Here is a 115,343-nt window from a genome sequence, read left to right on the forward strand (position 1 = left end):
GGATAGTATTGATACTTTTGTCCTTTAATCGCCATAAAAATGCACCCCTTAGAATTCATCGGAATAACCAGGGGGTTTTTCCAATGTCTATTCTAAGGGGTGCACTTCATTCCGCTTCGCGGCATGTGTCCGGGGCTTTTTTTTGCGGAAAGTTTGATTCTAAATAGGTTGTCCCAATTTGCCCCTCCCGAATCCTCCAAAACACTCCGGCCCAAAGGGCACTGCCTCTCCCTTTCGTTTATTAAATGTGAGTTCAAATCTGCAGCGAACTATGGTACATTTGAAAAACAGCTTCAAAAAATGAACCGGGAGGAAGTACTCATGATTAATACGGCATGCTCCGGCTCCATAGAGCCCATCCTGAAGATCCTGGAAGGAAAATGGACGCTTCTCATTCTGCGCGATTTATTTAATGGCATTAAACGATTTGGGGAATTGCGGCGTTCGCTGCAGCCGATTAGTCCGAAAACGCTGACCGATCGATTGCGTCTGCTGGAGGAACAAGGAATCGTTACGCGTACCCTCTACCCTGGTGTGCCTTTGCATGTCGAATATGAGCTTACTGAACGCGGGCGGCGTCTCCAGCCTATTTTCGCTGCCATGTGGGAGTGGTCGCAGTTGGAAAATTCGTGCCCTGCAGAAGAGTTAAGCGGCAGCAGCATAAAATAATCCCCGTCTGCGGTCAGACGGGGACTTAGATTTGGATTATATTGCGGAAAAAAGGTACCAACCCAAACGTCTGCGAACATCTGCTTTTCAGAGGGCTGATCAAATAACTTCCTCTACTTGCCTGATATGGTGCTTATCATGCCCCTGCATATCAGCAAGAAACTGATTCAAAATAAAAGGAGCTCCATCGGAATCCGTAACTTGTAAATTCAATATCCGGCATACTTCCATCTTAATAAATAAAGCCGCGATGCAGTACGCGACTTTTAATCAGCTTCTGATTTTTCGGCAGCTACTTACTTATAACTTTGCGCGATGGTCTCCAGGTATTCCTCAATAGGCACGGAGTTTCGAAGCGCCATCAGCCCGTTGCCCGCGTCACCGATCAGTGTGCGGAATTTATTGCTCTCCCCTGTTGCCTGGGCAGCAATGGCGTCGACGATAACCTGAGGATCGTCCAACTGGCTGCTGTCCGCATTCTCCATCAGACTCTCGACCCTGGTCATCAAATCATCGTAAGCCGTAATGCTGGCATCTTTATTCCAGGTTATATTTTCTTTGAAATTATTGCCTTCCGAGCCGCCCTGCTCAATCAGTCTAAGCTCGATATTCAGCGGCTTCAGCTCGTAATACAGACCTTCCGTTAAGCCTTCCAGGGCAAATTTGGACATATTGTAAAGCGATCCGAGCGGTACGGCTGTCGTCACTCCCATGAAGGAGCTGATGTTGATAAACATGCCGCCGCCATTAGCCCTGAAATGAGGTAAAAATTTGCGGATTACATTAATCGTTCCGCGCGTATTAACGGCAAACTGCCAGTCGATGGCATCCTCTTTGGCTAATTCCAGCGGGCCGTAAGTACCCATACCGGCGTTATTTACAACGACATCGATTTTTCCGAAGGCGGCAACCGCCTGTTCGACGGAAGCTGCAACCTGTTCAAGGTTTGTAACATCAAGCTTGAAGATTTTTATGTTGTCATATTGGGTAAGTTCCGTTTCTTTCTCCGGTGTTCTCATTGTAGCTGCGACGTTCCAGCCCAGCTTGGCAAAATGAATGGCTGTTAATTTACCCAGGCCTGAGCTTGTTCCCGTAATAAAGATTGTTTTATTCATTGTTATTCCTCCAAATTGTTTTTTTGATCCGACCATAAATCGAACATTCATTCTAATCATGCTTCAAAATGTCCCTGAATGCATAACCAGCTGCCTGCCTAGAACTGAACGTTCGTTCTAATCATATAGCAACACAAATATAACGTCAATCCATAAAAAAAGCCAAACCCCGATTGATTCCAAGGCTTGGCTGTAAGCATGATATTTAAACAAGAAGCGCGTCATGGCCGATGATGGCCTTCGGCTCCAAATATTCTTCGATGCCGAAAATGCCATGCTCCCTGCCGATTCCGGATTGCTTGAACCCGCCGAAGGGCGCTTTGGGCTCGTCATGCAGGCCATTGACAGATATTCGTCCCGCGACGATCTGCTCGGCCACACGGTTTGCCCGCTCCAGACTGCCCGAGCTGACAAAGGCTTGCAGGCCGTAAGAGGTGTCATTCGCGATCTCAACCGCCTCCTCTTCGGTCTTGTAGGTCAGGATGACCAGAACCGGCCCGAACACTTCTTCCCGGGCAATGGCCATGTCGTTCGTTACATTGGCGAACACCGTCGGCTTGACGAAATATCCCCCTTCAAGCCCTTCCGGGCTTCCTTCCCCACCGGCTACCAATTCGGCTCCGGCTTCGATAGCCTGCCGGATATAACGCTGCACCGTGTCATACTGCTTCTGGTTTACCATTGGACCAATCAGGGACGTCTTGTCCGACAGATTGCCTACTTTTACGGCGTCGATCGCCGTTTTGATCAGCCGCTTCACTTCTTCCAGACGGGATTCCGGAACGATCAGACGAGTGCCGGCCAGACAGGCCTGGCCGCTGTTGATGAATCCGGCGCTTACCGCGAGCGGAATCGCTTTGGTAAAATCGGCATCGTCCAAAATGACGTTAGGCGATTTGCCGCCCAGCTCCAGCGTCACTCTTTTCAATTGTTCCGCCGCGCCCTTGGCGATCATTTTCCCGACCCGTGTAGAGCCTGTAAAGGCCATGACCGCTATATCCGGATTATGCGTCATTTCTTCGCCCACGACTTCTCCCCTGCCGTTCACAATGTTGATGACACCGGCCGGAATGCCGGCTTCATGAATACATTCTGTGAATAATTGCGTCTGAATGGCGCTGAGCTCGCTTGGTTTCAAAACCATCGTGCAGCCGGCGGCAAGGGCAGGTGCGAGCTTATTGGCAATATGAGTCGAATTCGCATTCCAGGGCGTGATCGCACCTACGACTCCAAGCGGCTCCATGTGTACCTTGGCTTTGCCCGCGAATCTTGTAAATTCATATTCCTCGGCAACCTCTTTCGTGTGCAGAAAGGCATCAGCCGCGAGCTTGGTCAACATCGTGGCAACGGAAACCGGAGCGCCGTATTCCTCGATTGTTGCCTGCGTCAGTTGGTCGAATTTGTTCATCATTGCATCATGCAGCCGCTGCAGCATGTCGGTACGCTCTTTTACGGTTGTTTTGGAATAGGTTTTAAACGCCGCTTTGGCTGCCGCAATCGCGAGCCGGGTATCCTGGGCATTTCCCAAAACGACCTTGCCTATCACCTGCTTGTTAGCAGGATTAATGAGCTCCAGCTCTTCCGTACCCAGCGGTTTCACGAATTGGCCGTTGATATAGATCTGATCGATGATTTTCACGTCAAGATTCCTCCCGGGAATATTATTTTGAAAAACGCCGCCGATAACTTATCGGTTATCTTCGGCACAAGCACAGCATAAACCTTAAAGTTAACTTTAAGTCAAGCAGTTAATTATTACCCTGTGCAATCAGTCGGGTAGGAGGATCTTGACAAACCACCGGATAATGCAGCAAATCAATCTATTTAGTTTGCTCGTTCATGATTCATCTCATGCGGAAGCAGCCCCGCCTGCCGCCTGCAGAAGGCACGCTTTTTTCCAGCCCCCGTATCTGTAGTACAGAGCGGTCAACACCGTGGCGATGGCGAAGCTGATCGGGAAGCTCCACCACATAGCATCGAATCCATAGTGGATGCCGAGGAAGGAAGCAAGCGGAATACGGACGATCAAGAGGGCGATGAAGGACACGATCAACGGCACGACTACCGAACCCGATGACCGGATAACCCCGGCCATAACGTTGAATACGCCGAATATTATAAAGGACCATAGTGTAATATTGTTGATGTGCACACCAAGATCGATGGCCTTTCCCTCCTGCGGCAAGAACAGGCCGAGCGCTTCGCGGTTGAACAGATGCAGGCATAGGACGAGCACTCCTGTCAGCAGAACGTTGAAGCCGACGCCTGACCACGTAATGCGTGAAACGCGGTCCCACCGTCCGGCCCCGATATTTTGCGAAGCCATCGAGGTGACTGCGCCTCCCACAGCCAGTGCAGGCATCTGGACATAGCTTGAGATCTGGTTGGCGATGCCGAAGGCCGCCGTCGCCTCGGAGCCGTAAGCGTTGACATAATGAATGAGAATCAGGTTGCTGAGCGACACCACGACCATATTCAGTCCCATCGGCAGCCCCTTCTGGATAAGGGTTTTGATGACCAGCCAGTCCATGCGGAGCAGATGCAGATCATTCCGGGTCAGCCGCAGGAAGTATTTCTTCCCGTACAGATAGAGGACAAGCAGGACGAAGCTGATCGATTGGGCGATCAGCGTAGCCAGAGCCGAGCCCGCAATTCCGAGCTTGGGAAACGGGCCAAAGCCCTGGATCAGCAGCGGGTTAAGCGCGACATCAAGCACGGCGGACAGCAGCAGGAAATAAAAAGGCGTCTTGGAGTCGCCCGAGCCCCGAAGCACGGCCATGATGAGATTGAACCCGAACATGAACGGGACGCCGGCAAAAATAATGCGCGTATAGGACACCGCAAGCGTTTTGGCGTCCGCCGGAGTATTGAGCAGATCAAGAATGGCTGGCGAGAAAATCACGCCGATGGCTCCGATAATAATGGATAAGATCACAAAAAACACCGTACTGGTGCCGACTACCTTCTTGGCGTCCTGAACCCGCTGGGCCCCCAGATTTTGTCCGACCAGGATGACTGCCGCCATGGAAATTCCGAATATGGCGCTGATCAGAAAAAACATGATGAGGTTGGCGTTGGACGTCGCGGCCAATGCGGTTTCACCGAGAAACTTGCCGACCCAAATCGAATTGATGGAGCCGTTCAGCGCCTGAAGCACGTTGCCAAGTAAAATCGGCAGCGAAAAGACAAATAATGTTTTGGCGATTGGCCCTTCCGTCAGGCTGGGCCGGGCTGCTTTTTGCTGAGAGGATGTCATTGTGCGTTCGTCTCCTTATCCGTTCTTCTTGCGGCGCCAGGCGCCCTATTGGTTTATTGTACATCATTGGGCTGGACAAGTGGACATTAAGGTAAACAAAAAAAGCCGCAAATCTGCGACTTCTTAAGGATTCATGCCCCAGGACTTAGGAGAATCGGGATCGGGATATCTAAACACCCGCAAGCTTTTTCCGGTCTGGCGCGTGCGGCGGCTCCTCCATCCATCCCCGCTCGATCAGCAAATCCATGCCATCCTTGCCAAATTTCAAAACCTCCAACAGAAGCTTGGAATACTCTACGGTCAAATCCGTTCTCGTTGCGGTCGACAGCGAACGTCCCAGGAAGGAAACGGCCGCTGAATTGGTCAATGTGATGATCCCCAATATCAACCGCTCGGAAAATGGCGAAACGGTCGAGGTTGTGACATCCGTATTAACCATATTGTTTCCCAGCAGATCATCCTGGATCAAGATTTCATTTAAAAATTCAATTTGCTTGTTGGCCAGCTTTTTCCCGCGCAATAAATATTGCTTGATCTGGTCGTCTCGGATGATTTGCGAAAATCCCGTCAGCAGTATTACGGCATAATTATTTCGCTCGAGATTGAAGAAGATGTCGGAAATCTCCAATACATTTAACGGCCGTTTCGGCTTGAACCATTCGGTGAGCATACCTGGTTTATCATTCATGAAGCTCACATGTTCGGGATACGGAATGAAGGCTGGCCGATCGTAAATACCTTTGGAGAGCATCAGATCCGTCGCTTTATTGAACATCTCCAATGAAAATTGCATCCAGTCCGAGAATAACGCGCGGACATCTTCCCGTGCAGCACTGGTCGTATAGGCAGAATACGAAATTAAATCCATCCGGCTGACCGAATAAATATAACTAAGCGGGAAAAGGCCGAAGAACAAGGAAGGCGCGGACAAGTCCACATCATCATCGTTATACCCTCTGGGGACCGGGAATTTTTCTTCTGTGAATATATGCGTGATGTTCTTCAAATGGGCCTGGTATCTCTTTAACGATTCTTCAAGTAATGGGCGAGCCTCTTTATCCTCCAGATATTTCAAGAAATATTGGGACAGGCAGATCGCCATGCTGCAGCTGATATAAGCAGACCACAGGGCGGCAATTTCCGAAGCAGTTAATCCGACCTTCTGTTTCGTGCGCATAGAACACGCTCCTCGGCAAGTTTTTCTTAATATGTGCCTCCTGCCGCTGCAATATGTGATCATCCTGTCTACAAGCTAATCCATATTTGATAACTCCTGTCAAAGTACGAAAACTGATTGTGCGATGAATGAAAGCTTAAAAGATGTTAATCGTTTATATCTATCTTCTTGCAGGATGCTCCTTCATAACGTCAACTCTTCCCCGTTCTCTCCATATACATTTTTGGAGCGCACGAATTTGCGTTTCTCCACGAAATTTCCGAGCCTTGCCATCAGCATCGTTACGACGACGGTGAAGATGACCATTCCGTAGAAGCCGGCGCCGATTCCGATTCCGACTCCGCCGACGAACAATATCATGGCCGCAGAGGTCAGCCCCTTCACCTGCAGGCCATTTTTGAGAATGACGCCCGCGCCCAGGAATCCGAGACCGGACACAATCTGCGCGGCCAGACGCATGGGATCCATCATGGTCCGCAGATTGCCGGTGCTGTATTTCTCCACGCTGTATATGGATGTGAGCGTAATGAGCGTGCTGGCGACGCAGACGTACATATAGGTTTTCAAGCCTGCCGGCTTGCTCTTCGACTCGCGGTCCCAGCCGATCAGAAATCCGAGCAGCGCGCTGAGCGACACCCGAACATACATCTCATAATGCTGAAACAGATGCATTTTGACGCTCACGAGCAAACTGTCCAACTAAAGCCCACTCCCTTCGTTTGCCGCATTATGTCGAAGCAGCCCTGCGCCGGCGTGTTCAACCCGAATTGCGGACGATATTCAGCGCAGGCACCGGATTGTTGCAGGTCATCAGAGTCGCGCCGCATTCCCGTGCATAACGGACCTGCTCCTCAACATCCGGGCAATAGCACCAGGCCAGCAGCCCCATTCCGCGGAATTGGCGCACAATATCCGGCGTCAACTGTTTCATGCTGATCCCTACCGCCCACATCTTGGAATAGGTTCCGCCGGGTCCGGCAACGAAATTGCTCATATTCTCACCCGGGAATCCCTGCGTTCTCAGTCCGTGACGATCATGGATATGAGCAATGACGTCCGCATCGAAGCTGGTGAATACGCAGCGTTCCAGGTATCCGTATTTCCCGAGCTCAACAATCGCAGCATCGGCAACCTCCCGGCTGTCCGCGGCAGGCTTGATCTCCACATTCAGCAAAACATTCGGGTACCGCTTCAATAGCTCGCACAGTCCGGTTAAAGTCGGAATCCGCAGTCCCGCGAATTCACCGCCGAACCACCCTCCCGCATCCAGCCGGCCCAGCTCCGCCATCGTAAAGTCACTCACACTTCCGGAGCTGTCGGTCGTGCGGTCTACGGTCTCATCGTGGACGATGACGACTTCCCTGTCCCGGGAGAACCGCAAATCGAACTCCAGCATATCGGCGCCAAGCTCCAGCGCCTTCGTGAATGCCAGAAGCGTATTCTCCGGATAAGCAGATTTATAGCCGCGGTGTCCGGCAACGATAACCCTGGAATTATCCTGCAGACGTTCTATCATCCCGCATTCCTCCCTTATCTGCCAATTTTAAAAGTGATGCGGCGCGGCAAGCGTTATGCCGCCGCCGCATCGGTTCCATTCCATCCGTTACTGGGCGAGAATCCGCTCTGTTTCTTTCTTGAAGGTGTCAAGCGTTGAAGGAATATCTTTGCTGTCGTACATAATGGCTTCGATTGCGGAGAAAAATTCATGCATGATTTCCGGCCAGGCGACATCCTTGTTCGTATCGACGGCATATTGAAGCTGATCGTATGCCACCTTGCGGTTCGGCTCCTTGGACCATAGATCCTGGATCTCCTGGGATTCCGCCATCTTCTTCGTGAAAGGCAGATATCCGGAATCGAGAATAAACTGCAGACCGCCGTCCGGGTCATCCATCAGGTAACGGATAAATTCCCATGCCGCTTCCTTATGCTTGGAGCCGGACAGCATGGAGACGTTGGCGCCTCCCGTCGGGCTGGCATACTTTTGATCCTGCGGCAGGAAAGCGGTCACATAATCAAAGTCGACTGTTTCCTTGAGGCTTCCAATCGTCCCTGTGGACTGGAACATCATGCCGACCTTGCCCTCCAGAAACATCTGATTGACGATATTTCCGGAATCCTGCGCAGGCGGATAATACAGGGCGCCGGTATTCTGGAGATCCTTCAAATATTGGAACACCTTGACGCCCACGCCATTGTCCATGAAACCAAGGGATGTGTTGTCATCATTGAAAAATTGGCCTTCCGCCTGAGAAATAAGGGCGATCGGGTACCAGGTGTCGTAGGGCATCGTCAGACCGTAGCGCTTATACTCGCCGTTCTCTTTGACGACCAGCGCATTGGCCGTCTTCTTCATTTCCTCCCATGTCGCGGGAATGGGCAGCCCCAGCTCGTCGAGCAGCGTTTTGTTGACATGCAGAATGGGGGTTGAACGGTTAAAGGGCAGCGACACAAGCTTGTCGTTGAACACGGAATGTCCCATCAAGCCCGGTGTGAAGTCGTCGGAACTCATATTCGACTTATCCAGGTAAGGCGTCAGATCCTCCAGCACGTCCGAATCCGCGAACAGCTCCACATAGGCACGCTCAAGCATGCTTACATCCGGAGCGGTATCGGCAGAAACCGCCTGCTGCAGTTTGGTAACGGTTTCATCATACCCCCCCTGAAAGGTGCCGACCACTTTGATATCGTCATGGCTTGCGTTGAAGCGCTGGATCAATGCATCCAAATACTCGCCGTTCTTGCCGCCTACCGAATGCCAGAACTGTACGGTGGTCTTCTCCCCTGAAGCGGCATCATCGGGAACAGTCGAGTTTGCCGCTGGCGCATTGGAATTCCCCGTGTCCGAGCCTGCTGCTTGATTCTCCGGATTCCCGCCGCTGCAAGCTGCCAGCAGGCTGGCAAATAAGGCAATGATGAGTGCAAGGCTTGCTGCTCTATTGCGCATTGCTAATCTCCTCCGTCATATATGTTTTGGAAAAACGGACAACGAAGCCGGCTATTTGATCCCCGAATAAACAAACGCTTTCACAATCTGCCTCGAGCAGACCAGATAAACAAGCAGGATGGGGACAACCAGCACGACGTTGCCGGCCATAATGATATGCCAATTGCTGATGCCCTCGGTTTCCCGGAGCATTGAAATGCCGATCGTCAGCGGCCTGACAGCGGACGAATCCGTCATGACCAGCGGCCAGAAATAATCGTTCCAATGGCTGACGAAGCTGAACAGCGCAACCGTCGCAAGCGCCGGCAATGACATCGGTGTCATTATGTTCCACATGATTCTATACTCACTGGCATTATCCAGTCTAGCCGCTTCGATGATTTCCTCGGGAATCTGCATGAAGTATTGGCGCAGCAGGAAAATGCCAAAGGCGTTGGACATGAACGGTATGATTTGCGGCAGCAGTGTCTTGATGATCCCCCAATCCGCCAGCATCAGATAGACGGGAATGAAGGTCACCTGGCCCGGGATCATGAAGGCCAGCAGCACCATGCCGAACAGGACATTTTTCCCTCTGAATCTGTATTTGGCGAAAGCGTATGCAGCCGGAATCATCACAAGCAGCTGGAGCACGATGACCGACGCCGTAATCACGAGCGAATTCCGCGCATAGGTCAGGAACGGCCCGGCTTGCATTGCCTCAACAAAATTGCCCCACTGCGGCGACGCCGGAATCCAGGTAGGCGGGAATGACAGCGTTTCCCGGAATGTCTGGAGCGAGGTCGAAATCATCCACAGGAACGGGAAAATAAATACCGCCAGCACGGCCGCCTTCAGCAGCGCGTTCAATGACATCCGCAAATGTCTGAATTCAAGCCTCAAGGCTTTGGACCCCCTTTCCCGAACTTGTCGGGCGTTTCATTGGTAATGGACCTTCCTGGACAGCAGCCGGAAATACAGCAGCGTCAGCAGGGCGATTATAGCCATCAGCACGACTCCCGTGGCGGACGCATAGCCGATATTCGTGGTCCTGAAGCCGTAAATATAGTAGACCAGCGTATTGGTGGCATCATTGGGGCCTCCGCCGGTCATGATCTTGACGGTGTCGAATACTTTGAAGGAACCGATCGTCATAATAATCAGTACGAAAAAGAGCTGAGGTGAAATAAGCGGCAATGTAATTCTGAAGAATACCTGGAGCTTGCCGGCGTTATCCAGCCTGGCCGCTTCGAAGAGCGGGGTTGGAATGCTTTGCAGCGCCGCCACCATGATCAGCGTGTAGTAGCCGATACCCTGCCATACCGACACGATGATGACGGACAGCATCGCTGTCCGGGAGCTCTGCAGCCATGGGGAGGCCGGCAGCCCGACCCCCTTCAGCACGTAATTGAGAAAGCCCAGATTCGGCTCCATCAGCCAGAGCCACACGAGCGATACGGATACAATGGAAATAATATGCGGAGTGAAGATGCCGGCCTGCACGACGGCATTCAGCCGGCCTTTCTTGCCGATCCATACGGCGATAAGCAGCGAAATCGCCATCGTCAGAACAACGACTCCTGCCGTGTACACCGCCGTATTGCCCAGCGCCTTGTAGAAATCTCCGCGTGTGAAAATCTGGTCATAATTGTCGAAGCCGATAAATTTGCTCTTCGCTTTGTTCATCAGATTGTATTTGAAAAAGCTCAAATATATCAGATAAATGACGGGGTACATGACGAACAGGCAGATGCCCGCCATGGCCGGACCGATCATGACATAGGGACGCAGCCCTTCCCATAGCCGTCTTCGACTCATTCCGATACCTTCTCCTTTTGCCTGCCGCTGTTTCATTCTATCGGCAATCCCGATGGGCGCCATTCACTTACCTCCTTCAATAAATAGCTGCCTGCCTTATCCCATAATGTACCTGCCGTTAAACCGAATACACCGTCATGCCGAAATCCCGAAAAGGCTTGAGCTCCTCCTCCGAGGCTTCCGTCCCGGTAATGAGCGTATGAATGGCGCTGTTCGGAGCTACGGTATGAAGGGACAGCTTGCCGATTTTGCTGTCGTCCGTGACGACGATAATTTCCCGGGCCGCCTTGATCATCCCCTGCTTGGCGGGCACAAGCTGCGCTTCCGGATGCATAAGCCCATGAACGGGATGAATGGCGGGAATTCCGATGAAAGCCTTCTCGACATGAAGCGATTCAAGCACATGATCGGTAAACATGCCGTTGAGCATGTAGCTTGACGGATACAGCTCTCCTCCGGTCAATATTACCTTGACACCGGAGGCATCACGCAGCTCGGCGGCGATATTGATATCGTTCGTCACGACAATAATATTGGAGCGGTGAATCAGATTGCGGGCAATATGAAGCGTTGTCGTACCCGAATCGATAATAATATGTTCTCCATCCTCGACAAGCCCTGCCGCCATCTGGCCAATCCGCATCTTCTGCTCCAGCTGCTTGGACGAGCGTTCGCTGAACGGCGGCTCGTCATGCGTCCACTGCTCGGCGATCACGCCGCCATGCGTCCGTTTCAGCAGACCTTCCTGTTCGATCTCCATCAGGTCGCGCCTGATTGTCGCCTCATGGACATTGAACTGCTGCGCGAGCCCGGCAACCGTCGCAATCCGGCATTGTCTCACATGTTCCACAATTCGCATTTTTCGCTCTGCTGCTAACATATACATCCTCCACACCTGTTCATATTTACTCATATCTATTGTATGATTTTTGTATTTGTTTGCAAGTGCGCGCGTTTGCTGATGCAAGCCGGGAACGATCCTGCAGCATGGAGATACATAGTAAGGCGGATATCGTTAAGGAAACTGCGGGCGTATCATACAGAAGACCTTCCTTGTGAGCAAACTGACCGGCTCGCATCGGGAATGGTCGGGCGGTTATCTCCACCAGCCTCATGCTCGAAAATGTTCATTTACCAGCGGAAGTCGAGCATAACCTTTGTCCAGCTCCGATGAGCCTCCGCCTCTTTCATGGCACTATCGAAATCGCCGGCGGAAGCAATAACAGTGCGCTTCTCCGGCAGCAGTCTGCCGAGCGTGCGTTGACAATCCTGGTCCTTCATCGCCGCCAGCACAGGATGGAAATCAGCTCTCGAGCTTCTGCTGCTTCCTCTCATCGTGATTCCTTTCTCCAGCACATCCCTTGTGTTGATCGGCACCCGGTCTTCCGTCACGCCCATCAGGATCAGCTGCCCGCCTGGCCTCAAAATATCGATGGCCTGATTGATTGCGCTTTCGGAAAACCGGCCGCCGGTGCATTCGACTGCGATATCGAAGGAGGGATCGGAAGAGAAATCATAATCCTGAACCAGACTTACCGTTGCGAAATCGAACTGGGCGAGCTTCTCGGGAATCGCCCCGAATACGAGCAGGCGGTCGCGTCCGACGCCATATACATGCCGCAGCACGGCTGCAGCCAGATAGCCGACCGGCCCGTCTCCGAAGACGGCGATCCTTGAGTTTGCCAGCCTATCCGCCACGGGGGAAAGCGCCTGATAGGAAACCGAGCACAGCTCGGCGAGGACGGCGATTTCGTCCGGCACTTCGTCCGGCACGGGAATCACGCATGGGGCGGGCATCACCAGCCGGTTTTGGGCCATTCCGTCCATGCCGCTTCCCAGAAACCGGCCGCGGTGGCAATAGTTCTCGCCGCTGCCAGTGCGGCATGCCGGGCAGCATTGCTCCGGCGGAATGCCGTCCGACAGATAGCCGGGAATATTCGGAACTACCACCACTCTCTGACCGGGCTTCAGCTCGGGCGCCCCGCTGGCAACGATCGTGCCAATACCTTCATGAATGAGCGCCATCGGCAGCTTACGCTCCAAAGCCTCCGGTCTTCTGTTCCCGCTGTAATAGCGCAAATCGGCGTGGCAAATGCTGCCCATCGACGGCTCGACCACGACCTGCCGGTCCGAAACCTCGTGCTCAATCGTCGCTTCGATGATTTGATGCGGCTTGATCAGCCTGTAAGCCTTGGATTTAACCTTCGTTATGCTGTCACTTGGTTGAATCAATCTCTAACCCTCCGCTCGTTATTGCGTTTTTATGATCATAAATGTTCATTTGTGCACATGGAGATAATACCGCCAAAACGGGCTATCGTCAATACTTTTTTGAGTAAATATGTTTATTAATATTTATATTTGCTCATATAAGACGGATATTAATTTTATAATGTTCATACATGCTCGTTTGTGTCAATCGATTAAGCCATAGGAGTACTTATAAATGCTGTAAGGGTCAAAAAAAACCGGACCGGCACCAGGACTCTTTCGGGGCGTTCCATTCCGCCTCCGGTCCAGTCCTACTGCCTATCCGGCTCTGCCTCCCTCCCCATTCAGAGGCGGGCGAATATTTCATGCCCCGATCGCTACAGCGCTTCCTCGTTCTTCTCCTCTAGCGTATTTTTGGCGCGGTTAAATACTCTTATCTCCAGATAACTTCCGAATTTTGCGATCAGCGCCGAAATAAAGACCGTAAAAATAACCATGCCGTAAAATCCGGCGCCGATCCCGATTCCCACACCCCCGACAAACAGTATCATCGACGCCGAGGTCAGCCCGCTAATCTTGAGGCCATTCTTCAGTATGACGCCTGCGCCGAGAAAACCGAGTCCCGATACGATCTGCGCGGTCAGTCGCATCGGGTCCATCATTGTTCCGTCGCTGCCGGTGCTGAATTTTTCGACGCTGTATATGGAAATCAAGGTAATGAGCGTACTCGCCACGCAGACGTACATATAGGTTTTCAATCCGGCGGGCTTGCTCTTCGATTCGCGGTCCCAACCGATCAGGAATCCGAGAATAGCGCTCAGAGATACCCGCACATACATTTCATAATAGTCTTTCATATGCATCTTGGCGTCCATCAAAAGGCCATCCAGCATATGACCACCTCCTTTTTTACTATTTGGACAAAAAAGGCCGTCCGCCAAACAGCGGAACGGCCCATATATCCAAAAACCAGAAAGTATAAAAATTTGGACTTGCCTTTTCTGATATTTCTGAGGGAAGAAACTTGCTGCGCCGCCAAAGGACGGCGACAGCCGTTTCTTCTTGGCCGCGGGGGTCTGAGGCCGGAGCTGGTGAATAATCTTGAAGGCATTTTATGGATGATTGCCGCATATCAAACGATTGCCGAAACGGAAATCAAAAAATTCGTTTTATTATTTCTTCAATCGGCCCAGTTCCAATAATGAGCTCCAGTACGGCCAACAGCGCCAAATGGGCGGGATAGAAGCTTCTCCACAGCCATTTTGGCATGCGCCGCCGCTCCATCTGCCTGAATATCTCGGGCCAGTAGGCGATAAACACCGTCGAGAAGATGCTGAAGAGCTCCAGCACCCAGCTCTTGAGAATAATAAACAGGATGTTCAGGCCAAAATGGCCGAGCACCATAAAATGGCTTGTCGTATAGGTGTAAATGAGCACAAGCAGCAGCCCGTAAGCGCCATAATCGAAGTCGAGCACCTCCATGACGACGGCCGCTGCGATTGCGGCGGGAATCCAGATGCTTTTCCTCCAGTTCTCAATTCCGTACAGCACGACGAGGCAGACAAGCAGCGTTCCTGCCGCATTCACCCCAACGGTACCGAGAGCAAATGTGAAAGGCAGCTGGGAAATTAACGCAATCCAGAACAGACGCCGCATGTACAGCTTCATATTGCTCGTCCGCTTGTATCCCAGTACAATGCAGTAGGCGTAAATAGGGAACGCGATCCGGCCAATCACCCGCAGAATTGTCAGATCCTTGAAGAAGGTTACGCCAAGATGGTCGATGAGCATCGTCACCATGGCAATCAGCTGCATATGCTTTCCTCTTTTCCTTGTAATTGTGCCGATCGGCTCCATTCCTCTATATAATGCCGCATATGTCCGCTACTTTCAAGGACATGCTGGGCTGGCGCGCTTCCTGCACCTCTGCCCCGTCCCGCCGGCGCAGTGACATAAAAAAATCCCGCCATCGCTTATTATTTATAAGCGAAAGACGGGATTGCCGTGCGGCCAGCTGTCAGGATTGCTGCGATTTCGCTTCCATCCTGCCGGATAGCAGAACGCTGCCCTCGTAAAGTACGATCATCGGCACGTAAACGAGCAGCATCGATACGGCATCGGGCGGTGTGATAACGCCTGCGACGATAACAAGCACGAAATATGCGTAACGGCGAAACTTGCGGAGCATGCGCGGCTTTAACAGCCGCAGCTTCGTCAGAAACAGCACAACGATGGGCAGCTCGAACATGAGCGCTATCGGAATCGTAATGTTGAACAGGAAGGAGAAATACTGCATAATGCCGTAAGTTTCGGTCAACTCGAGCCGATGCGCGACACTCGAAGTGAACATAATCGCCATTCTGAAGACGATAAAGTAACCGAAGGCGAGACCCGCCAGAAACAGCAGCAGCGCGGCGGGAATAAACATAAACGAGACCTTCCGCTCCTCCTCCATGAGCCCCGGCTTTAGAAACAGCCACAGCTGGTACATGGAGAACGGAAGCGATACGACGGCTCCGCTGATGAATCCGACATTCAAGTACAAGCGCAGCGCATCACCCGGCGAAAACATGTTCCAGGCCAGCCGGTCTGCAGGCGGCATGCTCTTCATCCATTCGATCAGCGTCTGCGCCGCAATCAGCCCAGCCGCCACGCTGACAAGAAGCGCGGCCAGCGCGAATACGATTCTTCTGCGCAAGTCGGTCAAATGCCCGACAAGCGTCATCTCACCTTTACGCTCCCGGGTTCCCTGCCTGCCCGGAGAAATTCCGATCATGAATTGCGCGGCTCAGCCGCCTTGCTCCCCGCCTCATCCAAAGGCAGCTCCTTATCCGGTTCTCTGGAAGCCGACAGCGCTCCCGTTGTAGCGTCTTTGAATTCGCGGAACATTTTTCCGAAGCCCCGTCCAAGCTCAGGCAGTTTATTCGGCCCGAACAACAGAAGAGCCACCAAAGCGATTAAAATAATATGCCACGGCGACAGCATACCCATGATTTATCCCTCCCGCTATGTTTTTTGCGAAGTCATTATCATAGAGAATCATAGAAACGAATTCTTGTAGAAAATAGTCGCTTTCCGGCTGCCGGCCGCTCCCGACGCGAAGCCGAAGCTTAGACGGCCTGTGCTCTCGTCGTTCGGATTCGTCAAGCGAATGGCCATGCCTTCCGGCTCCCGATAGGCCAGCGACACACCGGCCTGGGTATGGAAGCGGTCCACCTGTGTGCCCGTATTGAGATCGACGGTGGTCAAATACGTATTGCCCGGCGACGGGTTCGAGGTGCTATAGGCGGTTCCATCCAGGAGGTACAAATATTTGCCGTATACGCAATAGCCTTGAAATACACCCAATGTCGCGGGCTGATAAACGCTCGCGATTGCGGTACGGCCGCCGGCTTTGAAAGCCTGCAAATTGTATACGTCAAAGCGGGGGTTGGTTGTCGCGTCCCGGTAGCGGACAATCAGATTGCCATGGTAATTATCGATATTGCAGGTGTAGCTGTAGTTGCCCGTGCCCGGCACCGTGTATTTGGTCAGAGACGGATTGGTATTATACAGCGTCGTGCCATTGGCAAACGGGAACCGGCATATTTTCGAGCCCCAGCTGTCCGCTCCATCGATGACGCCATCCGTCTCTGTCCACAGATAGGCCGAAGTGCCGGACGGCTCCACGCCGATCGATACGCCGTGGCCGAATCCCTTCAGTGCCATCTGACCGAGAATCGTGCCTGTCATGCTCAGCTTCGTCACGGTCAGATCGCCCGAGGACGAGGGCGAGCCGTACGTAATCTGCACCGTATAAATGGCATTGTTGACGCTGTCGAACCCGAAGGACTGCATAACCGTTGCGCTGCCGAGCGACACGTCGCGGAACATTTCGCCGCCCGAGCCGCTCAGCGAGAAGCGCGGACTGTTCGGAAGAACCGCGGCTGCCGCTCTGCTTCTGCCGCCGCCAAGCGCGATGCCTGGGAACATTGCCGCTGCGGCGATCCCTCCGCTCAGCATCAGAAATTTCCGCCTGCTGAAGCTTTTGTCCGATAGTGAAGCCGACTCCTGCTCCGCCGAAATGTTTGCGTTTTCATCCCTGGCTCTTTCTTCCTTCTCTTTGCCGGTCTCCATCATAATTACACCTCCGATATGAGTGTTTGTTCGCCTTACATCGTCAGTTTATTGAAAATCACGGCAGCGGAATAGAGTAAAAAAACCGATATCGGCGGTAAAATATCAACTTTTTAGATTTACTTCCAAATTATGATAGACCCATGCTGAATGAGCATTTGCCGGAAAGGACAGACGCAATCAGCGCGCCGCGAATATCAGGGTATTATCTTGACAATACCAGCCAATCGTCAACTTGTTGCGATATATCCGTTGCGCCTGCCGGCAGGACATTTATAATGAACGGATAACGGGAAGCCGGAGCACGCACAGGCGGAGCTTGCAGGAATCGCCTGGCCTGCAGATATTCCTGCCCGTATTGGGGCGGACGCTGCCTCATCATCGAGAAAATCAAACGGGGAAAGGAACGGTGCAATGTACAATCTGTTGATAGTCGACGACGAGCCGAGAATCGTAAGCGGCCTCTACGAACAATTTCTGGATTGGAAACCGGAAGAGCTGAACGTATACCGCGCGTATTCGCCCCACGAAGCGCTGGCGATCCTGACAGCCTCCAAGATGGATATCGTCCTGACCGACATTCATATGCCCGGGATGAGCGGGATCGAGCTCCAGCAGAAAATTCATGAGCGCTGGCCGCGCTGCAAAGTCATTTTTCTGACGGGCTACAGCGATTTCGATTATATCCAGTCGGCCATGCGAAACGGCGGAATGGACTATATTCTCAAGGTTGAGGGCGACGAGCCGATACTTGCCGCCGTCGGCAGGGCGATCGAACGGCTGAGGGATGAGCGGGTGTCCGACAATCTGCTGCAGAGGGCAAGAGAGCAAATGCAGGCGGCAGGACCGATGCTGCGCAATGAATATATATCCGGGCTGCTGCAGGGGGAGCTGAGTGCCAAGGCCGTCGACCGCGACCGCTTCGAGGAGCTGCAGATTCCGCTGTCGGCAGCGGAAAATGTATTGCTGGCGGTAGGCCGGGTCGACCAATGGCCGGACGATCTGCGTCCTTCGGATAAATCGCTGCTTATGTACGCTGTACAAAATATTTCCGGAGAATACATGAACACGCTCCGGCTGCTCTCGATCCCGGCCAATCCCTCCCGCCTAATATGGCTCATTCAGCCTGCGGCGGGAGACGCCGGATCCGGAAGTGTTGCGAAAGTCACGGAATGGGAGGCTTGCGCCGCCTTTGTTCACGGTACGATGTCCGATATTCAGGATGCGTGCCGGACGACGCTGAAGCTGCCGCTATCGATTGCCATCAGCTCGGTCTGCTGCCCGTGGTCCACCGCGGCTGCCCAATATATGCGGCTGGAGCAGCTGCTTCAGCGGGGCTTCGGTCAGGATATGGAGATGCTGCTGTCCGACGCGGTGCCGGCTCCCTCTTCCCTGTCCCCCGAGTTGGCCTGTCTCACGAAGCAGGATATCGCCCTTCGGCTGAAGGCGGTCAAACAGCTGGAAGCCCTGCTGCTGGGCGGTCAGAAGGATGAATTTTTCGCTTTGTACGAGGACATTGCGGAAACCGCCCGGACGCTGCAGAAATTCCCCGCGTTCCAGCCGTTCCTGGTCGAGCTTGAGTACGCCTTCGCCTCCCTTTTTCTGTCTTACATGAACCAGTGGGGGCTGCTGGAGGCGGTAACCGCCTCCAGGGAGGCGGGAACGCTGCTTCACAGGGGAGTATTCGTATCGTGGGCGGAGACCGAGGAGTATTACCGGGAACTCTCCAGCCGGTTGTTTGCATTGAGGACGGGCGAGCAGCAGGACCGGACACAGAAGATTTTGACGATGGTGAATCAATATATCGAGCAGCATCTCGCCGAGGACCTGTCGCTCGACAGGTTGGCCAACCATGTCTACCTGCATCCGACCTACCTGTCGCGCCTGTACAGGCAAATGACGGGTACCCGGCTGTCCGACCGAATTAAAGAGCTGAGACTGAAAAAAGCCAAGGAGCTGCTGGCCGCTCCCCGGCTAAAAATTCATGAAGTATCGGCCAGCGTCGGATTCGAGTCAGCCCATTATTTCACCAAGGTGTTCAAGAAGGAGCTGCATATGACACCGCAGGAGTTCAGGGACCGCTGCTGCACGGAACAGAATTAGCTGTGCCGTGTACGGACCACTTTCTCAAGCGTGAAAGGATTTCCAGAACTCCCCTTCCGTGTCGATGATATCCCTGATCTGCGCAAAAGGAATCGTAAAGGTCGGGAACCCCGCGACGTATGGAGCGATCTCATAGGGCTCGAAATATAAATGGAGTGCATCATCAGTCACATAAAACGGCTGGTCCGGCCGTATGCCGGTATAGCTGCCCGGGAATACGTACGAATATTGCGGGTCCTCCCTGATTTGTTTGCCGACTATATCGCTTAGTACCTTCACATAGTCGCTGCCTGGCTTAAACAGGTCCTTTAGCGCATACATACGGCCATTGGTCAGATTCAGGATCGCATATGTTTTCGTTGGCATGCCGTGGGCGGCGCCAAATGGGAAATTATAGCCATTCAGTACTAGCTCCAGCAGCTTCTGTTTGTAAAACGCGACATCGAAATCGCCGGAATATGAATAATCGAGTTTTTTGCTGGCGGGAACCGGCTTGACCTGGGACATTTCCTTCAGCTTGGCGTTAACGGTCCGCTGCGCGGCTTGATTTGCCATCCCTTCAACTTGCGGGTAATAGACGAGATAATCCGCATTTGGCTTATATTTCTCCTCTTTCACAAGGTAAGGAGGCTGGAGCGGGATAACCTTATTTTGCTGCCAGACGACGCGTCCGGCACGGGTCAAATAAGACAGCCGCTGATCGACGAATGCCTTGATCAGGCCGTTCTCTTCCAGTGTAAGCGTACCGCTGCCCTCCACGCGCGGATAACCCGGCGCAGGCTTGCCACTGCGATCGATAAAATACGTTTGCTTCGCGTCGTAGACCGAGGCCAGACCGTCCTTGAAATTGGAAACGTCATTATACAGGAAGTCCGACAGCCGTTGGCCGTTCCAGTCGGCGATGGCGAAGACCGAGCCGACGAAGGGCTGCTCGGGGTCGACTGCCCGGCCGAGCGCCAGCCGCTCATCTCCCAGATCCCGGATGTCGTTGTACTCAGGCTTGACAATGAAGGCTCCCTGCTTGTCGATGACACCGTAGCTCGATTTGTAATCCTCAGCCGTATTGACAATGGCCCGGCCGTCATGGAATGCAAATGCCGACGAATAGGACGGCTGGATCACGACAGTCCCTCGCTCGTCGATATAGCCGTATTTGCCGGCGGATTCCTGTTGGAAGGCGAGCAGTCCGTCGCCGAGCGGTCCCACATAAGCATACGGATAGGTGGCGAGTCTGCGTCCGTCCGGCCCAATGAGCGCATATTCATTGTCCTTGATTTTTACAACTGCCTTACCAGCTGCAAAATCATTCGCTTCCTCGAACTGCGCCGGAATCGCTTCGTTCCCCCGGGAATCCAGATAGCCGTAAAGACTGATGCTGCCATCGGCATCGCCGCTGCCGCCGCCTTCTGTGACATAGAAGACCGTTCTCCCGTCCTGCATGTCCGCGATAAACGGGTACGCCCGCTTTGTCAGCACCGTTCCTGTCTCGTCGATCAGCCTGAACCCCTGGCTGTCGATTACCGCCGCCCGGTCTTCCGAGAACGGGCTGATCGAATCATAGACAGGCTTCGCAACGTAATTCGATGATGTGTCGATAACGCCGTAGCTCCCATTCTCGCTGACGATTGCGAGGCCATTCTGCTGGAAATCCCGCGCATCGTCGTACAGGGGGAGAATCGTCATCCTGCCGCTGCTGTCAATATAGCCCCATTTCATCCCGCCCACCGTTTTGAGCGATGCCGGGAACAATCCTGCCGCCCGCGGCATGTTCATCAGCTCCAGCATCTGCCTGATGTTCCGCTCAAGCGCAAGCAGCGCCTCGCGGGAAGGATAGGGCTGGGTGAAGCCGAGCGCCCTTCGGACAGACACCAGCGCATCCTGCGGCATGCCGGCGCGGTACTGCGCATCAGCAAGGTAATACCAGTAAAACGGGTATTCCGGATACTGCCGAGTCATTCGCTCGTAGTAGCGGACGACCCCCGGGAAATAATAAAAATATACATCCGGCGCGGGCACGAACCTCCCGTTGCCCCACCTCAACACCTCGACGCGGTATGCCTCCCCCGTGTCGTGGATCCAGAGCGCGATTTCCGCTTTGCCGTCACGCCCGTCAAGGCCCGGCATATCCATCACTTCCAGATAGCTGAAGTTCATATCGGCGGGAGCCGCATCCTTCAGCCCTTCCCGCGTCCACTCGTAGACCGACAGCTTTGACCAGATCGAACCGATCTGCCAGCCGACGATCAGATTGTTCAGGCCTGGTCTCATGACGGGCGCCGCCGTCAGCAGCGTTACGCCGTATCCCTGCCCTTTCACATTCGCGGCAATCTCCCACATGCGGTCCCGGGATTTCAGCACAAGCAGGTAAAGCTCCCCATTCAGACGGTAAACAGCTGCGATTTCCGGTACCCGATCCCCGGTTAAATCGGCAGCGTATACCGCCGCATGCGCAGCAGGCCCATTGATCATCATCAGTTCCGCACCCGCCGGCAAATGGGCCATGGCGATCTGCGTCAGCTGCGGTTCGTTAACGGCCATGTCAGCATCCTCCCCTATTCCCGCATTCTTCGCCTAATGGTATGCAGTCTGTCGGCAGATATGCTTGCTTGCGGAGGAAACATGTTCAAATCCTTTTCGTTTCTGCGGCTGCTTGTATTCCCCCTCTTCTTATGGAGCTGAAAAAAACGTATCCCCGCACCGGATTCGAATCCGGTGCGGGGATACGTAAAATCTCTTTCTACATTAAAAAATGGAATCGTTTGTCACTGCTTCTGAAACAAACGATTGATGATCACGGCTGCCTGCGCTCTTGTGGAAGGCTCCTTCGGAGCGAATCTGCCGCCGCCCATCCCTTCAATAATCCCGGATTGCTGCATGGCGTCTACAGCTTCTGCCGCATAAGCCGATATCTTGGACCGGTCGGCAAATGCAGCGGCCGCCGCTGAGGCTTGTAATTCGATTTGCTGCAATTCGGCTATTTTATAAACCATTACCGCCATATCCTGCCGCGAAACAGGGTCATTCACGCCAAAGCTGCCGTCTGTCCTGCCCTTGACGATCCCGAGTTTCTGCGCCGACGTGACTGAATCGGAGTACCAGTGCTTCTCCTTCACGTCCCGGAATGTGGACGCCTCGCCTGGCGCAGCAAGATCGAATGCGCTCATCAGCATGGTGATGAATTCCGCTCTTGTAACTGCCGCCCCCGGGTTGAAGTTTCCATTCCCGTCTCCGTTAATGATTCCTCTTGCCGCCAAAGTCTCAATAGCGTCAATTGCCCATTCGCTTTTCTTGAGGTCTCCGAATGAGATATCCGCATATCCGACCGCGTATTTACTGAAATGCTCCGCTTTAAATTCAACACTGCCGGCTGCCGGATTATATTTGCCGTTTTTGATGATAGTCAAATCACCCTCATCATTGATGTAATACACGATGATCTTGTTGGGATTTTCCCCGGTCATCAGCTTGTAGGCAATAGCAATCTGCATTTCGTCCCCGTTAAATCCGGTTATAGGCTGCCCGTCCAGGGTCAAGCTGAAATCGTAGACCGCATGGTCGCCAATCCGCTCTTGTACCGCTGCAGGAAGACTGTCTTTGCCGACCCTGGCAACCGTGAGCCGCAGGCTCGAACCCGCCGTCCCTTCTTTGCCGGCAAACAGGCTGGTCAAGAAGGATAGAGTGGTGAACCCCATATCGACTTTGATCGTATCGATGGCATCATCTCCAGCCGCCAGTATGGGCTGATACGGGATATCCACCTTCACTTCCCTGGCATTATCCAAATCGGCGATCTCGATGGTGAGTGTCTGGGCAGAGGAGTCCAGCATTGCAGCCTCCATGTCCGCCGCTCTCAATTGTATGACCGCATCACCGTTCGCATCGATGACAGGCTGTACCTTGATCATTCCTTTACCGACCGAATAGGCCGGCGCTGCTGCCCATGGTGAGGGGAAACCAGATGGCTCCTGTCCCCCGCTGCCATCGTCGTGATTATCGTTATTGTCATCGTCACCGTCATCGTCATCATTGCCGTTGTTATCGTCATTGGCCTTTGCCGGTGTGCCGGTTACTGTAATACCGGCAGACCTGTTTCCAGTCAGATCGACCGTACTGAGCTTAAATGTGTAGCTGGTGCCGTTCGTAAGGCCGGAAATAACGGCGTGTTCCGCTCCTTTGGCGGCATACACGGCATCGATGACGGTCCCGTCCGCCGATTCAATTCTAATCTTCTCCAAATCGCTGTCGCCCGGATCTGTCCAGGATAGCGCGAGTTGCCCGTCGCCTTCGGCGACAGCGGCACCCGTTACCTCTCCCGGAGGCGTCGTATCCGGCAGATCTCCGGTTTTGACAAGGGTAATGTTATCCAGATAACCCCAATAATCCGCGCTGGCCGATGCCGAAAAAGCAACGGTCACCGTCCCGTCCGTCACGCGGATTCCCGGAATGCTGAAGCCGCCCCAGATATTATGCCAATCGGCTCCGGCCTGGCCCTGATTGATAATGTTCGCTGAAGCCCCTCCGGATGGCGTTTCGGCCCTGAGCTTCAATTCGGCAACGCCGGGATCGTTCACCGCTCTGCCGGCGTCGTCGATCACCATATTGCTTTTTCCTGCTGAACGCGCCGTCAAGGTATAAAACCCGTTCGGCAGTCCATTTACCTTCTGCGACAGCGTAAAAGCATACGCGTCCTTCGACCAGTAATCGAAGTAGCCGGTTCCGGCATAAACCTTGCCGTCCCCTGTCTCGCGGATCGCGTCAAAAACGCTGGAGTCTTGGATGGAGCCTGCAGCAGCTCCCGTTAACGTCCACGCACCGAGCTGGCCTTCCCGTTCAAATCCGCCATCCGGTATCAAGCCTTCCGCGTTGCCGTCCGTCTTCAAACTGAACGTGCTTGCCGGACTGTTCGTATAACCGGGCTTGGATGCCATCGCTTTCAATACCGTGTTGGCGGCAATCGCAACCGGCCCCGTATAAACAAGCGTCGTGCTGGTGTTGCTGGCATAACCCGGTTCGCTTCCGTCCGTCGTATAGTAGATCACGGCACCTTCCGTCCCGCTGGACAGCGTAACCTTCGAAGGAACAGGCAATGCCGCTTCCGCCGGGAGAGCCGCATCCCCGATAGAAGCTGTTACCGGCTTCGCCTGTGTCTGTGGATCTGTACTGGTCGGCAGGCCGAAATAAAAATCGTCGACATCTCCCCATGCTCCCGCAGCTCCATTGAGATTCACGCCGACCGTGACATGTCCGGAGGTAACCGGAACCTGCAGACTGTATGGTTTGAAATTGTTCCAGCCAGCCGGCACAGCGTCGATCTTCATCATCGCCGAAGGATCGCTTGCATCATACCCCACAGCGTACAGATAGGGAACCGCCGCGTCGCTCAGAGCATCCCCGTCCACCCATGCGGAGAAGGTATAGGTAGCATTAGCGACATTAAGGGTTTGCGACACCGTGGCGTCGCTAAAAGCCGAATCGCTCCAGTAATGGATCGCACTCGTGCCGGAGCGTGGCGTCGAGCCTGCTCCTTGAGGTGCTCCGATGGAAGGACTGGATACCGTCCAACCGGCGGACCCGCTCTCAAGTCCCGGATTCATCAGCAGATTCGGCGGCTGCGCAGAATGCACCGTAATCACAGCCGAGGCTGCCCGCGTCTCGGAGCCGATCGTTCCATAAGCCGTATAGACACCGGGTTCCGCCGTATTGACTGCTGATGTGTCCCACGCCGATACCGCAGCGGGTTTGTAACGACCATCGCTGTACTGCCCCTGTACGGAAGAAGGCAAACTCAGAACCCCGCCTGCCTCCATGGTTCCGTAATACGGGTCCGCAGCGACAAATACCGGCGCGGGAGCGGCAGCTGTCCCCCGAACGAGATTGAATACATCGATAGATGACAGCGCTTTCCCCGTGTAATCGAACAATGCCTGATTTTCCCATCCGCTGCCCTGTCCGGCAATCCAGCCCGTGTCGTTGCCTGGAAGCCAGTCTGCTCCCCAGTAGAACAGACCCAGCCCCTGATTGCCTGGCACATTTGCCAAATTGTTGATGACATCGCGAATGGCTGCCGCCTGGCCCTGCGGCGTAGGGGTGTAGCCTGCCGTATAAGCGCTGCTTTGATCAAAGTTATTGATCGTCTCGTCTCCCGGCTCAAGCGTCCAGGCATAAGCCGTCTCCGCCACGATGACCGGTTTGCCGTACCGGCTTGCCAACGTATTCATAATAACAGCATTTTGCTCTGTCGTTCCGTGCCAGAATGGATAATCGGAGATGCCGATCAGGTCAAAATCGACCGCTGTACCGCCGGTTGTCCAGGTGTCCAGATTCCAGGTAAACGTGCCTGTGCTGCCGCTGGAATTCCCCGCGATGTGGATCATGATTTGAATGTCCGGATCAACCGCTCTCACCGCTGCGGATGCTTTCTGGAGAAAAGGCGCCGCTTTCTCTGCGGAATCGCCATCCGGCCAGAGCAGCCCTCCGTTGATCTCGTTGCCGATCTGCACCATTTCCGGGAGAACGCCTTCCGCTTCCATCGCGGTCAGCACATCGTATGTGTAGCGGTATACATCCTCCTGCAGCACGGTCCCGCTGTGATTGGCCCAGGCCTTTGGCTTATTTTGCTTGCCGGGATCAGCCCAGAAGTCGCTGTAATGAAAATCCAGCAAAAGCTTGATCCCGAGCGCCTTTGCCTGTTTGGCCATGGCGATATCCCGGGCCAGATCATTGTTCCCGCCGCCGATCGGCTGACCGAACGCATCAGTCGGATCGTTCCAGATCCGCAGTCGGATATAGTTGACGCCGTGCTTCTTCAGCACCTGCATGGCGCTCATTTCCGTACCATCGGTATCGTAAAACTTCCGGCCTGCTTTTTCGAGCTCATAGAGCTCGGAGACATCCGCTCCCATGATAAAATCGCTTCGCTGTCCGTTCTGCAGTCCCGGGACCGGGTCCACCGAGACGGTGCCTGAAGCCGGCTGTGCCGCGAAGCCCGTCATCGTTCCCACTGGATAACAAGAAAGAATAATGAAGAAAACGAGCCATTTTGCTGCCAGGGAACGATAAGATATTCTGCTTTTCATATACATTTTTCAGCTCCCGTCAGATTATTGTTTAGTCACTTTTCACTCATTCGCTAAGTGCGTTCATGGAGGAGAGCGCTGCTTCGTTTCAATACCCGGGAAGCATACACAGGAAGCGTAAGCTTCATTAAGACGGGCTCTCCCGTCTCAGCATCGGTGTAAGCCTGATCCAATTTCAGCGTCCGCTCCTCTCCCGAGAAATTAAGAAGAAACACAAAATCATGCTCCCCGTCGGAACGAAGCTGTGCCGATACGCCTCCAGGCAGCTCGATATCCATCGCGCGTCTTACGCCCGCATCCGATACCAGCTTTCCATATAACCCGTCATAGAACGCCGGATCATTAACGCGCGCCGCCAGATAGTAAGCCTTGCCTTTGCCCAGCGTATTAACCGTTAATGCTGGCCGTCCGGCATAGAAATCTTCCTTATACTGGCCAAGAATATCTGCGCCTTCGGAATGGATCAGCTCGCAGATTTCATGAACTTCGAAGGAACCGGCCAATCCGAGTGCGTTCCCGGGCGTCATGACGATGCCATTGCGGTCGTGATCATGCAGTCCTTCAACCTCCTCCGCCCAGATGCCGAGCGTCTTGCGCAGCGGACCGGGAAAGCCGTTCAGGTGGCACAGGTCGTTCTCGTTCACAATGCCAGACCAGTAGGTGACGAACAGCGTGCCGCCATCCAGAACGAAACGCTCCAGCAGCTCCCCCGTCTCCTCGCGTAGCAGATAGGCCATAGGCAGGACAAGCAGCTTATACGCGGAGAAGTCATCCCCTGAGCCGATAATGTCAACCGGAATGCCTTGTCTCCACAACGCCCGATACTGCTGCATCACCGTCTCTTCGTAATGGATGCCCTGATTTCGCGGCCCCTGGGCATCGTTGACCGCCCAGCGGTTATCCCAGTCGAACAGGATGGCCGCTTCCGCCGGAACATCAGTGCCGATCAATTCCGATAAATGCGACAGCGATTCTCCCAGCGAGGCAACGTCCTTGAACACGCGGGTATGCTCATGCCCGACATGATCCACGACCGCGCCGTGAAATTTTTCACTGGAGCCCCGGCTTTTGCGCCATTGAAAATACTGAACCGTGTCCGCGCCGTGCGCAACGGCCTGCAGCGAAGACAGTCTGTGCATCCCGGGCCGCTTCAGCTTGCTGACAGGCTGCCAGTTCGTCTGGCTCGGCGTGCTTTCCATCAGCATGAACGGTTTTTGCTTCAAGGAACGGAATAAATCGTGATTGAAGGCAAACCATGAAGCAACATTGTCCTCTGCGGGCGACTCATGCCATGTCGGATATGCATCCCACGATATGACGTCCACCGCTTTCGCAAACTCGCGGTAATCCAGCCCGTCGAACAAATCCATCATGTTTGCCGTACAGGGCAGATCGGGATTGACCGCTTTCAGCGGATTGATTTCATGCAGGTAGAAATCGATCGTCTGATCGCTGACGAACCTTCGCCAATCGAGATTCTGCCCGTGCACCATGGTCTCGCCATGCGGTGCGGGCGATTCGATCTGCTGCCAGGATGTATACGTATGGCTCCAGAAGGTCGTCCACCACGCCTGGTTCAGCGCTTCGAGAGAGCCATATTTCCGCTTCAGCCATTTCCGGAAAGCATCCTGGCAATAATCGCAATGACATTCGCCGCCGTACTCATTGGAAATATGCCAGCCAATAACCGCCGGATGAGCCGAATACCGCTCCGCCAGTCTGGCATTCATGATGCTCACCTTCTCGCGGAAGACCGGTGACGTGTAGCAATGGTTGTGCCTGCGCCCATGCAGATTTCTCCGGCGGTCCGCTCCGACGCGAAGCACCTCCGGATACTTCTCCGACATCCAGGCCGGCCGGGCGCCGCTTGGCGTCGCCAGCCAGGCGAATATGCCGTTATCGGCGAAAGCATCCAGCACGTTATCCAGCCAATCGAACCGGAATGTCCCCTCCTCCGGCTCCAGCATAGACCAGGAGAAAATGCCTACCGCCATGACATTGCATTGGGCCAGCTTCATTAGACGAATATCCTGCTCCAAAACATTCTGATCGTGCAGCCATTGGTCCGGGTTATAATCCGCACCGTGCATGAAGACCGGCAGCTTGCTGCTGATCGGTGGAAATTTCTTGTTCATCCTGTTTCATCTCCCAAGTCCTGTAGTCGTCAAAAAGAAGGAGAGGTCGGTTCCCACCTGCCTCTCCGTCTGCTTGCAAATATGATTACTGCTGCCCGGCAAGGAACGCGTCAATTTGACTTTGCAGCTCCTGCCGGATCTTGTCGATACCGGCTGCTTGCAGCTGCTTGATCAGGTCGGCCTGGCCTTTATCCAGATCCTTGATCAATCCGTATTCCAGCGGAATCGAGTAACGGAGCATAACGTTGCCTACGTTGGCCACTTCATTCTTCACCTTGGCATTATCGAACACGAAGGTCTCCAGCGGAAAGTGATACACCTTATCCTTCCAGCCGTTGGCGATATCCGTTGCTTCCTGAGGAAAGGTTGCACTCGTGCGGTTTAACGGCGAATTCCAGCCCCAGTTGGAGAAATTAGTATAATTGGCCGCATTCGGACCGGGCTGGAACTTGTCGTCGCCTACCGGATCGTAATGCTTGCCGGTAATGCCGTACATCGTCAGATCGTGAATTTCCTTATCGTTCTGGAGGAGGTCGATCAGCATCAGTGCGCGCTCCGCGTTCTTGGATGTGGCATGGACAGCCATCCCGTTCTGAGTCGAGATCGAGCCGATTTTCTTCTTATCCGGCGTCAGATCGGCAATAGCTACCTTAACTCCCTGCTCGTCCTGGCTCGCTTCCTCCACGTTGGCAGCCACTGTGCCCAGATTCTGCGCATAGGACGCCGTCTTGCCTGCTTTCATATCCTGCCATACGTCATTCTTGTTGCTGACCACATTCTTGGACCAGGCCTGATTATCGGCCAAATCTTTATAGTACGTCAGAAGCTGCTTGAATTCCGGCGTATCGTATACGTTGAATACCTGACCTTTGGCATCGTCCAGTTTATAAGCCAGCGGGATGTCGTAGTTGACCAGGTTCCAATCATTCTGCTGCTCCAGCAAAATTTGGTCGAGCTCATGCCATTTCCAGCCGTCAGCCGGTTTGGCGCCGTAAGCGTTGATGCCCTTCTCATTAGCTGCAATCGCTTTCAAATAAGCGGCAAATGTCTCCGGGCTGTTCACCGGTTCGAGGTTATATTTCTGGCGAAGATCGTCGCGTATGAGGACGACCTTGTCGGTCACTTCCTCGTTATTGTTTGGCACCATGTAAAGCTTGCCGTTTACTTTCGCCTGATCCCAGGAAACCTTGGGCATCGCCTCCCACGTCTTCGGCGCATACTTGGAAAGCATGTCATCCGTCAATTCCAGGAAACCGCCTTTTAAGGCCTGATCATTGTAGAACGCCCAGTTTGCGGTAAAGGCAAGATCGAAATCCTCGCGTGCCGCAAATTTCAGCGGGTACTTCTGCTGCCAGTCTGCCCAGTCCAGAAACTCGGCTTCGACCGTTGCGTTGATCCTGGTCTTCAGCAGCGTATTGAGCTGGCCAAATACCTCGTCATAATCCGCCGGCTTGGCCCCGATGAGAAGCAGCTTCAGCTTGACCTCGGAAGTTGTATCCGGCTGCCCGTCAGCTGCATTGGCTTGACCCGCTGCATCCCCGGCTGCGCTGTTTTCCGTGGCGTTTTCCTTATTGTTTTCCGCACCGCTTTGTTCCGTATTGCCTGTATTCGCTGTTTTCTGGTTGTCGCCTCCGCATGCGCTTAACACCACCGCCATTACAAGCATAACGGCGAGCAGAAGCATGACATGTTGTCCCTTTCGTTTCACGATTGAAGTCCCCCTTATTCATTATTCGTATATTGATAACCAGGTTTCCCTGAGGTCATCCTTTAACGGAGCCGACCGTAAGCCCTTGCACAAAATAACGCTGGATAAATGGATAGGCAAGTATAATGGGCCCTGTTGCGACAATGGTCATCGCCATCTTCAGGCTCTCCGTCGGCAGATTGATATTGATGGCCGCGCCGGATTCAAGCATGGCTCTGCGCATTCCGTCCATGTTCCCGAGCATCCGGTATAAATAGTACTGGAGCGGCATCAGGTCGGAGTTGGAGATAAACAGAAGCGCGTTATACCAGTCGTTCCAGTAACCAAGCGCGATGAAAAGACCGATGGTGGCCAAAGCCGGCTTGGAGAGCGGAACGATGAGGCGCATGAAAATGAGGAAATCTCCCGCTCCATCGATTTTCGCGGATTCCGTGATGGCCTCCGGTATGCTGCTCATGAAGCTTTTCATGACAATGATATAAAAAACGTTAAGCAGCATCGGCAGAATGAGAACGATCAGCGTATCCTTCAACTGCAGGTAATTCACAATCATCAGATACCACGGAACGAGACCGCCGCTAAACAACGTTGTAAAGAAGAAGAAGAACGAGAATTGGGAACGCCACTTGAAATCCTTGCGGGAGAGCACATAGGACGTCATGGCGGTCAGGAACAAGCCGAGCAGCGTTCCAACCGCAGTAACAACGAGAGTTACACCATACGCCTTAAGCATTTCTGCCGGATACCTGAATAATATGCCGTATGCTTCAGTAGAAAAATCGCTGGGGAAAAACGAGTATCCGTTTTCAATAATTTTGCTTTCTTCGGTAAGTGACGAAGCAATGACCATGATAAATGGCAGAATGCAGAGCACCGCCAGCACAGCGAGCACAGAATAGCCGATGATTGAAAGAAGCATGCGGTCCGTACGCATGCCGCGCCTGACTCCTGCCGCAGGCTTCGGCTTCATGTTGTTCAGTAGGGTAGAACTCATCGCCTGACCTCCTTTATTTAGAATAGTGCGCGGTCTCCATCGTATTTGCGGACCGCATAGTTGGCCAGCATAATGGTCCCGAACCCGAGAACGGACTGATAGAACCCGGCGGCAGCCGACATGCCGATTTCATTCGAGGTCGTGAGCGAACGGAACACGAAGGTATCGATCACATCCGTCGAGGAGAAAAGCAATCCGTTATTGCCGACCATGTTGTAGAACATTCCGAAGTCTCCGCGGAAAATATTCCCGATGGCCAGAAGCACGAGAATAATCAGAGTCGGATACAGGTTGGGAACGGTGATTTTCACGATTCGTTGAAAGATATTGGCGCCATCGATTTCCGCAGCTTCATACATTTCGGTATCGATGCTGGTGATGGCGGCCAAATACATCACGGATCCATATCCAAGCGTTTTCCAGGCGGATACGGCGACCAGAATAACCGGCCAGTAGGCGGAAGTGTTGTAAATGTCGACCGGCTCCATTCCGAGCCCCTTCAGCAGAACATTCACCGTGCCGACATCAAAGTTGAACAGGTTGTAGGCGATTGCTCCAACCACCACCCAGGAGATGAAGTAAGGCAGGAACAAGGCAGTTTGCATCAGCTTCCGAAACCACTTGCCAACAGCCTCGAAGAGCAGGATGGCGGCGCATATTTGCAGGACATTGTTCACGAGAATGAATGCGATGTTGTAAAGCGCCGTATTTCTCGTGACCCGCCATGCATCGCCGGAATCGAAGAAGAATTTGAAATTATCGAGTCCATTCCACGGGCTTCCGAAGATACCGCCGTCGTAGTTGAATTGTTTGAATGCGAGGACGATTCCCGCCATTGGCACGTAGGCGAACAGTATAAAGAACAATACAGCCGGCAACAGCATCAACAGCAGCGTCCTGTACTTGATGACATCGCCCCAGAAGGTCTGTCGGTTCATTCTTAATTCTCCTCTCGTTGTCTCTACTCTGTTCATTATAACGGGACTGCCCCCGATGCAGGATTCAGCGGAGCAACTAAAGCTAATACAAAATCCACGATTGCTTTGAATCTTATAATTCGACGTATAGTCAGAAAAATAGCCCGGAATCCGCCAAAGACCCGAGCCTCATCAAGCCAGTTCGTTATATCTTGTGTTTCTTCCGGTATTCTCCGGGAGTCATGCCCATGGATTGCTTGAACTGCCTGTTGAAGTAAATGATGTTCTTGTACCCCACCCGTTCCGCAATCTCGTAAATCTTGAGCGTCGGATCGGATAACAGCTCGCACACGCGGTTCGTCCGTCTTTCATTCAGATAATCGCTGAAATGGACGCCTGCCTCCAGCTTAAACAGATGTCCCAGGTAATTTGGCGTAAAATCAAAGTGAGCCGCCACCTCTTTCAGCGTAACCTTCTGCTCCAGCTTATCCTCGGCATACCGCATAATCTCGTCGATCAGTTTCCGTTTTTGTCTTTGCTTCTTCACATACAGCAGCTCGGACAATTCGAAGAAGCGTCGTCGCAGCCAGGACAGAATATCATGGACCGTTTCGGATTGAAACAGAATATCCGGCTGATGCGATTCCCATTTGAGGAGCTCGTACAGATTTTCGTTCATTTGCTGCATTTCGGCATGGAGCTTGGAGGTAATGCGGATGATCAAATCATACACGTCGTTCTTGTCGGCGAATTGTTTCCCTCTGCTGAACAGGTTCAGCAGGCAGTCATCGATGGCAACCAAATCGTAAATCATAATAGCCTGAAGCATCCGCTCGATCGTCTCATCCATACGCGAAGCCGGCTTGCCGTTGAATTCGGAAACCGTCACATCCCGGATCAGCCTGTTTTTGCCCAGAAGCCATTTGGCGCTCAGCGCAGCCTGCGCCTGCCTGTAGGATTCGTGCAGCTGCTCCTCGTCGTACGCATACGCGCCAACACCGATGGTTATCGTTAAATCCGCAGCCTGACGGATGGTTTGCAGCAGCTCTCCAAGGTATGTGAGAAATCGGTCTTCCTGACCGACAGCGATCAGCACGAAACGGGTATTGTGGGAAACAATAAATAGGCCGAGCGCCTGCTCGCGGACCATATCCCGGATCAGACTGATTACCTGACCTGTCAGAAGACGCCTGTTCTCTTCCCCCATATCGCGCGTCTTCCTCTCCAGATCGTCGATTTCGATCAAAGCGACGGCAGATCCGGCTTTCAGCAGCGGACTTAAGACGCCCCGGATATGCGTCTGCGCCTGACCCGGGGCGAGATCGTTGAACCAGCGCAGCAGCAGCTCTTCATTGACGAGTGAAAGCGTCTCCGTAAAAGAGCGGTTCCAATTCTGTTCCTGCTCCACCTTCTCGCAGAGAGAAAGGAGCATCTCGTAAAGCTCTTTATCCTTCACGGGCTTTAGCAAATAACCCGAAACATTCATCGCTATCGCTTCCTTGGCGTAGCCGAAATCCTCATGACCGCTGATGAACACAATCTTGACCTGCGGATTGATCGCCTTGGCCTGCCTGGCAAATTCGATGCCCGACATAATCGGCATCCGGATATCCGAAAGAATGATATCCACCTGCTCCTGCTTCATCAATTTCAAGGCGCTGAAGCCATTATTGGCCGTACCTGCCACGTTCAGGTCCAATCCGCTGCCGAGCACTCTGCGCCGCAGCCACTCCAGATCAACCGATTCATCGTCTACCAACAAGATGTTTAGACCCATAAGCCAGATTCCTCCTGCTGCTCTCGCAAAAATTTAACAGAAACGGATATACGATATTCCATTTATCATACCTTACCGCGCCGAAGTGCGAACACTGCGTTTTGCAATGATATACCATACAAAATCACGGCTGGGATGCCATGGCCGCCTCCTGCTCCGCTTCTTCGTCCATCACGATATGGGCCGGAATCAAAATGCGGACCGTCGTACCGGCCCCGTAGATGCTGGCCATCTGGATGCCATAGCCGCTGCCGTACCGCAGTTTGATCCGCTCGTTCACATTCTTGATGCCATAGCCGCCGGCCTGGCTCGGCCCCATCAGCAGCCGCCGGAGCTGGGCCGGCTTGATGCCGATCCCGTTATCGATTATCTTCAATTCGATTTGCTCGCCAAGCCTTCTGCCCGTGATCCGGATCGCTATCGTATCACCGAACCATGCGTGCTTGAATATATTTTCCACGAATGGCTGTAAAATCAATTTGACAACCAGCACATCCCCTATCGCAGGATCTATATCAAAGTATACGTTAAAGGCGTTGGCATATTTCACTCTCTGAATATCCAGATAGGTGCTCACTTGTTCGATTTCATCGCGAAGCGGAATATAGACTTTCCCTTGATTCAGCGTAAGCCGGTAGAATCGGGAGAGGCCCTGGACCATATCCGTGACTTTCCCGACCTCTCCCAAATTAGCCAGGCTGCTGATGGTCGACAAGGTGTTATACAGGAAATGGGGATTGATCTGGGCCTGCAGCGCCTCAAGCTCCGCCTGCTTCTTCTGAATCCCTTGTTCATACACGCTGTGTATGAGCGTCTGAATATTGGTTCCCATAATATTAAAGGCATCGGCGATTTGAACGAATTCATCATTTCCGGAGAAGCGGATCCGCTTCTGAAAGTTCCCTTCCTGAAAGGAGCGTACGAGTGTAACGATCCGCGACATCTTGCGTCCTGACAGCAGGGCGACAAGCAGACCGATACAAGCCATTGCCAGGAAGCTGATCGCGCATACCGCAAAAATAATTTTCTGCATCCTGCCCGCATCTTTGGTCAAATAAGAGGATGGAACCAGCGTTTCGATGACGTAATCCGATTCCGGAATGCTCTCATGCAGCGTAAGAAACGATCCGTCGTTCTCGTGCTCGCCGGCGCTTCCCTGCTGGTATATATTGCCGCCTGATGGCTCGTCGATAAGCCGCAGCGTAATCCCTTGATTAACGGGGAAGGCCGTGAAATTGCCAAGCAGATCATCCAGCGAAACCGTAATCCGGACATAGCCGATCACCGTATTATAATCGTTGTAGGACACCAGCCGGCGGATATGGGAGATATTGCCCAGCTGCCTGTCCGTATCGATTTGAAGCCAGATATTGTCCCTGCCGGAATCCTTGAAGGTGTGATACCATTCACTGTCTTTGATATCGTCGAACGAGAGGATATAATAATCGCTGTCCATGATGGGATCGGCCAGGTTGTCTCCTGAAACGATATTCAGATCGCTGTTCAGCGTGTACAGCATCAGGCGGATATGATTGCCGAATAATTGCAAAGGGGCTGTTATCTGGGGAACGATTTCATCCAGCATCGTGAGATAGATCTCAAGCGGCTCGCCCTTCTTCTGGAGCGCGCGCTGGAACGACAGGCTTCCGAAGAGGGTATCCGACATCCGCTGGATTTCGTCCATCTGATATCTGATGTTGTTCCTCGCCTGTTCCATGCCGGTCCGGATATTAGACTCCGCCATTTCCGTCCGTGACTGAATCAGCATGGAATACGAGATGTAACCGACAAGCACATCCGTCAACAGAACGAGCAGAAGATAGGGAATCATAGTCTTGTAGGTGAACGGCATGTATCTTTTCATCAGGCATCCCCAAATTCCCATACAAGTAAAAAGGGGCAACCCGGAGTTGTCCCTTTCGTATGATTTAATCAACCAAATACAATTTTAATTTAACATAGAGAAAATGACCTGTAAATCGTTTTCATTTCACTCTATTAATCCTGGACATCCTGATAATTCGTCCTACTGCATGTATAACGCCAAACATAGATGCAAGCATCAGCAAAATGAAAAAACTTGGCATAACCAGGAAGATCCGCTCCTCGTTCAGCACCCGTCCCCCAGCGATGAAAGACAGTATTTTCGGCAAACAGATGAACACTGCAAGCGGAACCAGGCGCAATAGGATATAGACCCAAGTTAACCATTTGGCGCGTTTTGTATATCTCTCCTCCCATTTTTTCATTCGAAAAAAGCTGTGGATTCCCAAACCAAGGATCACGACCGTGAGCAGTCCAATCAGAATTTCAAGGTTCTGCCCGGAGAAGAAGGTTTCCTTGGGCTGCTGTCCGCCCAGAATATCGGATAACCCCGCTGTGAAGGAAGAATAATTAACAAGCATGTTGAGACCGCTATTGAATAAGACAACGATTCCATATCCGCTTTCGGGCATAAGCACCTGATCCGCATAGTAAGTCCATAACAACCCATTGTGATCGATTTTAGAGCCATCCACGCTCCATCCCATTCCGTATGTACTGTCCGTTCCGGCCGGAGCGGAATGCATGGTTTCGATCCCTTCACTGCTGAGAAGCCGGACCCCTTCATACTTGCCGCCGTTAAGCTGCAGGATGAGCCAATGCGCCATATCTTCCACCGTAGAAATATTCCCCGCCGCCCCCTCAACAAACCAATCGGGTTCTTTCTTCACAACCGGTTTGCCATATAAGAAAATATGCCCGTTTGAGAACTGTCCGGCGGCCGAAGAGAACTGTCTGGTGCCGGCGGCGTCTGCCGTATGATCCATTTGAAGAGGTTGAAAGATATGCTTCTGCAAATATCCGGAAAAGCTCTCGTGACTCGCCACCTCGACGATGCGGGCTAATATCTGGTAGTTGGGATTATGATAATGAAATTGCTGTCCGGGATCGCTCGCGAGTTTGACGTTTTTGAATCGGGCGATCGATTCTTCCAGGGTGCCCGGCTGCTTGCGAAATGCCATTTCAGGAAAAACGGAGTCGGCCAATCCGCTTGTTTGATTCAACAGCTGGCGCACGGTAATTTCCGATCCGCGAGGATCATCCACCTTAAATGTTGGGATATAGTCCGTAATGGGTGCATCCAGGCTGACTTCCCCTGCTTCCACCAGCTGCATCACGGCTAATGCGGTTATCGACTTGCTTAAAGAAGCAATGGCGAACGGGGTGTTTACTGTAACCGGCTCCCCATTCCCTGATTGTCCAAATCCCTTGGCATAGACGATCTGGTCATCGTGGACGATTGCCACGGCCAGTCCGGGAATATTATTGTTATCCATCCGGGACTGAATGAAGCGATCGATCCGTGCTGTCTTGATGTTCGTTTCGGCATATGCCGAACCAGGATGGAAGCCAATTAATCCTCCCAGTATGGCGATCATGGCGATCACTTTCATAAAAGCCGCAAATCCCAGTTTGTTTATCATTGTCTTTTCGTACCTCCTCTATGTAATATCTTCATTATCAGAGGCAATCCATAAGAAATGATAAAGCGAAACTTAAGAAAGGCTTAAGCTGTTATTTAGCCGTTCTTCTACAGGTATATATCAAGAAAAAAGCCTCCCGTTGGGAGGCTCAATGATCACGAATTGTTTGTTAATGTCTTCTTCACGACCCCGGTCAGACGATCCAGGTTTTCTTCATTCGCTTGGCCGACAATATGTTTTAACTTGTTCAGCTCCTCCGCCGTCTCAAACCGCTGATTGAAGGTTATTCTTGTTTTGCCGTTCAGGTTCTCGAAATCTGCGATTATCTGAAACCTGGGAGCGACATGTCGTAAAATAATGCGTTCGGGGCTGCTGATCTCTAAAAAGATGCATTCATTGGGGTAGTTTTTTCCATCCGGGCCATGCATCATAAATTTCCAATGCCCACCCGGCCGGAGATCGAATTCCTGAAATGTATTCGTAAAGCCTTTAGGGCCCCACCACTCAGCCAGAAGCTCTGGCGTGGTCCAGGCGCTGAAAACATTTTCGCGCGGTGCATCGATGATGCGCGTATGCACCGATTCGCTTGTGCCTGCGTCCTTATCTGCATTTGCGCTATCATGAATATCTGACATTTTTGAACCCCTCCGCTTCCATATTTGTACTCGTTTCCTTAAATCCCCTACTCGCTTCGAAGCATGTCGCCAAGCTTGTCCAGGAAGTCATGCGTGCCCTGCTCCCGCTGGGCCGGTGAATCATGGCCATCCAGGTAGACGCCTTGCTCGGTGTAAATCAGCCGTGTTCTGGAATCGGCAGGTTCCACTTCGACGGTTACCACGGAGACTGATATTCGGGTCTCGTCCTGATCCAGAGAATAGGTATAGACAATTCGCTGTCCCGTTACGATTTCCTGATAACAGGCATCGTAACTGTAAACCGGACCACCGGGCGGCCCTCCACGAGTGCTTTCCCGTCCTCCTACCCGAAAATCAAACTCGGCGGCCCTTTGAAACCACTGCGCTTTCGTCTCGGCATCTGCCCATGCGGCAAATACCCGCTCCGGCACAGCATCGTAAGTACGTTCAATAACGAAAGTCTCATGCTTGGCAGATCGTTCGTTCATCCGTTTATCCTCCTTTATTCGCGCTGACTATTGAGCGGTACCCTTACTATAAAACATGACGCTGCGTAAGGTGCAAGTGTTATTTGAAAGATATAAGCCACATAGTCTTTGATGTCTTCGTATCCACGATTATAAAGGATAATTATATCATGGACAATTTTGTCCACAGCGCCGCATACACCAATTGAAGCGATGCCGCTATTGGTCGGCATTTGGCCGTGTAGGAGAATATAGGGCGGAAGATTTCAATTTAACGGCAAAAAACCGGGACATCCGCCCCGGGTGTGTTCCTTCATCAGATCTGCCATCAGAGATGGCTGGACTCCCCTCCGTCCACGACCAGAGATGCCCCTGTTATGAACGAAGCTTTGTCACTGGCCAAAAAAGCGACCGCTTCTCCAATTTCTGTCGCTTCGGCTATCCGTCCGAGCGGTATATTCCGGCTCATTTCCTTTTCCTTATCCGCCTTCTGTTCCGCCGTTAAACCGGCCAACCAACGGTGTGTGTGGGCATTTCGCGTCAAGCCAGGCAGCACAGTATTGACCCGGATGCCGTAACCCGCGCATTCCAGCGCGACGGTTCTCGCCAGCGCCACAACCCCGCCCTTGGCGGCGGCATAGGCAGCATGAATCGGTCCTGTTTGCATAGCATGCACGGAGGAAATATTGACAATCGCTCCTCTGGTCGCCTGCTGCTTCATAATCGGCAGCACCTTCTGCACCCCGAGGAAATGGCTCCGAAGGTCCGCTGCCATCACGCGGTCCCATGCTTCAAGTGTTGTATCCCCAATGGATTTATAGAAATGGGTACCGACATTGTTTACCAGAATATCGACGGCGCCCCAGCGCTCCAGCGTCCGATCCACAACATTCTGAATATCGGCTTCCGCGCACACATCGGTGCGGATAAACTGGACACGAGCGCTGTCATCTGCCAGTTCGGATACCGCTTGTTCTCCCTGCTCCTGATTAATATCCGCAATCGTGACGCAGCAGCCTTCCCGGAGCAGCACCTCGACAATGCCTCTGCCGATGCCGGCCGCACCTCCGGTGACAAGTGCCACCTTTCCTCTCATATTCTTACCTCCCCTTCCTGTGCTTACCAGTCGGCTACGGAGCCGTCGTCCGCGTGAAACCAGCGCGGAGTATCCCAATCGCCGGTATAAAGCTTGTCCTGGATGGCCTCTTCATCAATCTCGATTCCAAGTCCGGGAGCGGTCGGAGTCTCCAGATAACCGTCCTTGACGACAAACGGCTTCTTCAGATAACCTTCGCCGAGCTCGCCATGCTCTTGAGCCAGGAAATTTGGCACATTCGCCGACAATTGCAGGCTGGCTGCAAGATTGACCGGGCCAAGCGGATTGTGCGGGGCGAATCCCGCGTAATACGTTTCGGCCATCGCCGCAATTTTCTTGCCCTCCATAATGCCTCCGCAGTGAGCCAGATCCGGCTGCAGAATCGCAGCAGCCTGCTTCTCAAGCACCTCGCGGAACGCCCATTTGGTGAACAGCCGCTCACCTGTTGCAATCGGGATCGTCGTTGAACGGGCAATCGTCACAAGCGTATCCACATTCTCAGGCAAGCAGGGCTCCTCAATGAAAACAGGCTGGAATTTCTCCAATTCCTTGATCAGCCTAATCGCCAGTGCCGGACCGAGTCTTCCGTGGAAATCAATGCCTAGGTCGCAATCATTTCCAATAGCATCGCGGATAGCCTCGATCCGCTCCACTTCACGGTTGATCCAGCTGGGGTTCTCCATTACATGGGCTCTGCCGTCGATTCCGGTCTTGACCATCGTGAAGCCCTGAGTGCGCCACTTCTTCGCATTTTCGTAAGCCTCCTGAGAGGTCGATCCCCCAATTCCCTTGTACATGCGAATACGGTCGCGCACCGCTCCGCCGAGCAATTGATGCACGGGCACGCCGAGCGACTTGCCGAGAATATCCCACAGCGCCTGTTCGATGCCGCTAATCGCGCTGGTCAGAATCGGACCTCCACGGTAGAACGTTCCCCGATACATGGCCTGCCATAAGTGCTCGATCCTGCGGGGGTCCTGACCGATCAGATGCGGTTCCAGCTCCTTTACCGCCATCTCAACTGTCCGCGATCTGCCCTCGACAATTGCTTCTCCCCAGCCATCAATGCCCTCGTCAGTCGATATTTTCAGGAATGTAAATCTCGGGCGCAGATGAAACATCTTGATTCCGCTGATTTTCATCACATAATCCTCCTTGGTATCTTCCTGTTCGCTTCAACCAGAGTGGGAGAGATATCGCATACTGCAGCGATTTCAAACCGGTCCGTCATCGATTGGAGCACAGGCAAATGAATGACCTGGGCAACTTCACAAAAGTCCGATAATACCAAGCTCGACTTTTGTGCTCATGCCGAACCTTCTTAACCTTTGACGCCAGAGAAGCTGACGCCTTTCTCGATATATTTCTGCGATGTCATGAACACGATCAGCAGCGGGATCATGGAGACGAACGAGCTGGCCATGATCATGTTCTGCTGTACGCCGCTCCTGTTCTGCAGATCGTTGAGCGCAACGGTAAAGGTCCAGTTGACCGGCAAATTATTGACGACAAGCGGCCATACGAATTCATTCCAGACGGGGATGAAGGTCATCACCGCCACGACGGTAAAGACGGGAATGGACATCGGAACGACAATTTGGGTGAAGGTCCGGAATTCTGAAGCGCCGTCCACCCGCGCCGCCTGAATAAGCTCTTTGGATACTTGGTCGAAAAAGCCTTTGAACAGGAAGATGACGATCCCCCATGCCGTATGCGGCAAAATAACGGCAAGCAGGCTGTTTACCAGACCCAGGTCCTTCATCAGCAAATAAAGCGGCAGGAGAAGCGAGATATCCGGGATCATGATCGTCGCCAGGAAGAACATGATCCAGAAAAACTGCCACCGCTTGCTTCTAAGCAATTGCGAGAGCGTGTAGCCTGCCAGGCCTCCCAGCAGGAGCTGGAGGGCTACGCTCGACACCGTAATAATGGCGCTGTTCAGAAAATATCGGAAAAAGCCAAGCGGGCCGGCCACATCCTGAGCCAGCTTATTCAAGGACAGATAGCTGTCGAACATCCGCAGCCAGTTGGAGTTTTCCTGAATTGACGCTACTTTGCCGGTAACGAATTTGGTGGATTGATAAAATTGCTGAAATTCGGATGCTATCGGTTTATTCTCGATTCCCGGCTCGGCCTCAGCACTCTCCCCTTCTGTTCCATACCAGTGGAACCGGGAAAGCCCACGCTCCTGGATAATCGGCAGCTTCAGGTTCATCATCGCATCGTTGAACAGTGTGGAAGGTACAATTAGCGGTTGTCCAACATGGAATGACGACGATATTGTCCGGGCTTTATACAGAAGATGTCCGTCCCGAATGCCAGTCACGGTGACTTCCCCGATATCTTCCCTGAGGTTCTTCATCCACGGATACCATATCGCCTTCATCGCTTCCTTCTCATAGAACAGCGCATCCTTCTCTTCCAGACCGGTATAGTCGACAGTGACCTGAACGGATTGCGGGATGCTCGGCAGCCATTTAGGCGGATAAGCCTGAATATCCGTCTCGGTCTTCAGCGAGGACACAATCATCCAGAGAATGGGGATAATAGCGGATACGACGAAGAACAGAGTAACGATATAAGCCGTAATATTCATAGATCTCTGCCCTTTTTCCGCTATTCGCATCGTTTTCATACGCTTCAATCCTTTTCTGCGGAAATTTTATTTTGCAGGACCGTGAGCAGGGCGATAATCAGAAACATACACAGGGACATTGCCCCGGAAATGCCGAATTTGGATTGCTGAAAAGCCGTATTGACGATCAGCATGGACACCACCGTCGTGCTTCCGGCAGGTCCGCCCTGCGTCATGACATAAATATTGTCGTAGGCGAGCAGAACGCCTGACATAAAAGAGACAAAATTGATGATGACGATAAACCTGATATTGGGCAGGAGCATCGTCCACATTCTTCTCCACGGCCCGGCCCCGTCCATCTTGGCGGCCTCCAGAATATCGGCCGGGATCGATCGGATCGCCGAATAATACAACAAAAGCGATATGCCGGAGCCGGCAAAGAAGCTGGGAAGCACGATGGCAAGCTTCGTGATATGCAGATCGTTCAGCCACAGATAGGGGCCCAGACCAATCTTCGACAGCCAGTAATTGAGCAGGCCAAAATCGGGATTGTACATCCACTTCCAGACCAGTATGCCCGCAACCAGAGGGACAATGGTCGGAAGCTGGTACAGAAACCGGAACAAGGCGTTTGCCCTGCGGATTTCCGTGAGCAGCAGCGCCTGGACAATGGGAAGCCAGAACGTCAGGCCCAGATACAGTGCAAAGAAAATAAACGTATTGCGAACGGCCTGCCAGAAGGTTGCAGAATGCAGAATTTGCATATAATTGGCCAGCCCGACGAACGGTCCCGGCGGGTTCACGAGACTGTAATCGAAGAAGCTGATATAAATCATATTCAGCAACGGATAATACTTGAACAGCAGGTAGCATGCGACGGATGGAAACAGAAAGAGAATCGGCATCCAGCGAATGTTAAGTTTTATTCTCATAGGCTTTTCCGCTCCATGACAGCGGCCGGATTTCCCCGAAGGGAAATTCCGAAAGCTGTCTTTTCTTTATTTTTTAAGATCAGCGTTGTACTTGTCTACGACTTCCTTCTGAGCCAAGTCCTGGGCTTTCTGAAGCTCCGTCTTCGGATCGGCTTTCTCATCGAGCAGGATAGTCTGGATCGGTTTGACGATATAGGGGCTGAGACTGGCCTTCAGGAAATATTCCAGATGTGTCTCTTTGGCGGCATTCTGGACACCGGCTACGAGGTCTTCCGAGAGTCCTTCCACATATTTCGTTACTTCCACATCGGAGCGGACAGTCAGGAGGTTCGGGAACAGGCCGTTGTCCTGGGCAAATTGGAGCTGCTGCTCAAGCACTTCCTTGGATGAGAAGAACGTCGCATACGTGAAGGCAGCCTGCTGCTTTTCCTTGGACGCTTTGGGGTTGATGATAAAGTAGTTGCCTCCGACCTGTGACGGCGACTTGCCCGACGGTCCGGCAGGCAGCGAGGCAAACCCGATATCGTTAATATCCATTCCTTTGGAAATCATGTTGCCGAACCAGTCGGAGGCCGCCACCGTGGAAGCCGCATGTCCCGTATAGAAATCCTTTTGGTTGTCGTCGAGGCTCTGGACCACATTTTTCTGAGTTGCTTTATACTTCCATTTCAAATCCTTGTAATACTGCAGCGCCTGGACCGCCGCATCGGAAGTAAAGGTAAGCTTGGCGGTGCCGTCTGCCTGCTGCTCCGTCAGATCGCCGCCAGCCTGCCAGACATAGTACTCGAAGAACCAGTCCGCCCAGTCCATGCCAAGAATGGCATTCCCGTACGTACTTTTAGCCGGATCGGTCAGCTTCTGGGCCGCTTCGGCGAACGATGTCCAGTCCTTAAGGGCGGCGGCCGGATCGATGCCCGCGTCCACGAACATTTTTTTGTTGTACATGAGTGCGGTTACATACATCGTGCTCGGAACGCCGTAGATTTTGCCGTCCTTCGTTGCGGCATCGAGCGAGGAGGGCAGGTATTTATCCTTCTCCGGAAATGCGTTCCACATGTCGGTAATATCCGCCGTGATGCCCTGGGCGATGTAGGGGGCCATATCCGGGTAGGCGTTCAGATAGGCGTCAGGCTGCTGACCGCCGGCGACGGCCGTCATGAACTGCTCCCGCTCCTTGCCTTTCGTTTGCTCTACATGAGTAACCTTGATGCTCGGATATTTGGTTTCAAAATCGGCGAACTGCTGCTCCTTGAGCGTTTTGTCCGCATCGTCCGCATGCGGTTTGTCCCATACCGTTATCTCGACCGACGCCGCATCGGCTGCAGGCGCTGTCGAATCCTCCGTCGTTCCCGCCGCCTCATTGTCCGGCTGTGCGGATGGATCGGCTCCGTTTCCTGCGTTGTTTCCGCCCCCGCAGGCTGCAGAGAAGATGGCGAGCGCCAGCAAAACAATGGATACGGACGACCATTTTAAAGCGATTTTCATTCTTGTGTCCCCCTCGTTATTAATCCTTGCCTACTCCATTGTAGGCAATCTTCATTCGGCTTTTAAGCGAATTTCTTAACCCATCCCTATGAATATGTTAAGATATCAGCTGCTCTCTGTACTGCTTGGGAGTCATCCCGTAATGCTTGCGGAACACGCTGCCGAAATAGGCCGCATCCTCAAAGCCCACCCGCTCGGCAACCTGATGAACCAATAACTCGGTTCCGCGAAGCAGCGACTCCGCTTCCTTCATACGGTAGGCGGTCAGGAGCTCGATAAAGCTGGTGCCGTTTTTCTCCTTGAACCGTCTTGAAAAGTAGTTGGGATGGATAAAAAACTTCTCCGAGATGGATTGAAGCGATAACGGCTCCCCGAAATGGGTTGCAATATATTGGCGGATGGCCTCCATCATATCTATTTCCTGCATCTGGCCGCTCTTCGACAGAAATCCGGCGATGTTGGCGGTATAACGCTTCATCTGCTCCAGAACGTCCTCCCAGTGCCTGACTTGACTTAGCCATTGAAGGAGATCCTCCGTCTCGCCGATCGTCCATTCCGAATCCAGCGAACGCGCCAGCAAATATTTATGGAACAGCAAATGAAGGTCCATACAGAACCACTCCAGATGGACGTAGGTCGAATCGGGGTCCTGTGCAATCGCCCCCATGCGGCGCTCCGTCCACCGGTGGATTTTATCCGTCTCCCCCTGTTTCAGCATTTCAATAATGGTCGATTCGTCTTCTCCACTGATGATGGATTTGCGGTTGGGTCCCTTCTGCTTGGCCGCGTTAAATGAATAAATGCGGTTGCTGCCATGGATGACCGCATCGCGGAGCAGCAGCTTGGCCTCGCGGTAAGAATCCTGGACCCTGCCGAACTGATCGACGTATGGACCGATCGCTTCGGTCAGCTCCAGCTTCAGATACCTCCCGACGCTCTGAAGGATGTCCTGCAGCGCGATCTTGACGGAGGACTGCTGCGAAGCCGAACCGATTCCGAGAACATACACCAGCTCATACCGATGCAGGGTGTGCTGAATCAGCATCCCCCGGACTCCGCTCCGTTCGAATTGTTCCGTTATAATATTTTTGACCGCGTACCAGAGCAGGCTCTCCTCATCCGCCGCAAAGGAAAGATGCGGAAGCTGAAACGGCTCGAAGGAAAAAACCGCAGCGGCGAAATGAGCGCACACCATTCCCAATTCCTTAAGCGCTTCGTCGCCCGGCGCTTCCTCTCCTTGCTGGATGAACTGCGTCATCGCCTGCTGCCTGACGGTTTCCCTGCTGGTCTCCTCCAGCAGCTTCAGCTCCCTGTACGATTTCTCCCTCAGATGATCGGCTTCAAGCTTCTCCATGAGCCCGTTAATGGCTTCATACAGCTCCTCGTTCTCGACCGGCTTGAGCAAATAACGGCTGACCCCGTAACGGATTGCCTGCTTGGCGTAATCGAAATCGTCATAGCCGCTGAGAATAATAAATTCCAGCTTCGGATCGATCTCCTTCGCCAGCCGAATGAACTCCAATCCGTTCATCTCCGGCATCTGGATGTCCGTCAGGATGGCATCCGGTCGAGCTTCTCTCGTCATCTCCAGGCCCGCTGCCCCGTTGCCGGCTTCGCCAACGATCGTCAGCGGCAAGCCCGATGTCTGGATTTTATGTATAATTCCCTGCCGAATAATCGGCTCGTCGTCAAGGACGATGATCTTCATGTTCACTACCTCCCACAGGCAAAGTTGGCCGAACTGTCAGGAAGAAGGAGGTGCCCCGCATCCTGCTGCTCTCGAAAAGAATACCGTACGAATCGCCGTAGACCAGCCGGAGCCGATTCTGAACATTCAATAAACCAACCGACGACCGCTCCAAGTAGGGGTCGCTCCCGCTGGCTCCCGGAGCAAGCAGCTCCCTGAGCCATTCCTGCCGCTCCGGCTCGATCGGCTCGCCTGTATTCCACACTTTGATTTGAATATCCTCCATGTCGTCTCTGGCAACCTCCACTCTGATTGTACCGCCTTCAATCGTTCGGCTGATGCCGTGCAGCACGCCATTCTCCACCAGCGGCTGGAACAACAGCTTGGGGATAGGAATATCTTCGAGTCCCGGCTCCAGGTAGATGGAATAATCGAGACGGCTGTCGAAGCGGATTTTCTGAATCGACAGATACAGCCGGATCTGCTGAATCTCCGCCCCCAGATTCGATATGTCATTGCCGCTTATATTATAGCGGAACATCTTGGCGAGCGACCTGCTGATTATGGATACGCGCTCGTTCCCGCCCATTGAGGACAAGCTGTCGATCACACCCAGCGTATTGTAGAGAAAATGCGGATTGATTTGCGATTGCAGCGATTTGATCTCCGCATTTTTCTTGACCAGCTCGGTCTCGTAGACCTTCATGATCAAGCGGTTGATCTCCCGGGCCATCCGGTTGAACGAAGAGCTGAGATAGCCTACTTCGTCAATGCTTCGAATGGGAAGGCTTACGGAGTAGTTGCCTACTTCGATCGCTTTCATTCCTTTGCTGAGCTCTTTGAGCGGCGTGATCGTCCGCGAAGAGAAGATGCTGGCAAGGAGCATGGAGACAAGCAGGCTCAAAGCTCCGATGACGATGGTCCGTTTGGTAAAATCGCTGACGGGCGCGAGCAGCACCTTGGTCGGTGACAGCGATACCAGAATCCAGTCACTGTTGGCCAGCTTCTGATAGACGACAAGCAGATTGCCCGATTTGCTCGCGGTATAGAAATGGCCGCCCGTATGTCCCCGGATCTCTGGCAGTTCTTTCTTACTCAGCAAAATATGGTCATTCGCATTCGCACTTAATCCGTTGATGACGCTCCCATCCTCCAATCGAATCACATAGGAACGGTTGGCACCGTTGCCCTCAACATTTCGCAGCCACTTCTGAAGCTCAGTGTAGGACATTCCGTACATCATGACTCCAATGATCGGCCCCGGTGAAGTGGCGGTGATATTTTTGATCGCCTGAACGAATGTAATGGTCTTGACGCTGGACCGCGAAGGCCGGTCATAGGTCTGCGAGGATACCCATACGCCCTTGCCGTCATTCTCTTCGCCGATATCAATCAGCCTGGCTCTCTCTTCAGCGGTCACGTCATTGGCAGAAGAGCCCGACTGGATGCTGAAGCCGTTCAATTGGGTGATAAATACGGAATCGATTATGGGGTTGTCATTCACAAATTGGGAGAACTTGCTGCTGTAATAGCTGATGGAATCCGGATCCTTCCCCATTTCCTTGACAAAATGCTGGAAGTTCGTATCTCCGAAGTAATTCCAGGAAAAGTTTTGGATATTGCTCATATAGGAGTTTAATGCCGACGAGGATTGCAGAGTGAGGCGCTCGGTCGTCTCAATGGATTGACGCTTCAAATCTCCCGCAGTGCGAACGTAGAAGTCGATCACGAGAATCGACACGGTGAGCACGATAATAAAAAAGTAAGAAACCAGCATTTTACGGTACATGGATCGTTGAAAATACCGTATTATGGACGCATATCCGGATGTATTCGCTTTCATATTGCCTCCTTCATACTCTGCAAAATCGTCTTGAACTAGATACATCATACAATAGAATTGTCACGTCAATGCAAGAGTATTTTCATTATACGGCGGATATCCGCTTGGATTGCAAGGATACACATTCATTTCTACGTCCGGAGGAGGGCTAATCACTTAGCTGCTTCCTATGGAAATCTTAACGGATAGGTTAATAATTTCCACAAATCACGTTAATATATTCCGTTACCCTCTTTGAACAGGTCGTTTATGATACTTGCGAAGCGCTTTCACAAAACATTGTCGGGAGGAATTCACATGTACTCAAAGAAATGGGCTCTAGGCCTGCTGGCGGCATCCCTGTTGATGCCGTCCACGTCATTTGCTGCGCCATCCGGCGGCAGCCGGCAGCCGGGCCACTCCGTCTCCATCACGGATTACGACGCTGTACCGAATGACGGGACTGATGATCTGGCGGCAATCAACCTGGCAGTTGCAGCCGCCAAGGCGAGCGGGAAATCCGTGTACATCCCGGAGGGAACATTCATTTACAGCGACCTGCTCGTACTCGATGGCGTCAAGATGACCGGCTCAGGTGAAAAATCCGTGCTGAAGAGCACCAATCTCACTCATCAGGCTGTGGTTCTGGAAGGAACGGGAGCGGCCGTGAGCAAAGTTAAATTAACGACGGTTCAGCCTACTGTCAGGCTGTCGAACGACGAATCCGGCAGAATACTGGTAATGCCGGGAACCTCGGGCTTCTCTATCGACAGCATGGAGATCGACGGCGCCTCGTCCGTGGGAGTCTTCTGCTTGGGGAGCAATGGCGTGATCAGCAACAACATGGTACGCAACACGCTGGCGGATGGCATCCATCTGACGGGCGCGACGGCCAATATCGAAGTGAGGAACAATGTGGTCCGGGATACGGGAGACGACCATATCGCCGTGGTATCCTATGAGAAATTCGGCACTTGGGTCCGTAATGTCAGCATCCGCGACAATGACGTAGGGGGGGGCCATGCCCGCGGCATCACGGTGTCGGGCGGCGAAAATATCACGATTCAGAACAACCGGATCGCCCGGACCGGCGGCTCCGGCATCTATATTGCCTCCGAAGGCAACTACAAGACCTATGGGGTCAAGAATCTGACCGTAAGCAAAAATACCATCGATGGCGACAGCAGCAACCGGGCGGTTGCCGAGAGAGGCGGCATCCGCTTGCAGGCGACCAACAAGGAGCCCAGCATCCAGAACGCGGTATTCGAGAAAAACACGATCAAGAATTCCGGAGACAGCGGCATTCTTATCCTGGGCTCCGATACGATCGACGCCACCTTCCTGAAAAACGACATCGATAACCCGGCGTTATACGGGATCCGAATATTGAGTACGGTTAGCGGCAAGTTGAATTTTCTGAAGAATACGGTAAAGTCGGCCGGGAATGCCCCCTTCTCCAATGCTTCCACCATCGCCCGGGTGATCAGCGACATGCCGAATGATCCGAATGCCGGCGACGGCGGATCCGGGGAGGATTATGTCGCTGTCCAAGGCTCGCCTGCCATCGACGGTGTGGTTGACAGCCTGTGGCAGAACTCCTCGCTGCTTCAGCTGAATACGGATGAGAACGGCACGACGGGGACAAGCCGAATCGCCTGGGATGACAGCGCGCTGTACTACCTGTTCCAGATACAGGACGCAACACCGAATGCGGTCAGTACCAATGAAAACAATGACTCGGTCGAAGTCTGGGTCGACGAAACCAATGCCAGGAACGGCGCCCCAACCGTAGGCGACTACCAGCTGCGGGTTGATCTGAACAACGCGTTATCGACAGTGGTGAACGGCCTGGATCTCTCTGGTGTGCGAAGCGCGGTTGCTCGGGGCGATGGAACTTATACAGTAGAGCTGGCTGTGCCTTATACGGCGCTTACTCCGAAAGCCGGGGATATTATCGGCTTCAACGCCAGCGCCAACGACGACGCGAACGGCGATGGCCGCCGCGATACGTACCTGAGCTGGGTCGACAAGAACCTTCCATATTGGGCGGATACAACGGCATATGGAGAAGTAACACTGATTGCCGCACCATAATCATCCGCAAAATACAGACCTCCAGTTTCACTACGCTGTGAAAAACTGGAGGTCTGTTTGTGATTGCAAGACAGAACCGGACATCTCGTTATACCCCTGCTGCCTTGGGATACGCTCTTTGAGGGGATCTTCTCAAGGAAATCGCTTCGTGATGAGAACAAATTCAACGGCTTGGTTTCAGTAAAACGATTGATACAAGGTATAATAAATCCCCACCCGGGGCTGCAGATCCAAGGGTGGGGATTTCTTTGTAATTCGTCTTTCAGCGCTCTTTATTCCGGACTGTTGTCTATACCAACGTTGCCCTTCAGGACGGGAACTATAATCGTGCTCCCATTCTGATAATTGTCCAGTGCATTATTCTCCACCGTATTGAAATTGAACTGTGTCCGGCCTTCGCTGTCGCCGAAAGCTGTATTATCAATATGAATGCCCTGCGTTTCGCCATTTTCGATCGTATTCAACTCAATCCGGACATCTTTCATCGGGTTCACGTACAGCCAATAATGGAGTCCGGCATGATTATGCCCCGCATGGCCCGCTTTATTAATCGTGTTGCGCTGAAACTTCAAGCCGTTGATCGGATAAGAAATTTCATTTTTGGCCGGATCGGCAACCGGCTCCGTCGTAATGATCATGCCGGCGTTGAAGGAGCTGTCAAGTATATTGTCGCGGTATATCAGGCTGTCGCCGCCGACGTCAGACATCCCCCGACCCCAATAGTTGGCGGATATGGTGTTGAACTCGGCCACATTATGGTTCGCAACGGCGTTGAAGTTTTGCAGGTTCACCTGCGCTACTCCGTCGTCTCCCAGTCCGCGCATGAAATTGTTGCGAGCCAGGTTGCCGTTGTTGCCCCCGTCCCCCCAATGAATGCCATCAAAATACGTGTTGCGGATACGCACGTTCTGGATGGTCGAATCAGACCAGTCGGTCCAGCCTTCCAAGCATCCGACATGCTCAACCCATAAATTTTGCAGCACATTCCGCTGTCCCGCGCCTGGATTCGTCAGTACGACGATTGCGTACTGATTATTCCGCTGCGTCTGCACGCCGCTGATTCGTAGATCGGAAATCATTGTGTCATTGTTGAGCGTAAATCCTACCGTTCCACCCCAAACATTGTTGGTCACGGTCGAATGCAGATGCGAGTACCACATTCCGGCCCCGCGGATATCGACACCCGACGGAACCGCGATTTTCCCGCTTTGATTATATGTGCCGGCCGGGAGCCACACGTTCTTGCCCTTCGAGGCCGCATCATTGACTGCGGCTTGTATTGCCGCCGTGTCGTCCGCAGCGCCATCTCCTGCGGCGCTGTAAGGCGCAGCCTTCACAGAGAGATAGCCTGCCGGCATTGCAAGCGGAGCAGGCGCCGTCTCCAGCTCAATGAGATCGATGCCATACCATGGAAGTACGTCTCCTTCATCCCTTTGCAGCCGAATCGTGTCGCCGGCGTTGATCTGGACGGCAGCATCCTGATCGTCATACCGTCTTTTGTAGCTGCTGTCGTCCGTGTCGTAGTTATAGGTCGAGGCAAGCTCGAGACTCTGCCGTTTGACACCGTTTACATACAGACTCAGCGTACCATTCGTATTCTGCGGTATGCTGTATCGAAGCATCAGTCTGTCGGCGTCTCGCACGTTGGTCCACTCGACATAATCACCCGTACCGTCGAGCTGCACGTAGCTTTTTCCTGACGATGCCACCTTAACATCGGCGTTCTCGTCTTTGACCGCGCCGCCTCCGGAAGTGCCCTCCTCCGCTTCATACGTCCTGAACGGCATCGTAGCCCCGCGTGTTTCGCTATTGGTGAAACGGAACCAGTTAATCTTGGCCATTCCCGTACCCGACAATACTTTGACATACAGATCATGGACACCGGTCGCGCCGGGGTCCACGCCCCAGACTTGCGTCTCGTATGCATAGTTCTTGTCGCTGCCATCCTGCCAGGTTTCGGTGTTGGCTACGGTAAAGGTGCTGATGACCGGACCCGTCGGACCGTCCAGCCTGACCTCGAACGCATTGCCGGTAACGGGAGCCGATAAGCGGGCCTCCAATGTCTTGTACCCTCCGCCCAGATCGATGCGCTTGTAAACCATATAATCGCCAGCGTCCAATCCGGTAACGTCCTTGCCTCCTCCGGCGTCGCCGCCAGCGCTTGTTTGGACACCAGAATTTGAATCATATTTTTCCGCCTGAATCGTTATTGCCGTGGTCAAGGTAATTTCGGGCGCCCACTTCGTTTCACCACTGCTGCCGTTTCCCTCAGCCTCCGAGACGAAATAAAGGGCATCGCCGGCTTCGACGTGAATATCCGATACACCGCTCGGCTTGACTGCAGATTTGGAAGTTAACGTTTGATGCCATAGGGAAGCTTTGTTTTTCAAAACTTCCACTGTGATGTCGTCACCCTTCGAGTCCGTCTTATGAACAGTTCCCGAAATCTCGACGGTGCCCGCCTGCGGCGCGATCCATTTCTTCACAGCAGCGCTGCCGTCAATCGATTGAAACGTATCATCACCTACGGACGTCTGACCGGAAGCATCTTCCCACTTGGCAGGCTTCTTCTCCCCATAGCTGCTTAAATAGGCATAGGATCCGGCCGTCTTTTCCATGTAATACCAACCATCTGTTCCCTGGACACTGCCAAAGGACGATTTTGCGCGAAAAGTGCTTTGCTCAATCGGCTTGTCCTTCGCCCCTTCCGCATTCGCGCTTGGCACCCATGGCGCCAGTGAGGTCAAGAGCAGTGCCGCAGCCATCGCTCCAGACTTCAGCTTACGTTTGTTACTTAGTTTCATCAAAATAAGCAGCCTCCTTTGAAGTTGTTCTCCGGGCAACGGTCTTGTTGCTGGATCGGTTCGTCATTTGCCGTCCATTATCCTTTCAATCACCTCCTGATGTATGTGGTCATATCTGTGGCTGTTAGCCGCATCATAAGCATAGTCCTCCCTTTGCGGGAACGTAATAGAATATCTTAACGGTGTAACCATAAAAATTTAACCATGCTGCTGCCGAAATTGCCGCTTCATCCCCGGAAGCTTTCTAAATGTATCATAACGAATCATTTTCTTGAAAGCAGACCATTTTCCCTCCGGATACCGCAGACTACAATAATAGTGAGAACATACAATTGCGTTTGGAGGAAAATGTCATGCAGTTGCCCTACCGGCAAAAATTGCAGTTGATCGAGAGCGGCTACACTGTCATTCCCGGCGTTGTACCGAAAATAATGATTACGGAAGCTATGAAATCGATTAATCACTCCATTGGCAAGGGAATTCCGGCCAATCACACCGGAGCGAATTACTGCAGGGAGCTCGAGAAGCATCCCGCCATCACGGATTTGTATAATAAAAGTCCAGCCAGAACCTTGATTGACTCCCTTGTGGGACAAACCAATTATCCCCCGCTTCAAAGCGCGCAAATCGCCCTTCGCTTCCCCGATTATCAGGATCCGCCAAATCCGTATGCTGGTGCCCACCTTGACGGCATGCTGAAGCTGCGTGAAGGTATAGTAGAAAACTTCACCGCACTCGTTGGAATTATGCTGAGCGACCAACCGGAAATCAATATGGGTAATTTTGTTGTATATCCTGGCACTCACCGTGACTATGAGCAATATTTCCGGGAAAAAGGACCGGAGATCCTGCTGACAGAGGAGTCCTTCAGCAAGACAGCCCGTTCCCAGAATTTGAAGCTGCCGGATCCCGTTCAAATAACGGGAAAGGCCGGCGATCTTGTCATTTCTCACTATCAATTGGTTCATGCCGGAGGAATCAATACCTCTCACCTGATCCGGTATTCGTGCTATTACCGGATCCTGCATACCGGTATCCGGGAAGACTGGCGCACGCCGCTCACGAACATGTGGATGCATTGGCCCGGACTGCAGGATGTACTGGTGAACCATCAGGAATCTAACTGATGGAATCGCACGCAAAAGCGTAAATATATGATGATAATCTCCATATTAGCTGCCTAAAAGTAAACGGACTCCCAGGAAACCTGGAATATAGAGGCCAAAAAGAGGCTCCCCGTTGGTCACAGTTGGTGACTTATGGAGAGCCTTCTTTTATGCTCACAGCAGGCTGATCGGCCGCTACTCTTTTACAGAGCCAAGGGTCATCCCCTTCACAAAGTACTTCTGCAGGAAAGGATACGCCACTAGTACGGGGAGCGCTCCAATAAAGATCTGGGTAGCCCGCAGTGAGCGCTCCGATAATCTTTTGACCTCTGTCGGATCAATACCGATTCTGGTATAATCCAGGCTTTTCACGAGCGATTGAATCATGGTGGCCAGAGGTTGAATATCCGCTTCCATATAGATCATGCCATCAAACCAGGAATTCCAGTGACTAACGATGGAAAATAGCGAAAGCGTCGCAATGGATGGCATAGAAATGGGCAAATAAACGGTAAACAATATCCGGGCGTGGCTTGCGCCGTCAATCTGCGCCGCTTCGTCCAATTCCTTCGGGATCCCCCGGAAGAAATTCATCATCAGCACAACGTTAAAAACCGCAACTGCCCCCGGCAGAACCAATGCCCAGATCGTATTGCGCAGTCCTGTTTCATTTACAATAATATAAGTAGGGATCAAGCCCCCGTTGAACAAAATGGTGATGACAAAATACCACGCATAGACCGTTCTTCCTTTGAAAAAGCTGCCCTCTTTAGACATTGGATATGCCGCCAGAAGACATAGCAGCATGCTGAGCGCCGTTCCGAGCACCGTTCTATATACGCTGATCTGCAGAGCATGCAGAAAACTTGGACTGCCGAACGTTCTCTCATAGGAATCCAAATTGAATCCGATCGGCCAGAACGTAACCAGATTCGCGGTCGCCGCAGCATTCGAGCTTAGCGAAACAGCAAACACATGCACTAACGGCATGACGCAGACCAAGGAGAGAATCGATAGAAATACGATATTGAAGCCGTTGAATATCCGGTATAGAGGATTTTTACTGTACACACTGCTTCCCTCCTTTAAAAGATGCGGTAATTGGCATATTTAGTGGCCATACGGTACGTTACCGCAATCAGAATAAAGGAAACGACTGATTTGAACAGTCCCACCGCTGTCGCAAGACTGAACGCTCCCTGCTGCAATCCGACCGCGTATACATACGTATCGATGATTTCTCCTTTATCCGCAACCAGAGGATTAATCATGTTAAATACCTGGTCAAAGCCTGCGTTCATGATGTTTCCGAGCGACAATGTCGCAATGATTATTCCCACAGGCATGATGGAAGGCAGTGTAACGTGAACGGTTTGCTTCCACCGGCTCGCACCGTCGATTTCCGCCGCTTCATAAAGCGAAGGATTGACGCCCGCAAGTGCGGCCAGATAAATTATGGTGCCGAATCCGAACTCCTTCCAGACATCGCTGAAGATCATGGTAAAGCGGAACCAGTCGCCATCCCCTAGGAAAAACACGGCTGGCAGTCCGATGCCGGACATGAACTGATTGATGAGCCCGGATTGGGAAAGCATATCGGTCAGTATCCCGGCTAGGATAACCCATGACATAAAATGAGGAAGATACACCAACGACTGAATGGTTCTTTTAAAGAACATAATCTTGACTTCGTTTAATAGCAAGGCAAACACCAGCGGCGTAATCCAGCCTAAAATCATTTTACCGATTGCGATAAATAGTGTATTCCAAATAATCGTAATGATTTCTTCATTTGCAAACATGCTTTGAAAGTGCTCCAATCCCACCCAATCCGAATGAAAAAAACCTGTATACGCCTTGTAATCCTGAAAGGCAATCATAATTCCGCCCATCGGTATATAGCTGTACACAAAAAGCAGAATGACCGAGGGCAGCAGGAACAAATGAAGCTGCCAGGTGCGCGTCCAATTCATCCGCTGCGAAAGGGTTTGTCTTGCCGGGCTTTTCATCGTTGCAGGTACAACAGGCTCACTCATTGCGATCCGCTCCATCTTCGATTATCATTGTCCGCCCATAATTCGCCGGACTTCTAAAAGCTTGAATGCTGGCGGATTGGGACAGAAGCGCCCCACCCACCGCATTCAAAGATCCGCAGCCTTCATTCTTTTACGGCTGGTACCACTCATTTACTTCTTCCGTAATTTTATCTCCGCCCTGCGCCTTCCAGTCTTCCACGAATTCGTCGAATGCGTTTGCGTCCGCTTTATTGTAAATAATTTTCAAAAACGTCTCTAATTCCATTTTTTTGAGCAGCGTCCACTTCTCACCCATCGTTTCCGTTGGAGCGCCAATGAATTGGTTTCGCCGGGCGATATTCGGCTGAGACAGAGCGGCTGTAAAGCCGTCCACCACCAATTTGCCCGTTCCGGCAGCCAATTTTTTCTCGTAGACGCTTTCGATCTGGCCTTTTGCCACACGTTCATAAATGCTCGGTCCTTGAATCATACCCGGCGGCGTATTCCCGGAACCCAACAATTGATAATTTCCGATCTCCGTAGTTGGTTTGTCCGGGAAATCCCACTGCGGCTTCCCATCGACCATAATGTAATCGTAGCCTTCGGCATAGCCATTGGCGAACGGGCTGTTCGGATCCTCCAGTTGAACACCCAGGCTGATATCCCAATAATGGAACGCGGCATCCATATATTCAAACCCTTTGCGGAATACGTAGGTGCCATAAGAAAGAGCGGAACCTGTCCGTCCGATCGTTCCATCGACGCCCGAAGGCAGCGGATACGGTTTCACTACCGCGCCAGGCACATTCACTTCCGTATCGGATAGCGGCCAGCCTCCCATCCATCCAGGGCCGAAGAGCATACCGGCTTCACCTGATGTAAATAGAGAAGCAGCCTTCTGCTCGTCATGCGCTCCGAATTCCGGATGAATGTAGCCGCTTGCATAAAAGTCTTTTAATTTCAGCAGACCATCTTTTACAGTCGGTTGAACGGCGCCGTAACGCAGTTTCCCGTCTTCCCCTTTATCCCAGATATAGGGCTGGGTCTGACCGAACATGAAGTGCACGTCCCCCATATACCCGGCGAGACCGTTCTTACCTGAGAAAGCCAGTGGCGTTTTGTCCGGATATTTCTGCTTGAACGCTGCGAGAGTCGCCTCCACTTCTTCCAGGGTCGTCGGCGCTTTCATGCCTACAGCATCCAGCCAGTCCTGCCGGACCCACATAATCGGGTCGCCGACGATGCCGTCGGAAATTTGCGGCAGTCCCCATTTCTTGCCGTCTTTTTCTACATAACGCCAAACCTCCGGGTTTTTCTCATAGGATTCTCTCATGCGATCCGTAGCATATTTTTCATATGCCTCGTCAATCGGCTCCAGCCGTCCGGCATCGATCAACTCGTTCATCAATACCGTATCCGAAATATAAAGCACGTCGGGCAATTCTTCGCCGCTTGCAAGCGCCAAGCGGATCTTAGTCGCCAGGGCGTCATTCTGGTCCGTTAATAACCACTTGTATTTAAGTGTAACGCCCATATTGTCTCTCAACCAACGACTCATCGGATTATCCTCCGGCGTATCGCCTGGAAGGAGTGTATCGCTTTCGCGTAATGCTTGTGCCGATGTAATCGTCACCGGTGCTTCGTATTTTTTAAACATGTACGATTCCGTCCCGGTGGAATTCCCCTCAACTGTGCCTTCGCCGTCAGAATTTCCGGTTGTTGTGCCGGTCCCGGATGGGGCAGGAGTCTCGCCTGTATCGATATCTTCTGCCTTGTTGTCCCCGCCGGTGCATCCTGCAAGCAACACGATGACCATTGTAAACATCATCGTTAATGACAACCACTTGCGAATATTACTCATGCAAATCCTCCTTTGTTTTGAAATGGTGTACTCTTAAATTATGGAACAGTCCGTGGAGGAATAAAATGATGGGATGTTCAGAAAGATGAACGGCAATTCAGGAGATGATTTACGTTAGTCGGGCCGGCAGCGATAATTTTTGGGTGTGATGCCGTAATACTTTTTAAATTCCCGGATGAAATGCTGAACGCTTTGATAGCCGACTTTTTTGGTAATCTCGTAAATTTTCATATGACTTTCCTCCAATAATAGACGGGCCTTCTCCATTCGCTCTGCCAAGATAAAGTCGCTTATATTGATCCCCGTCGCTTCCTTGTATATTTTTGATAAATAGCCCGGATGAAAATAAACATGATCCGCAATTGCGGCAAGCGTAACATTATCTGCCAAGTGCTCTTTAATATACGAATGGATGCCCTCGATTATTTTGATATGGGAAGCGGACTGCTCGGTCGGTTGAATATGTTCCTTCAACAGGGAATAGATCAGCATCGACCATTCCTTTAAATGCTGCAGGCTGCGGAACAGGGCCGCACGCCCGGAAATGTTATGATTGCCCGTAATTTCCTCCAGCATCACGCCATTCTTGTGCGCCAGATGGACGAATCCGCCGATGATGTGAAAATAAGCTTCCGTTAAATGGGTGCGGGAGCATGGCCATTTTGTATCTATCTCCTTGAAAATAGATTCCAGTTTGTCGCCCACTCCGCTCATATGATTGGATTCTATGAGCTGCATAAGCGTGGGGGGCTGAATGACCGTTTTTAATGAATCCAGCTTCTGGGGGGGTGGCGAACTCACAGAACTGAAGCGGCTTCCGTTGACCGGCCTACCCTCTATCGGCTCGCCCGGAAACCCGGATTTCAGCAGCGGCAGATTCTGCCGGATCCATCTGTTTTTCTTTATCGAAACACTCGATTCTTCCAGTTGCTCGGTAATTTTTCCGATAACTCTGCAAATTTCTTCATCCCGGACCGGCTTGATCAAATAGTCGACCGCTCTTAGCTCAACTGCTTTCCTGGCGTATTCGAACTGGGCATAGCCCGTCAGCAGAATACATTGAAGATACGGCAGCAGCCGCTGTGCCCGTTCGATTAATTCCAGCCCGGACATTCCGGGCATGCGGATATCCGTCAGCAGAATGTGAATCTGCGTTGTCTTGATGATTTCGAAGGCCTCTACAGCGGAATAAGCCTTATGAATGCTCAGAATGTTCATGGCCTCCCAATGTATAGTGGTGCACATACTATCGACAATATGCTTGTGATCATCGACGATTAGTATCGTATACATCCACTCTCACCTTCCTTCTCCTTAATCTTGCAGCTTCGTTGGGTCCAGGACAATTGTACCTTCAGGCCCCCCAGAGAAGATGCGCCGATCTGCAGCCTGGACCCCTCGCCGAAATAATGAGATAGACGCTGCTGCACATTCCACATTCCCGTGCTCGTTCCTTGCTTCTCCGGCTGTATGACAGAATCGTTTAACCATGCAATTCCTTCTTCGTCTAGACCAACGCCGTCATCCTCCACCGTTATGATGTATTTGCCGTGAAGCCTGATTCCTGTGATCAGGATCGTCCCTTCTCCAAGCTTGGGTTCCAGGCCGTGAACAATCGCATTTTCCACAATCGGTTGAATGAGCAATCTCGGGATTATTAATTCGTTCATGGAAGGTTGCAGTTGAATATCGTATACAAACTTGGTTAACTGCAGGTTCATAATATCAAGGTAAATGATAACGAACGCGATTTCCTCTCTGACACTGGTCACCAATTGTTCGTTATGGGTTACATACTTGTAATAATCCGCCAGACTGTGGCCCATCTCGACTACTGTTTCGGTTTTCTTAAGCTTAGCCATACTCACAATAAACGCGAAGCAATTATATAAAAAATGAGGATTGATCTGGGACTGAAGCTGCTTCATCATTGCTTCCCTGGATCGGATCTCCGCTACGTACACCTTCTCAATCAGACGCTGAATTTCAGACGCCATCCCGTTAAAGCTTTGAAACAACAGGCGAAAATCACTATTTGTTTCAATTGGCAAACGGGTGGAATATTTCCCGCTCTTGAATTGCTGAACGCCGTTTGTGAGCAGCCTGACGGGAACCTGAATGTGAAAATATAATAATAAAGCGGCGAATATACCCACCAGCATCAGAATCGCAACGGTGGAATAGAACAGATTCCTGCTCGTTGTTAAAGGTTCAATAATTTCCGCAAGCGGAATATAATCGATCAGAGTCCAGTCCATACGCGTGGATGCCATCATGTAGACGCGATATTTTTTACCTTCTACTTCCTGCACCACCGGTTCATTCACAGGAGTGGCATTGTCTAATCTGCTCATGATTTCTTTGGTCACGTTCCGGTTTGAAGAGCTGTTAAGGACATACTGCTCGGGAGAATGATAGTAGAATGGATCATTGATGCCCTCGGTTTTAAACGTGTCCAGCAGCGCGGAGATATTCTCAAGAAACAAATTGATTTCAATTAAATATGGACTTGAAAATGCCTTATGCAATGAAGTATTGGGTTTTAAAAAAATACGGGTCAAAGAGCCTTTCTCGGCGCCGTTCACGGAAATTTTTTGATACGTCCATCCGTTGGCAAGCCTTTTTCCTATCTCATGCTCATCATACTTGACAACCGGTGAATACGAGGAAACGACCGTGCGGGAAGGAGGAAAATAAATGGTAATCCTGCTGTTCCACTTATTGGCGACCGCTCCGCTGAACAGTCCCAGCTTCTCTTCGATCGTTTTGAGGACGACATACCGATCGTACCCGCTATCAGCGGGATAGCGGGTTGCGAAATAGATCATATCAGGATCATTCATGAGGAGGATGGAAAAAAAAGAAGCCTGGTCGACCGTGCTATCCAGCTGGTTCAGGTAATATGACAGCCTGTTTTTGTTGACAAGATCGACTTGCTCTCCGACGACGTTCGAGCTTTCCTGCTGCGAAAATGTATAAATCACAATAATCGGCAGCATCAGGACTAGAATGAAAAGGATCGCTTTCGTAATGAGATTCATCTTCTATACCGTGCCTCCAACCTATGCAAATAGCGCATGATACGGCCCCCTGCTCCAGTCGTCATCATGCGCTTTTTATATAGCAGAGCTTTACGTACTTGCCCGTGTCCAGGATCAAGCAGGGAAGGGTTTCGATGAGCTGTCTACCAGCCTGCGACCGCACCGTCGGAACGGGGATCGCATCCGCCGGCAAACACGCCCCCGGGCAGGCGCTGGATTATGTTCCCCCTGCCGAAGCCTCCGTTCAATGGAAGGCCAACGGACAACTGATGTCCTTTTTCAAGCAGGGCGCTCACTGTTTCAGGCGGAAGCGAGCCTTCCATGTGAAAGGTTCGCTCGCTCATCCACTGCCAACGGCTGGCATCGAGCGCCTGCTGCGGGTCCATACCGAAATCAACCATATTCATCACCGTCTGAACATGTCCCTGCGGCTGCATAAAACCGCCAACGACGCCGAACGGTGCCAGCGGCTTGCCTCCCCGCGAAATGAATCCTGGAATGATGGTATGGAAGGTCCGTTTGCCAGGCCGCAGACAGTTGTCATGCGCCGGGTCCAGTGAGAAGTTATGGCCCCGGTTCTGCAGACTGATGCCCGTTCCGGGAATGACCACGCCAGATCCGAAGCCAATGTAATTGCTTTGGATGAGAGATACCATGCTGCCTTCCCTGTCCGCTGTGCAAAGATAAACCGTCCCTCCTTTCGGCGGGCGGCCCGGGGCGGGCAGGAGCGCCTTATCGCCAATCAGCTTCCGCCGCTCGTCTGCATAAGCATCGGAGAGCAGGTCGCTGACGCTGACCTTCATATCACGCGGATCCGTGATAAAGGCCTTGCCATCGGTATAAGCCAATTTGATGGCCTCGAACTGCTTGTGCAGCGTATCCACGGTATACGGCCGATCAAATTCAAAGCCTTTCAGCAGGTTGAGCGCCATTAATGCGACAAGCCCTTGGCCGTTGGGCGGAATCTCCCATATCTCGCAGCCGCGGTACGAAACGGATATCGGTTCGACCCATTCCGGCGCATAAGCCTCCAAATCGCATTTGCGCAAATATCCGCCATGCTCCTTCATGAACCGGTCGATCCGGTCCGCGTAATCGCCTTGATAAAAGGACTTCGCGCCGGTTTCCGCGATACTGCGCAGAGTGGTTCCCATGTCGCGGTAGCGAAACAAGCTGCCGGCTCCGGGCGCTTCCCCCCCGATCGTAAACGTGTCAAACCAGGTCCGCACTTCGGGAATGCCGGCTCTGCCGTACATAGCCGCAGCTTGCCGCCATGCAGCTGCCGTTAATGGAGAAACCGGAAAGCCGTTCTCGGCATAAGCGATTGCAGGAGCCATGCTCTCGGCAAGCGGCAAACGGCCGAATCTTCCCGAGAGCTCGGCCCAAGCCGCAGGCGCTCCGGGGACCGTTACCGGGACGACACCGAAAGCAGGCATCACATCATGGCCCTTGTTCGTCAGCTCTTCAAGCGAAATGGCCGCCGGTGCAGGCCCGCTGGAGTTGAGACCATGAAGCTTGCCGCCGGTCCACAGGAGCGCAAAGGTATCGCTTCCGATACCATTATTGTTCGGCTCCACCGCCACAAGCGCGGTTGCCGCCGCAACCGCCGCATCCACCGCATTACCGCCTTTCTTCAGCATCTCCAATCCCGCCTGCGCCGCAAGCGGGTTCGAGGTGGACACCATGCCTTCCGCTGCGTATATCGTACTGCGCCTTGACGGAAAATCGTATGGGGCATTTCGAGCTGTCACGATAATCTCCCCTTTGTTCAAAGTAATCTACCCTTTAATGGAACCAATTAACAACCCTTTAGTGAAGAAACGCTGCAGCATCGGATAGACCAGCGCAATCGGCAGCACGGTAATTACCGTCACGGCCATCTTCAGCGTTTGAGGCGTCACCTGATTGGCGAACTCGTTCTGCATTTGCTGGTCGCTGCCCGATTGCGCCGAAACCGTCAGGTAAAGCAGATACTGAAGGGTATGGTTTTCAGGAGACATGGCGTTATAGATCTCCGTATCGATGAACGAATTCCACTGCTGCACGGCTGCGAACAGGGTAACCGCCGCCATGACCGGTGCGCATACCGGGAATATGATCCGCCAATACAGATACAGATCGTTGGCCCCATCGATCAGAGCCGATTCCTCCAGCTCCCTGGGCAGGCTTTCGATATAGGTTTTAATAAGAATCATATAGAAAATGACAACCGCTTCGGGAAGGATATATACCCAAAAGCTGCCGGTCAAATGCAGCGTTTGGGCCAAAATATACATCGGAATAAGTCCGCTGCTGAAATACATGGTAAGTACAAAAAACTTGCGGAAAAACTTCACGCCTACAAGATCCTGCCGGGTCAACGTATAAGCGACCATGGAGGTTACGGCAACCATTACAAGCGGACCGATAACCGTGCGCAAGGCGGAAATAAGGATGCCATGCAGCATATCGGGATTCTCCAGTGCCGCGCGGTACGAGTCGGCTGAGAAGCCCGCCGGCCAAAACAACAGTCCTTCGGGAAGCCGGGAAGGCGTACTGAGCGAATAGCTGACAATATACAGAAAAGGGTAAAACATGATAAAAATAAGGGCGAGCATGAAGAGATAATTGGCCGCATCGAACAGGAGGCTGCTTTGCCATCGTTTCATGTTCATCCTCCTTTACATGATGGATTTGCCGGTCGTCTTTCTGGAAAGTATGTTGACACCCATGACAATGAGAATGCTGACCAATGTCTTGATGATGCCAACCGCTGTCGCGTAAGAATAGTTCGTTAACTGCAGGCCGTTTTTATAAATATACATATCCAGAACCTCCATCTTCGACCAGTTCGTCGGATTCGTAAATAAGAAGTAGAACTCGAAATTGGAATTCAGAATCCATCCGCTGTTAATGATGAGCAGAACGATCAGTGTGGGCAGCAGGTTGGGAATGGTAATATGCATGATTTTTTGAAACCGGGTCGCTCCGTCCATATCAGCGGCCTCGTATTGATCCGCATCAATCGACGCAATGGCTGCGATAAATATGACGCCGTTATAGCCGAGCGTCTTCCACAGCATGATGCCGATTGCCAGCAGCCAGGCATAGCGCGGGCTCCCAAGCAGATCCAGACCTTCATTCAACACGCCGAGATTCACAAGGCTAAGATTGACGGCTCCGGTCGAGACGGCGAACAGCGAGTGCATGATGGCGTACACGATCACCCATGAGACAAAGAAAGGAAAGAATGACAGGGTCTGAACGAGCCGTGAAAACCATCCCGACCGGATCTCGTTGATAAGAACCGCAAACAGGAAGGCGGCAATCAGATTTACCAGCAGCATGGATATATTCATCGCAAGCGTATTGCGCAGCAAATAGATATAATCGCCGCTTTGCATCAGAAATGACTTGAACTGATAGAATCCCGTCCACTCCGCCTTCCACAAATTGAGACCGACCCGGTAATCTTTGAACGCCATAATCCATCCTGCCAGCGTGAGGTAACTGAACGTGAAGACGACGATCAGACCGGGGATCAGCATCAGAAAAAGGTACTTCTGCCGTCGAAGCTTTATGACCAGCCGGCGCGAAGAAACGTATTGCGTTCCTGATTCGAGCAAAGTCGCTTTGGCCATTGGCGCCTCCTTAATAGGATCGACGGGTACCGGATTCGATACCCGCTGTCACCGTTATTCCTTTTACGTTACTGCTTGTACTTTTCCAGTTCCTTCATGCCGTCCGTGTACATCTGATTGTAAGAGTCGATAACCTCTTTCGGATTCAGTTTTTCATAGGCGGCTTTAATATTTTCAAGCATCTTATCAAATTCCGCATCGCTTTCGGTCATGATCAGCTGTGCCGTATTCTTAACCCGCTGATCGATCATTTTCTGCTCGGTTGCACCAAGCGGGGTCGTAGGATCGATAACGATGCTTGGCGCCAGGCCGATCTTCACTTCCTTGCCGTTCTCGAACCACCAATCCTTCGACGTTTTCCAGCCCATCGCCCTGTAGGCGTCCATAACGCCCTTCGGCAGCAGGTCATCTTTTACCGACTGGATGCTCAGCAGGGAGAAATGCTGGCCATCAGTCGGCGACCCGGCGTTGACCAATCCCAGCAAGGGCAGCATGCCGATACCTTGCTTGGCCGTATAAAGCGTGTCCTCCCTGACGCCTTCTCTGAATGCTTCCGTCGGTACCCGTTTGCCATCCTCGATCGTGTAATGCACACCTTCGATACCGCTTTGCAGCAGCAGCTGTCCTTCCGTCGAGCTTGCCCATTCAACCAGTTCAAAGATCCGCTCCGGATGCTTCGCGTTCTTGGTAATGCCCACCTGGTCGAAGGCTCTGGTCAAGCCCGACAGATAAATGCGCTCGTCGCCCCGTTCGATCTGCTTCGGCGATTTGATCGGCATATTGATATATTCATATTGCGGTGTCCCGGCATTCTCAAACGCAAGGTTGACCGATGTTGCCAGACCGGCTGAATACCAGACAGCCAGCGCGCGCCCATCCTGCATTTTGGCTACGACCTGATCCACTTTGTCGGTAAAGCTTTCCTTATCAAAGGCGCCTTCCCGGTACAATTGATTAAAGAAACGGTAGCCGTCGATATTATACTCATTCAAGAACTGGTCGACGAACTTGTTATCGATCGCATCCCACAACGCGGTCCGGCTGCCGACCTTGATATATCGACCGCCCTTTTCGGTCATCGCCGTAGAGATGCCCAGAATGCCGTAAGACTCGCCGAACGCAGCAGCCAGGCCGATCGTTTTCTTGCCGTTCGTCTCGGGATGCTTCTTCATTGCGCCCGATATGAGCTTCACATAATCATCGGTGGACAGTATTTCCGGCCAGCCCGCTTCCTCGAGAATATCACGCCGGATCAAAATGTCGTTATTCTCGGGATTAAGCGAAGCGTCAATGGGCAGCCCGTAGTTCCAGTTGTATACCTTGCCGTTTCCGGCCATTCGCCAGAAAGGGAGCGCATCCTTGTACAAATTGCTGAAGTTCGGCGAACTCCTGATGTAATCGTCAAGCGGGAGAAGCGCTCCGGCAGCAATGTATTTCTCGACAGTAGTCTGCCCCTCTATCCGGAGCAGTTCGGGATAATCGCCTCCGGCAAGCATAAGGTTCAGTTTGTCGATGTAATTGCCGCTGAAAGGCACATACTCGAAGACGATATTAAACTTCTCCTTAATAATCTTGCCGACCGGCGTTTCATCACTGCGTTTAATGACCGATGCAGCCTGTGCGTTTCCGCTATCGATGAAGATCTTGATGGTGTAGAGCTCTCGATCCGCTTCACCTCCCGCCGTCTGCGTTGTTCCTTCCCCGCCGCTCTCAGGCTGAGCGTTTGCTTCCGGCTCGTTCGGGCTCGACGTGCAGGCGGGGAGAAGCAGCACACAGAACGCGAGGAGCATGATCAGTCCGGGAACCTGCCCAAGTTTTTTTGTCATGAATAATCCTCCTTTCGAGTTTACATACCGATTAAGCGATTTTCAGTTCTGCGACCTGCCTTCCCGGATGTGTTTTAGTACCGGATATTGTGTTCAGTATGTTAAAAATAGTTTAATATGCTGTTTCATCTGATGAAAGAGGCCATTCTGAAGAATAGATGTCCGATCTAAAGATGCTCCGGAGGGAGCGCGTGCTGCATCCGATATTGACCCGGAGCCACCCCTTCATGGCGCTTGAACACTTTGAAGAAATTGCGGGTGTTCTCAAACCCGACCATTCTACCGATTTCCGCTACTGTGAGCATTTCGCCGCATGTCAGAAGCTGAACTGCCATGTCCACCCGAATTCGCTGCAGATAGTGGAGAAAGGTTACTCCCCTTTCCTTTTTGAGCAGGTGGACCAGATAGTTGGGATGAACGTTGGCCGCTTCAGCCACCTGCTCCAGCGCAAGATCCTCCGTATAATGCTGGTTGATGTATGCCAGCGCTTTTTGCACGGCTCTGCCTGCCGGCATTTCTTCCCCCGCTCTGACGTGCATCTCTACGGGACGCAGCCCGGATTGCGGTTTCGATTTCATTTCCCTTGCTGGATGAAGGTGACCATATACGTTCCGAAGAAGTCTGAAGAGTTCTTCCCTGTTTACGGGCTTGAGCAAATAATCTTCCACAGACAACCGAATTGCCTGCCGGGCGTATGCAAAATCGCTATAGCCTGTCAAAATGGCGAATCGCCCGCACTTGCCAAGCCGCTTGGCCTTGTCGATCAGCTCAAGTCCCGTCATTTCCGGCATATGAATATCCGTAACGAGCAGATCCGGCGAAACGGTCCGCATTTTATCCAGCGCTTCGAAGCTATCCTCTGCTCCAATGACCGATGAGACTATTTCGATCTGACTGGCTATCATCCGCATCAGCGATTGCAGAATTTCCGGCTCATCCTCCACCACCATCACGATCATGAAGGTATCCCTCCTTTGCATATTCGAATCATGCAGACGGCACCTTTATCTCCCCCGCTCTCGAGCAGGATGCCCGAGGAAAAACCGTAATAGCTTTGGATTCTCTGGTGTACATTGAGCAGGCCGATTCCATGGCCCGCGCTGTTGAAATCGGCCTCCATGTTCCCGCTGTCCAACATTCGCCGCAGCTTGTTCAGCCTATCTTGAAGAATCCCCGCGCCGTTATCAGTGATCCTCACCCAATAACTGTCCTCGTCCTGTTGAATGGCGACAGTTACAATCCCCGGTCTCCGGCGGTTGGATATTCCGTGGCGGATGCTGTTTTCGACGAGAGGCTGCAGAATGTATTTCGGACAAGGAACAGACGGCACATCGGCAAAATCGGGCAGATTGTACGACAATCGGGGTCCAAACCTGATGCGCTGGATTTTCAGATAGTTCTCCACATTTCGGATTTCATCCGCAAGTGTGGCATCGGAGCGATTCGGAGAGATGCTGTAGCGAATGAGCTGCCCCAGCGTGCAGGACATATCTTCAATGTCTGCATCTCCATTGGCTTCGGCGCGCGATCTGATCGTCTCGAGCGTGTTGAAGATAAAGTGCGGCTGTATTTGAGCCTGCAAAGCGAGAAACGCCGCTTCCTTTTGTTTGATTTCGGCATTGGCCACCGATTGCACGAGTTCGTGAATACGGCCGATCATCGAATTGAAAGAGGCGGCGAGAAGGCCGATTTCATCCGTGTATATCTTTCCGTCATATAGAGCGGGAATCCGCAAGGGGGTTATCCTCAAGTGGCGTGCAAGCTTCAATATCCGGCGGCTTACGGACAATGAAAACAAATAATAGGCGAAGGACAGAATCAGCAGGAGCAGAAAGACGATTCCCAGCATCCCATAACGATATCCAGACTTCAGCCCATACGCATTCTCAACGGGGGTAATAATAATCGCAGACAATTCAAACTCTCGAAGCGGAACTTTGGTGGCGAGCATATCCCTTCCTTCGGAACGAAAAAAGCTGTAACCGCCTTCCTTTCCAGACAAAACAGCGATCTCACCGTGGATGATGTCCTCGTGCGGACTATTCCGGCTCTGCTCATAAACGGCCTTGCCGGAGGAATCGACCAGGTACAGGCCTCCACCTGTTCCCGGTTTGATCCCTTCGAACGGCTCCAGAATCGAAGGGCCTTTCAGCTCCACCTCGATCAAACCGACCTTGCCGGAAAAATTGTTGTCATACAGTTTCCGGTAATAGTACCAACTGATCTCACTGCTGCTGTCAATCTGGTAGTACCATTTACCACGGTCCAGCGGCAAATTGTCATTCGCTTGAAGAGCCGCACGGATATCCCGTTCCGATTCCTTCAATGAGATAATCTCAGGCCGGAACGAGAGCAAGCTGTCATCTTCCTTATAGACGGTAATCGAATTGACAATTGAATTTCCCAATGCCGCGTATGAAAGCAATGGACGAATATGGCGGATAAAATGATTGAGCTGCTCCTTCTCTGAACGGATGTCTCCCGACAGGAATTCGATCAGCTCGCGGTTGAACTGAAGCAAAAAATACAAGGACTGAACCTGTGCCAGCTTCACATCCACATTCGCCGCCACCTGTGCGGCAACTTCCTGCTGATTCATCGCATAACTGTTCTTGATATTCCGGTACATCTGCTGATAGAAGATCCACCCGACGGACAGCGTCGGAATGAGGATAACGATGACATACCCGGTAATCATCTTGCGCAGCAGACTTTGTTTCATCGCCCAGCCTCCCCATTTTGTTTGGCTTCTTCCTTCCCGTTATCCGTAAGGAAAAAAACAGGACCTCCGTGAAGGTCCTGTTCCATGGTTTAATCAAAATCAACTGCTCACCCTCTCCCTACGATCGGGGGAACGAAAACAGCCTCTTCTTTTGTAAGCGGGCGCAGAAAGTCCAGATCACAGCCTTCGTGCGCCTGCAGGACATGATCGGCGAACAGGCGCAGATATCCGCGTGCGTGGACTCGCGACGGCCTCCACTCAAGGAGCCGCTCGCGGATTTCCGCATCAGAAACGTCAAGATGCAGCGTTCCCCGCTCCAGATCGACTTCGATCCAATCGCCATTCCGGACGGCTGCCAGCGGACCCCCGACCTGCGATTCCGGGGACACGTGGAGGATAACCGTTCCATAACTCGTTCCGCTCATTCGGGCGTCGCTGATGCGAACCATATCCCTGATACCGGATTGCAGCAGCTTGCGGGGAATGGGCAGCGCTCCCCATTCCGGCATTCCGGCACCCGAAGGGCCGCAATTGCGCAGAACCAGCACGGAGTCCCGGTCGACCTCCAGATCCTCGTGGTCCATTTCATCCAGCATCCGTTCATAATCATCAAATACAATGGCTCTCCCTCTATGTCTGGCCTTGCAGAGAGAGCTCGCGGAGCGTTTGAGCACCGCTCCGTCCGGTGCCAGATTCCCTTTCAATATCTGCACGCCCGCGTTGTCTTTGAACGGCTCATCCAATGCGGAAATAACATCCGGAAGCTCAGATCGATCCGGGTATGCATCGCGGATGGGGGTCCCGAGCGCAGTCAGGCATGATGTATCGAGTAAGGGCAGCAAGCTGTAAATAACTGCGGCCAGACCGCCGGCATGAAAGAAGTCGTCCATCCCGTAAACGCCGCTTGGCTGCAGATTGACGATAAGCGGAATGTTCCGGGAGAGCTGTTCATAGCGCTCAAGAGGGATAGTGATGCCAAGCCGTCCGGCAATCGCTGTCAGGTGGAGCACCGCATTGGTGGAGCCTCCGATCGCCGCCATCAGCCGGATGGCGTTGTCGAAGGCCGCTTCTGTCATCAGCCGGGACGGCGTCAGATTCTCGCGCACCATATCTACGATCCGCTTGCCCGTCTCCTCGGCAGCGGTCTTTCGCCTTGCATGTACGGCCGGTATACCCGATGTGCCCGGAAGCATCATACCCAGCATCTCCGAGATGCTCTTCATCGTGGAGGCCGTCCCCATAACGGGGCACCCTCCCTGCGTGCAAGAAATACATTTCTCGAGCTGGCTCAATTCCTCCTCGCTCAGCAGTCCGGCTTTATAATCGTCCATATACTTCCAAAGGTCGGTTCCATAGTTGACTGTTTTACCCCTGAATACCCCTGAGGCGCGGTGTCCCGCCGCAAGCTGCAATGTCGGCAAATCGCAGCTGGCAGCACCCATCAGCTGGGCGGGGGTCGTCTTATCACATTCGCACAGCAGTACGACTCCGTCGAAAGGCTGCGAGCGGATCGTTTCCTCAACATCCATCGCCATCAGGTTCCGGTAGGGCAAATCGGAGGGCTTCATGAAATCGGAAGGTGTCGTAATGGTATGAACCTCGATCGGATAGCCTCCGTTCATGAGCACCCCCCGTTTTACGAATTCCACCAGTTCCTTATGGGGAGCGTTGCAGCTGTTCAGATCACTCCATGAATTAAATATCCCGATAATCGGTTTGCCCAGGAATGATTCGGGCGCATGCCCATTGGCGCGCATCGCCGACAAATGCTGGAATCGCGTTTCCACAGATTGATGGTTGAACCATTCCCCGCTGCGCAAATTCATCGTGGCATCCGCTCCTCGACCATAATTTTGGCTGCCGCTGTAACGCTTTCCCCTGGATGCAGAACGCGAAAGCCCGTCAGCTCGGGAGGCAGAGACAGGTTAGGCGCATTGGTAATCCACGTATAGGGCTCAGGACACAGATAGCCCTGGTTGGCGTCGTCATTGTAAACAACCCAGTGCTTGAAATAGCTGTCGCATCGGTATACGATGCGGATACCGATGCTGTCGTCGGTCAGCACCGCCTCGTTGTTTCCGGATCCGGCCGCCATGAATGCGTCGTCAAGCGCGTGACCGATCAGGGTTTTCCCCTGCATCAGCTCGTCTGCATAAGGGATGTCCTGCAGTTCTCCGGTAGGCAGAAAACGCCCGTCAAGCAGCCACTGCTTGACGGCGTTCAGTGAGAACCGGCATTGCGCGATATCTCCATCCGGTGCAGCAGGAAAGTTGAAGGTCGTATGATACCCAAGCCCCCAGGGGAACGGACTGGCGTCACGGTTCGTAACGGTAGTCTCCATGGTCAATGCATTCCGTTCAACAATGTAGCGGACACGAATCGTGAACAGATGGGGAAACTGCGACAGAATGACATCGTTCCCGTCTGAGCGGATTTCCGTTTCCAGTATGAGCCGTCCCTCATTCTCTTCGGCTCTAACCAGCTCCCACCGCTTGTCGAACACAAGCCCGTGGGAATGGTTGTGCTCCGCCGGCTCGTTGATTTCAAATTGATAGGTTCTTCCGTTGAACTCGAAGCATCCATCTGCGATCCGATTGGGAGGGAACAGGATCGGAATGCCGTAGAGCACGGGAACCGCTTCATACTCCCCGCGGTTCCCTGGAACCCTGAGCAGCTCAAGCTGCCTGCTTTTAAGCTGCAGGGAGACCAGATTGCTGCCCCATCCCGGCACCAGAACAACGGATATGTGCCCGTTTTGCGCTTTGACTGCCGGTTCTCCGTGGAACATGATAGGTTCAATGGAATTCACGTAGGCGGAGCCTCCTTTCTACAGAACGCCGTACTTCTCGTAAACGTCCCTTAAATATTTCCCGGCAAGCAGCTCTTCCCGGGTATGGTTCTCCCGCGTTGCCTTATCCAGAGCACCGGTCACCACCTCAAGCGCAATGTCTTTGGGAATAACGACCACGCCATCCCTGTCGGCAAATACGACATCGTTCGGATGGACAATGACTCCTCCGCAATCGACTGGGCAGTCATAATCGATGACCAGCCCCCGGCCCCTGGAGTCAACGGGCTTGGTTCCTGTACAGTAAACGGGAAAATCCAGCTCGACAATCATTTTCGAATCACGGATCAAGCCGTCGATGATGGCACCAGTCGCTCCCCTTACCTTGGAGGCCGTAGACAGCAGCTCGCCCCACAGGCCGTTCTGCGTTGACCGGTTTGTGCAGGCGATGACGACCTCATCCGGCAAAATGCTGTCCACCGCGGCGATTTCCTTCTCATACGGATTGCCGCTGACATGGTAGACATCCACCGCCAGAATCGTTTTGGCCCGGCCGACAACGACCCATTCCTGGTTAAGCGGACGGATGGTTTCCCGCATCGCCTGATTGCGATAGCCCAGGTCATCAAGCGTGTCGCAAATCACTCCGGTATACAGCGACTCGCGCATCCGGCGGAACATTTCCTGATCATTCATTTCGTAAGCCTCCATTCGCTTCTACAGCCCATAATGCTTTCTCATATTGTTCAAATACGGCAGCGACAGCATATCATCGATCAATTCTCTGGCCTGGGTCTCCGAGCGCGTCCACGGATCCATCATTATGAGTGCGAGCAGATCATCGATCTTCCCGCTCCGGTAGGCGCAGAGCTCCTGCTCCACCGGGGCGACGCGATCGCGGAGCGCATAATGGATCACCGGCTGCGGCAGCCCTTTCGTCTTGATGCCCTCGACTCCGATTGCGCTTACGTAGCAGGGAACCTCCACCTGGAAATCCAGGGGAATGCCGGGAACGAAATTCCCGTCGTTCAAAATATTAAGGATCATAATTCTCGGCACATCGCAGGCGATTGCCTCGATGAACGGGATCATCGGCTCCGTTGAATGCTTCGGCGGAAATGCGTCCGTTACTCTGCGGTCCAGATTATCCGACACATCCTTGATTAGCTTGACGTCATCGATACCGTGGCGGAAATAGCCCTGATACCACTCTTCCGGATCTTCTCGGTACCGCTTCTCCGTCTCATCGTCGGCATGATGCCAGAATGGCCACGCCCCTCCGCCCGGATTGCCCGTATCGCCGATCGGAAATACGCCGAACTTCTTGTATAAATCAATGGCCTTCGGTCCCATTCCGTCGCTGATTCGGCATGTCTTGAAATACGCCTCCGACTGCTCCTCGATCCACTTGTCGAGAATCGGGAACGCATCCTGCCCTTTATACCGGAACTGGGTCAGCCAGATGAAATGGTTAACGCCCGGCACTTCAAAGGTAATGTGCTGCGGATCGAGGCCAAGCGTCCGTGCCACATACCTCACGCCGTTCGAGCCGTGACAGAAGCCGGCAATCCTGGCCTGCGGGTACTTGCGGCGGAGATAGGTTACGCCGGCCATGACCGGATTGGCCACCAGCATATACCAGGCATCCGGACTGATTTCCAGAATGTCGTTCAGGATGTCCTCCATCAGCTCCAGCTGGCAGTGGTTGATCCAGAATCCTTCATCATGCATCACATGCAGGCTGCCGCCGAAGCGGTACCCGTGCTTGCGGGCGACAGCCCAGCCGTCCTTCAGCCGCTGATGCCCGCCCACAAGCGCAGCGTTGATAACGAAGTCCGCTCCCCGGATCGATTCCCGGCGGTCCAGCGTCTTTTCCAGCTTCAGCTTGATTCCCGACTCCTCGGCATAACGCAGAGCCAAGGCATAGGCACTCTCGAGACGTCCCTCGTCAATGTCCATAAAGCTGATCGTACTTCCTTCAAGATTGGGCGTCAGGCAAATATCGCGGATCAGACTTAACGAGAACATAGCTGTCCCGGCGCCGATGATACTTATTTTTGCCATGAAATAATCTCCTCCGATTAATAATGAAATAATGGCTTGAAAGTCAAATCGAGGCGGAAGATGCCCCGTCGACGTAGAGACAGGAGCCGGTAACAGCGGATGCCTCATCCGAAGCGAGGAACAGCACCGCATATCCCACCTCGCGTGTCGTCGCCATACGGCCAAGCGGCTGCTGCTGCTTGATGACCGGATACAGCTTATCCATGCCGCCCATGCTTTCCGCCAGCTTCACATTCATGTCCGTCTCCACCCAGCCCGGACAGATTGCATTGCAGCGGATTCCGCGTTCGGCATAAGAGACGGCAATTTCCTTCGTAAGTCCGATAATTCCGGCCTTGGAAGCCGTATAGGCGCCATGGCCGGGCTCGGTCAGCGAGGCCATCACGGAGGAGGTGTTAATAATCGAGCCCTTGCCCCGTTTGAGCAGCTCCGGAATCGCCTTCTTGCACATCAGAAACATCGACTTCAAATTAACACTCATCACATCGTCCCAGGTTTCCTCCGGATAATCGACAATATCTCCGATCGGCATGATGCCGGCATTGTTGAATACAATGTCAAGGCCTCCGAACGCCCTCACGGCAGCGCTCACAGCCCGTTCGGCCGTTAGCGACGAGGAGACGTCACCGGCTATGACAATGCATTCCCCTCCGAGCGCTCTAATCTCTTCCGCAGTTTCCAGCAGTTTTTCTTCATTACGGTCAACCAACGCCAGGCGGCACCCCTCTTCCGCAAAAAGCAGAGCTGTGCCTTTACCAATTCCGGATGCGGCTCCGGTTATGATCGCGGCCTTCCCTTCCAGTCTTCCTTGCCGGCTTGTCATTTTTCTTGCTAACCTCCTCTTACGAATTCACGTCAGTCATTTAATCGCACCGATAACGAGCCCTTTGCGGATGTAGCCCTGCAGCAGGATGTAGATCAGCACCGGAGGCAGCGCTGTCATCAGGAGCCCTGTCAGCAGCAGCGGATAATCGGAGCTGAATCTCCCCAGAATGGTGGCGACCGCAACTGTCATCGTCTTCATCTCATCGGACTGCAGATATACAAGCGGTGTGAGCAAATCATTCCACCAGGCTGTGGCGTTGAAAATGGACACCGTCGCCAGGCCCGGCAGGCTCAAAGGAACGACCACCCTTAGAAGGACCTGCAAATAGCCGGCGCCATCGATCCTGACCGCCTCCAGAATTTCATTGGGCAAGCTGTGCAGCAGCGCCCTGAGCAGGAATACATTTCCCGGGATTGAGGTAACTCCCCAGATCACAATGACAGAAGCGAAATGATTAACCCATCCGAGCCGCGACATGAGCAGGAAATTCGGCAAGATAAAGGTAATGCCCGGCACGGTCATCATCCCGATCATGGTCATGTAGAGCGAATTCTTGAACCGGAAACGCAGCTTGGCGAACGCGAAGGCTGCAGGCACGGACAGTACAAGCGACAGGATCAATGCGCCCCCCACGCTGACGAGCGTGTTGCCGAATAATCTTAACAATGAAAAACGGTAATACAGCGCTTGAAAATTATCGAAATAGAACGTTTTTGGCCAAGCGATCGGATTCCGGATAAATTCAATCGACGTTTTCATGCTGCTCAGCAGCATATAGACGAGGGGATAAACGGCGACTACAGCAACCAGCGTCAGGATAACAACCAGGATGAAGCGGACGAAACGATTGGACGTACGGTTCATGTAAATCCCCCCTCAATTGCTCACCCTGTCAGAGATTTTAAGCTGCACCCAGGTGATCAGCACGACGATTACGAACAGAAACAGCGAAAGCGCGCTGGCATAGCCCATATTGCCGCTTTGGAAAGCCTGCAAATAAATCATAAATTCGATAGGAGTCGTTTCATAGCCTGGTCCGCCTCCCGTGATGGAATAGACAAGTCCGAACATTCCTACGAATACATAGATGACGTTGATGCATGTAAAATAAAACAAGGTGGGGTACAAGAGCGGGATCGTGATCTTGAACAGTCTCTGCCGGAAGCTCGCGCCGTCCATGATGACCGCTTCATATATCTCCCCGGAGATGGTGGACATGCCGGACAGAAAAATCAGCGTCCCCTGTCCCAGCGTCTGCCAATAAAAGCAGAAAATCAAAATCATAAACTCGGTCGGAACGTAATTCAGCCAATCGACAACCAGATGACCGAGCCCGATATCTTCAAGCAGTGAATTGACAATTCCTTTGCTGGCAAACATCGATTTGATCAGAAAACCGATAACGACAGACGATAGAATAGTCGGCAGGTAATATACGGAGCGAAAGAACCTCCACCCTGGAACCTCTTCGAACAGCAGAACCGAAACGATGAGCGACAGAATCAGAATGCCCGGGACGGACAGCAGGAAGATAAGATTGTTCCGGAGCATCAGAAGCAAGTCGCCGCTGTGAATAATCCGGAGAAAATTATCCCACCCGACAAAGCGGGAGCTGACACCGTCCCATTCGGTAAAGCTGTGATAGAATGTGTTGAGAGTCGGGTAGCCGATAAATACGGCCAGCAGTATAAAAGCAGGCAGCAGAGACAAATAGCCATGCAGGCTTTCCCTTCTCAAGCCCATATTGTTCCTCCTTCCGCTGGGCAATGCTCCCTCCCTCCGGACAAACGGAGGAAGCACTCCCTTCGATTACTTACCGGCTGCTTTTCAGCAGCTCATCGCGCTTCTGGTCGATCTTGCCCATGAACTCCTCGGCCGTCATTTTGCCTGTCAGCGCGAGCGACTGCAAGGAAGAGATTTCGCTGGTCAGCTCAGCGGGATATACATTGTCAGGCCAGAAAATGGTGCTCGGCTCATTGGCCCACTCCTGCTGCTCGAGAATCAGCGGCTCGGACGCCATCTGCGAAACATCGACATCCTTGACTACGGACAAGCCCGCTTCACCGCTCTCGATTTTGTTGACCTGCTCATCCTTGCTCATCAGAAACTTGATAAAGTCGACGGCCTCCTGCTTTTTCTTCGAATAATTGGTTACAACGAATGTAGCGCCGACTCCGCCAACCCCGCCGTCATGAATGAGGACCTGATCGTTGAAATCGGGAACCTTCATCATACCCAGATCCTCCCCCAGCGCTTTGCGGGCGTTGGCGATAGCACCGTTGCCTCCGGCTACCATGGCAACCTGCCCCTGGTAGAACAGCTGCAAGGACTGATCAGACTGGTCGGAAATAACCAGGTCCTTCGCATACATGTCGTTCCACGCTTTGATGATTGGAACGAGCTGCGGGTCAGAGAAATTTTTCTTGCCGCTGACCAGATCCTCAAGACCGGCTGAGCCCACCGTCTGGGCAATCCAGTAATTAGGGATATGATAGAACGTATCCGGATCCTTCAGGCCGAGCGGAGTCACTCCTTTGCTCTTGATCTTGAGAAGCATCTCCTCGAAGTCATTAAAATTCTTCAATGGCTGTGCCTCGAGGTCGACGCCTGCATCGGCTAATATTTTCTTGTTGTACAGGAGCCCGAAGGTCCCGTCTGTTGAGAATGGCACGCCGTATATCTCGCCGCCCTCCTTGAAGCCTTCGGTTCCCGCGTCCCAGCCGACAATCCGGTCTTTCTCCTCCGGGGTAAAATAGCTGCTGAGCGGTTCAAGAAACTGCTTGAACCTCAGCATGTAGGTTCCCGACCAGATGACGGTTATATCGGGACCGTTCTTGGCAATGCCGGCAGTCTGAAACTTGGTGAACAACTCATCTCCGGAGGGCACATCCTGCACTTCGATGGACACCTCCGGGTGCGCGGTCTCATAGCGCTTGATGGCCTGATAGATGTAGAAGTCCTCTTTCTTCTTGGACTTGTTATTCTCGTCCACGGTCGGATATCCCGTATTCCAGAAGACGATGTTCACCTTCTGCTTGGACGAATCGCCATTTGCGCCGGAGCCTTCCTTCGTACCGGAAGACCCTGAACAGGCAGTCAGCGCCAATACAATGACTGAGGAAACGGCTGCTGTCAGAATGGTTTTAAACCTCATGAAATGCTCCCCCTCTTTGAGCGAATATTCAAGATGCTGATGGCGCTGTCACCGGAGCAGGCGTAAGGCATCCTTCCACCTGCCACCGGCCACAGATCAGCAGCCCCTTGAAGTTATCTTCATTGTAAAGGGCTGCCATCCGGATGAAAATGACAGCATCGGTGTCAGGGCTTATCACATTTCACAGGTTCTTCATGGTACTTGACCATTTTTGCGCGAAGCTTGACATTTTTTACAGCGATTGCGATCCCGTGTAATAAGACGGAGCCACGCCTCTTGCTTTCTTGAACATCCGGGTAAATGAACTGGGATTCAGATAACCGAGCTTATCGGCGATATCGGTCAAGGACATGCCGCTTTGCATCATTCTTTCGGCCTGCTCCACCTTGGCGGCCAGCACCGCTTCACTGAAATTCAATCCCTTTTCTTCCTTATACAGACGGCTCAGCTGGGCGGGACTCATATTAAATAGAGCGGCGACGCCGTTCAGGCTAATTTCCTCGAAGCTGTGCTCGTCCAGGTACATCTCCACAGCTTCGATCACATATTTACGATGATTGCCCCTCCCACCCCACTTTCCGGCATTTCTGATGCTGCTGCGGATGGCTTCGACGCATGCCGATAACGTACAGCAGTCTGACAGGACAGCACCGGCACCCTCCCCTTCTTCCTGATCCGTTCGAATTCCCATCCTCTCGCGGATGCGGTTCAGCTGAAACATCACATCAGCAAGCAGATTAAGCAGCAGCGCCGGTCTGGGATACGGCTGCAATTCAGGCAGCATATCCAGCGTCCGTTCAGCATCCACCCACTGAAAACAGCTCAACTGCCGGACGATGTCCCTCTTCCAGGCAAGCAGTGACAAGGGGAGCGCCGGTTCCGGAAGCCTCTCCCGGAAGAGATTTTGTTCCTCATTGTAAAAGGACAGACTGAGCATCTCACGTGCATCTGCGTCGCGCTTGCCCCAGTCCTGCCAGCTTTCGAAGGGTTCACTCACGGCAATGGTCACGGATAATCCCAGATAACGCTGAACGGAATCGATCAGCATTCCGGCATCGGGCAGCTCCGATTGCCCGGAGGCATGAAGCAGCAGATGCCATCTTCGTTCATGGACATATTCGACGAGGCCAACCACATGGCCGCGGTAAAGCTCTCCCGCGATCGTTTCAACAGCACGGCCGATCTGGACCAGATCAGCCGGCAGCAGCGGGCTGCCTTGACGGGCTGCCGTATTCAGACGGATAACCCACGCTTGACATCTGCCTGCCGTCAGCATCAATCCGCATTCCTCCAGCTTTTCCCTGAAGCCGGTCCCGCTGCTGTAAACGCCCTCAAGCCATTCCCTCAGTATCGCCAGCTTTCTGATCTGTCTCAGCTGCAGCAGCTCCGTCTCGTCTTCCCGGACGAGGGGCTGCTTGTTCCGGAGCAACTCCGACAACCCCAGCAGCATCTTCTGCAGCTCCTCGATCTCCATCGTCGACTTGACAAAAAAATCGCGGACGCCAAGGCGCAGCGCCCTTCTGACCAGCTCAAAATCCTGGTTGCAGGTCAAAATAATAAACTCGCCGTCCGGCCTCAAGTGTTTGACCCGCTCGATAAATTCCAGGCCGTCCATCCTGGGCAGACCGATGTCTACCAAGGCAATATCCGGCAAATGTACGGAAAAAAGCTCCAGCGCCTCCGCACCATCCCTTGCCTCGCAAACAACCTCCATCCCGAGCTCGGCCCAGGCAATCATCGACTTGATGCCCAACCGGACCAGAAGATCATCTTCCACAATCATGACTTTCATGCGGATTCACCTCTTTCACAGATTACGTACGGTATAGTCAGCTCTACCGACGTGCCTTGACCTGGCAGGCTGTCAATCCGGATATCGAAGCGTTCGTTGTATTCAAGCCGAAGCCGCTGCTGTATGTTCATGAGGCCGATACCCGATCCCGAGCTCTGCCCCTTGACGGGATCACCCCTGATCAGCTTCTTGACCGACAAAGCGTCCATTCCAACGCCGTTATCCGTGACTGTTACGGTGACATACTCGCCATGTCTGACACATGTCAGCGATATCCGGAAGCTTCCGCTGCCCGCGAAACCGTGAAGGATGGCATTCTCCACGATAGGCTGCAGGGTCAGCTTGGGAATTATCGTATACAGGACTTCGGGTTCTGCACAAATATCGGTTTCAATGGGCTGAAGCATCCTGTTCTCCTGAAAGGCGATGTAGTTTCGTACGTAATCTAATTCTTCGCCAAGGGTGCTTCTCACCGACAATGCTTTGTCCAGACAATAGTGCAGCATGCCGGAGAGATTGACGAGCGCCTGGGCGATCGACTTCTCTCCTTTCATTACAGCCATCCAACGTATGGAATTAACCGCATTATGCATGAAATGAGGATTGATTTGAGATTGGAGCAGCGTTAATTTGAGATTCATTTTCTCCTGCTCGTCGGTTTTAATTTTTTCGATCTGCTCGCCGATGCGGCCCAGCATATGCTGGAAGCCGGAGAAGAGGATTTCGATTTCATCGATGCCCCGGTAGCGAAAATTCTTCTGCTCCTCGGCCAGCTTCTCGGGATCGTTGAACCGGAGCTTCCTGACTCTTTTCGACAGATTCAGAATGGGCAGCATGACCTTTCGTGTCAGCAGCTGCAATATCAGTAGAATCAGGACAATTGAGAAAGCCGTTACCGCAAGTGTGTACATCCAGAGCGCTTTGGCTTGCCCGACAAGCATATTCATTGGAGTCATCGAAACCAGATACCATGAGAGGAAGGGGATGTTGTGGGTAGAGCAAAGATAAGTTCGGTGGTTCAAATCCATATGGAAGCTGCTGTACTCTCCGCCATTGGCCTGCGCCTGGACAATAGCCTGGCGGTAAACATTCCTGGCGTCCTGACCTGTATCGGCGTTTTCACCGGCTACCAGTACATCGCCTGACGAGTTCCCGATAAAGACCAGCGTGGAATTATTGAGCTGCAGCTGATTCAGCAGGCCTTGAATGAGCGATTCTCTCATCGCCACGACAAGCAGACCCAGAGGCTTGGTGCCGCTGACTATATTTTTGGTGAAGTAGAGGGAGTGGTCGTTCGTCAAATCATGAAAGTCATCGGCGACATCGTTATACATTACATCATTATCGTAAGGAATATTGTCGCCATACCATGGAAAACTGCTCACAATCCGCTTGAGGCTTTCGCTTTCCGTATCATGCAGGGGCACGCTTCCGTATACACGGCCTGAGCTGCTGATAATCTGCACATCCAGGGGAACTCTCAGACGATACATTTTGGTAAATGAATTGACCCGATCGCGGATCGCCCTGATCTGTTTGTCCTGGCTGGCATACTGCTTCTGCATGATCTGGTACAGCTGTTCGTCCTGCGAAAGAATGCGGATATAATCGTTGATGTGGTTGATATAAAAGTCCAAATTAAGAGAAAGCGATTCCATGTTCTTGGACAGAGACTGATCGTAGATCGTTTCCGTCCGATGCACGGCGTTCTTGCCGAGAACATATCCCTGCAGAAGCACAGGAATCAGAATGCAGAGCAGCAGTATGGTGAGAGCAGCCATATTCAATCTGCGCTTTTTTTTGAGCATGACGAATCTCTCCTTTTACGTTAACGTAATACCGACCGGACGATTAGTGCTTCGGAGGAGATTGATGTTCTGTATATTAAAATAAATCTTATATGCTGACTATATCTCGAGCTAAAATCGATGTCAAGTTAACTGACACTTATGATGTAAACCCTGATAAATACCAATAATACGCATTTTTATGAATAGATGATTCGGATAACGCTTCATATTTACAACTTTACTATACTGACTTTTATTCAGTATAATGAATAATAATCTGAATGGCAATTGAAAAGGAGCTCAATTATGGAAAAAAGTACGAAAAAGGATTATTCAGTCCCCGCCCTGGACAAAGCGGTACTCATTCTGCACGCCTTGGCGGAGCAGGGCTGGCTGTCGGCGCTGGAGCTTCACGCTCAACTGAATATTCCCAAATCAACCGTTTTTGTATTGCTTAATTCGTTATCCAAGAGCCGGATGGTCGAACGGCATGCCGACGGAAGATACGGACTCGGGCATGCGACATTTTTACTGGGAATGAGCTATTTCCGTGATCTCGACATCCGCCGGATGGCGAGACCCCATTTGGAGAGTCTTGTCAGCCAAACGCCTTACACGGCTCATCTAGCCGTTCTCGCCGGACAGCAGCCTGTTTATATCGACAAGGTGGAAGGCAGCGGCTTCGTCCGCTTTGCCACCTTCATCGGGCAGTCGCTGCCCCTGCATTTGTCGGGAGTGGGCAAAGCTCTGGCCGCCGGAATGAGCCGGGAACAGGTTGCCAAAGCTTTAGAGGAGTTTCCGGATATGCGGGACGCGGAAAAATCCGCTCAGCAGCTCCTTGAGGACGTTCAATTTATCCGTCAGCACGGATTTTCCATTGAAGATGAGCAGATGGAAGAAGGCATCCGTTGTATCGGATCCCCCGTTTACGATTTATCAGGCAATATTGTTGCCTCCATCAGCATAACCTCGTTGTCGCAGGATTTGCCCGCCATCAAATTCAACTCGATGGGCCAAAAAGTACGCGAAGCGGCGATTCATATTTCTCAGGAATTGGGCTTCAAGGAATAGCACCGGCTCCTTCGATCAATGACTTTCCGCTATTTCCTTGATTGAAGCGCTGGCAAAGTTTGGCCCGAAAATGCAACAGGCTCCCGGTTTTAAACCGGCAGCCTGTTTGCGTTTATACTGTTTGCAGCTGATTCCCTTCGCTCTAATTAATTCTTCTTTGCCGGCAGGTCATCCGGCTGCTCGCCCAGAAACTCGCCGAGCCGGTCGAAGCTGCGCTCGAGGTTCATTTTCCGCTCGGCAAAAAACTTCTCATGACTTTTTTTCATGAGCTGCAGCAGTTTTGTAAATTCTTCAACAGAGATAGTTTCTTTCGTACGCATCAAGCCAAGCACGTATTCCAATTCTCCCAGAAGCTTTTGCTGAATGAGAATATTATCGTGAATACGCCTAATCTGCTGGGACACAACCTCGATGGGACTATAATGCTGTCCGAGCAGCACCGATTTTATTTCTTCCAACGACAAATCCAGTTCCTTGAGCGCCAGAATTTGATGCAAGCGGGATATATCCTCTTCGTTATAAAGCCTGTGCCCGGATTCAGAAAATCCCGATGGGGAAAACAGGTTTATCTGATCGTAATAACGCAGCGTCCGGATCGTCAACCCGGTTAGCTTCGCAAGCTCTCCGACCTTCCAAGTTTTATTCATTATCCTCTCCTTTATTCGCGCTGGACATTTACCGGTATCTTTACTATAAAACATAACGCAGCGTAAGGCACAAGGATTATAATATTTTATGTAAAAGGGTCGGACAGCCTCATTTTTATTTTTTGCGGTATCCATTTTTTCATTTAACATCTTAGCCATTCCTGTACCATGTTTTTGAATAGCAACGAGGCATATTCGAGCGGTTTCACACCATGCCGATTTCACGTTCCACCTTACTCTGGGGGCATGTACTGACCTCGCTGGTATCCAACGCCCTATCGGTTCTCGTCATCATTCTCGTAGCGCTCGTTATGGGCTTTCGTAAAAAAAGCAGCCCCTTCTGCCGCAATAGCGGTGAAAGGGGCTTTCCCTCTTGTCGGGAAGCTGTGAACTTGAAGCAAAATCTTTTTTATTGGTGGTACCTAGCTTATCCTGAGCCAGTTCGATAATCAAAATTTAATCAATATCGAGAAGTTCGAGAATGACACCCAAATCGTCTGTGCTTTCCACATAAGCATATTTATCGCCATTTTGAATAAGCGGGAAGCCGAATTCCTCCAGCTTAGCTGCCGTTTCAAGCATTCTGTTCTTCGCCTTAAATGCGATGTGATGGACTCCAGGGCCTTTTGTATCAAGAAATTCCTTCCATGTAGTAGGGTCCTCTGTTGGTTCAATGAACTCTACAACCAAATTCTCCATGTGAAAGAAAGATAGCCTTACCCTTCCTTTCGTGGGCTGCCCCATATAGGTAACCGTATCACTGCCATCTTCATTAGCCATTATAATAGAAGGGGCGGGAACGCCTAATAGCTCGGCAAATCGACCGGTAGCCTTTTCTACATCACGAACGATCATTGCAATCTGACAAACCAGGGTCGTGCCAAGAATAGTGTTTTCCATTTTTCTTCTCCTATCTATTTTTTAATCTAAACAATTGTAAAGTTGCTCTAACTTCTCTTTACCAGACATGGTAAACGTCATGAACCTGTTCCCCTGCAAGAATTTTGCGTGCACGATCAATGTTCCACTGAATGTGATCTTTCAGATCTTCATCTCCTTCAAAGGATAATCCGAATACAATTTCCATCTTGCTTGCATTATAATAGGATCGTTTACGTTCTTCATCCGCATTCGAAATAATAATTTTACTGGAAGAACCGGTCAAATCGATTGCAAGCTGTGCAATTTCTGCCCAGGAAACAAATTTTTTACCCAGCGCCATAAAGGTTTCGTTATTGAAGTCGCTTTCCAGCAGTTTTACGTAAAGTTCTGCAATCTGTCTACCGGAAAGGAACTGAGTGCCATCGAATTTGTTAAAAGTGAGGTCTTCATTCTGAAGAACAGCCTTTGCAAGGTTTAAGAAACGAACATCAGACTGGGATGCGCCGCCTTCATAAGCCGGATTCGAGAAAATATAGCCAGGACGAATAACATTTCTTGCTATTTTTGTTTTGGTTCCGTTAACGCCCTGGCCATTGTAATACCTATTAAAGCCCATCAGATACATTTCGGAAGCAGCTTTGGTTGCACCGTACAGGTTGCCCGGAAGCAGCTGGGCAGTTTCGTCCATGCCGTCGCGCAGATCACCCATTGCAGCAGTAGAACTGGTGTAAATAAATTTATGCAGGCCAGCTCTTTCGGCGGCGTCTGCCAGGAACAGCGTAACTTTGGTATCATGTTCAAGCATTTCAACCGGGTCGTTGCCCCAACCGAGCGCGACATGTATAACAGCGTCACAGCCCTGAAGCGCCTTTTCCATTACGTCCAGCTCAAGGATATTACCCTGTACAAGGGTTATATCCGGAAGGGTTTGATAATAAGGAATCCGGTCCGGAGTACGGGTAAGCAGTACAATTTCATGACCTGCTGCAAGCAATGCTTTAGTAACGTTTTGTCCGATATTGCCGGTACCGCCAGTGACAAAAATTTTCATAAAAATTCCTCCGCTATATTTGATGTTATCGGGAATATAATCATCGGCGCGCAAGGAGGTCTCTCTATTCCTTCAGCTTGTAGCTGACAAAAGCCAGCTTCCTGCTGTCGGGTGACCAGGAATTGACGTTAATGGTGCCCTGTCCGCCAAACAGCTTGACCAACGTACGGAACTCTCCGCCTGCGCTTCCTATTAAGCGAATTTCTACATTTTTGTTTGCGGGATGGGCGCCAGGAGCAACATCGCCCTTGTGATAACTAATATAAACCACCAATTCTCCGTCAGGGGATACATGCGGGAACCAGTTATTGCTCTCATCGAACGTGATCTGCGTTTGCTCGCTGGAATCGACATTCATGCGCCACACCTGCATAAGCCCTGTTCGTACCGAGTTGAACCATATGTGCTTGCCGTCCGGTGAATATTCGGGGCCGTCATTCAATCCGGATGAATCCGTTAACTGCGTTTCTATGCCACCGTTTACAGGGATGGTGTAGATGTCGTACTCGCCGTTTCGCTCTGCGCAGTATGCCAATGTGTTTCCGTCCGGTGACCAACCGTGCAGATAGCTGGGGGCCATTGGCGTGATGAGTACCGGGTTGCCTCCCTGCAAGGGGAAAATATAAATACGGGACCGGCCATCCTCGCAGGTATGATGGCTAACCGCGACATGCGAGTTATCGGGCGAAAGCACATGGTCGTTATTGCACCGAATCGCATAACCGGATTCGATCGCTGTACTCTCCCCTTTAGCGAGGTCAAAAGTGTAAAGACGGCCAAAGCTGTTATATACGAGATGCTTGCCGTCGCGGGTCCAATTGGGTGCCTCAATCAGAAAATCGAATTCGGCCAGGACGCTGCGTTCGCCGCTATAAACATCCACCGTTTCCAGGATACTGATCACATTTTTTCCTTCTGTCTTGTGGGGTTCTTTCACTGTATTCATCGTTTAATCTCCCTAGATTAAGAAATAGGTTACGCCCGGGGCTTGATGTTCAAATTAACGCCTAAATCGTCCTCGCTGTCGACAATGGTCCAGCTGCTGCCGGGATAATAACCGATCGTTCTCATCTCATATCCCATCTCTTCCAGTTCACCGATAATTGCGTCACGCTTGTCGCCAACCTGGAAGCCCAGATGATGCACGCCGTTTCCATGCTTATCCAGGAACTCTCGGAATGTACTGTCGTGCTCGTCCGGTTCATGCAGTTCAATGACGAAATTGCCAACCCGTATATTCGCGAGCTTGAGTCCGTAAAAAGCGGGTTTTCCGCGATACGTCAAATCAGGGTTGCTGGCAGGAGGATTATTGCGGATCTCAGGCACGGGAATATTAAAAAATCTTGCCCAGGTCTCAGCAGCCTTTTGGATATCTTTAACTACGATTGCGATCTGAATAAAGCCGTCAAAGCTGATGTTGTTCTCCATGAAAATACCTTCCCCATTTCGTTAATTAAGTTATAACGCTTTCATGACGTTCCACATGCCGATCCAGGTAATGTGCTGGGACTAAAAATTCTTTTACAACTCCAATGTGCTCAAGTATCGGATATGCTTCTTCAAATACTCATCAGCCTTGAAAGCAAACCCAAAGGTATTCTTGATTTGCGAGATATCTATGGGAATGCCCTCAGGCTCGGGACGGCCCTTGTCCTCAAAAAGGATTTGACTCTTGGAACCAAGGAGGTTTACCGCCATTTGCGCGATCTGAGCCCATGTACGGAATTCAGTGCTCACAGCGGTAAAGCAGCCGCGGTCCAATTCATCGGAATGGAGCAAAGCTGAGTATACTTTTGCAAGGTCGCCCGCCCAGATGAATTGCGTACCGTCATTCTTGATAAAGGACATGGGCTCGTTCGCAAGGGCGCTTTTGACCATATTTGCAATTTTTCGATCGGGATAGAGAGGCCCGCCCTCCACGCAGGGATTGCCAAAGGTATAACCCGGTCGCACGATATTTGCCTGAAGCTGATACTGAGAGGCAATAGCCAGGAGATAAGCCTCTGTTGCGGCCTTGGTGGCGCCGTAATAAGTCTTTGGCTTTATAAAGCCCCTATCATTGTTGGGCGCCGTGCCAAAGCTTGCGATGGAAGAGGTATAAATGATTTTGTTTACTCCCGCTTCCGCAGCTCTCTGGAACAGGCGAACAGAGGGCATCGTTTCGTTTACTAACATTTCCTCCGCTGACCCGCCCTGCTCCGGCCACGAAAGCGCGATATGGACGCATGCATCTTGTTCCGCAAGCCCCTTAGCGATGGCATTCGCATCGTCCATTTGTCCTGTAACGAATCGGATATGCTCATGACCCACAAAACCTGGGACCTTGTTCGCATTTCTGGCAAGGAGTGTGACCTCATGACCATGCAAAAGCAGTTCCTTGACGACATACGAACCGATAAACCCGGTACCGCCAGTAACAAATACTTTCAATTTTTCGCTCCTTCCTGCATCATTCCTTTACGCTGCCCATCACAAGCCCGGTTGTGAAATACTTTTGCAGGTACGGATAGATACATAGAATTGGTATCATCGCTAAGAACATTTGCGCTGCGCCTGTGGTGCGGGCGCTAACCATAGACAGATATTTGGATAAATTGCCGCTGAGATCGGTGTTGTTGCGCATAAATTCCTGCGGATTCACGACAACCGTTTGCAAGTATGTCTGCAACGGATAGTTTTCAATATGGTTCATGTAGATCATGCCGTCGAACCAACTGTTCCAATGATCTACAACCGAAAACAGCGTAACTGTCGCGATCGTGGGAATCGAGACCGGCAAAACAACTCTGATCAGCGTCTGCACATGACCCGCACCGTCGATGTACGCCGCTTCCAACAATTCCTTCGGCAGGCTGCGCATGTAGTTCATCACGACCAGCATGCTGAAAACGGGAAGCGCGCCAGGCAAAACAAGCGACCATATGGAATCGATCAATCCGGTATTCCTCACCACCATATACGTAGGAATCAAACCGGCGTTGAAGAGTATGGTCACAACAAAGAACCATGAGAACATACTCCGGGCCCTGAAATCCGCTGTTGATTTCGAGAGCGGATAAGCTGTCAGGATGATCAACAGCAGATTGATCGGCACGCCAATCGCCGTCCGCTGGAGTGAGACCAGAAGAGACATGAAAAACTTCGAGGTGTTCATAATAAATTGATACGAGATTGTAGTAAAGCCAACCGGAAAAAAAGTAACCTCTCCCGCATCGACTGCAACTTTGTCGGAGAAAGATACCGCCAGCAGGTTGATAAACGGCGCTATGCATACAAATGCAACAATTAGCAGGAAAACGGTATTGCAAACCAGGAATATTTTACGTGGTATGGAAGCTTTTATTCTCATAGTCCTACCCTCCACTAGAAGACTCTATATCCTGTGAATTTGTCAGCCAAGTAATAAGACATAATGATAAAAATCATAGATACACCTGACTTAAACAGACCTGCAGCCGTGGAGAGCGAGTATTGAGCCTGCTCAATGCCCAGTCTGAACACGAATGTATCCAAAATATCGCCGGTGGAATAGACCACAGGGCTGTACATATTATAGATCTGATCGAAACCGCCGTTGAGGATATTGGCAAGACCAAGCACGGTCATCAGCACGATAATAGATGAAATGCCGGGCAGGGTAATGTGCAATGTCTGCCGCCAACGGTTTGCGCCGTCGATAACTGCGGCTTCATAAAGCGCAGGGTTTATGCCTGTAAGGGCAGCCAGGTAAATGACCGATCCGAATCCAAAAGCCTTCCACATATCGGTCACTACCATCGTGCCGGGAAACATGTTCGGATTGCCAAGGAAATAGATCGGTTCAATTCCAAGCTTGGATAGAAGTATATTTACAAAACCCGCGCTCGGCGACAAAAGATTAATAAGGATACCGGATAATATGACCCATGACAGGAAATGCGGCAAATAGACCAGCGTCTGGAAAACGCGCTTGGTAAAAATATTCCTGACTTCGTTGAGCAGCAGCGCAAACACGACCGGAACAATGATGCCTGCAATCATTTTACACAATGCAATAATGACCGTGTTTCGTATGACCGGCCATATATTCGGCATTGAAAACAAGGTATTGAAATTTTGAAAACCTACCCACTGTTGGTGTCCGAACATACCTTTTGCCGGAATAAATTTCTGGAACGCGATCACAACGCCGGCCATGGAGCCATAGCTGAAGACCGCCACCAAAACGATCGCGGGGAGCAGCATCAAATACAAGGGAAGCTCTCTTAACAGCTTGTCTTTACGTTTCAGATTTACAAACATCTTTTGTCCACCACCTGTAAATGATTTGGGCCAAGGCCAGCTGCTTCCTGCGGTTCGGATAGACACAGCGCTGGATAGCGGCAAACCTTTTTTAATTAACTGAGGCGGGAATTATCCCGCCGCAGTCCTTAAATGAGAATGACTTATGTTGCCGGATACATTTTGTCAAGCTCGTCGAGAGTCTGCTGACCGCCCGCTTTCAGCCACTGCTGTACAAAGGTATCGAAATAATCGACTGGCTTAGCGCCAGTTATGATATTGGTAAAGGCTGTGATCGTGAGCGTATCCAGTGAAGCAACATTCGTCAACCACTCATCGGGCCTTTGAATTCCCAGGATGCTCTGGACGATCGCCTTATCGGGAATATACTTGTTCAATACAATCGGCAGAGAGCCTGACCTCGACATCTGGCCCCAGGTACCGAAGGCATTGTCGTCTTTTGCGAGAGATCCATTTTCAAAGCCAGCGATATAATCATATAAGGGCTTTGCGGCGGGGGCCAGGCCGTCAGAGGAGCCTTTGTCGAAGGCTTTCAGCAAATCAGCTGCGTAAACCTCGCCCGGTTGATCGATAAAGACTGGGGATAGCCTGTACTGCTCATCCGCCCAGTATTTGAGGTAGTCCTCCTTCGTTGAGTAATTGACAGTCTGATCGTACAGATTGAGTATATTGATGGCTGCTTCGGGATGCTTGAAGTCCGCGCTGACCATCGTCATCTGGCCGACAGCGTTGCTCTCGATACCAATCTTATAATCGTAACCGGACTCTGTGGGAATGGAATACGGATGTACGATAACGCCATCCTTTTTGTAAACATTATTGTAAGGATACCAGGTACCCCAGTTGCTGCCGTAAGCCATACCGATTTTGCCGCTGGTAATATCTTCAACCAGCGCGGATTCATCTTTGCTGGTAAATTCCTTGTTGATCAGGCCTTTCTTATACATATCTGCCAACAGGGAAAGCGCTGCTTTCATGTTCGGCTGGATCCAGGCAAAAGTCATCTTGGCATTCTCGTCGCGGTAGAACATACTTTCGTCGCGTCCGGGAACGCCAAACGCAGAGACCAAACCAAGAATACTGCCGTGGTTTTGTCTGATCAGATCCTTGTTGAGGGCAAGTCCATACGTGTCGCCATTTATGCCGTTACCGTCCGGATCGCCGGTAGCGAACTTCTCTGCAAGAGCGACCATTTCTTCGATGGTCTTCGGAGGCTGAGAATTGGTGTTCTTCAGCCAGTCCTCACGAATCCATAGGAACGGCGCCTCGTGGAAGTTGTCGTTCATGCGCGGTATGGCGTACAGCTTGCCGTTTACCGTAGCGCCCTTAAACGAATCAGGAAATCTTTTCTGATATTCCTTGAGAGAATCAGAAGCGTATTTGTTATAGACATCGGTGAGATCGGCCAGCTGTCCATTCTGTGCCAACTGCAGAAAAACATTAGCATCCTGCGTTTTGAATATGTCCGGCAGGTCGCCGGAAGCAATGACGGCATTCAGCTTGTTTTTGTAGGCGTCGGTGCTGCTGTCGGCAGAGAAGGCAACCTGGAGATCGATATTGAGCTTGTCTTTGATTAAGCGGCTCCACCGGTTATCTTCCCAGGTTTCGTTATCAAGGAGCTTTGAAGCTGCCGCCGTTTGAACGGCCCATGTCATTGTCACTGGTTTCTGATATTTCCCGTTAGTGTCAATTTCGGGGGTATTGCTGGTACTGGCTGCATTTTCATTGGTACTTGGATCGGATCCCGTGGATGCGCTTTCACAAGCTGAAAAGGTAAGCACCATGAGCGCGGCCACCAGAACGAGCGGTAGAACTCTTCTGGGTTTCATCTTTTTCACGTAAAATTCCTCCTTTAATTTGCACATAGAAATTACGTTAATGTAATCTAGATAATGTTAACTTATTGCCTTTTGACGGCTTTGTGTGATCTGTCTTGCGAGGCCAGATCAGCTTGAATCCCCATTAAATGCAGTCGTTGATTACACTCAGGTATCTTCGCAAACAGTAGACGCCAACTACTACGACATCACCCCTCTCATAAGCTGCATCTTCGTAAATGAGTGTTAATTATTGGAGATAAGAAACCTGAAAACCCCCTAAAAAGAAATATTTTTTAACACGTGTTTATTTCGGAATAAAAAATCTAAGATTTTTCTTTACAACTTTCTGAAAACCAGACTGCCCGACCAATCGTGATCTCTTTAAAACCCGTTCGATGCTTTAGCATATCGTTGAAATCAGCGAGGCGCCGAATGTCCCCTTGCCCTTTTTACTGCAGCCGTATTCTTGGTTTATCCTGGCTATCTCCTCGTTTTTGATCTTTGCGTTTTTCAATGATGTCAAAGATGTCAGCCTCTTTCGTGAACACGTGTTTATGTACTCATAATACATAGCCTATTAAAGCGCTGTCAATCCTTAATTTATAAAAAAAGGAAACAAACACTATTTATCGGTTCTAAATATTTTTTTATAGCATTAACACGTGTTTATGATATAATTGCACAAAATAGAATATTCCGACAATTATAAGGCTGGTATCTGCCTTGGAAATGATATCCCCTTGTACGTGTTAAGGGAGGAGAAGGAATTACAATTCGATTCAATGAAACGGCACTATGTATCGGGATGATGATCATTGACCGAGCTAAGATTGATGGTAAATAATACATACATTAGGAGGCATCATGTATAAAAACAACGCAGCGTTCATTCCAATCTTTGACGATAAAACACTCGCTGGTTGGCATTTCGTCCCTCGATTGCCTATTCCCCGCGCCCCCGGCGAACCTGGACCGGATACGACGACCGAGGAATACCAACGCGCCGCGCAAACATCGGGAAAATGGACTGTTGAGGATGGTGCAATCACAGGACGGCAGGATCCGCCCGGATGCGGTTACGGCGGTTATCTCCTCAGCGATGGGGTATACGGCGATTTCGAGTTGGTCTTTGAGGCACATCCCGACTGGCCGGCGGATACCGGCATCCTGGTGCGTGCATCTGCACTCGGTTCTCAAGGGTTCCAAATCCTTCTGGATCACCGCCGTTCGGGAAATATAGGTGGTATTTACGGCAATGGCATCGGCGGCTTCCATGGCATCAATTTCACCCTCGATGCGAAATACGATGAGCAAGGTAATCCCGTGGGGCTGAGACTGGAAGACCCCGCGACCACCATCGAGCCCATGACACCCGACAAAACGGCACTTCTTGAATATGCGGCAACCGGTGAGCAGTTTCTGTCTATATGGAAGTGGAATAATTGGAATGAATTCAAGATTCGCGTCGAAGGGGCGTCTCCGCGGATCACCGTCCATATCAACGATACGAAGATTTCTGAAATCGATACGGCAACCTTGAAGCACCCCTTGTATAACGCCGCGGCGGTCCGGGATCTGCTCAGTCCGAAAGGACACATCGCCTTCGAAATCCATGATAACGATCCTGGCATGGGCGAAGCGCGCTGGGCGCCGAATGCGGCTTGCAGGTGGCGCAATATACGGATTTGCGAGTTTTAGACGACCGCAGAGCGCGATATGTTTCTTGGTGAGAGCGGCCGATCATATCAGCGGTGCGCGCTCCATTCTGACGGGCACCGCGGCTAACAAGTCGATCTGTACAGGGCAGGCAGTTAAGGTGGATCAGTTGGTCAAATTTTATAAATAGAGTTACAATCGTTTGAATCATGAATAGAGAACAATAAAGCTGCTTGCAGAATTTTCTGCAGCAGCCATATTTTTCGCCTATTGCATGCGGTATATTTAATTCCTTTCAAATAATCCCCAGACTTCTTAAGGCATATATTGAGGCGCCGCGGGCCAAGTGGACGAATCGCCGTTATCATGTTTTCCATTATTTCCAGTTTGGTGCTTGTCTCTCGATTGCCGACCGCCTTCTTACGATTGTAAGTGACGGTTTCTAATTGCTGTTCTTCTGAATCCGCAACCTGATCCGGATTTGTTTTTTCGCTCGAAGCGCCGAAACGCTTTTGCTGAGCCAGCCGGAACTGCTCTTGATGACCAGTTCAGTTTAGCGGTGAGTTCTGCAATTTTTGCATCCTGCCTCGTAATGGTCGCTTCGTATTCGGGTGTAACGACAGTTTCAACACATACCTTATCTTTATGTATTTAAAAAACCAGCCCCTCAAAGGGCTGGTTCGTCGCTGCCATCATTGAACTCCCTCGCCTTGACCGCAGCCAATCTCAAGCACTCCCTGCCCTGGCCGATTCCCAAAATTTTGCTAGCTTAAGACGGTGTTCGGTTTTAACCCGTTGAATGTTGGTCCTTCCGTCACCGTCATATAACCTACAATCGTATCAATTTCATTATGGTTCATCAAATAAAGATTGTACGGCAAGGTTAACTAATAAGGTAATCGGATCATCCAGGAACAAATAATTCGAGAAGTACGCCCGGTACAGCCTTTCCATCAAATCATCCGCTTTGCCAAATTGCATGACATACTGCATCAGGAGATTGGCCTTAAATGTATTGGTGGGCTTGGCTGTATCGTAGTTAAATTTCAGACCATCCTGGTCAGCAACACTTTGAAACATCCTCATGCAAAAAAGTTTTTATGTTCGCGAGTCGTTCCCGGTATTGCAGCATAATGTTTGATTAATTATATGAAGTCCTATAGTCAGGTTCCAAATGTTAGCGGGATTGCTGAAGCATTGGAGGCCCAACAATCAGAGTGTCATTCTGCTCGGCCAGTCGCCCAATTTCCTCGAGTGAATGTCGGCCGATTGCAGGGAAGAAATCGTCAATACCGCCAGGTGCGAAGGTGAAAAGGATACGTCCCATTTCGGATCCGACGTTAGCCCACGCGTGAGGTACGCCGCGGGGAACCACGACGCTTGTTCCTGGAGTAGCTTCAAATTCATCCTCTCCGCATTGGAAACGGAACGTTCCTTCAAGAATCTCGAATACCTCTTCCCGTTCCTTATGAATATGCTTCGGGGGACCAATCAAAGCCGGTACACGCGCTTCGACGACGGTTATCGCTCCTCCAACTTGATTGCTGTGGATGCGAATGGCCATTTGTTCGCCCGGCATCGTGTCGAACCATTCGAGATCCTTCGCGAAAGTAACGGCTGCTCCGGTTACGGTTTTATTTGTCTGTTCCATTTTTCATTCTCCTTTACTCTATCCGGTCTTTTTCTACAACGCATGAGATATTCTATTAATGGGCTTCCGAATTTTTTCAGGGAAGTACTCGGCTGTCTGGCTAATGTCCACCCATTGGCTTGCTTAATTTCCACTGCCTTGGGATGAATAAGCATCTCTGATCAAGACGACACCTATACTGGTTATATAACTTCGGATTTTAAGATTGCATATCCGCTTTCTTTTTATCGGACTCAAACGTCAAACGAACTTTTACCGTGAGAATATAAGGCGGCAGAAAGCCTTCAGCGAGTAAAGGCGTTCTGCTGCCTTAGCACTTTTCTTCTATATGGCAAACGTTAAACCTATCAGCTGTTCACTAAGGCTCCAGAGTCGATCGGCCGCCTTGGGATCGATCGCATATGGCATCACGCCGGAGTCCGTTAATGTCGAATTGTTGTCCAATTGAAATTCGGACTCAGCGTCCTGCCCCAGAGCTGTGATATCGCAGTTCTCGCAATAGACGCCGCCCATATTGTCAAGCTGTGGGCTCGTCGCACACCATACGCTGGTAGCAGCCCCTTGCCCAACCGTCTTGAGATTTTTCGTTGGGTCGAGAACCGGCTGTCCGTTTTCGTCGATGACGCCCGCCGCGAGCAGATCCTCATTCGAAAGATGTTTTTCGAGACCGGTGCCGACGATGCTGCCCGGATGAAGGGAAAAGGAGCGCACGCCGTCGGCCTGTCCACGCTTGTCAAGCGCGACCGAGAAAAGAATGTTGGCCGTCTTCGACTGACCGTAGGCCCCCCAGCGCTCATATTCGCGTTGCTCGAAATTGGGATCATCGAACACGACAGGGGAAAAGTGATGCCCCCAGGACGAAACTGAGACCACCCGTGCGCCGTGAGCCTTGCGCAGCGCGGGCCAAAGCCGCGCTACAAGCTGGAAATGGCCCAGATGGTTCGTCGCGAATTGCGATTCATATCCTCGCGAATCGCGTGTCATTGGAGATGCCATAATGCCTGCGCTGTTTACCAGGATGTGCAGCGGCTGGCCGGAGGCAAGAAACTTCTCTGCAAAGGCATCGATTGAGGCAGGGTCCAGTAAGTCCATCATTTCAATTTCGATGCCATCGATGTCCGCAAGCGCAGCCGCGGCTTTGTTGCGATCACGCGTCGGGACGATGACCTTGGCGCCAGCAGAACGCAGCACACGCGCAGTCTCAAGACCGAGTCCGGAATAGCCGCCGGTGACGATTGCAATTTTGCCGGACAGATCGATACCCTTGATAACGTCTTCAGCTGTCGAGGAAGCTCCAAAGCCGGAGCTGATGGGTGTTTGCTTAGTTGTCATATAAAAGATCTCCTTTAGAATGTTTTATGAAAAATATGACTTGAATTTTTATATAGCTGACTTGTGCCTTCCTAATATCGGGATAGCGATTATAACAATTGCTCCCGCGTTGGAAAGAACTCGCTTCGTTTCTAGTCTTCGGAGGTCGCGATCCCGCAAGTGCCAATTTAGGCGGTGGTTCCCGAATGTAAGGTTTTTAGATTGTTGTCATCGTAACAGGTCTCCCTTATTTGTAATTTAGACAATAAACGTTATTTGTCTATTCGTCTATATTATACGACTAGACAAAGTTTGTAAAGTGTATAATAATAAATTCATGGACGACAAAAAGAAGCTGCATATTCTATCCGTTGCGTTGGACGTGTTCTTCAAGTATGGCTATAAGCGAGTATCAATGAATGAAATAGCAGAGGCCGCCGGTATTTCGCGTGCGGGTCTCTATTTGCACTTCAAGAACAAGGAGGAAGTTTTTAACGCATCGATTCTACATTATGGCGACACTCTCATTGAAGAAATAGTGAAAGGACTTTCTTCCAGGAAAACGCCTGAAGACAAAATTATATATGCGTTCGAAGTGTGGTCTATAAACAATTTCGATCAGTCGTTGAACTCGCCGGAAGTAAAAGAAATGACCGACAGCTCTTACGTATTCGCCCAGGAGGCACTCGACGCGAGCTACAATAAACTTGAAGTCGTTCTAACCTCTATTTTGGAATCGCGATCGAAATTCGCCTGCAGCCCAAACAGCCTTTCTCCAGAGAAATTGGCGCATCTTTTAACAAGCGCATTGCGCGGGTTTAAAATTGTCGCCAGAAACTCTTCGGAGCTTCGCCAAATGATTGAAGACTTGCTCCGAATCATTCTTACCTCTTAGAGAGGAATGGTTCGTCTCTGCTATCGGAAAAGCCTACTATTAGGGGGCTTTTTTGCGCTTTTTTATTCCCTTAATCAGTAAGATGCCTTAAATAGCAAAAATCTACGCAAATTGAAGTGTGCACCGCCGGAGATGCACTAAACTGTAGTAACCTGTTGACTGTGTGGTGTATTGGCTTGACTGTGTGGTGTATTGGCGGGTGATCTTTGTTCTTGGTTTTATTTACGCGGAGGGAATGGTCAATAAAGAATCATTTACGCGAATGTGTTGAAAGCCCTTTATTCACAAAGGTTTGCCGCAAGAACAAGAGCGAAAATCAGCAGTGTCGCCCAGCTGCGCGGGCAGGGTCTGTTTACCGTTTCTGCAATGTTCTGCAATCGATGAAGATAACCGGCTTCAGCGGGATTGCCGCCCACCTGGTCGACGTGGCGAAAAAATGCCCCGGGCTATCGAAGAGTCGACGAACGAACCGACCCTTCGGGGACCCAGGAAAGCTTTACCGGGGAGCTTCGGACCAACGTAACGCTGCTGCGGAGATTATTGACGACAAGGCTGAAGATCGAATGCCGGCATGTCGGGCGGCGGGGATATACATGTACTACAATTGTTACTCAACTAGCTTCTATGCCACTCGCCACGGAACCGTTGTATCCATTCTTCCCCAATATCATCGGTTAATTTATCTAATATGAGTGGGACAACCTACAATATGGCCACGTCCGCTGCCTTGCTACTTCACGGCTTCGCGAGCTGCTGCGAAAGCTCATATGCGCTTCGCTCGACCCAGTTGTGGGCGAGCTTACCATCGCGAACCTCCCATACCGCGATGCCGGAGATCTGAATCGGGCGATCGTCGGGCGGGGAACCGAGTACACCTTGGTTGAACCCCGTGACTACCCAGCGCGAAACGACGCGCGTGCCATCGGCGCTGCTGAACATGTCGAGGCTCTTCAGCCTTATGTCGCGGATCTTCGAGGTGAAGGCGCGTGCCCACTCCTTGAATGCAGCGCGACCCACGACTTCACCATCTGGGTTCGAGAGGATGAAGTCATCGATGCAGAGACGGTCGATCGCGTCGAGATCCTGTGGATGGTTGTAGACTTTGGCCCATAACTCCGTGAGAAGTTCTTCGCCGTGACTGCCGTATAAAGCCATCTGTCATAATCACCTCATGCATATATTTGGTTTAACTCTTACCATGCCCCAGTACCCCGAACAGTATTATCATCACCACCAGAATGAAAATATATGTTCTATATGTACTCCATTCAACGCTTTATCCAAGAGACGTCTTTGCTTATAAAAAGTTGTGTTAAACTCCAGTTACTTTAATAGAAAACCACCATAATACGCTGGTCAGCGGCTGAACTATAAAGTTCCTTTCGGTAGCGAACTAGTCCAGAGATTTAGGTTTGCAAGCTAAACCTTATAGCAGCGGTATCAAAACGCAAACAAACCGTTTAAAACAGCTGCTGTACCCCAGCGCTTTAAGCGGTTTGTTTGCGGATTTTTTACATCACGTTTAACTGGACGTCTATATTGCCGCGAGTCACCCTCGAATACGGACACACGTCATGCGCCGCTTCGACGAGTTCCCGAGCCGCGTCCCGTTCCACACCAGACAAGGCGATGTCGAGTTTGACTGCAAGCTTAAAATGATCTGCTTCATCTTTACCAAGAGTCACGTGCGCCGTCACTTCCGTATTGTCTGGTTTGATTTTCCTTTCCCGGCACACTACATTGAGCGCGCTCTCGAAGCATGCCGCGTATCCGCCCGCAAACAACTGCTCTGGATTGGTTGCCCCTCCCGGTCCTCCCAGCTCCTTCGGATGTACCACATTAAGGATCAGCATGCCGTCGCTCGACTCCAGCCTGCCGTCCCGGCCTCCAATCGCCTTGACGCTTGTCGAATAAAGCTCCTTCATTGTTCTAAATTCCTCCTGTAATTGCGATCACGTTGCATTCCTACATGTTACCCATTTCTTCTTCAAATTAAAATAAAGCGGCCTTGGCCTTAGCGGATCCTTCAGTGAAATTTGTTTTTCAATGGCTGATGTGTCCGAACTCACTAGTTATTTTATTTATTTGATTATACCTTGCCGCGAATTATGCCGGCCGTTCAAGCGAAAATGAATACCCCGGAGAATTATCTCATACATTGGAACATATGAACTGCGGGGAGTTGAACGCCATGCCGGATCATGAAGCGCAATTCGAGCATCAATTTTGGCTGCAAATTTTGGGAGATCATTCGCGGTTTATTCATAACACCCTATACCCTGTCGAACACAAGGATATCGAAGCATCGGGACAATTCATTCGCCAGTTCGATTTGCTGCTTGAACGATCCCGGGGGCCGCTTGACGCTGCGCAGCTTTCGGAATTGAACCATTCTGCCCATCGTGCAGCAGTCAGCCTGCGCAGCTATAAATTGAATTTGCTGGAACGATCCCTGCTTGGCGCCGTCAAAATCAATATTACACCTTCCTTTCTGAATCATATGATAAACGAGATAGAAGAATATATTCGCATCCTTGACGAACTGCTTGCAGGCAAATCCGTACCGCATTACCCTCCCCTTCATCATGATCTGTTATGGCTTTCGGATGCCGCTTTTCATTCTTCAGCCCTCGCAAGCAACCTGGACCTGGTCGAGAGGCAGCTGTTTGCCAGGAGCAAAATGTTCGAACAGCATTTTAGCGACTTTTATTTGAAAGCCATTGAACTGGCCGGTTATTTGCGGACGATGAGAAAGCAGTATCCGTCGTTTGTGCGATTCCATCGGGACATTAATTTGGAAATGGCCATGTTTATGGCCTTTTTGAAGGAATTGGAGCAGCTTGATTTGAGCGAGGAGCTGCTAGGCAGCTTGAATCCGCTTCTTCCGGATCATATGTACCGCGAAGAATGCTATTATTTGAAAAAGCTCGCACAATCCGGGGAAATATCCGTGCCGGACTGCGATCCGACCACGCCTCGGGTAGAAAGCTGAAATCTGCGCTCTGTTCTTTTGTCCATAAACATGCTCCAAACAGGAACGGCAGTTCAAGCCCGTGCGGGTTTAGCTGCCGTTTTTGCTTTGGTAAGGGTTGATCAACGATTCAGGCATGTCACTTCGAATAAAAGTCCGTCAATTGCATTGAAATAAAGGCTGTAACCATCCCTGATTTTTCTTGGCCCATGATCAGGCCCGATATTTGCCGCTTCAAGCCGGTCATAGAACCGGTCCACCTCTTCCGCAGTATTGACATAGAATCCAATATGAAAGTCTTTGGGATAGGTTGATGATTCACCTCCGAATGCCCGTGAATGGCTCAGTACGAGGGTGAAGCTTTCTCCGTCACTCATGATGGCAACGGCATCTCCCTTCCGGTCCAGCAGATGAAAGTCAAAAATTTTCTGAAAAAAGTCACTTGCCTCTGTAATGTCATGAACACATAAGTTCAAATGGTTAAGCTTCATGCGAATCTCTCCTTCGTTATTCTAATTATATTAGATTAATCTAACATAATTAGAATAGAAAACATTGCAGCAGTTGTCAAATAGTTTTTCCGACTAATCAAGCAGATGGACGTTGGCGAGTCTCCTTCTGTATAAATTCGTCTCAACGGCAAATAATACCAAGTGTTCAACTGAATCGGATCATTGGAACGGGGGCCGGATGACATGAAACAAAACGAAATGATAAGCCCTTCTCAAATGGCCATGCTGCTGCTTGCGTTTACACTAGGCTCTTCTATCGTCTTTATCCCGACTCCGGTCATCGGCGCAGCCGGCAATGGAGCCTGGATGTCCATAATCCTGGCTGCAGCCGCAGGAGTTCCCGGACTTCTAAGTGTCCTGTATCTGCATCGCGTCTTCCCGGACAAGTCCTCCATTCAATATCTTGGCGATGTATTCGGCAGATGGATCGGAACAGTATTTACGATAATCATTTTTTTGGTAATGGTGTTAATGATCGCCAACATTACAGTTGGCGCAGGCACATTCTTTACCACCACAATGATGCTTGACACCCCCTTGTATATATTTCATTCCCTGATTCTCTTCGTTTCCGCGCTTACGGCGCTGGCGGGCATCGAAGTGGCCGCACGGATGTTCTCTCTGTCCCTTATGATTATGCTGGCAACGATCATAATTATTTTGGTCTTCGATTTGGGAAAATACCATCCAACCCATTTACTGCCTCTGTTCGCGAGCGGTGCCTTACCTGTTCTGCATGGTGCGATTCTCAGCCATGGTTTTCCTTATTCCGAGATATTTGTATTTTCTCTGCTCCTTTTTTATGTGCGCCCCGCCAGGAATGAGCCGCTGGGCAGAATGCTTATCTCCGCATACGCTGTCAATATGATCATCTTTCTTGCTGTAGTCCTGTGCGCCAGCATGATCTTTGGCCAAGCGGCAGGCCAGCGTAATTTCGCCCTGTATGAGATGGCCCGCGTGCTCGAGATACCCGGTTTTGCCATAAGGATTGAAGCGATTTCCGGTATTACGCTGATTGCAGGCTCTTATATCAAATCGACCATCGCATTGATAGCGCTCAGTTCGGGAATCGCCCGTATTCTGAAGCTGAAGGACAGCCGCTCCGTCATACTTCCGCTAACACTCCTGTTGTTGTTTATGTCGTTGACGATGTTCTCGACACAAATGGAATCCATGATCTCCTGGTCCGTCATCGTGCCGGCCGTCAACGTCCTTGCTACCACACCCATAGTCCTGGGGGCGGTTATAACCCTGATAAAGCGCAGCTTCGGCAAGAACGGGAAATCCAAAGCTTAAAAAGCAACGCTCGCGGCATTGGTCCTATCATCTTCCTTCCAACGCGTAGTGCCAATCTCCTGATTTTCTTTATGTTCAGTTTATGGACAGATAAATATAGTAAAATAGATGGTGTGTAAGAAAGAGATTCTTAAAATAGGAAAGGAAGATCATGCTTTGAACAAAGACTCGACAGGCAGTGATTACCGTCCCAGAGCCACACGCACGAGGAAGAACAAAACCACCCTGATGATCCTGCTTGCAGCAGCGGCCTTGCTCATTATCATTTCCGGAATATTGTATAGTGTTTTTACAGCACCAACCGGCTCCGGACAAAAGCAGACCGCAGCAGGGAATGATCCGGCTGCCAATGAATCGGCAGAAAATAATACTTCATCTCAAAATGAAACAACAGGGAATGAACCAGCTCAGAACGACAGCTCAGGCAACGATACGCTGACCGGGGATGTACCGGCTGAGAATAATGCTTCCTCAAACAGCGAGCCGGACGGCAATTCGGACACATCCGGGACAACGCCCGATCCAGGCGAACTCCCTGCCGATAATGCCGGGACTGAGAATCCGGCCGAAGCAGGCCAAGGAGCATCAGCTGTCCCAGACGACAGTCAAGAGGAAATACCCGCCGGGAAGCCGGTTAATAGTGGCAGCAAGGACGCAGCACCCTCTGTTCCGGAGACGAAGCTTCCTGCTACATATGTCGTCAGAAAAGGGGATACGCTGTCCACGATATCCATGAAGTTCTATCATTCGAAGCAGCATGTCGATCTCTTGGCAGAGCACAACCATATCGTATTTATTAATGATATGAAAGTTGGAGACACCATCAAGATCCCGTCCCTATCTTCAGACGCCGGAGCAACACCCGGGAAGGAGCAGGATATCGACTACACCAAGGTCACCTTGCCGGTAACCTATATGGTCCGCGCCGGAGATACCCTGTATAAAATCTCCATGCTATTCTATCAATCGAAGGATTATGTGGATCTGATTGCGAAGAATAACAAGCTGGAGAAGACCGAGGAATTGAAAGCAGGAAGCTCATTGATCATCCCCGCCCTTGCGGTAAAGACTCCGACTGGCGCCGATAACAGCAAGGACGAGGCCGCAAAAGAACATATCGTTCAGAAAGGAGACACTCTTTCAAACATTGCCAGGAAATACTACGGTTCCGACAAATACATAAAGCTCATTGCGGAATACAATCAGTTGGCGGATAACGATGACGTCAAGGTCGGCGATGTATTGAAAATCCCCCCTGCCCCTACTCCATAATAAGCAGGAGTTCGGAACGCCATAGCGAGGCTTCGCCTATCATAAAAGCTCCAACCGCTAATTTCTTCGCGGTTGGAGCTTTTACCGTTCAGCCGTGCAAGAGAGTCATACCCAACAGTTCACATCCTCTTCGGATATGATCAGTCGCCTTCAAATAAAACAGCAATTTTTGGTGGATATTCAGCAATGAAGCACCTTTTTTCTTACTGCTGCTGAATATACAATAAAGGCAGAAGCGCAATAAATTTGGGGAGGAATTATTGATGGAACTGCACGGTCTGACAGTGGAACAAAAGCTGAGCTGGGAGCGGGACGGTTATTTGGTGCTTGAAGACTTCCTGGCCCCGGAAGAGGTATCCTTTCATAACGAGCGGCTTGATCATGCATTCGAAGTCTGGGAATCCAAAGGAGGGCACAACCCCGCCTCCGGTCAATTGAATCACGTCCAGCAGGTATGCGGGATCATTGAGTATGATGACGCGTTTCTTGAACTGATGGAGCATCCCCGGATGATGTCGATCATGAGAGACCTTCTTGGCCATTCATTTGTCATGATCGATAATGATGGCTTGATCAAGCCGCCGCAAAAGGAAAGCCACACCGGTTGGCACCGGGATACCGGAAATCTGCTTTATATCAATGAGAAAAAGGTTCCCTTCATGGCGAAAGTGTTTTATTTTCTGTCAGACGTAAAATATGATGGCGGATGCCTCGCTTTTCTTCCTGGCAGTGTCCATATGCCAAACGAAATCCTGCCCAAAGTGGCAAAGCAGGAAGACATGCCCGGACATGTCCGGATGAGTGTCAAAAGAGGTACAGCCGTCATTTTCAACGGTTACACGTACCATTCCGCGCTGAATAATTTCACAGAGGAGACCAGGCGGTCGGTCATCTACAACTATGCGCCGTCGTTTCTGCGCACTTGGCCCGGATATGAGCCTTCTGATACGCTTAAGACCAAAGCCCATACGAACCTGCGAAAAATGCTGCTCGGCATGCTCCCGTGGACTGACGATCCCCAGGCTTTCCAGGAGCCTGCAGCTGTACCTGCGGAAACAGGGAAATACGAATAGCTAACAGATGCCTTCAGGATTTATTCCTGTGGGCATTTGTGTTTTCATATGTTACATTTGCATGAATACGACTCTTATAAAGGATGCTGATCATGAAGTTTGAATGGCTTTCCACACCGAGCCCTTTTGCCAGGTCCACTCTCTACTATCCGATAATCGGGGGATTTGATCCTAATTCCCAAGACTTTTTCTTCGAGCGCGATTATTATCCGGCTTACGAAATATTACTGATTACACAAGGCAAGGGCTCGTTCCGTCACGGGGAAACCTGGATCGGGCTTGGCGAAGGGGACTGTTTGCTGCATGATATGCGTCATCCCCATGCCTACCGCGCAGATCCGGCCGCTCCCTATCAAATGCGGTATCTAGTGTTTGACGGTTTGGACCTTGAGTCGTTATGGATCCGGTTATTCCATGGTCCGATATTACTGATTTCTTCGCAGTCCGCCGACTGCCCGATTGACCTGACACTCCGGACCATTATCGACGGGATGCAGGATAACGATCCGCAGAACGAATGGAAGCAGTCCGCCTTGATTTATCAGCTTCTCATGCATTGTGCCCGATTTTCAAATTACGACCGCTCGGTTTTTCGGAAACCGGACAACGTCGAACAGGCCAGACGGTACATCGACTTGCATTATTTGACTATCGCAAGCATGAAAGAAGCAGCTGAAGCAGCCAACCTTAGTTTATATCATTTTATCAGGCAGTTTAAAAAATATTACGGGTATACGCCCAAGGAATACGTTTTGCTGAAACAGATCAATCATGCCAAGCGGCTTCTTATGCAGACCGACGCATCCGTAGGCGAGGTGTCGGAACAAACCGGCTTTGAGAGCTATAATGCGTTTTTACATGCTTTTCAAAAATCAGAGCAGAGCTCGCCGTCGATGTTCCGCAAAAATTGGAAAAGGACCTGAAGATTCCGGTAAATCCCCGGCTCCTTCAGGTCCTGTTCATTACTTTTTCGAAATGATCTCGTTGACCTGCTCATCCAGCTGCTTCAATCCTTCTTCCACTGACAATTTGTTGTTGAATATCTGGTCAGTGATCGGGGATATCGCTTTATCCTGAGCCTCGCGCCAGTTGAGATGATAAATGTCTCCGATCATGCCGTAATTCATCCAGTCGAAACGGGCCTTCTCATAGCCTTCTGGTGCCCATTGCGGAAGTTCCGCGTTCTCCAGGGAAGGCTTGTGCACCGGAATCCAGGACTGCTGCCTGGCAAGAGTTTCCTGGTTTTCATTCATTGTCCATTTGATAAACTCCCAGGCTTCTTCCGGATGCTTCGATTTTTCTGTCATGGCATAGCCGCCCACCCAGTATGGAACCACACGATTGCCATCCCACTTCGGAATCGGCGCCATATCAAAGTGAAGATCCTTCGCCTCCTTCAGCGAGCCCAAATCCCAGTCTCCTCCGACATACATCGCAATTTTGCCCGTTAGGAAATCTCCTCCCAATGCGCTCGCCTTCGCTGCGTCCGGGGCAACGCCGTATTTAAAAATCAGATCCTGCAAGAACTGCAGCGCATTCCTCGTCTGCGGAGTGTTAAACGTCAATTTTTCCGGATCATGAATATTGTCCGTCAAGGCACCGCCCTGCTCCTGGCTGAGCGCCATCCACCCCCACCAGGCCCCTAAAGAATTGGTCGTGCCGAATTGAACGGTTTTGTCGCCATCCTTGACGGTCAGCTTCTCCGCCGCATTCAGGAAATCCGTCCACTCCCAGTCCGCGGTCGGATATGGCACACTGCCCTTATCGAACAAATCTTTATTGTAATACAAGACCAGCGTCTGGTAGTTTTCCGGGGCAACATACATGCTGCTGCCGTCGAATTGGAAAGGCTTGAACAGCTCCGCGTCATAATCGGCCATGTTTAAATCCCGGTCAAAATAGGGCTGGAGGTTTTTCATGAGTCCTTTTTTATACCAGGCATAAGCGGGAACATCCCAGTAAAACAGGTCAACCGGCGAGTTGGAGGCCAGCGTCATTTCGATTTTCTTAAACGTTTCGTCCCATGGAAGAAGCGTCATATTGACATGAATATTCGGATGAGAATCGTTAAACCGCTTGATTTTATCCTTTTCTTCTTCATCCAGTGCGGGTCCATTCGACCAGCGGATAAAATTCAGTTCGACTTTTTCCTTCGCCCCGTCCGAGGCGCCATTTTCCGTTCCTCCCCCGGAACAGCCGTACAGGATAAACAAAATCATGACCATAACCGATACGAAAGCCACCCTGCTTTTCCGCTTCATACCCAATCCCTCTTTTCGCCAATTAGTAAACTAACCTTTGACACCCGTAAATACCATCCCTTTCACAAAAACCTTCTGGCTCAGGAAGTACAGCACCACGCATGGAGTAATCGCATACAATGTCGCCGCCATCAATAGATGAAGATCCGGTGAAGAGCGGGCCGAGCCCTGAAAGTAGGATAGCCCGAGGGCAAGCGTCCTTTTATTTTCATCAGTCAGATAAATCAGAGGCCCCATGAAGTCATTCCAGGTCCCCATGAACGTAAAAACAGCGACCGTTACCAGCACTGGCTTGCTCAGTGGAACCATGATTCTCAGCCAGATTCCGTAAGCGCTGCACCCGTCAATGCGCGCCGAATCCTCCAGCTCGAAGGGAATACCCATATAAAACTGCCGCATCATAAAGATGAAGAATGCACTGCCGAACCAAGCGGGTACGATCAAAGGCAGAAACGTGTCAATCCAGCCCAGGCTGTTGAAAAACAGATATAAAGGCACCATTGTAACTGCGCCGGGCAGCATCATGGTTGAGAGCAGCACAATGAAGATCAGGTTCCGCCCCGGCGCGTTCAGCCGCGAGAAGCCATAGGCGGAAAACGAACAGGACAGAAGCGTCCCGAGGAGGACGAAAACAACGATGATGACGGAATTAAGCGTATATAATGGAAATGGGAACGTGGTCAAGGCATCCCTGTAATTGTGCCACTGTATCGGGGACGGAATCCATTTGGGAGGAAAGATATACACGTCCGTTTTGAGCTTGAGCGAGGTGGAGATCATCCATGCGAACGGCACCAGAATAATCAGCGACCCAAGGCCCAGCAGCAAGTAGCTGAAGGCGTTCCGCCATTTTTCCGACTGCCGCCTGGAGACCATTCTACGAGCAGGGACGCCAGCAGCAGTCTTGTTCGTTATCGTCTTCATTTGCCAGACCTCCTGTTTCCTTCGTAAAAGACCCACATCGAGGATGATTTAAACACAAGCAAAGTGAAAACCAGAATGATGAGGAAGAGCACCCACGCAAGCGCGGAGGCATACCCCATTTGCAAATAATCGAATGCGTTCCGGTACAGGTAAAGCACGCTGAACAGCGTGGCATTATTCGGTCCTCCCGCGGTCATGATGAAGCCTTCGGTGAACACCTGAAGGGCGCCAATGATCCCTGTAATCAGATTGAAGAAAATGACAGGCGACAGCATCGGGATCGTAATATGAAAAAATTGTTTCCGCTTGTTCGCGCCGTCGATCTCAGCCGCTTCGTATAAATCCGTTGGAATACCCTGCAAGCCTGCCAGATATATCAGCATGCTCCCTCCAACTCCCCAAAGACTCATGATAATGATAGGCGGGAGCGCCCACTGCTCCTCAATGAACCACTTCGGTCCGTCAATGCCCACAAAACCGATAACCCAGTTCGCCAATCCGAAGTCGGGGTTAAAGATCCATTTCCATAGCAGCGCGACAGCGACGCCGGACATGACCGCGGGCAAATAAAAGATCGTCCGGAAGATGAAAATTCCACGCAAGTTGCGGTTCAGCAATATCGCCAGGAATAAAGCAATAATGAGTCCTGAAGGCACACTTACAATCGAGTAGATCAGCGTCACCTTAAGCGACTGCCAAAAAAGCGGATCCTGAAGCAGCTCCTTGTAATTGTCCAACCCGATCCACGTCGGAGATCCCAATATGTCATATTCCGTAAAACTGAAATAAGCGGATGCTGCAATTGGCCCAATCATAAAAATCAGAAGGCCGAGAATGGCCGGACTCATAAATACATAGCAGTCTAATGCTTCTCTGCGTGTACGGGTCATCCATTTGCGCTGAGATCTCATATTTCGCCACTCACCTCCAAAATTGTATACGCTTCCATTTGTGGATGTCATAAAGATGTCGTTAAATGGTGACTAGATAACCTGATCCTTCATCACGGCGTCCTCCACTGATTCAATCCCAATTCCGGCCACACGGTCCGCTGTCAATGGCTTTTTGGTCCAGTAAACACCTGCCTATTGGTAGAATTTTCACAAAGTATACGATGGATTTGTAATATTGTCAACAATCTTATTGGTAACTGTATTTTTGACATGAAGGAGCCTCATATCTTATGATGAATGCATTAAAGACGAGGAAGGGAGAGATTTAATGGAATGAAGCCATTCAGCTTTAAAGAGCAGAAACCCGCTTCTCTTCGGCATCGGATTACCGATGATATCCGCGATGCCATTCTGAACGGGCAATTAAAACCGGGTGACCGGCTGCGGGAGATTACGATCTCCAAAGAAATGGGCGTAAGCCGCGGACCGATCCGGGAAGCAATACGTACGCTGGAACAAGAGGGCCTGCTCCTCTCCTCCCCTTATAAAGAAACGGTAGTTGCCGAATTCTCCAAAGCCGAGGTTATCGAGGTTCTTATTCCCATCCGGCTCAGTATTGAATTGTTTGCGATCCGTTCTGGACTGTCCCAGATGAATGGGGATGATTTTCAACGCTTGTCCGAATTTGTCGAGGGGATGAAGGAAGGTATTCTGAAGAAAGATTTAACCCGAATTGTAGAGTATGATATCGCCTTCCATGAATATATCATTCAGGCTTCCAACGCCAGCAACTTAATGAACATCTGGTCAAGCATCGTTAACCGGATCCGACTGCATTTCTTTATGCAGGGAACCATGTATGCTGATCAGAAGCAGATTTACGAAGAGCATGTTGTTCTTCTGCAGGCCATGAAAGACAAGGACGTGGAGCAGGTCTGCCACCTGATGAAGAAACATATATATGATGAAAATGTTTGCATACTGCAGCCGGATGAAATATAGGCAATCTTTCAAGGTATGATCTAGAGAGGGAGCAACCAAAATTAAGCTGGCGCCGATAGATTCCGGCGCCAGCTTGTTATCGAGGGCTTTTTCAATTATCCACTAATGCTTGTTGTCCACTATTTATCATAGAGTTATCCTGAAGAATGGGAACACCCAGACCGGCAGCGCCCAATTCGGATGTTTTCAACTCAGGGGCATACCGCTTCAGGAGCTCAAGTCCCAAATAAGCGCGTCTCACCCGCTCCCTGCTTAGCGAAATGTTAACCGGTTCCAGATGGGATCCGCTGGGGTAGACATCGGGATGATTGCGCAAACCGAACTTGACATAGATCGGGGACAGAATCCTGATCAGTTCGGGGATTTCGTAGTGACGGATAAATCCGCCCAGACCATCCGGTGCTTCTACATAAACATCCAACGGGATGTCGATGGCCTGCCGGACAGAGGCAAGCTTGGGCAAGGTTAATCCGGTCGGCACATTATACGTATCCGCTCCGAGATCCTGCATAAGCTTGATGGAGACCGGGTTAGCCGCCATCATCTGGACAGAGACCTTCACGACAAAATCGGGATCCAGCATGGATCTCTTTTTCATTTCGCCGGTCAATAGGAGCAAGCCCTCATCCGCAACCAAGGCTCCCCTTACACCAAGCCGGTTCGCCCTTTGCAGGTCTTCCATCGCGTATACGAGCTGATCCACGCCTTCATGCCGGAGCGCGATCACCTTACCGGCAGGAGTCAGCGGCTGCGCGCTGATATCCCAAGTTCCCCGCGGACCTACGAATAGACTCAATTCAACCCCTCGCGAGGCGCAGAGACTTACCATCTCGGTAATCTCTTCATCCGTGAGCAGCATAATTCCGCTTCCCTGTGAGACGCGGTGTATCGTAATGCCATAACGGTCTGCTTCTTGAAACACGGCCTTTAGCGACTCCGGACCTTCTACACTGGGAATCTCTACCCGATATTGGGCCCCATCAGGAAATCGCTTATCTGAATCCGGCAGATCATAGGCTTCCCGGTCCAGGAAGCCCAGTTCTCTTAACAATGCTCTCGACTTCTCCATACTCATCGGCTCCTTCCCATTTTACGCTTCCCTCACCCAATCCCGGTCCGCTTCCAGAGCAATTCCCATGGGAACGACCCCTCGGGACGCATCTGTGCAGTCGCGCATGCGGTTGGAAGCGGCAACAAGCTTCTGTCTTCCCCGAATCCGGAGCAATCTCTCCTCTCCAAGATCACTGCGCCCGCTTCGTATATCGCCTTTATAGCCTTCGATCAAGCCTAGTTCAAATGCCTTCTGATCCAACAGATCGATCCTGCGCGCACGGAATTGCAGATGAAGCAGGTCGCCATGCTGAAGATACAGCAGACCTCCGCCATGATAGGCTTCCGGAGTCATGTGACCCACAGCGGCACCGAAGGTTACCCCGGAATACCGCCCGTCGCTGATTAATGTGGCCAGCCGCTTCAGCTTCCGATGTCCGTTGATGTACTGCATCGGTGTGAACATCTCCGGCATCCCGAACGCTTCCGGCCCTTGTCCTGCGATGATTACCGCAAGCCGCATCCACTCCCGGTCGGTCATCAAGTCAAAGAGCTCCGGATATGCGATGTCTTCCAATTCCTTCACGCTGCATTCGGATGAGTTATAGATGGCCATACGCTTCATATGTTCCGCCGGAAATACTCTGTTTGCCTTCAGCTCCTGCATGAAATCCACGTCAAGGAGCTTCCGGTTCGCTTCTTCCTCGTTCTCGAAATAGAGAACGAATGCGGCTTTATCGTCGAAGTGGTTCAGTTGAGTGGTGGTCATTCCGCTTACCTTAACCACTGCATTATTAAAGAAATTCCCCCTAAGCACGTCTACGCCGCTGAACGAGCGCTTCGGCGAGCTGAGGATGATCGGATTATCCATGACGCCGTCTGCACTTAAACCGGTTGTATCCGATAACCGTTCCCGCCAGGTCTGCCCGGTTACGGTCGGGGCATCCAGATCCATCGGGACACCATTGCGGGTAAGCTCGTAGATCAGCGTCTCCATACCGCGGATTTGTCCCGAGCAGCACTGCTGGGCCAGCGCATAGATATCCCGTCCCTCCGTCAGGCTGTAATCAAACAGATCGGGTATTTCACATTCTCGTGCAATCGCTTCCAAATGGTCAAGTGTAAAATTGTAGCCGGCATATACCATCGCACCGATGATATGCATCATGAGGTTGGAGGAGCCGCCTGATGAGCTGTGAATGCGGATGGCATTTGCGATGTTGGCCGCCAGCAGTTCGCTTACGCCGCATTCCTGCCTGTGCATGATGGCAAACAGCCCTTCAACCGCCTGCTCCACCTGATGCAATGCCGGGGGTTCTGTCAGAAGCTCCACGGCAGGGTGAACCAGACCCAGTCCTGCCGTAATGTCGCGCGAGCTGTTTCCTGTTCCATGAAACGCACAGATGCCGCCTTTGGCGTCGCATGTACTGATGGCGAGCCGCTTCTCAAAATCCTTGTGCTCCGCATCAGTCAGCAAACCATACTCCACCGCACGCTCCAGAACACCCTGAAATGTAGTGTTGGAAGAGCACTGGAGAATATAACTGACCGCATCCCGGATATCTGCCGCGATATCGGGGTGACCGACGGATTCGGCCTTCGCGGCAAGCTCTGCAAGGCCTGCCTTAACGTCGTCGGGTATCGTCCCCCCCTTCAATACATGAGATGGGCTGAACGTAGCAAACACATGATGCTCTCCCCGATAACGGCGAAGCCGGTCCAGCAGAGCCAGACCGCTCAGCACGCCAAGCGGCTGTTTGTCGCAGCCTTGAATGACGAACGCGGCATGATAAGAATGCGCTTCCATTTGATTGACTACGACTTCGGCTATAACATTGCGGCTCTGCAGCGAATAGGACATGCCCATATTGTTCTGCGCAGTCCCGTCACAAAGTACAGGAGTACTGAAATAAAAAGGAATGCCCCCTTTATTCCAGATGGTCATTGCGGCTTTATAAACGGTTTCGTGGTCCAGTATGTGGGCGGGATGGTCGGAGGATCCGCCTATGATGGCAATGCGGGGAGCATTGTGTTCCAGACGGTCATAAATCCTGTCGAGGCTCCAGTCCGGAACCGCCGCTCCATAATCGGAGCCCAAGCCTTTCTTGGCACGATCCAACAAGCCTGCCACGGTAATGGGCTCGTTGGCCTTCCCCTGCACATTGCCGCGGTAAGGATTAACCGGATTTGGAATTGCGATCATCGTCATCGTTTCCCTCACTCCTTCGATCTGCCGTTTGCTTTCGGTGATTCCTTGACCCGCTGCAAGTCTTCCCTCACGTCCCTGAGATGAAGCTTCATCGTATCTCTGGCAAGCGCGGGATTGCGCTGCTCGATCGCCAGGGCGATCAGCATATGAAAATGCGAAGCCCGCTGCGCGCTTCCCGGAATCCGCATCGTTTGTCTGCGGCTTTCCAGCATCAGATCAGAGATGCCCTGCATCACGCTTTGCATCACTTCGTTGGAGCTGGCCTCTGCAATATGCGCATGAAAGGCTAAGTCAGCTGTAAAATAATCCTCTCCATTGGCCAGGTTTTCGATCATCATTGCCGCTGCGGCTTTGATGTTGACGATCTGCCCCGGTGATCCGCGTTCCGCTGCCAGCGCAGCGAGTTCCGGTTCCAACAATTCACGAAACTCCAGCAATGACGCCAGACTGCCATCCAGCAAATTCCCGATGTCCGGCGAATCATCTCTGCGCCAATGCGAGGGGCTCCTGACAAACATCCCCCTCCCTTGCTCGATGAGAAGATAACCCCTGTTCTCCAGGATGCGCAATGCTTCGCGTATTGTCGATACGCCAGCACCGTACTCCCCGGCAAGTGAGGACAATGACGGCAGCTTATGCCCCGGCTTCCATTCCTCTCCCTCAATCCTTTGCTCCAGATTGGACAAAATGGCTGCGCTAAGCGGTTTTTTTGAAATGATCCTCACCCACTCATCTGATAGGTTAATATACTCATCGTATCACTTTATCCAGTGGAGAACAACCAGATATTTCCTCCCTGCTCTATAAAAAAAACCCGGCACCGCGCAGCGGTACCGGATTTCCTCTATCATGAAACGGTTCACAATCCAAGTGATCCGATCTTTCTGCCGATCAGTTCACGATATGCTTCTCAACGGAATCCGGACCGTACCTGTAGGGACGCGCTGTGACCGGCAGAGGCTTCTCGACTGTAAAAGCGGGATCGTGTTTTTGCTTTCTCAGGGCAGCGGTCACTTCCTTTAATGCAGCGAAGAGACCCGGCCGGGCAGCCGGACAATCGCCCTTCATCTCTTCATGCAGCCTATGAAGCGCATGATACGGAACCATCGGGAACATATGGTGCTCGATGTGGTAATTCATGTTCCAGTACAGAAACCGCAGGACCGGATTCATGTAGATGGTGCGGGTGTTAAGCCGGTGATCCAGTACATCTTCATGGAGGCCCAAATGCTGGGTGACGCCGAACAGAATAACGACAACTCCGCCGTAAAAGGAAGGCAGAAAGACGAACATGGCCGGCAGGATAGTGCCATAATAAATACAAGCGGCTATAACCAACAAAATAATCAGCAAATAAATGCGGGCTTCGCGGTACGTTTTCCGGCGCTCCGTCGGAGGAATATATTCCTGTTCCGCAGAATCCAGCCTGCCGAAGCAGTGCATGATGAACCGTTTGATCTCGATCGGACCGCCGTAGAGGTGGAAGATCTGCATGAGCAGTATTCGCCATACCGGCGGACGTTCCGTAATGATCTCCGGGTCGCGGCCGACAATAATGGTGTCCGTATGGTGGCGGGAATGGCTCCAGCGCCAGGGCGTCGCCGATCTTAATACCATGAACGAAGCGATCTGATAAACCGCCTCGTTCATCCACATGGTCTTGAATGCTGTGCCGTGTCCGCATTCATGCCATCTGGAGTCGCCCGGAGTGGCATATAGTATCCCATAAGCGAGAAAAGCCGGAACGGCCCACCAGCTCCCCCAGGACAGATACGCGATATATCCGGCAAGGATCATGAGACCGAACCAAATCAGCGTATCGCGGATGGCCGGACCGTCCCTCCGCTTCATCAGCTCCTTCATCCGCTGGCGGGGAATGGGGCTCACATACCATTCCGCAGTCGCAAGTCCCCTCTCCTGCGCCCGCTGATTCTCCGGACCGCTAATACTGTAATCCCTTTTTGCGCGGGCTTCTGCCATGATTTTCGATTCCTCCTTCTCCTGCTGTTAGCCGCCAATAGCCTTTAACTTTCCGTCGATAAACCGTTTCGCCCGGGGGATGTCAGTCTCATCCAGATGCTCAATAATAATCGGGATATTCGGGTGAAGCCTCGATAAGCGCCGCAAATACAAGTCGTAATTCAGGATGCCTAGCCCGGGCGCGGGCAGTTCAACGGCACCTGCTCCCCGGAACGTGTGCGACTCGCTGGCATCGATCGCGGCATGCTTCTCCGATTCATCCTGTGCGGGCATGCAGTCCTTGGCGTGGGCGATTTTGATTTTATCACCAAGAATATTGAAGATCCGGTCGATCTCCTCGTCGACGCGGCCAATATTCGTATCTGTGAAATAGTTCGTCGGGTCCATCAGCAAGCCAAGGCCGGGATGGGATACATCCGCAAATAACCGGGTCAATTGATCCACGGAACCGATGACATTGTTGACGTAATTTTCTACGAGAAACATCGAGCCGTGATCGTATGCGAACTTCGCCAGGTCCTCCAGCTGTCTGCACACTTCCTCATACGCTTCCTCGGTGCCGTTCTTCGGATCCCATACCCAGTCGCTCTCGGGGTTGAACGTGCCGGTTTCGCTAATCACATAAGGGGAGCCGAGATCGCGTGCGAACTCCAGAAGCTTCTTCAAATTGAAGATATTATCCGCCCGTTTGACCGGATCCGGGTGAATGATATTCGTGTAGCCGGAGATGCAGACGATAGGCAGATTGGCATCCCGGAACGCATCCCGAATCCAATGGGCTTGCTCCCGGTTCAGCGTTCCCGGCGTTACGTCCATGTCCTTGAACGACAGATCAAGCTGGACGCAGGACATGCCGTCCTTCTGGATTCGGGCAATGCTCTCCGCCAGCGAATAAGGATAATAACCGTTAAAAATACCTACTGATATCATGGACGATTCCTCCTTGGAATTGGTTATCTAACAAA

The 115,343-nt window shown here is 51.5% G+C and carries 93 protein-coding genes and 1 pseudogene; 14 read left to right on the plus strand and 80 right to left on the minus strand.

The window, feature by feature from the left end:
* Positions 1 to 321 precede the first annotated feature (321 nt).
* Positions 322 to 669 (plus strand): winged helix-turn-helix transcriptional regulator, encoded by a 348-nt coding sequence (locus AC0YOA_RS00005; RefSeq protein WP_475784851.1) that lies wholly within the window; start codon positions 322 to 324, stop codon positions 667 to 669.
* A gap of 296 nt (positions 670 to 965) precedes the next feature.
* Here the strand turns inward: AC0YOA_RS00005 and AC0YOA_RS00010 are convergent, their stop codons facing one another.
* The 16 genes from AC0YOA_RS00010 to AC0YOA_RS00085 form a co-directional block, all read right to left on the minus strand.
* Positions 966 to 1,784 carry an SDR family oxidoreductase gene (locus AC0YOA_RS00010; RefSeq protein ID WP_475784852.1) on the minus strand — a complete coding sequence of 273 codons (819 nt, stop codon included), beginning with the start codon at positions 1,782 to 1,784 and terminating at the stop codon, positions 966 to 968.
* Between the two features lie 205 nt (positions 1,785 to 1,989).
* Complete coding sequence (locus tag AC0YOA_RS00015; protein ID WP_475784853.1) at positions 1,990 to 3,423, minus strand: aldehyde dehydrogenase family protein; 1,434 nt, start codon at positions 3,421 to 3,423, stop codon at positions 1,990 to 1,992.
* 210 nt (positions 3,424 to 3,633) lie between these two features.
* Positions 3,634 to 5,040, minus strand: coding sequence for an MATE family efflux transporter (locus AC0YOA_RS00020; protein ID WP_475784854.1), 1,407 nt, complete (start codon positions 5,038 to 5,040; stop codon positions 3,634 to 3,636).
* 169 nt (positions 5,041 to 5,209) lie between these two features.
* A complete protein-coding gene (locus AC0YOA_RS00025; protein ID WP_475784855.1) occupies positions 5,210 to 6,217 on the minus strand; it encodes a DUF3231 family protein in 1,008 nt (335 codons plus the stop codon).
* Between the two features lie 183 nt (positions 6,218 to 6,400).
* A complete protein-coding gene (locus AC0YOA_RS00030) occupies positions 6,401 to 6,889 on the minus strand; it encodes an MgtC/SapB family protein (RefSeq protein ID WP_475785769.1) in 489 nt (162 codons plus the stop codon).
* Positions 6,890 to 6,974: 85 nt separating this feature from the next.
* A complete protein-coding gene (locus AC0YOA_RS00035; RefSeq protein ID WP_475784856.1) occupies positions 6,975 to 7,733 on the minus strand; it encodes a glycerophosphodiester phosphodiesterase family protein in 759 nt (252 codons plus the stop codon).
* An 87-nt stretch (positions 7,734 to 7,820) separates the two neighbouring features.
* Complete coding sequence (locus tag AC0YOA_RS00040; RefSeq protein WP_475784857.1) at positions 7,821 to 9,164, minus strand: ABC transporter substrate-binding protein; 1,344 nt, start codon at positions 9,162 to 9,164, stop codon at positions 7,821 to 7,823.
* Positions 9,165 to 9,215: 51 nt separating this feature from the next.
* Positions 9,216 to 10,019: a carbohydrate ABC transporter permease gene (locus tag AC0YOA_RS00045; RefSeq protein WP_475785770.1), complete on the minus strand. Its 804-nt coding sequence runs from the start codon at positions 10,017 to 10,019 to the stop codon at positions 9,216 to 9,218.
* Positions 10,020 to 10,082: 63 nt separating this feature from the next.
* Complete coding sequence (locus AC0YOA_RS00050) at positions 10,083 to 10,961, minus strand: carbohydrate ABC transporter permease (protein ID WP_475784858.1); 879 nt, start codon at positions 10,959 to 10,961, stop codon at positions 10,083 to 10,085.
* Positions 10,962 to 11,079: 118 nt separating this feature from the next.
* Positions 11,080 to 11,841, minus strand: a complete 762-nt coding sequence (locus tag AC0YOA_RS00055; RefSeq protein WP_475767003.1) for a DeoR/GlpR family DNA-binding transcription regulator — start codon at positions 11,839 to 11,841, stop codon at positions 11,080 to 11,082.
* 251 nt (positions 11,842 to 12,092) lie between these two features.
* Positions 12,093 to 13,193: an alcohol dehydrogenase catalytic domain-containing protein gene (locus AC0YOA_RS00060; RefSeq protein ID WP_475784859.1), complete on the minus strand. Its 1,101-nt coding sequence runs from the start codon at positions 13,191 to 13,193 to the stop codon at positions 12,093 to 12,095.
* A gap of 356 nt (positions 13,194 to 13,549) precedes the next feature.
* Complete coding sequence (locus tag AC0YOA_RS00065) at positions 13,550 to 14,065, minus strand: MgtC/SapB family protein (RefSeq protein ID WP_475784860.1); 516 nt, start codon at positions 14,063 to 14,065, stop codon at positions 13,550 to 13,552.
* 262 nt (positions 14,066 to 14,327) lie between these two features.
* Positions 14,328 to 14,987: a TraX family protein gene (locus tag AC0YOA_RS00070; RefSeq protein ID WP_475784861.1), complete on the minus strand. Its 660-nt coding sequence runs from the start codon at positions 14,985 to 14,987 to the stop codon at positions 14,328 to 14,330.
* A gap of 202 nt (positions 14,988 to 15,189) precedes the next feature.
* Entirely contained in the window at positions 15,190 to 15,948 is a 759-nt protein-coding gene (gene tatC, locus AC0YOA_RS00075) for a twin-arginine translocase subunit TatC (RefSeq protein ID WP_475784862.1), read from the minus strand.
* On the minus strand, positions 15,945 to 16,163 hold the full coding sequence (gene tatA / locus AC0YOA_RS00080; RefSeq protein WP_379113194.1) for a twin-arginine translocase TatA/TatE family subunit: 219 nt from the start codon (positions 16,161 to 16,163) through the stop codon (positions 15,945 to 15,947). Before tatA ends, tatC begins: the two co-directional genes overlap by 4 nt.
* A 48-nt stretch (positions 16,164 to 16,211) precedes the next feature.
* Positions 16,212 to 17,291 carry a phage baseplate protein gene (locus tag AC0YOA_RS00085; protein ID WP_475784863.1) on the minus strand — a complete coding sequence of 360 codons (1,080 nt, stop codon included), beginning with the start codon at positions 17,289 to 17,291 and terminating at the stop codon, positions 16,212 to 16,214.
* 411 nt (positions 17,292 to 17,702) lie between these two features.
* On the opposite strand from AC0YOA_RS00085, the gene AC0YOA_RS00090 reads away from it, so the two are divergent.
* Positions 17,703 to 19,391, plus strand: a complete 1,689-nt coding sequence (locus AC0YOA_RS00090) for a response regulator (protein ID WP_475784864.1) — start codon at positions 17,703 to 17,705, stop codon at positions 19,389 to 19,391.
* A gap of 24 nt (positions 19,392 to 19,415) precedes the next feature.
* Here AC0YOA_RS00090 and AC0YOA_RS00095 read toward each other — a convergent pair whose 3' ends face one another.
* The 18 genes from AC0YOA_RS00095 to AC0YOA_RS00180 all read right to left on the minus strand — a co-directional run bounded on the left by AC0YOA_RS00095 (position 19,416) and on the right by AC0YOA_RS00180 (position 48,188).
* Positions 19,416 to 21,929 carry a WG repeat-containing protein gene (locus AC0YOA_RS00095; RefSeq protein WP_475784865.1) on the minus strand — a complete coding sequence of 838 codons (2,514 nt, stop codon included), beginning with the start codon at positions 21,927 to 21,929 and terminating at the stop codon, positions 19,416 to 19,418.
* A gap of 224 nt (positions 21,930 to 22,153) precedes the next feature.
* Complete coding sequence (locus AC0YOA_RS00100; RefSeq protein WP_475784866.1) at positions 22,154 to 26,467, minus strand: glycosyl hydrolase 53 family protein; 4,314 nt, start codon at positions 26,465 to 26,467, stop codon at positions 22,154 to 22,156.
* A 53-nt stretch (positions 26,468 to 26,520) separates the two neighbouring features.
* Positions 26,521 to 28,602 carry a beta-galactosidase gene (locus tag AC0YOA_RS00105; RefSeq protein ID WP_475784867.1) on the minus strand — a complete coding sequence of 694 codons (2,082 nt, stop codon included), beginning with the start codon at positions 28,600 to 28,602 and terminating at the stop codon, positions 26,521 to 26,523.
* 85 nt (positions 28,603 to 28,687) lie between these two features.
* The gene (locus AC0YOA_RS00110; protein ID WP_475784868.1) at positions 28,688 to 30,310 is read right to left on the minus strand and encodes an ABC transporter substrate-binding protein; all 1,623 of its coding nucleotides are present in this window, start codon (positions 30,308 to 30,310) and stop codon (positions 28,688 to 28,690) included.
* A 55-nt stretch (positions 30,311 to 30,365) separates the two neighbouring features.
* Positions 30,366 to 31,280 (minus strand): carbohydrate ABC transporter permease, encoded by a 915-nt coding sequence (locus AC0YOA_RS00115; RefSeq protein WP_475767323.1) that lies wholly within the window; start codon positions 31,278 to 31,280, stop codon positions 30,366 to 30,368.
* Positions 31,281 to 31,321: 41 nt separating this feature from the next.
* Entirely contained in the window at positions 31,322 to 32,242 is a 921-nt protein-coding gene (locus tag AC0YOA_RS00120) for an ABC transporter permease (protein ID WP_210040202.1), read from the minus strand.
* A gap of 184 nt (positions 32,243 to 32,426) precedes the next feature.
* Positions 32,427 to 33,998, minus strand: coding sequence for a response regulator (locus AC0YOA_RS00125; RefSeq protein ID WP_475784869.1), 1,572 nt, complete (start codon positions 33,996 to 33,998; stop codon positions 32,427 to 32,429).
* A 124-nt stretch (positions 33,999 to 34,122) separates the two neighbouring features.
* On the minus strand, positions 34,123 to 35,862 hold the full coding sequence (locus AC0YOA_RS00130; RefSeq protein WP_475784870.1) for a sensor histidine kinase: 1,740 nt from the start codon (positions 35,860 to 35,862) through the stop codon (positions 34,123 to 34,125).
* A gap of 121 nt (positions 35,863 to 35,983) precedes the next feature.
* Positions 35,984 to 37,465 carry a serine hydrolase domain-containing protein gene (locus tag AC0YOA_RS00135; protein WP_475784871.1) on the minus strand — a complete coding sequence of 494 codons (1,482 nt, stop codon included), beginning with the start codon at positions 37,463 to 37,465 and terminating at the stop codon, positions 35,984 to 35,986.
* Positions 37,466 to 37,620: 155 nt separating this feature from the next.
* Entirely contained in the window at positions 37,621 to 38,100 is a 480-nt protein-coding gene (locus AC0YOA_RS00140) for an SRPBCC family protein (protein WP_475784872.1), read from the minus strand.
* 47 nt (positions 38,101 to 38,147) lie between these two features.
* Positions 38,148 to 38,588 carry an SRPBCC family protein gene (locus AC0YOA_RS00145; RefSeq protein WP_475784873.1) on the minus strand — a complete coding sequence of 147 codons (441 nt, stop codon included), beginning with the start codon at positions 38,586 to 38,588 and terminating at the stop codon, positions 38,148 to 38,150.
* 307 nt (positions 38,589 to 38,895) lie between these two features.
* On the minus strand, positions 38,896 to 39,663 hold the full coding sequence (locus tag AC0YOA_RS00150; protein WP_475784874.1) for an SDR family NAD(P)-dependent oxidoreductase: 768 nt from the start codon (positions 39,661 to 39,663) through the stop codon (positions 38,896 to 38,898).
* Between the two features lie 23 nt (positions 39,664 to 39,686).
* Positions 39,687 to 40,805, minus strand: a complete 1,119-nt coding sequence (gene dgoD, locus AC0YOA_RS00155; RefSeq protein ID WP_475784875.1) for a galactonate dehydratase — start codon at positions 40,803 to 40,805, stop codon at positions 39,687 to 39,689.
* Between the two features lie 179 nt (positions 40,806 to 40,984).
* Complete coding sequence (locus tag AC0YOA_RS00160; RefSeq protein WP_475784876.1) at positions 40,985 to 42,298, minus strand: carbohydrate ABC transporter permease; 1,314 nt, start codon at positions 42,296 to 42,298, stop codon at positions 40,985 to 40,987.
* A 5-nt stretch (positions 42,299 to 42,303) separates the two neighbouring features.
* On the minus strand, positions 42,304 to 43,173 hold the full coding sequence (locus AC0YOA_RS00165) for a carbohydrate ABC transporter permease (RefSeq protein WP_475784877.1): 870 nt from the start codon (positions 43,171 to 43,173) through the stop codon (positions 42,304 to 42,306).
* Between the two features lie 66 nt (positions 43,174 to 43,239).
* A complete protein-coding gene (locus AC0YOA_RS00170; protein WP_475784878.1) occupies positions 43,240 to 44,658 on the minus strand; it encodes an extracellular solute-binding protein in 1,419 nt (472 codons plus the stop codon).
* Between the two features lie 97 nt (positions 44,659 to 44,755).
* Positions 44,756 to 46,366 carry a response regulator gene (locus AC0YOA_RS00175; RefSeq protein WP_475784879.1) on the minus strand — a complete coding sequence of 537 codons (1,611 nt, stop codon included), beginning with the start codon at positions 46,364 to 46,366 and terminating at the stop codon, positions 44,756 to 44,758.
* A complete protein-coding gene (locus AC0YOA_RS00180) occupies positions 46,347 to 48,188 on the minus strand; it encodes a cache domain-containing sensor histidine kinase (protein WP_475784880.1) in 1,842 nt (613 codons plus the stop codon). The genes AC0YOA_RS00175 and AC0YOA_RS00180 overlap by 20 nt, the downstream gene beginning before the upstream one ends.
* A 297-nt stretch (positions 48,189 to 48,485) precedes the next feature.
* On the opposite strand from AC0YOA_RS00180, the gene AC0YOA_RS00185 reads away from it, so the two are divergent.
* Positions 48,486 to 50,261 (plus strand): sugar-binding protein, encoded by a 1,776-nt coding sequence (locus tag AC0YOA_RS00185; RefSeq protein WP_475784881.1) that lies wholly within the window; start codon positions 48,486 to 48,488, stop codon positions 50,259 to 50,261.
* Positions 50,262 to 50,533: 272 nt separating this feature from the next.
* Here AC0YOA_RS00185 and AC0YOA_RS00190 read toward each other — a convergent pair whose 3' ends face one another.
* The gene (locus tag AC0YOA_RS00190) at positions 50,534 to 53,065 is read right to left on the minus strand and encodes a carbohydrate-binding protein (protein WP_475785771.1); all 2,532 of its coding nucleotides are present in this window, start codon (positions 53,063 to 53,065) and stop codon (positions 50,534 to 50,536) included.
* A gap of 353 nt (positions 53,066 to 53,418) precedes the next feature.
* Between AC0YOA_RS00190 and AC0YOA_RS00195 the strand changes: the two genes are divergently transcribed.
* On the plus strand, positions 53,419 to 54,192 hold the full coding sequence (locus AC0YOA_RS00195; protein WP_475784882.1) for a phytanoyl-CoA dioxygenase family protein: 774 nt from the start codon (positions 53,419 to 53,421) through the stop codon (positions 54,190 to 54,192).
* Between the two features lie 174 nt (positions 54,193 to 54,366).
* Here the strand turns inward: AC0YOA_RS00195 and AC0YOA_RS00200 are convergent, their stop codons facing one another.
* The 21 genes from AC0YOA_RS00200 to AC0YOA_RS00300 form a co-directional block, all read right to left on the minus strand.
* Positions 54,367 to 55,242 carry a carbohydrate ABC transporter permease gene (locus tag AC0YOA_RS00200; protein ID WP_475784883.1) on the minus strand — a complete coding sequence of 292 codons (876 nt, stop codon included), beginning with the start codon at positions 55,240 to 55,242 and terminating at the stop codon, positions 54,367 to 54,369.
* A gap of 14 nt (positions 55,243 to 55,256) precedes the next feature.
* Positions 55,257 to 56,207 carry an ABC transporter permease gene (locus tag AC0YOA_RS00205; RefSeq protein WP_475784884.1) on the minus strand — a complete coding sequence of 317 codons (951 nt, stop codon included), beginning with the start codon at positions 56,205 to 56,207 and terminating at the stop codon, positions 55,257 to 55,259.
* Positions 56,208 to 56,337: 130 nt separating this feature from the next.
* A complete protein-coding gene (locus AC0YOA_RS00210) occupies positions 56,338 to 58,047 on the minus strand; it encodes an extracellular solute-binding protein (RefSeq protein WP_475784885.1) in 1,710 nt (569 codons plus the stop codon).
* 114 nt (positions 58,048 to 58,161) lie between these two features.
* The gene (locus AC0YOA_RS00215; protein ID WP_475784886.1) at positions 58,162 to 59,340 is read right to left on the minus strand and encodes a response regulator; all 1,179 of its coding nucleotides are present in this window, start codon (positions 59,338 to 59,340) and stop codon (positions 58,162 to 58,164) included.
* Positions 59,325 to 61,088: a sensor histidine kinase gene (locus tag AC0YOA_RS00220; protein WP_475784887.1), complete on the minus strand. Its 1,764-nt coding sequence runs from the start codon at positions 61,086 to 61,088 to the stop codon at positions 59,325 to 59,327. Before AC0YOA_RS00220 ends, AC0YOA_RS00215 begins: the two co-directional genes overlap by 16 nt.
* Positions 61,089 to 61,231: 143 nt before the next feature.
* Positions 61,232 to 62,839 (minus strand): gamma-glutamyltransferase family protein, encoded by a 1,608-nt coding sequence (locus tag AC0YOA_RS00225; RefSeq protein ID WP_475784888.1) that lies wholly within the window; start codon positions 62,837 to 62,839, stop codon positions 61,232 to 61,234.
* Between the two features lie 27 nt (positions 62,840 to 62,866).
* Positions 62,867 to 63,736: a carbohydrate ABC transporter permease gene (locus AC0YOA_RS00230; RefSeq protein ID WP_475784889.1), complete on the minus strand. Its 870-nt coding sequence runs from the start codon at positions 63,734 to 63,736 to the stop codon at positions 62,867 to 62,869.
* Positions 63,737 to 63,748: 12 nt separating this feature from the next.
* Positions 63,749 to 64,708, minus strand: coding sequence for an ABC transporter permease (locus AC0YOA_RS00235; protein WP_475784890.1), 960 nt, complete (start codon positions 64,706 to 64,708; stop codon positions 63,749 to 63,751).
* Positions 64,709 to 64,776: 68 nt separating this feature from the next.
* Entirely contained in the window at positions 64,777 to 66,534 is a 1,758-nt protein-coding gene (locus AC0YOA_RS00240; RefSeq protein ID WP_475784891.1) for an extracellular solute-binding protein, read from the minus strand.
* A gap of 167 nt (positions 66,535 to 66,701) precedes the next feature.
* The gene (locus tag AC0YOA_RS00245; RefSeq protein WP_475784892.1) at positions 66,702 to 67,493 is read right to left on the minus strand and encodes a response regulator transcription factor; all 792 of its coding nucleotides are present in this window, start codon (positions 67,491 to 67,493) and stop codon (positions 66,702 to 66,704) included.
* Entirely contained in the window at positions 67,490 to 69,256 is a 1,767-nt protein-coding gene (locus AC0YOA_RS00250; RefSeq protein WP_475784893.1) for a sensor histidine kinase, read from the minus strand. The genes AC0YOA_RS00245 and AC0YOA_RS00250 overlap by 4 nt, the downstream gene beginning before the upstream one ends.
* A gap of 107 nt (positions 69,257 to 69,363) precedes the next feature.
* Positions 69,364 to 71,082, minus strand: a complete 1,719-nt coding sequence (locus tag AC0YOA_RS00255; protein ID WP_475784894.1) for a dihydroxy-acid dehydratase — start codon at positions 71,080 to 71,082, stop codon at positions 69,364 to 69,366.
* Positions 71,079 to 72,065 carry an aldose epimerase family protein gene (locus tag AC0YOA_RS00260; protein ID WP_475784895.1) on the minus strand — a complete coding sequence of 329 codons (987 nt, stop codon included), beginning with the start codon at positions 72,063 to 72,065 and terminating at the stop codon, positions 71,079 to 71,081. The genes AC0YOA_RS00255 and AC0YOA_RS00260 overlap by 4 nt, the downstream gene beginning before the upstream one ends.
* Positions 72,066 to 72,083: 18 nt before the next feature.
* Positions 72,084 to 72,740 carry an RraA family protein gene (locus tag AC0YOA_RS00265; RefSeq protein WP_475784896.1) on the minus strand — a complete coding sequence of 219 codons (657 nt, stop codon included), beginning with the start codon at positions 72,738 to 72,740 and terminating at the stop codon, positions 72,084 to 72,086.
* 21 nt (positions 72,741 to 72,761) lie between these two features.
* A complete protein-coding gene (locus tag AC0YOA_RS00270) occupies positions 72,762 to 74,108 on the minus strand; it encodes a family 4 glycosyl hydrolase (RefSeq protein ID WP_475784897.1) in 1,347 nt (448 codons plus the stop codon).
* 43 nt (positions 74,109 to 74,151) lie between these two features.
* Positions 74,152 to 74,931, minus strand: a complete 780-nt coding sequence (locus AC0YOA_RS00275; protein WP_475784898.1) for an SDR family NAD(P)-dependent oxidoreductase — start codon at positions 74,929 to 74,931, stop codon at positions 74,152 to 74,154.
* Positions 74,932 to 74,967: 36 nt separating this feature from the next.
* On the minus strand, positions 74,968 to 75,798 hold the full coding sequence (locus AC0YOA_RS00280; protein WP_475766942.1) for a carbohydrate ABC transporter permease: 831 nt from the start codon (positions 75,796 to 75,798) through the stop codon (positions 74,968 to 74,970).
* A gap of 12 nt (positions 75,799 to 75,810) precedes the next feature.
* Positions 75,811 to 76,677: a carbohydrate ABC transporter permease gene (locus AC0YOA_RS00285; RefSeq protein ID WP_210040234.1), complete on the minus strand. Its 867-nt coding sequence runs from the start codon at positions 76,675 to 76,677 to the stop codon at positions 75,811 to 75,813.
* A 70-nt stretch (positions 76,678 to 76,747) separates the two neighbouring features.
* Positions 76,748 to 78,088, minus strand: a complete 1,341-nt coding sequence (locus AC0YOA_RS00290; RefSeq protein ID WP_475784899.1) for an ABC transporter substrate-binding protein — start codon at positions 78,086 to 78,088, stop codon at positions 76,748 to 76,750.
* Between the two features lie 232 nt (positions 78,089 to 78,320).
* The gene (locus tag AC0YOA_RS00295) at positions 78,321 to 79,880 is read right to left on the minus strand and encodes a response regulator transcription factor (RefSeq protein WP_475784900.1); all 1,560 of its coding nucleotides are present in this window, start codon (positions 79,878 to 79,880) and stop codon (positions 78,321 to 78,323) included.
* The gene (locus AC0YOA_RS00300) at positions 79,877 to 81,688 is read right to left on the minus strand and encodes a sensor histidine kinase (RefSeq protein WP_475784901.1); all 1,812 of its coding nucleotides are present in this window, start codon (positions 81,686 to 81,688) and stop codon (positions 79,877 to 79,879) included. Before AC0YOA_RS00300 ends, AC0YOA_RS00295 begins: the two co-directional genes overlap by 4 nt.
* A 288-nt stretch (positions 81,689 to 81,976) precedes the next feature.
* Here AC0YOA_RS00300 and AC0YOA_RS00305 point away from each other — a divergent pair, with 288 nt between their 5' ends.
* The gene (locus tag AC0YOA_RS00305; protein WP_475784902.1) at positions 81,977 to 82,741 is read left to right on the plus strand and encodes an IclR family transcriptional regulator; all 765 of its coding nucleotides are present in this window, start codon (positions 81,977 to 81,979) and stop codon (positions 82,739 to 82,741) included.
* A 146-nt stretch (positions 82,742 to 82,887) separates the two neighbouring features.
* On the opposite strand, the gene AC0YOA_RS00310 is transcribed toward AC0YOA_RS00305, so the two are convergent.
* Positions 82,888 to 83,388, minus strand: a complete 501-nt coding sequence (locus AC0YOA_RS00310) for a MerR family transcriptional regulator (protein WP_475784903.1) — start codon at positions 83,386 to 83,388, stop codon at positions 82,888 to 82,890.
* Positions 83,389 to 83,570: 182 nt separating this feature from the next.
* Between AC0YOA_RS00310 and AC0YOA_RS00315 the strand changes: the two are divergent.
* A pseudogene (locus tag AC0YOA_RS00315) lies at positions 83,571 to 83,720 on the plus strand (ABC transporter permease); the annotation flags it as partial.
* Between the two features lie 124 nt (positions 83,721 to 83,844).
* Here the strand turns inward: AC0YOA_RS00315 and AC0YOA_RS00320 are convergent.
* From AC0YOA_RS00320 to AC0YOA_RS00355, 8 genes are all read right to left on the minus strand, one after another.
* Positions 83,845 to 84,288: a VOC family protein gene (locus AC0YOA_RS00320; RefSeq protein ID WP_210040240.1), complete on the minus strand. Its 444-nt coding sequence runs from the start codon at positions 84,286 to 84,288 to the stop codon at positions 83,845 to 83,847.
* A 58-nt stretch (positions 84,289 to 84,346) separates the two neighbouring features.
* The gene (locus tag AC0YOA_RS00325) at positions 84,347 to 85,321 is read right to left on the minus strand and encodes an NAD-dependent epimerase/dehydratase family protein (protein ID WP_475784904.1); all 975 of its coding nucleotides are present in this window, start codon (positions 85,319 to 85,321) and stop codon (positions 84,347 to 84,349) included.
* 64 nt (positions 85,322 to 85,385) lie between these two features.
* A complete protein-coding gene (locus AC0YOA_RS00330; protein WP_475784905.1) occupies positions 85,386 to 86,267 on the minus strand; it encodes a TolB family protein in 882 nt (293 codons plus the stop codon).
* Between the two features lie 29 nt (positions 86,268 to 86,296).
* Positions 86,297 to 86,749, minus strand: a complete 453-nt coding sequence (locus AC0YOA_RS00335; RefSeq protein ID WP_475784906.1) for a VOC family protein — start codon at positions 86,747 to 86,749, stop codon at positions 86,297 to 86,299.
* A gap of 93 nt (positions 86,750 to 86,842) precedes the next feature.
* Entirely contained in the window at positions 86,843 to 87,751 is a 909-nt protein-coding gene (locus tag AC0YOA_RS00340; RefSeq protein ID WP_475784907.1) for an NAD-dependent epimerase/dehydratase family protein, read from the minus strand.
* 19 nt (positions 87,752 to 87,770) lie between these two features.
* Positions 87,771 to 88,670, minus strand: a complete 900-nt coding sequence (locus AC0YOA_RS00345) for a carbohydrate ABC transporter permease (RefSeq protein WP_210040245.1) — start codon at positions 88,668 to 88,670, stop codon at positions 87,771 to 87,773.
* Between the two features lie 14 nt (positions 88,671 to 88,684).
* A complete protein-coding gene (locus tag AC0YOA_RS00350; RefSeq protein WP_210040246.1) occupies positions 88,685 to 89,602 on the minus strand; it encodes an ABC transporter permease in 918 nt (305 codons plus the stop codon).
* A 143-nt stretch (positions 89,603 to 89,745) separates the two neighbouring features.
* The gene (locus AC0YOA_RS00355; RefSeq protein WP_475785772.1) at positions 89,746 to 91,431 is read right to left on the minus strand and encodes an extracellular solute-binding protein; all 1,686 of its coding nucleotides are present in this window, start codon (positions 91,429 to 91,431) and stop codon (positions 89,746 to 89,748) included.
* 855 nt (positions 91,432 to 92,286) lie between these two features.
* Here AC0YOA_RS00355 and AC0YOA_RS00360 point away from each other — a divergent pair.
* The gene (locus AC0YOA_RS00360; RefSeq protein ID WP_475784908.1) at positions 92,287 to 93,120 is read left to right on the plus strand and encodes a 3-keto-disaccharide hydrolase; all 834 of its coding nucleotides are present in this window, start codon (positions 92,287 to 92,289) and stop codon (positions 93,118 to 93,120) included.
* A 131-nt stretch (positions 93,121 to 93,251) separates the two neighbouring features.
* On the opposite strand, the gene AC0YOA_RS00365 is transcribed toward AC0YOA_RS00360, so the two are convergent.
* The 4 genes from AC0YOA_RS00365 to AC0YOA_RS00380 all read right to left on the minus strand — a co-directional run bounded on the left by AC0YOA_RS00365 (position 93,252) and on the right by AC0YOA_RS00380 (position 96,061).
* Positions 93,252 to 93,602 carry a transposase domain-containing protein gene (locus AC0YOA_RS00365; protein ID WP_475785773.1) on the minus strand — a complete coding sequence of 117 codons (351 nt, stop codon included), beginning with the start codon at positions 93,600 to 93,602 and terminating at the stop codon, positions 93,252 to 93,254.
* A 325-nt stretch (positions 93,603 to 93,927) separates the two neighbouring features.
* Positions 93,928 to 94,158 carry a hypothetical protein gene (locus AC0YOA_RS00370; protein WP_475784909.1) on the minus strand — a complete coding sequence of 77 codons (231 nt, stop codon included), beginning with the start codon at positions 94,156 to 94,158 and terminating at the stop codon, positions 93,928 to 93,930.
* Positions 94,159 to 94,255: 97 nt separating this feature from the next.
* The gene (locus AC0YOA_RS00375) at positions 94,256 to 94,729 is read right to left on the minus strand and encodes a cupin domain-containing protein (RefSeq protein ID WP_475784910.1); all 474 of its coding nucleotides are present in this window, start codon (positions 94,727 to 94,729) and stop codon (positions 94,256 to 94,258) included.
* A 324-nt stretch (positions 94,730 to 95,053) separates the two neighbouring features.
* On the minus strand, positions 95,054 to 96,061 hold the full coding sequence (locus AC0YOA_RS00380) for an oxidoreductase (protein WP_475784911.1): 1,008 nt from the start codon (positions 96,059 to 96,061) through the stop codon (positions 95,054 to 95,056).
* Positions 96,062 to 96,377: 316 nt separating this feature from the next.
* On the opposite strand from AC0YOA_RS00380, the gene AC0YOA_RS00385 reads away from it, so the two are divergent.
* Positions 96,378 to 96,935 (plus strand): TetR/AcrR family transcriptional regulator, encoded by a 558-nt coding sequence (locus AC0YOA_RS00385; RefSeq protein ID WP_475784912.1) that lies wholly within the window; start codon positions 96,378 to 96,380, stop codon positions 96,933 to 96,935.
* A gap of 735 nt (positions 96,936 to 97,670) precedes the next feature.
* On the opposite strand, the gene AC0YOA_RS00390 is transcribed toward AC0YOA_RS00385, so the two are convergent.
* Entirely contained in the window at positions 97,671 to 98,090 is a 420-nt protein-coding gene (locus AC0YOA_RS00390) for an ester cyclase (RefSeq protein ID WP_475784913.1), read from the minus strand.
* A gap of 356 nt (positions 98,091 to 98,446) precedes the next feature.
* The gene (locus AC0YOA_RS00395; protein ID WP_475784914.1) at positions 98,447 to 98,860 is read right to left on the minus strand and encodes an organic hydroperoxide resistance protein; all 414 of its coding nucleotides are present in this window, start codon (positions 98,858 to 98,860) and stop codon (positions 98,447 to 98,449) included.
* Between the two features lie 266 nt (positions 98,861 to 99,126).
* Here AC0YOA_RS00395 and AC0YOA_RS00400 point away from each other — a divergent pair, with 266 nt between their 5' ends.
* Positions 99,127 to 99,927, plus strand: coding sequence for a DUF2935 domain-containing protein (locus AC0YOA_RS00400; RefSeq protein ID WP_475784915.1), 801 nt, complete (start codon positions 99,127 to 99,129; stop codon positions 99,925 to 99,927).
* A 101-nt stretch (positions 99,928 to 100,028) separates the two neighbouring features.
* On the opposite strand, the gene AC0YOA_RS00405 is transcribed toward AC0YOA_RS00400, so the two are convergent.
* Positions 100,029 to 100,397, minus strand: a complete 369-nt coding sequence (locus tag AC0YOA_RS00405; protein ID WP_475784916.1) for a VOC family protein — start codon at positions 100,395 to 100,397, stop codon at positions 100,029 to 100,031.
* Positions 100,398 to 100,601: 204 nt separating this feature from the next.
* Between AC0YOA_RS00405 and AC0YOA_RS00410 the strand changes: the two genes are divergently transcribed.
* From AC0YOA_RS00410 to AC0YOA_RS00425, 4 genes are all read left to right on the plus strand, one after another.
* Positions 100,602 to 101,714, plus strand: coding sequence for a GerAB/ArcD/ProY family transporter (locus tag AC0YOA_RS00410; RefSeq protein WP_475784917.1), 1,113 nt, complete (start codon positions 100,602 to 100,604; stop codon positions 101,712 to 101,714).
* Positions 101,715 to 101,870: 156 nt separating this feature from the next.
* The gene (locus AC0YOA_RS00415) at positions 101,871 to 102,986 is read left to right on the plus strand and encodes a LysM peptidoglycan-binding domain-containing protein (protein WP_475784918.1); all 1,116 of its coding nucleotides are present in this window, start codon (positions 101,871 to 101,873) and stop codon (positions 102,984 to 102,986) included.
* Between the two features lie 263 nt (positions 102,987 to 103,249).
* Positions 103,250 to 104,059, plus strand: a complete 810-nt coding sequence (locus tag AC0YOA_RS00420) for a phytanoyl-CoA dioxygenase family protein (protein ID WP_475784919.1) — start codon at positions 103,250 to 103,252, stop codon at positions 104,057 to 104,059.
* A gap of 92 nt (positions 104,060 to 104,151) precedes the next feature.
* A complete protein-coding gene (locus AC0YOA_RS00425) occupies positions 104,152 to 104,982 on the plus strand; it encodes a helix-turn-helix domain-containing protein (RefSeq protein ID WP_475784920.1) in 831 nt (276 codons plus the stop codon).
* 39 nt (positions 104,983 to 105,021) lie between these two features.
* Here AC0YOA_RS00425 and AC0YOA_RS00430 read toward each other — a convergent pair whose 3' ends face one another.
* Genes AC0YOA_RS00430 through AC0YOA_RS00440 form a run of 3 tightly spaced genes read right to left on the minus strand, consistent with a single transcriptional unit; the run spans position 105,022 to position 108,155 of the window.
* Positions 105,022 to 106,320 (minus strand): ABC transporter substrate-binding protein, encoded by a 1,299-nt coding sequence (locus AC0YOA_RS00430; RefSeq protein WP_475784921.1) that lies wholly within the window; start codon positions 106,318 to 106,320, stop codon positions 105,022 to 105,024.
* A 30-nt stretch (positions 106,321 to 106,350) separates the two neighbouring features.
* A complete protein-coding gene (locus tag AC0YOA_RS00435; RefSeq protein ID WP_475766912.1) occupies positions 106,351 to 107,244 on the minus strand; it encodes a carbohydrate ABC transporter permease in 894 nt (297 codons plus the stop codon).
* Complete coding sequence (locus tag AC0YOA_RS00440) at positions 107,241 to 108,155, minus strand: carbohydrate ABC transporter permease (RefSeq protein WP_475784922.1); 915 nt, start codon at positions 108,153 to 108,155, stop codon at positions 107,241 to 107,243. The genes AC0YOA_RS00435 and AC0YOA_RS00440 overlap by 4 nt, the downstream gene beginning before the upstream one ends.
* 315 nt (positions 108,156 to 108,470) lie before the next feature.
* Between AC0YOA_RS00440 and AC0YOA_RS00445 the strand changes: the two genes are divergently transcribed.
* Positions 108,471 to 109,139: a GntR family transcriptional regulator gene (locus AC0YOA_RS00445; protein WP_475784923.1), complete on the plus strand. Its 669-nt coding sequence runs from the start codon at positions 108,471 to 108,473 to the stop codon at positions 109,137 to 109,139.
* Positions 109,140 to 109,230: 91 nt separating this feature from the next.
* On the opposite strand, the gene AC0YOA_RS00450 is transcribed toward AC0YOA_RS00445, so the two are convergent.
* The 5 genes from AC0YOA_RS00450 to AC0YOA_RS00470 all read right to left on the minus strand — a co-directional run bounded on the left by AC0YOA_RS00450 (position 109,231) and on the right by AC0YOA_RS00470 (position 115,308).
* Positions 109,231 to 110,208, minus strand: a complete 978-nt coding sequence (locus AC0YOA_RS00450) for a U32 family peptidase (protein WP_475784924.1) — start codon at positions 110,206 to 110,208, stop codon at positions 109,231 to 109,233.
* A gap of 21 nt (positions 110,209 to 110,229) precedes the next feature.
* Positions 110,230 to 112,398, minus strand: coding sequence for a dihydroxy-acid dehydratase domain-containing protein (locus AC0YOA_RS00455; protein WP_475784925.1), 2,169 nt, complete (start codon positions 112,396 to 112,398; stop codon positions 110,230 to 110,232).
* An 8-nt stretch (positions 112,399 to 112,406) separates the two neighbouring features.
* Positions 112,407 to 113,123, minus strand: coding sequence for a FadR/GntR family transcriptional regulator (locus AC0YOA_RS00460; RefSeq protein ID WP_475766904.1), 717 nt, complete (start codon positions 113,121 to 113,123; stop codon positions 112,407 to 112,409).
* Between the two features lie 166 nt (positions 113,124 to 113,289).
* Complete coding sequence (locus tag AC0YOA_RS00465; protein WP_475784926.1) at positions 113,290 to 114,378, minus strand: fatty acid desaturase family protein; 1,089 nt, start codon at positions 114,376 to 114,378, stop codon at positions 113,290 to 113,292.
* 27 nt (positions 114,379 to 114,405) lie between these two features.
* The gene (locus AC0YOA_RS00470) at positions 114,406 to 115,308 is read right to left on the minus strand and encodes a sugar phosphate isomerase/epimerase family protein (RefSeq protein ID WP_475784927.1); all 903 of its coding nucleotides are present in this window, start codon (positions 115,306 to 115,308) and stop codon (positions 114,406 to 114,408) included.
* Positions 115,309 to 115,343 lie beyond the last annotated feature (35 nt).

This window comes from Paenibacillus sp. JT22N12, assembly GCF_056269365.1.

What these genes read in the sequence shown, in the direction of transcription:
- AC0YOA_RS00005 (WP_475784851.1), top strand. Translation starts at nt 322, where the DNA reads ATGATTAATACGGCATGCTCCGGCTCCATAGAGCCCATCCTGAAGATC.
- AC0YOA_RS00010 (WP_475784852.1), bottom strand. Translation starts at nt 1,784, where the DNA reads ATGAATAAAACAATCTTTATTACGGGAACAAGCTCAGGCCTGGGTAAA.
- AC0YOA_RS00020 (WP_475784854.1), bottom strand. Translation starts at nt 5,040, where the DNA reads ATGACATCCTCTCAGCAAAAAGCAGCCCGGCCCAGCCTGACGGAAGGG.
- AC0YOA_RS00025 (WP_475784855.1), bottom strand. Translation starts at nt 6,217, where the DNA reads ATGCGCACGAAACAGAAGGTCGGATTAACTGCTTCGGAAATTGCCGCC.
- AC0YOA_RS00030 (WP_475785769.1), bottom strand. Translation starts at nt 6,889, where the DNA reads ATGCATCTGTTTCAGCATTATGAGATGTATGTTCGGGTGTCGCTCAGC.
- AC0YOA_RS00035 (WP_475784856.1), bottom strand. Translation starts at nt 7,733, where the DNA reads ATGATAGAACGTCTGCAGGATAATTCCAGGGTTATCGTTGCCGGACAC.
- AC0YOA_RS00040 (WP_475784857.1), bottom strand. Translation starts at nt 9,164, where the DNA reads ATGCGCAATAGAGCAGCAAGCCTTGCACTCATCATTGCCTTATTTGCC.
- AC0YOA_RS00045 (WP_475785770.1), bottom strand. Translation starts at nt 10,019, where the DNA reads ATGTCATTGAACGCGCTGCTGAAGGCGGCCGTGCTGGCGGTATTTATT.
- AC0YOA_RS00050 (WP_475784858.1), bottom strand. Translation starts at nt 10,961, where the DNA reads ATGAGTCGAAGACGGCTATGGGAAGGGCTGCGTCCCTATGTCATGATC.
- AC0YOA_RS00055 (WP_475767003.1), bottom strand. Translation starts at nt 11,841, where the DNA reads ATGTTAGCAGCAGAGCGAAAAATGCGAATTGTGGAACATGTGAGACAA.
- AC0YOA_RS00065 (WP_475784860.1), bottom strand. Translation starts at nt 14,065, where the DNA reads ATGCTGGATGGCCTTTTGATGGACGCCAAGATGCATATGAAAGACTAT.
- AC0YOA_RS00070 (WP_475784861.1), bottom strand. Translation starts at nt 14,987, where the DNA reads ATGCAGCTGATTGCCATGGTGACGATGCTCATCGACCATCTTGGCGTA.
- tatC (WP_475784862.1), bottom strand. Translation starts at nt 15,948, where the DNA reads ATGATCGGAATTTCTCCGGGCAGGCAGGGAACCCGGGAGCGTAAAGGT.
- tatA (WP_379113194.1), bottom strand. Translation starts at nt 16,163, where the DNA reads ATGGGTATGCTGTCGCCGTGGCATATTATTTTAATCGCTTTGGTGGCT.
- AC0YOA_RS00085 (WP_475784863.1), bottom strand. Translation starts at nt 17,291, where the DNA reads ATGATGGAGACCGGCAAAGAGAAGGAAGAAAGAGCCAGGGATGAAAAC.
- AC0YOA_RS00090 (WP_475784864.1), top strand. Translation starts at nt 17,703, where the DNA reads ATGTACAATCTGTTGATAGTCGACGACGAGCCGAGAATCGTAAGCGGC.
- AC0YOA_RS00095 (WP_475784865.1), bottom strand. Translation starts at nt 21,929, where the DNA reads ATGGCCGTTAACGAACCGCAGCTGACGCAGATCGCCATGGCCCATTTG.
- AC0YOA_RS00100 (WP_475784866.1), bottom strand. Translation starts at nt 26,467, where the DNA reads ATGAAAAGCAGAATATCTTATCGTTCCCTGGCAGCAAAATGGCTCGTT.
- AC0YOA_RS00105 (WP_475784867.1), bottom strand. Translation starts at nt 28,602, where the DNA reads ATGAACAAGAAATTTCCACCGATCAGCAGCAAGCTGCCGGTCTTCATG.
- AC0YOA_RS00115 (WP_475767323.1), bottom strand. Translation starts at nt 31,280, where the DNA reads ATGAAGCCGAAGCCTGCGGCAGGAGTCAGGCGCGGCATGCGTACGGAC.
- AC0YOA_RS00120 (WP_210040202.1), bottom strand. Translation starts at nt 32,242, where the DNA reads ATGAACCGACAGACCTTCTGGGGCGATGTCATCAAGTACAGGACGCTG.
- AC0YOA_RS00125 (WP_475784869.1), bottom strand. Translation starts at nt 33,998, where the DNA reads ATGGGTCTAAACATCTTGTTGGTAGACGATGAATCGGTTGATCTGGAG.
- AC0YOA_RS00130 (WP_475784870.1), bottom strand. Translation starts at nt 35,862, where the DNA reads ATGAAAAGATACATGCCGTTCACCTACAAGACTATGATTCCCTATCTT.
- AC0YOA_RS00135 (WP_475784871.1), bottom strand. Translation starts at nt 37,465, where the DNA reads ATGATAAACAAACTGGGATTTGCGGCTTTTATGAAAGTGATCGCCATG.
- AC0YOA_RS00140 (WP_475784872.1), bottom strand. Translation starts at nt 38,100, where the DNA reads ATGTCAGATATTCATGATAGCGCAAATGCAGATAAGGACGCAGGCACA.
- AC0YOA_RS00145 (WP_475784873.1), bottom strand. Translation starts at nt 38,588, where the DNA reads ATGAACGAACGATCTGCCAAGCATGAGACTTTCGTTATTGAACGTACT.
- AC0YOA_RS00150 (WP_475784874.1), bottom strand. Translation starts at nt 39,663, where the DNA reads ATGAGAGGAAAGGTGGCACTTGTCACCGGAGGTGCGGCCGGCATCGGC.
- dgoD (WP_475784875.1), bottom strand. Translation starts at nt 40,805, where the DNA reads ATGAAAATCAGCGGAATCAAGATGTTTCATCTGCGCCCGAGATTTACA.
- AC0YOA_RS00160 (WP_475784876.1), bottom strand. Translation starts at nt 42,298, where the DNA reads ATGAAAACGATGCGAATAGCGGAAAAAGGGCAGAGATCTATGAATATT.
- AC0YOA_RS00165 (WP_475784877.1), bottom strand. Translation starts at nt 43,173, where the DNA reads ATGAGAATAAAACTTAACATTCGCTGGATGCCGATTCTCTTTCTGTTT.
- AC0YOA_RS00170 (WP_475784878.1), bottom strand. Translation starts at nt 44,658, where the DNA reads ATGAAAATCGCTTTAAAATGGTCGTCCGTATCCATTGTTTTGCTGGCG.
- AC0YOA_RS00175 (WP_475784879.1), bottom strand. Translation starts at nt 46,366, where the DNA reads ATGAAGATCATCGTCCTTGACGACGAGCCGATTATTCGGCAGGGAATT.
- AC0YOA_RS00180 (WP_475784880.1), bottom strand. Translation starts at nt 48,188, where the DNA reads ATGAAAGCGAATACATCCGGATATGCGTCCATAATACGGTATTTTCAA.
- AC0YOA_RS00185 (WP_475784881.1), top strand. Translation starts at nt 48,486, where the DNA reads ATGTACTCAAAGAAATGGGCTCTAGGCCTGCTGGCGGCATCCCTGTTG.
- AC0YOA_RS00190 (WP_475785771.1), bottom strand. Translation starts at nt 53,065, where the DNA reads ATGAAACTAAGTAACAAACGTAAGCTGAAGTCTGGAGCGATGGCTGCG.
- AC0YOA_RS00195 (WP_475784882.1), top strand. Translation starts at nt 53,419, where the DNA reads ATGCAGTTGCCCTACCGGCAAAAATTGCAGTTGATCGAGAGCGGCTAC.
- AC0YOA_RS00205 (WP_475784884.1), bottom strand. Translation starts at nt 56,207, where the DNA reads ATGAGTGAGCCTGTTGTACCTGCAACGATGAAAAGCCCGGCAAGACAA.
- AC0YOA_RS00210 (WP_475784885.1), bottom strand. Translation starts at nt 58,047, where the DNA reads ATGAGTAATATTCGCAAGTGGTTGTCATTAACGATGATGTTTACAATG.
- AC0YOA_RS00215 (WP_475784886.1), bottom strand. Translation starts at nt 59,340, where the DNA reads ATGTATACGATACTAATCGTCGATGATCACAAGCATATTGTCGATAGT.
- AC0YOA_RS00220 (WP_475784887.1), bottom strand. Translation starts at nt 61,088, where the DNA reads ATGAATCTCATTACGAAAGCGATCCTTTTCATTCTAGTCCTGATGCTG.
- AC0YOA_RS00230 (WP_475784889.1), bottom strand. Translation starts at nt 63,736, where the DNA reads ATGAAACGATGGCAAAGCAGCCTCCTGTTCGATGCGGCCAATTATCTC.
- AC0YOA_RS00235 (WP_475784890.1), bottom strand. Translation starts at nt 64,708, where the DNA reads ATGGCCAAAGCGACTTTGCTCGAATCAGGAACGCAATACGTTTCTTCG.
- AC0YOA_RS00240 (WP_475784891.1), bottom strand. Translation starts at nt 66,534, where the DNA reads ATGACAAAAAAACTTGGGCAGGTTCCCGGACTGATCATGCTCCTCGCG.
- AC0YOA_RS00245 (WP_475784892.1), bottom strand. Translation starts at nt 67,493, where the DNA reads ATGATCGTGATGGTGGTGGAGGATGAGCCGGAAATTCTGCAATCGCTG.
- AC0YOA_RS00250 (WP_475784893.1), bottom strand. Translation starts at nt 69,256, where the DNA reads ATGAAACAAAGTCTGCTGCGCAAGATGATTACCGGGTATGTCATCGTT.
- AC0YOA_RS00255 (WP_475784894.1), bottom strand. Translation starts at nt 71,082, where the DNA reads ATGAATTTGCGCAGCGGGGAATGGTTCAACCATCAATCTGTGGAAACG.
- AC0YOA_RS00265 (WP_475784896.1), bottom strand. Translation starts at nt 72,740, where the DNA reads ATGAATGATCAGGAAATGTTCCGCCGGATGCGCGAGTCGCTGTATACC.
- AC0YOA_RS00270 (WP_475784897.1), bottom strand. Translation starts at nt 74,108, where the DNA reads ATGGCAAAAATAAGTATCATCGGCGCCGGGACAGCTATGTTCTCGTTA.
- AC0YOA_RS00275 (WP_475784898.1), bottom strand. Translation starts at nt 74,931, where the DNA reads ATGACAAGCCGGCAAGGAAGACTGGAAGGGAAGGCCGCGATCATAACC.
- AC0YOA_RS00280 (WP_475766942.1), bottom strand. Translation starts at nt 75,798, where the DNA reads ATGAACCGTACGTCCAATCGTTTCGTCCGCTTCATCCTGGTTGTTATC.
- AC0YOA_RS00285 (WP_210040234.1), bottom strand. Translation starts at nt 76,677, where the DNA reads ATGGGCTTGAGAAGGGAAAGCCTGCATGGCTATTTGTCTCTGCTGCCT.
- AC0YOA_RS00290 (WP_475784899.1), bottom strand. Translation starts at nt 78,088, where the DNA reads ATGAGGTTTAAAACCATTCTGACAGCAGCCGTTTCCTCAGTCATTGTA.
- AC0YOA_RS00295 (WP_475784900.1), bottom strand. Translation starts at nt 79,880, where the DNA reads ATGAAAGTCATGATTGTGGAAGATGATCTTCTGGTCCGGTTGGGCATC.
- AC0YOA_RS00300 (WP_475784901.1), bottom strand. Translation starts at nt 81,688, where the DNA reads ATGCTCAAAAAAAAGCGCAGATTGAATATGGCTGCTCTCACCATACTG.
- AC0YOA_RS00305 (WP_475784902.1), top strand. Translation starts at nt 81,977, where the DNA reads ATGGAAAAAAGTACGAAAAAGGATTATTCAGTCCCCGCCCTGGACAAA.
- AC0YOA_RS00310 (WP_475784903.1), bottom strand. Translation starts at nt 83,388, where the DNA reads ATGAATAAAACTTGGAAGGTCGGAGAGCTTGCGAAGCTAACCGGGTTG.
- AC0YOA_RS00320 (WP_210040240.1), bottom strand. Translation starts at nt 84,288, where the DNA reads ATGGAAAACACTATTCTTGGCACGACCCTGGTTTGTCAGATTGCAATG.
- AC0YOA_RS00325 (WP_475784904.1), bottom strand. Translation starts at nt 85,321, where the DNA reads ATGAAAATTTTTGTCACTGGCGGTACCGGCAATATCGGACAAAACGTT.
- AC0YOA_RS00330 (WP_475784905.1), bottom strand. Translation starts at nt 86,267, where the DNA reads ATGAATACAGTGAAAGAACCCCACAAGACAGAAGGAAAAAATGTGATC.
- AC0YOA_RS00335 (WP_475784906.1), bottom strand. Translation starts at nt 86,749, where the DNA reads ATGGAGAACAACATCAGCTTTGACGGCTTTATTCAGATCGCAATCGTA.
- AC0YOA_RS00345 (WP_210040245.1), bottom strand. Translation starts at nt 88,670, where the DNA reads ATGAGAATAAAAGCTTCCATACCACGTAAAATATTCCTGGTTTGCAAT.
- AC0YOA_RS00350 (WP_210040246.1), bottom strand. Translation starts at nt 89,602, where the DNA reads ATGTTTGTAAATCTGAAACGTAAAGACAAGCTGTTAAGAGAGCTTCCC.
- AC0YOA_RS00355 (WP_475785772.1), bottom strand. Translation starts at nt 91,431, where the DNA reads ATGAAACCCAGAAGAGTTCTACCGCTCGTTCTGGTGGCCGCGCTCATG.
- AC0YOA_RS00360 (WP_475784908.1), top strand. Translation starts at nt 92,287, where the DNA reads ATGTATAAAAACAACGCAGCGTTCATTCCAATCTTTGACGATAAAACA.
- AC0YOA_RS00370 (WP_475784909.1), bottom strand. Translation starts at nt 94,158, where the DNA reads ATGTTTCAAAGTGTTGCTGACCAGGATGGTCTGAAATTTAACTACGAT.
- AC0YOA_RS00375 (WP_475784910.1), bottom strand. Translation starts at nt 94,729, where the DNA reads ATGGAACAGACAAATAAAACCGTAACCGGAGCAGCCGTTACTTTCGCG.
- AC0YOA_RS00380 (WP_475784911.1), bottom strand. Translation starts at nt 96,061, where the DNA reads ATGACAACTAAGCAAACACCCATCAGCTCCGGCTTTGGAGCTTCCTCG.
- AC0YOA_RS00385 (WP_475784912.1), top strand. Translation starts at nt 96,378, where the DNA reads ATGGACGACAAAAAGAAGCTGCATATTCTATCCGTTGCGTTGGACGTG.
- AC0YOA_RS00390 (WP_475784913.1), bottom strand. Translation starts at nt 98,090, where the DNA reads ATGGCTTTATACGGCAGTCACGGCGAAGAACTTCTCACGGAGTTATGG.
- AC0YOA_RS00395 (WP_475784914.1), bottom strand. Translation starts at nt 98,860, where the DNA reads ATGAAGGAGCTTTATTCGACAAGCGTCAAGGCGATTGGAGGCCGGGAC.
- AC0YOA_RS00400 (WP_475784915.1), top strand. Translation starts at nt 99,127, where the DNA reads ATGCCGGATCATGAAGCGCAATTCGAGCATCAATTTTGGCTGCAAATT.
- AC0YOA_RS00405 (WP_475784916.1), bottom strand. Translation starts at nt 100,397, where the DNA reads ATGAAGCTTAACCATTTGAACTTATGTGTTCATGACATTACAGAGGCA.
- AC0YOA_RS00410 (WP_475784917.1), top strand. Translation starts at nt 100,602, where the DNA reads ATGAAACAAAACGAAATGATAAGCCCTTCTCAAATGGCCATGCTGCTG.
- AC0YOA_RS00420 (WP_475784919.1), top strand. Translation starts at nt 103,250, where the DNA reads ATGGAACTGCACGGTCTGACAGTGGAACAAAAGCTGAGCTGGGAGCGG.
- AC0YOA_RS00425 (WP_475784920.1), top strand. Translation starts at nt 104,152, where the DNA reads ATGAAGTTTGAATGGCTTTCCACACCGAGCCCTTTTGCCAGGTCCACT.
- AC0YOA_RS00430 (WP_475784921.1), bottom strand. Translation starts at nt 106,320, where the DNA reads ATGAAGCGGAAAAGCAGGGTGGCTTTCGTATCGGTTATGGTCATGATT.
- AC0YOA_RS00435 (WP_475766912.1), bottom strand. Translation starts at nt 107,244, where the DNA reads ATGAAGACGATAACGAACAAGACTGCTGCTGGCGTCCCTGCTCGTAGA.
- AC0YOA_RS00440 (WP_475784922.1), bottom strand. Translation starts at nt 108,155, where the DNA reads ATGAGATCTCAGCGCAAATGGATGACCCGTACACGCAGAGAAGCATTA.
- AC0YOA_RS00445 (WP_475784923.1), top strand. Translation starts at nt 108,471, where the DNA reads ATGAAGCCATTCAGCTTTAAAGAGCAGAAACCCGCTTCTCTTCGGCAT.
- AC0YOA_RS00450 (WP_475784924.1), bottom strand. Translation starts at nt 110,208, where the DNA reads ATGGAGAAGTCGAGAGCATTGTTAAGAGAACTGGGCTTCCTGGACCGG.
- AC0YOA_RS00455 (WP_475784925.1), bottom strand. Translation starts at nt 112,398, where the DNA reads ATGACGATGATCGCAATTCCAAATCCGGTTAATCCTTACCGCGGCAAT.
- AC0YOA_RS00465 (WP_475784926.1), bottom strand. Translation starts at nt 114,378, where the DNA reads ATGGCAGAAGCCCGCGCAAAAAGGGATTACAGTATTAGCGGTCCGGAG.
- AC0YOA_RS00470 (WP_475784927.1), bottom strand. Translation starts at nt 115,308, where the DNA reads ATGATATCAGTAGGTATTTTTAACGGTTATTATCCTTATTCGCTGGCG.